Origin of the sequence: Bacillus pfraonensis (genome assembly GCF_050768835.1) — a bacterium.
In the GTDB taxonomy this organism is placed as follows: Bacteria; Bacillota; Bacilli; order Bacillales; family Bacillaceae_G; genus Bacillus_A; species Bacillus_A pfraonensis.
Map to the genome: position 1 here is coordinate 57672 of NZ_JAHCDO010000016.1, position 99424 is coordinate 157095.

The window sequence follows — 99424 nt, forward strand, 5'->3', positions numbered from 1 at the left end:
ATAAATATTTTCAACATTCCAATTTATATTTCTTTACAATAAATCGAAATTCCTGTAAAAATATTATTTCGCTAAAAAATTATCACCTAGTAATAATACCAAGTTTCACTCGAAATTGGCAAGAACACTTCATAAAAAAACATATTTTTACCAAATATTATTTTTTTATTTACAAGCCGTTCATCCTTCCTTCACATACGAATAGTATGTTCAAAGTATAGTAAATTATCTTATAGTGAGGTGCAGAAATATGATATGGCTCATCTTGTTCGTACCAGCTGTATTAATCTGGCTCATCATTGTCTTTACTCATATAAAATATGGAAAAGGCAATCACCATTACCACGAACCTTTAATTTTTCACTCTCAGCGTATTTCACCTTTCCCTATAGAAAACATTACAGCCACTCAAAAAAGCGAAACAGAAAAAAGCTATCGAAAACGATAGCTTTTTTCTGTTTCCTCACTGTTCACGAATAGGAATCCGCCTAACGTATCACCATTCGCAATGTGTATTTAAAACTAGTCAATATATACATTATTTTGCTGGATCAAACTTGACACCTACATCTTTGGATCCTGCCTCAGCGCGAACAAGTTGGATAATTTTATTTGCTTCCTTTTGAGAATGTTTCGAAGCTTTTACTGTTACTTTAATATCCTCTCCATCCGTTCTTACAAGAGCATCGTTGTAGCCACCTTGTGATTTAATTACTGTTTCAAGTAATCCTTCTTTTGTTTCCATCTTATCGATTGCATTTAATTGATCTTTCGCTCTACTTATTTCTTCAGCAGAAGATTTTGTTGATTTCATCACTTCTTGTAATTTTTCTTTCTCTGCACTGCGTTGGTCTTCCATTTTCAAACGAAGTGCTGTAAAGTTCTCATCACTTGATTGAACAGTTACATTACTTTCCTTTTTACCTGTTTCTTTTTTATTATCATCTTTTTTCTCTGTTTCTTTTGAAGTAGCTTCCTTATTTGATGTTTCCTTTGTCGTTTCTTTCGTCACTTCTTTTTCAACACCTTGCTTTTCTTGTCCAACCTTTTCACCTACTGTCGGTGTTGCAGTATTCATTTTCTCAGGTGTTGTAACATAGTATACGGATAGCACAACTACTAAACTTAGCATTGTTAATAACCAAACTGTTTGTTTTTTTAACACTTTAGTTCCTCCCTAACTCTTTTTTGGTAGTACCGCTACGCGGTGAGATGGTACATCAAGCATACGCGTCACCGCTTCTTTCACCATTGCTTTTATTTGTATATTATCCACTCCTTTTGCTACGACAAGAACACCTCGCACTTTCGGTTTCTCTGTTCGCAGTACAATCGGAGTTTCTTTGTCACCCTCACGTATAATCACTGTTTTTTCATCCGTTGATTCATCTTCAACTTCCCTTTTGCCTCCAGTTTTATCTGTTTCCCCTGTTGTTTGGGATCGTTTTACAATATTTTTTTCAAGTATTTTTTGTTCAGATGAATCTAAATTCACTTCAATAGATACATCTTTTACCCCTGTTATATCTTCTAATGAAGATTTCAATTCTTGTTCATATGCTTTTTCATATTTTTCTATAATTGACATATTATCGTTATTCTTTTGTCCAAAGGTTGGCACATCTTTTCCTGCATCTTGACTTGTCTTTTCTTTAAACACAGGTACTTCTTCTTTTTTCGGCTGAAAGAAATTACTAGAAAACATGAGCAACATTCCAAGTATAAGTAGGACAAGCAAAAACTTCGGTGTTACCTTCCTCTCTTTCTCCTTGCCATCTTTTTCGTCCCCCTTCAATAAGTTACGAAAAAATGAGAACTTTGAATTTTTATCTTTATTGTCCATTTACTCTACCTGTCCCCCCTTCCATTTGAACTTGGATTTGTTTATCCTCTAGCTGCCACCTGCTTGAAAAGAACTCTTTCATTTCTATGTTTGTTTCTTCCGAAGTTTTTCGTGGTTCTTTCGTATCAATTTCAATTGGTTTTACTGTTTCAATTGCATCATTTTTCTTTGGTTCAGTTTCTTTTAATGTCACAATAACTGATTGAATATCTTTTGCTGTTTTTACTTCATCCTTCGTTTCTGCGGCGATTACTTGTATTTCAGACACTGTCACGCCATACTTTTTCTCAAATTCTTTTCCAACTTCTTTTTTCATTTTGACAGCCATCTCTTCTAAACTATATGCACGTGTTAGGGCTTGTATTTCTTTTTTCTTTTCATCAATTGAATTTTTTATTGATCCGTCCGCTACGTATTTTTCTTGATCAAAATTCGCAATCACTTCATTTACATCTGTTTGTAACAACTTAAATAGCGGCGTTAAGATTAAAACGACTAACAATAAGCTCACGACAAATTTGACATACTTTTGTAAATTTGAGTTAGGAAGGATAAGATGCAGCATCGTCGCTAAGAGTAAAAATACGATAATATTTCGAATCCACTCTATAATAAATTGCATACCCGTCACCTCCTATCGCATCATGAGGGTAATGTTTCCCGCGGCAATAATAATGGTAATGCTTAAAAAGAACATAAAAGATACGATAGCTAAGCAGGCAAATACATAAATGATACTTCGTCCGATAATATCTAAACATTTAATAATAGCTCCTCCGCCAACCGGCTGCAGTACTGCCGCTGCGAATTTATAAATAAACGCGATACAAAAAATTTGAATCGCTGGAAAAGCAACGATTAAACATAAGATAACAAGTCCGATAATCCCGATCGTATTCTTTAACAATCCAGAGGCGCTAATCACAGTATCCGCCGCTTCTGTAAACATCCGGCCCACCACAGGAATAAAATTCCCCGTTACAAACTTCGCTGTTTTGACAGCTATCCCATCAGCAACTGCTGTTGCTGTCCCTTGCACAGATAATACGCCTAGAAAAATTGTTAGAAAGATACCGATGATCCCAACGCTTACATTTTGCAAGAGCTTGGACAATTTCGTAACTTTATATTGGTCACTCATTGTACTTACAATGCTTAAGATGGTCGCCAGCAATAAAAGTGGAAGTACAATATAATTCATAAGCAGCCCACTTGTATTCATTAAAAAAATGATAATCGGATGGAAGAATGATACAGATACAACCCCGCCCCCTGTCGCTATGAGTGCTAGGAGAATAGGAAGTAGAGCTAATATGAAATCTACCATCGTTTGAATCGTTTCTCGTGCATACGTCATTACGACATAAAAACTATTTAAAGCAAAAATAATGAGCACCATGTATACAACCGCATCTGCAATTTTGCTAACGCTACTCTTTGAAAAAGCTGATTGCAGGGACTGTAATAACGCACTAAAAATTGTCAGCATAATGAGCGTTCCGAGTAACTTTCCATTTGCAACAAGCTCATGAAATAAATATTTTAATAATCCTATCATCCATTCTTTTATAGAAAATTCCTTTTCACCCTTTACAAATTCCATAAAACTTCCCTTTTGACTCTCTGGTAAATAGCCTCCATACTTTGTGACAAGCCCGTCCCAAAACTGCTTCACATCTTCAATTCCTAATTTATCCAATTGCTGATCCACGACGTTTTGTTCTACAGGAGAAGCTTGTACGACAATTGGTAAAGAAAAGAAAAGGAAGCAAGCAAACAGCAGCTTAGCTCCAAACCTTCGCAACATTCACTCCTCCTTATCCGGTAGGTAAAAAGCCGAGAATTGTTTCAATAACAACCGTTAAAATAGGAATAGCCATAACAAGAATTAAAATTTTCCCCGCTAGTTCAATTTTTGAAGCGATTGCGCCTTGACCAGCATCTTTTGTAATTTGCGCTCCAAACTCGGCAATGTAGGCAATTCCAATGATTTTCAGCAGCGTCTCTACATAGACATTGCTTACTTTCGCCTCACTGGCAACTCTCTCAATCATTCTTAAAATAGAATGAATTTGATCGATTAGTAGCAGGAACATTACACTCGCAATGAACACAATAAACAAAGAGGTAATACTAGATTTATGTTGATTTAGCACAGCTGCTAAAAATGTCGCAACGAGGCCCAATCCGACAATTTGTAAGATCTCGATTCGAACCGCCCCCTTTACTGGAAGAGAAAGACACTTTTTATCTTGTCAAACAATGTATTAATCAAAAATGCAACATGAAATAAAATAACGACAAAACCGACAAGAATTACCCAGTTTGCAATATCCTCCCGCTTTAACTCTTTTAGTACTGTATGAATGAAAGCTAAAACAATGCCGATTCCGGCGATTTGAAATATTAAACCAACATCGATGGACATCGCCTTTCTCCCCCCTATAGCAGTAAAATTACGATAAGTAGCCCTGCTAATACACCCAAACTCTTTATCATCTTTTCATATTGAAATTGCAGCGCTTTCGCTTCACCCTCTTCTCTTTCTAAATGCGTAATACATAAGCGAATATGCTTTTGCTGCGATTCACGGTCATGCTGCCCTAATGTTTCACCAAATTGTTGTAAAATCTCATATTCAGTTTGTTTAAATGCAGTGAGTTTCCAATTTTCTTGTAAACTATCGAGCCAAGCTTCTCTAACTGTTTGCTCACCGCTTTCTAACCGCTTTGAAAAACTTTGAAATATCCAGTTTAAAGGCTTCGGCATTTGTTTTACTAAGCGTTCCGCTGCTTCTGATAAAGGTGTATGCCCATACATAATTTCAGCCTCTAGGGATTGCAGCGCTGCTTTTAAAAGCCTAAGTTGACGTGGGCGTTCACTATACCTTTTCGCGTACGAAAACCCAAAAAAAGTAGTCACTGCTACAATTAACACTGCACCAAATATTTTTACCATACGCTTTGAGCCTTCCCTTGCCTTTGAACAGGCTTGCCATCTCCATCTTTCACCTGGACAACGGTTCCAGGTCCCTTTGCTTTTGATAGTTCAATAAAGCGATCAAACACCCCAAGTTCCATCACAGCCTTTAAAGATGGTCTTTTCATTACATCATCAAAAGAAAATCCGTGAGCACTTATAAAAAGCTGAACACCTGCATGGACTGCCTCCATAATCGCTTCACTATCTTCCATACGCCCAATTTCATCCACTATTAATATATCGGGGCTCATAGAACGAATCATCATCATCATTCCTTCTGCTTTTGGACACGCATCTAGCACATCAACACGGGGACCAAACTCATATTGTGGAATCCCTTTTACGCATCCAGCAATTTCTGAGCGTTCATCAACAATCCCCACTTTACAAGAAGGAATTTTATAAGAATGAACTCCTTGACTCATACAACGTGCCACATCTCTAAGAAGTGTTGTTTTCCCTGTTTGCGGTGGCCCAATTACCATCGTGTTTAACCAATGTGAGTCGTACAAATAAGATAGGAGCGGCTCAGCTATCCCAATTTTTTGGCGCGCGATCCGGATATTAAATGACGACACATCCCGGATCATTTTCACTGCACTTTTCTCGGTAATTACTTTTCCAGCTAAGCCAATTCTATGGCCACCGCGTAAAGTAACATACCCACGCTTTAACTCTTCTTCCATCGTATAAATTGAATATTGACTCAGCTTATTTAATAAATAGATCGCATCCTCTGCTGTAACGACATAGTCATAAAAGAACACTTCTCCGTGCGCAATACATTCAAGCGGTCTTCCGATCCGGACCCGAATTTCTTCTAACACACTATATTGTTCACAGCCTTCAATGAACTGTTTCATATGCTTTGGTAAAACTTCTAATACTTCCTTCATAAGCTTCTCCCCACTATAATTGACTTACTATTTCAGCACCGCAATAAAAATACAGCCAATTCCAAGAGTTAGAAAAAAAAGTTTCAGAAAGGAAATTTCATTTGCAACGCTTGCAATACCGATTGTCATCGTTAGAATCAATACAGTCGGTCCGACAAATGCCAGCATACCGTTTATAAACAATGCTTTTTTTGCATCATTTACATAAAGCATAAGCAAAGCGGCGAATATTTCCGCACTACCTGAAAATAACCGAAGCAAACCCATAATAAGCACAGATGTCTCCATTGCCGCTAGCCACTGTTTCATTTTCCCACCTTCTCTCCTTACCAATTACTTTTCAAGTAACTTCTTAGACTTACTGAGTAAGTCGTACTCCAAAAAGCATATATTTGTACAACCATATGCAGAGGTTGTCTATTTCAGAAGTAAAAACATAATTTTTCACATCACCCTTAATGAAAACAATCTGAATATTCACATCTTTTATATGTTACACTTAGTATACAAAAGGAAGATTTTCTATGAAGCACGTCACATTATTGTGCGCCCGTAAGGGACTTATACGATTGCCTGAATAAGGCTAGAGAAGACGACTCTCTATTGTCAACCACCTTATCCTAAGGGGAAACCCAAGGGGGAGTGTAGCATGGTGTGTAAAGGCACAAGTCAGGTAAACCATACATCCTGCGACTGAGTGTCGAGACGAAAAACATTAGTTCTTTGTAAAGATTGCCATGTTAAACTTCACGCTGGCAAAATGGATTAGGGCGAATCTAGGATAAATGGCGAGCCGTATACTCTGAGAGGAGTACGTACGGTTCCGAGAGGAGTTCTTGAAAACCTACTTCTGCGAAGAAGGAAAGGCGTCGGGTTCTTACTCTACACCACTCGATTTACAATATGCGGATGTCATTTTTACATTATCTCGTGAGAATTTTTTAAGTTGGATGGCATTAAATAGCGAGGAGATTTTGTAGTGAACGCAATTAAATTTATTATTACAATCACATTAGAAGTAATTGGCATTTACCTTTTTTCCAAACTGGTGAGTTGGTCATTTATGGAGACATTTTTTCTAGGGAGTTTAGCTATATTTGCGGTTATATGGTTAATTATCATGAACATATCTCGTAACGCCAATATGGATCACGCTGTATACAAAGGCTTAACAGGTGTTGAAACAGGAGAAATAAAACCATTTCAAATCACTTTAAATCCATATATAACTAGTACTCTATCTCTTGTTGGCATCAGTCTTATTGCAACTATTGTTTATTATCTACCGTATTTCACATAAAAAAAGCACTCGTGATGATCACGAGTGCCTTTTAACTATGCACGAGAAACGTATTTACCTTCACCTGTGTTGATGATAAGCATTTCACCTTCGTTAATGAAGATTGGTACTTGTACAACAAGACCTGTTTCTAATGTAGCTGGTTTCGTTACGTTAGAAGCTGTATCACCTTTAATACCTGGTTCTGTTTCAACAACTTTTAACTCTACAGTATTTGGAAGTTCAACTCCAAGTACTTCACCTTGGTATGTCATAATAGCTACTTCCATGTTTTCTTTTAAGAATTTTAGTTCATACTCGATTTGAGCTTCGCTAAGTTCGATTTGCTCATAAGTTCCATTATCCATAAATACGTGAGCCTCACCACTCGCGTATAAGTATTGCATACGACGGTTTTCGATATGTGCTTTCTCTACTTTTTCACCAGCACGGAATGTTTTTTCTTGAATCGCACCTGTGCGAAGGTTACGTAGTTTAGAACGAACGAACGCAGCACCTTTACCTGGCTTTACGTGTTGGAAATCGATAACTTGCCAAAGGCCGTTGTCCACCGCAATTGTTAAACCTGTACGAAAATCGTTTACTGAAATCATGCAAAAAATCCTCCTGTGTATTACAAAATAATAAGTTCTTTTGGAGACTTCGTGATTACTTCGTTACCATCACTTGTTACAATAATATCGTCCTCAATACGTACACCGCCAACACCTGGAATGTAAATACCTGGCTCTACTGTCACAGCCATACCAGGCTCAAGTACCGTTTCAGAGCGGAACGCTAAACCAGGTGCTTCATGAATCTCAAGACCCACTCCATGACCAGTAGAATGTCCGAAGTATTCACCGTATCCTTTTTCAGTTATGTAGTCACGTGTTAATGCATCAGCTTCACGACCAGTTAAACCAGCTTTAATGCCATTTACACCACGAAGCTGTGCTTCTAAAACGACATTGTAAATTTCTTTTAATTGATCAGATGGTTCGCCGACTGCAATCGTACGTGTAATATCAGAGCAATATCCTTTATAATAAGCACCGAAGTCTAGTGTTACGAAATCTCCCTTTTCTATCACTTTTTCAGATGCCACACCATGCGGCAATGCTGAACGAAGTCCTGAAGCAACGATAATATCAAACGAAGAAGATGTTGCTCCTTGTTTTCTCATGAAAAATTCAAGTTCATTTGACACTTCAATTTCAGATACGCCTGGGCGAATGAATGATAGAATATGTTCAAAGGCAGCATCTGCAATCTGTGCAGCTTCCTTTAATATCTTAATCTCTGAATCAGTCTTAATCAAGCGTAACTTTTCTACAAGCCCAGAAGTTGGAACAAATTCTGCTTCCACTACTTCTTTATGTGCTGTATAAGAGCTGTATGTAAGCGTATCTTGCTCAAAGCCAAGCTTTTGAATCCCCAGGTTTTTCACTTGTTTCGCAACTTCATCAAGAATTGGTCCTGTATGTTGTACAATTTCATAACTGACAGCTTGCTTACTAGCTTGCTCTACATAGCGGAAATCTGTAATGAATAGGGCACGGTCATTAGAAATAAGTACAACACCAGCTGTTCCTGTAAAGTTCGTCATATATCTACGGCTATATTCATTCGTTAATAAAATACCATCAATACCAGCTTCACCAAATGCACTTCTTAACTTCATGATCTTTTCCATCAGTTTATGCCTCCCTCAGTTTCTCCAATAATGCAAATAACGCTAACTTATAACCATAAAAACCAAATCCAACAATTTGTCCCGCTGCGACCGCTGCCGTTACAGATTCATGCCGAAACGATTCACGCTGATGAATGTTAGAAATATGTACTTCAATAACTGGAATCGAGATACTCGCAATTGCATCTCGAATCGCATAGCTATAATGCGTAAATGCCCCAGGATTTAGAATGATCCCTTCATATATGTCATCAGCCTCATGAATTATGTCAATAAGAGCACCTTCATGATTCGATTGAAAACATTCTAACTCCACTCCCAATTTCTCTGCTTCTTGCTTCATCTCTGTTTCAAGTGTCGCTAACGTTCCTTTCCCATATACATTCACCTCTCGAACACCAAGGCGATTTAGATTCGGACCGTTAACGAGGAGTAATTTCTTCATCTTGCAAAACTCCTTAATATAAAAATGTCTATACAACATTTTAACACAGGAGTCACTTGTTTGAATAGTTTGTCTACTCTACCCCTTCTCCGCGATTCACATTGTTCGCTTCAAACGAAACAGAGTATGTGATAAATACACCATATAAAATAAAAATACATATCGTTGTGACAATTGTTTCTTTCGGTAAATGAAGTGCGTTTTTAATAACAGGCGCAATAGAACCAAGTCCAAAAAATAAAATACTCCACCAAAAAAGACCATACAATATTCCAGGCAGTATCCCTTCAAATCTTTTGAAAAGAGCCTTATAGAGAAATGCCACTAAAATAGAAAGAAGCCCCATACAAACAATACCTAATACATTCCCCCAAACTCCTGCTTTCCACGCTCCAAGCGCAAATGGTAAAAGTAAATAGTTTGGTCCAGCTTCTGTAAATGAAAAAACATGCAGAAAATACCATATACTCCCCCAAAAAACACCACCAAATAAACCAATTTGTACAAATTTCTTTGTTATTGATTGTTCTTGCTTCACATCAACACCTCCGCTTATTAGTATGTCCGAAACTATTTTGAAGCATGTTTAAATTATGCGAAATTTGTCTATAAAAAGAATAAGAAATGTCTAGCTTCCGTAACAATTTTCCTTGTCAGCAGCTTGTGTTTGTCGATAAAATAAAGGAAACTCGGTGATTGTCAAATCTCACAATGACAGAACCAAGTGTGACAATTGCCTCTTTTCTACATAAGAGAGAAACAAATACAGGTTGGTGTTAACATGGCAGAGGAGACAAAACAAATATACGGTGGGCAAGCGGTCATAGAAGGAGTTATGTTTGGCGGTAGAGAATATACTGTTACAGCGGTTCGTCGTAAGGATAAATCAATCGAATTTTATCGATTACCACGCGTACGCAATAAGGTATTATCTGCGCTGAAGAAGATTCCATTTTTACGTGGCATCGCAGCTATCATTGATGCAAGCGCTAATGGAGCAAAGCATTTAAACTTTGCTTCGGAACGATTTGACGTTCACCCTGCGGACGATGAACAGCTTGCAAACAAAAAAGAAGAACAATCAAAATTGACGATGATATTAGGAGTAGCCGCAGTCGGAGTCTTATCGTTCCTATTCGGCAAAGTTATTTTCACAGCAGTTCCCGCACTTTTAGCGGAATTGACAAGGCCCATTTTCCCATCTCACACTGGGCAAATTGTTGTCGAAAGCATCATCAAGCTCATCCTTTTACTGAGCTATATATATATTGTGTCATTAACTCCGCTCATTAAGCGTGTATTTCAATATCACGGTGCGGAACATAAAGTCATCAACGCTTACGAAAACAACCTTCCGCTGACAGTAGAGAATGTCCAAAAACAAACTCGTCTCCATTATCGCTGCGGTAGTAGTTTTATTATATTTACAGTCATTATTGGAATGTTTGTCTATTTTCTTGTTCCAACTGATCCCCTTTGGGCCAGAGTGGTGAATCGAATTTTATTAATTCCAGTTGTTCTAGGTATTTCTTTTGAAGTCTTGCAATTTACAAATCGATTACGAGATGTTCCGGTCTTGCGCGTATTAGGATATCCAGGATTATGGCTTCAATTATTAACAACGAAAGAACCAGAAGATGATCAAGTTGAAGTTGCCATTGCATCTTTTGAAGAATTATTACGTTTAGAAGGAAAATAACAATAATTTTTTAAAAATGGTACTCAACTCCTTCCCTTGTCGCTAATATACTAATTTTAATATATGTTATTTAGGAGGTGTTCCTTATGAACGGTCGTTCGTTTACGTTCGCTTTAGTCATGCTTATTATTGGGTTAGCAATATTCGGTCTCGTATCATCTGCAATTACAGATCCATACGGAATGATCAAAAACATTGTCATCATGTTACTTGTTGTTGGTGTCTTTTATTTGTTATATAAAATGTTTACAAGCTCCAGCAGTTCCGCCAATTCGCAAAACTCTTATAAGCGTGCTGCGAAACAATCGAACCGAAAATACGGAAAACAAAACGTAGCACCCCTAAGCAATTCTTTATTAAAACGAAATGCTTCTGATGACAAAGTTAAGAAAGGCAATTCATCAGTGTTAAAAAGAAAGCGAAAACAATCTCATTTAACCGTGATTGAAGGTAAAAAAAATAAAAAGAAAGACCGCGCTTCCTTTTAGGAAATTGGTATTATCCCCTTTAAGTAGACAGTGTAAAAAGACCATGTACATACATGGATGTTACACTATTACTTGGAGGGGATTTTTCGTGGTTAAAAAAGGTACAACATTCAATACGTATTCAGATGGATTAAAACTATCAGCTGTTCAAAGTTATTTAAATGGAGAAGGCAGTTATCAAGCTATAGCTAAGCAATATAATATCAGTAGCTCTACACAACTTAAGGATTGGGTGAAAAAATATAAAGAATTGGGTGATATTACAGATACTCGTGGAAAAAATAGTGGAACTCAAGGTATTCCTAATCCACTAAAAGGGAAACGTGTCCATTTTAACAGTGTGGAGGAAGAGAGAGACTACTACAAGGCACAGGTTGCATATTTAAAAAAGCGTTATCCAAATCTGTAAAGGGAGGTGCACTGAGGCACAAGGAGCGATATCGTATCATTGAATCGTTAAAAATGAAATATCCGATCACTTGGCTTACTAAATTTGCAGGTGTACATCGCGCGGGTTATTATAAATGGATCCGTGCGAAAACAGCTAAAAATGTACGATCAGAAGCGGATCAACAATTAAAAAAAGTGATACAATCTATCCACCTGAAGTACAAACAATACGGCTATCCACGTATGAAACTAGCTTTACAGGAGGAAGGTTTCTTTGTAAATCATAAAAAGGTTTATCGATTAATGAGTGAGCTCAACATTCAATCTATTATTCGTAAGAAGCGACGCTTCTTTAGAGGGAATTATTCGAATACTTTTCCAAATGTTTTAAACCGTGAATTTAAAAATCGAAAACAAAATGAAGCGCTCGTTACAGATATTACATATTTACGAATCCAAGATGGATTTCGCTATCTCTCTGTCGTGCAAGACATTTATAATAATGAAATTGTTTCTTGGAAAATCTCTAGACGCAATGACAATGAACTCGTATTAGATACGCTTGAAAATTTGGTACAAAAAAGAGATGTGCGTGGAACCATTCTCCATTCAGATCAAGGGTTCCAGTACACATCTCATGTCTACAACAAACGACTTTCAGATTTGGGTATCATCGGCAGCCACTCTCGCAAAGGAAACTGCCATGATAATGCCTGCATCGAGTCATTTTTCTCCCATTTTAAATCGGAGATGTTGTATTTACACCATTTTAAAACAGAAGAAGAAGTAGTACAAGCAATTGAGGAATATATCTACTTCTATAACTATAAACGATTCCAAAAACGACTCAACCACCGAGCTCCGATAGAATATCGAATCTTGATGGCTGCTTAGTCTTTTTTATAGCTGTCTACTTGACAGGGCTAACACCAAATGCGGTCTTTTTTCATTTATGCTCTCTCACATATTGAAGTACTTCTGTTAAACTCTTTTCCTTCATACTTCCTAAGCGAAGATGATGATTTTCAAACTGCAAAGCTTTTGTAACCTCATTAGGAACCACGACACATTTTAATCCTGCCGCAATCGCTGCTTTTAATCCATTTACTGAATCCTCAAACACAACAGCTTCTGAAGCATCAACTTTCAATTCTTCAATAGCTGCCTGATACAGCGCTGGATCTGGTTTTACTTTCTCAACATCTTCTTTTGTTTTAATCACTTCAAAATACTCCCGAATCCCTAAAGCTTCCAAAAACCCAACAACCCATTTTTTTGAAGAACTAGAAGCTAAACCAATTCTTACTCCAAGACTTTTTGCTTCTTCTAAGTATTCTTTCACACCTTCACGAGCTACTGGTATTTTCATTTTCTCTTGATGTAAAGCCGAAACTTTTTCTTCTAGCAATGTTTTATTAAATTTCTCTTTCAATTGTTGTTCAATATATGTATAAAGCACTTCATCTGTTGTTCCAATACATTTTGCAAACTCTTCTAGAGGTAATTCACCACCATATTCGCGAATCACTTCCTGAAAAGATTGAAACCAAATTGTCTCTGTATCTACAATTAATCCATCAAAGTCAAAAATAATTGCTTTCATTCTTATCCCACCTTTTACAAAACGATTTTTTCACATTTCTATACATTCAATTTAAAGAAAGTAATTTCCTTTTCTAAACAAAAAAGGAAACGCCTCTCGTTCCCTTTACTTTCCCCGCTCTTCATTTGCTTTTTGAACACTGCGAAGTGTTTCAATTCGAAGTTCATCTTGCTCAAAATACTGTACTAAATCACCAACGCGGTCAATAGCTTCCCAACTTAAATGATGTTCAATTCCTTCTACATCATTATAAATCTTACTTTCATCCACACCGATGATACGCAGAAATTGTTCTAGTAACTCATGACGATATACAAGACGCTCCCCGATTTTTTTCCCTTTTGATGTTAATACAAGCCCTCTATATTTTTCATAAATGAGATACTCATCTTTATCTAACTTTTGTACCATTTTCGTTACAGAGGATGGATGTACACTAAGCGCTTCAGCAATATCAGATACGCGGGCATATCCCTTTTCATCAATCAACAAATAAATTTGTTCAATATAATCTTCCATACTAGGGGTAGGCATCGGTTTCCTCCATCCAATTTCATTTTGTGTTTTCCGCACTAAGCAATCAATAAAATGATACACCAGAAAGGATATCGTGACAAGGGTGGAAACAAGCCTAAAAATACGAAATAAAAAAGAATCTGCAAAGTACTACAGATTCTTCTATGTGAAATATTGAATTTCAGCATCCGGAAAATACTCGTGAATATATCCTCGTATTATTTTCTCTAACCTTACTGCATCATCTTTCTGATATACATACTTTCCGATGCCATATCGTCCCCATTTATATTTTCGTTTCTCCTCGTCCATTTCGAGTTTTGTATTGGGATAACGTTGTTGTATTACCTTTTTCGCTGGCTTAGTAAAGCGATGTTGAATTAATTCGAATGATAAATTCGGCAAAGTTAAATCTTTTAACGCATCAAAAAGTCGTTCAAATAATTCACGATACCCGTCTTCCCAACCTTCATGCATATAAATTGGAGCAACAATAAAACCAAGTGGATAATTTGCCCCCGCTACTTTACGAGCCGCTTCAATTCGATCCTCAAATGGTGAGGTACCCGGTTCAAAATTTTTTATGACATATCGAGAATTGATGCTGAAACGAAAACGCGTTTTCCCATTATGCTTTGCATCTAACAAATGATCAACATGAGAATATTTTGTCACGAAACGCAAACGACCATATTCACTCTCCCCAATAAATTCAATCGTTTTCTTTAAAGCATGTGTTAAATAATCGATTCCTACAATATCCGACGTACACGCTGCTTCAAAACGCGTTATATCTGGCGCTCTTTCATCCATATATTGCTGCGCTCTCTCAAAAATTTCATCTAAATTCACATATACACGAACATATGGCTTGCTACCTAATGTTGTTTGCAGATAACAATAATGACAATGTCCCATACAGCCTGTGGCAAGTGGTATTGCATATTCAGCCGATGGTTTAGATGTATCAAACTTCAACGTCCGTCTTACACCAACAACAAGTGTCGTTTTCGCATTGCGATATTTTTGCAAATCATTCTCTCCAGGTAAATCACGAATTTGATTATGTGATGTTGTTTCTCGAATTTCCAGACCCATCTTTGTAAACTTCTCATACAACTCTTTTCCAAGTGGATACTCAAGTGCCCCTGGTTCAAAATAAACAAGCTTTGGCATAAATGGCTTCATACAACTTCCCTCCCTATTCCTAGTATGAGCAGACAATCGATAACAACGCTGTTTAAAGTTTTCCACTTCAGTAACTTGCATGGCAAGTTACTGAAGTGTTATAATTTTGATAACATCTACCTTGCACAACAAGTTACCTGAATTAAAGGTGGTGAAATCATGCATAGTCAAATGTTAAAAGGTGTGCTCGAAGGATGCATCTTATATATCATTTCTCAAGAAGAAGTGTACGGATATGAGCTAAGCACGAAATTGAACCAACATGGTTTTACATTCGTAAGCGAAGGTAGCATCTATCCCCTTTTGCTACGAATGCAAAAAGAAAAACTCATTGCTGGCACATTAAAAGCTTCTCAGCTTGGGCCAAAGCGAAAATATTATCATGTAACCGATAAAGGATTCGATCAGCTAGAAGAGTTTAAGAAGAGCTGGGGAATGGTTTCAACGACGGTAAATAATTTATTGCAGGGAGAGTGAAATCGATGAAAGCGAAAAATTTAATTGAGTTGAATAATAAAAAACGTAAATTATTGACTAAAGAAAATGAAGTTGCTTATGGAGATATGCTCGTATACATCCGCTTAGCAAATATCCCAGAACAGCAAGTAGAAGAACTACTATTAGAGATTTTAGATCACTTGCTTGATGCGCAAGAAGAACAGAAAAATGCTTATGATATTTTTGGAAATGACTTACAAGCTTACTGTGATGAAATTATCGCTGCTCTTCCAAAACAAAATAGGTGGCAGCGTATAGCAACACCAACATTTATGAGTAGTTACTTACTCGCTATATTTTTCGCTATAAATTCTCTCGTTGCTTTTATTTTACCCTTTTTCTCAAACAACGAACGGTTTCAATCTGTACATGTAAACCTTATCTTTATATTTGTAATCATTATTACAATACACCTTCTTATTGATTTTGTATTTGATTTTATCAAAGGTGATTTATTCAATAACCAAATGAGTAGTTGGAATCGTATAAAGAGATTCATTTTTCAACAGAGTCCATGGTTTATACTCATTGGTATTTCTTTATTCTTTATAGATCATCCGTTTTTAAATTATCAGCTTTCTCCTTGGATTGGGGCATTCCTTGCCATCATTTTGTATCTTTTTTATAAGTTTTTTTATAGACGTATAAATTTTTAACAGCCTCCAAAAAGGCTGTTTTTCTTCTGTCTAATTTTACAAATTGAAAAATTTCATAAAGAAAAAAAGAAAAATGCAAAATAATTAACGTAAATTGTTGACGTGATGCTTTTATTCTCGGTATCATATTTCTTCGTGAGCAATTATTTTTCGTTATACGATTTTTTTATTATTACTGAATTTTTGAGAGGGGAAATTTGATGTCACTTAAGAAGAAAACGCAAGTACGCACCGGAAAAATGGTACGTGAACTAATGTTAGCAGACGAAGATGTAAATGCTTCGCTAATTATGGTATATAGTGAAAACGGTGTAAATGCAGAAATTAAAATCGAGGGCTTAACGCCGAAATGTAACGAAGAATTATTTTTGAGCGGAAACGTAGATTGGAACAAAAGTGTGATTTATAAAATTGTCGATTTCACAGGTAACGCTGAAGTTGGTAAAGTTACATTAACAGCAATGAACAAAAACAATGTTTCCCTAGAAATTGAACGCGTTATGTGGAGTAAAGAAAATAAAGAAGCAGCTGAACAAGAAGTAACCCCTGTAGAAACTGCGCCAAAGAAGGAAGTAGTCGTAGAAGCACCAAAAGTAGTTACAGCTGCGCCTAAACCTGTTACACGTGTTGAAGAACCTGTTGTAACACCTAAACCTACTCCAACACCTGCACCGAAGCCAGTGCGTTCAGAAACAGTTGTAGCGGCGCCTACTCCAGCACCTGTAAAAAAAGACGTACCTACTCCAGTTGCAAAGAAAGAAACAACTGCAGCTATGCCTACAAAACCGAAACAAACAGCTGTGGTGGAAACAAATTCAAAATTACAAGAGAATTATGTGAAGCTTGTGAAAAAGACAATTGAAGTGTGTCAAGATTACGAACTTGGCATCGACATAGATGATTCTATTGAAAATTTAAAAGAAGAATTACAAAATCAAGGAATTAGCGTTACTTTTGATAAAGAGATTATGGATGTTGTAAATCGTCTTCGTTCTTTACAAGACAAAGGAATCAAAGTAGAAAAAGTACTGAATTTACTATAAAAAATAAGGAGAGGGCAAATGCCCTCTCCTTATTTTTTATAATTCCAATCATTGCTCTCATATTTTTGTTTTGCTAATGTTTGTACTTCCTGAAGCTGTTCTTCCGTTAGTTCATACGGAACTAGCTCCACATCTAAACCTTTTTCAAATCCAACTTGGAACGCTTCAATCAACTGTTCAATTGTAAACGTACGATCTGTTAATTCATTGATTGCGACGGCTTTTGAAGAAAACATACTCTTCATACGCTCTTTCACTCGCTCATTTTGGAATAGGAATAAATCATATAGCTCATCTAAGTCAATTTCTAATGGAATGGATCCATGTTGCAGAATAACACCTTTTTGACGCGTTTGAGCGCTCCCAGCAATTTTTCTACCTTCTACAACAATTTCATACCAAGATGGTGCATCAAAGCATACACCTGAACGTGGATTTTTTAAATTTTCACGATCGGCTTCTGTTTTTGGAACCGCATAGTACGCTTCTAATCCTAGTGCCTTAAAGCCTTCAAGTAGCCCCTGCGAAATAACGCGATACGCTTCTGTAACTGTTTTTGGCATATTAGGATGATCTTCAGAGACAATGACACTGTAGGTTAATTCCTTATCGTGTAATACGCCCCTACCACCTGTTTGACGGCGAACAAATCCATATTCCTTCTCTTTTACTACATCCATATTGATATCTTTTTCTACACGCTGAAAGTACCCCACTGTTAATGTTGGCACTTCCCATTCATAAAAACGAATTGTTGGTGGCATTTTCCTTTCACTTTGCCAATTTAACAAACATTCATCTAACGCCATATTAAATGCCGGTGAACATTGACCAGAGTTAATATAACACCATTTTTCTTTTCCCATCCTGCACCTCATATAACCAATTATTTTTCACAATCTCTAGTCTAACAAATTCGACAAAATTTGTGAAAGAATACGAAATTTCTTCTTCTCACCGAACGAACCTGTTGCATAAATACATATGGGCATTATAATATTGAAAGTAGGATAAGAAAAAAGGGAGCGATAGAATCGTGTCAACAAACTTAATTATTATACTAGCCGTAGTTCTAGCATTCATCGGCTACTCTGTATGGATGTTTTTCTATCAGAAGAGACTAATTAAAACACTTTCAGAAGAAGAATTTCGCGCTGGCTACCGTAAAGCACAGCTTATCGATATTCGTGAAGCAGATGAATTTAACGCTGGTCATATTTTAGGTGCTCGTAACATTCCGTTATCACAAATTCGTATGCGTTACAAAGAGCTACGTAAAGACCAACCTGTCTATTTGTACTGCCAAAGTGGATTCCGTACAGGACGTGCCGCTCAATATCTAAAAAAACAAGGTTACAAAGATTTCTACCAATTACAAGGTGGATTTAAATCTTGGACAGGCAAAATTAAAAAGAAATAATATTTTAAAGAACTAGCATGACTCATCAGCTAGTTCTTTTCTTCCATGTGGTTCGCAATATACAATAAGTTTTGTTTCACTTCTTCCTCATTTCCTAATTCTACATTGCGGTATAGCAATTGATACTCTAATCCTTTCTCTTTCCAAATGAGTGTCGCAAATTCTTCCCCCTGTTCCCCCTCATCCCTATTTTTAAAATAGGCAGCTGAACCATTATCCAATCTCATTTTTTCATGAAATCGATTTTGTTCCACAATATAAGGAAAACTGTAAGAAAAATTAGCCACTGTTAATTCTATATAATCTTTCCTTCCTTTTTCTTGTTGTTTGTACTTTGCCGTCAAGACCGTATTCTTCTTACCAATTATCCTTACTTCTCCCTTTACATTACTCATGGCATCATACGGCAAATACGTTGGAACTTTAAATCCTGGTGAAAAATATTTTTTTGCATCCTTTAACGAAACAGGGCTAGATACACGGTCTACAGCTCCATCCGCGTTTCCAACGAATTGTTTTTCTTCTTTCACTGTCTGTTGGAATGAACATGAGCTAAGCAACATACTAGAAAACACGAAACAAATGATTCTTTTTTTCAATTTGTTTCCGCCTTTCATACCGCTCCTTTTGCGAACAAAGCGTTAATATGTTATTCATATTCGCCTCACTTGTTTACTCTCCCTTTGAAAACTTTCCTCGTTTATCTCACACATTTTGACATACGATATCTTTTTAGACAAAAAAAGACTTTTCGTTACCCTTACGCCCAAAAAGGTCACGCGAATAACGGAAAGTCTTATTTATAAGATAGATTGTGAAAAGCTTTTCAGGTCAAGCCTTTTTCAGTATTTTTCCATTCTTATCTATTTGCCTTTATAATGAATAAAGAGGTGATACATATGGCGAATATAAAACAAATTGCGAAAACCGCTGGAGTATCTATCACGACGGTTTCACGCGTGCTAAATGACCATCCCTACGTAAGTGATGAAAAGCGAAGACGCGTTTTAGATGCAGTTGAAGAGCTAAATTATGCAAAAAATATAAATGCAGTTCATTTAATAAAAGGAAAAACATTTACGGTTGGGGTGATGCTTCCTTTCATCAATTTACCCTACTTTAGTACCATTATTGAAGGGATTGGAAATGAAGCATTAGCTGCTGGTTATCATATTAATCTGTGCCAAACGAATTACGATAGCAAAGAAGAACTCCGTGTTTTAGAAATGATGAAAATGAAACAATTTGATGGCATGATTATTTGCTCACGAGCAAGCTCGTGGGAGCAAATTGAGCCTTTCGCAACGTTTGCTCCCATCATCTCATGTGAAAAAATGAAACATCCCCTTATTTCATCTGTCTACGTTGATCACTATGAGGGCTTTCGCATCGGTACAGAATATTTATTACAAAAGGGACATGATTACATCGGTGTTTGCCTAGCTCGTGAACACAGTGCCAATACAAAACAACGAAAACAAGCATTTTTTAATACGCTCCATGCATCTGGAAAAACGGTTCATCAAGACTGGATGTTTTATCAATGTTATACGATGAAAGACGGTTCCAAAGTCATGCAAAACATATTAAAAATGAAAAAACGTCCCACTGCTCTCTTTGCTGCAAACGATCAAGTTGCAGCTGGTTTATTAACAGAAGCAAAAAAACAAGGTCTACGCGTTCCAGGTGATATAGCAATTCTAGGGTTCGATAACCATGAAATTTCCGAAGCTTTAGAGATTACAACAATTGAACATCCTGGAAAAATCATGGGGTCTCATGCTTTTTCCATGTTTTATAAACAAATACAAAACGAGCAAATCCAAAATAATTCAAAAGAACTCTCTTTCCGATTAATTGAGCGTCAAACTGTATAAAGAGTATCTAATCAGGTACTCTTTTGAGATGTTCTTCCTATTGACTTTATTTTTTCTTTCTTTTATACTCAAACTAACGAACGGTAGGTAGGGGATGAAAATGACAGCAAACCGCATTAAAGCTGTAGCACTTTCTCATTTCGCACGCTACGGCTATGAAGGGACTTCATTAGCAAATATTGCTCAAGAAGTCGGGATTAAAAAGCCATCGATTTACGCACACTTTAAGGGAAAAGAAGAATTATATTTCATCTGCTTAGAAGCAGCCCTGCAAAAAGATTTACAATGCTTTACTGATGATATAGAAGCACTTTTGGAATCATCTACTGAGGTATTGCTCGTAAATCTGTTAAACGGTTATGCAAAACGATTTGGCGAGAGTGAAGAATCAATGTTCTGGTTACGCACTTCTTATTTTCCACCCGATGCATTTCGCGAGCAAATTATTGAAAAAGCAAATGCTCACATTGAGAATATTAGGGAACTTTTATTTCCTGTATTCAAACGAGCAAATGAACAAGGTGAGCTGCATAACATTGAAATGAAAGACGCTCTAGAGGCTTACTTATGCTTACTTGATGGTCTTATGGTTGAACTATTATACGCAGGTTTAAATCGCTTTGAGACCCGCTTAAACGCCTCTTGGAAAGTGTTTTGGCGCGGCCTTTCAAAATGACGGATTGCTTTCTTTGCAATGCGTCGTTTTTCAACCCTTTACCTAACGACTGGTAGGAAGGAGAAATAATATATGGCATGGGTTTATGTAATTTTAGCTGGTATTATTGAAATTTTTTGGGTGATTGGACTAAAGCACGCGGAGGCACCACTTGAATGGGTTGGTGTCGCTCTATTAATTACAATTAGTTTTGTCCTATTATTTAAAGCCTATAAAGATTTACCTGTAGGAACTGTATATGCTGTGTTTACAGGTATCGGAGCTGGTGGAATCGTTCTTACAGAGATTTTTATTTTTGGAGAACCTTTTTCAATTGTAAAAGTTTTATTAATCGGTTTAATCTTCTTCGGAGTAATTGGTTTAAAACGAGTAACAGGTGAACAAGAAGAGAAGGAGGCCGCATAAAATGGCATGGGTATTTTTAATTATTGCTGGTATTTGTGAAATCGTTGGTGTACTGTTTATGAAAGTAGCCACTGAAAAAAAAGGCTGGGCACCAAAGCTTATTTTAATCGCCAACTTTGGCGTAAGCTTCTTCTTCTTATCACTTGCAATGGACTCATTACCAATGGGGACAGCTTACGCCATTTGGACAGGAATTGGAACGGCTGGAAGTGCACTCTTAGGCATTTTGATCTTCCGCGAATCAGCTGATTGGCGTCGTCTTGCCTTCTTAAGCTGCATTTTATGCGGTGCAGTTGGCTTAAAATTAATGAGCTAACGTGAGGTGAATGTCATGTGGAAAGAAAAAGGAAAACAGTTTCTGACAGGAATTCTGATTGGAATCGTTATTCTACTGCAAATGAGCTTTCATATGATAGAATGGCTATTCCATAAAGTTATTTCTGTTCTTACGTTCCTTCCCAACATGGCACTTGAAGTCGTATCCATCGTTTGGTCGATTATTGCCTCCATTACCATTATTATCGTTTGGAGTATCGCTAAACTTTGGAATAAAATAACCAAAAAAGACAGTTCTTCTGAAAAGAAGTAACTGTCTTTTTTATGTTTAATGATTCTCATTTTTTGATTCTCTAAAGAAATTAGGTGTAATAAGACATATGATTCCAAGGATAAGAACTCCGCCACCTACGCTCTTACTCACATTCTCAAATACAACTATATCTGAAATAACATTAAGCATAATAAGTCCCCAGACAAATAAGACCACTCCAAAACCATGTAGTATTCTTCCTTTTAACGTTTGCTTCCTCACCATGCAACCCTCCTGTAAAATTTTCAAACTCCAACTATATCCTCTTACCTTTTGGACATACTACAAAAAAGGAGCTGATTATATGCAAAATTCCATACATAAACATATCCTATTGTTGTTCTTCCTATTTCTTTTCTTTGTTATATGTTTCAGCCTAATCTTACATGCACCAAAAGATATGCCGAGCACCGTTTCGGTTTATAAATTACTCTTGTGTTATTTTCCTTATTGAAAAAGGTGTCTTGTGATGAGACACTTTTTTTGGCAAGAAAAAAGACCAACAATTTCCTGTTGGTCTTTCGTATATGTATCACTTCTCAAAGCGATCTAACATTTCATCTCTCATCCCAAAACTAACAACCGCAATTCCTACATACATAAAAATAAGAAATGCTGGATGCACTGCGTTGTACCAGCTGCTATCAACAATTAAATATACCGTTAATGCTACTACAAGTACAAACGCTAAAATAAACATATAAAAGTGTCTTGTACTACCCATGATAAACTCCTCTCTTCTCACTTCACCATTCAACAGTATATTTTATCGAATAATTCGATATGACTCAAGGTTAACTTTCTTTTATATAATCGAGTTCTACCTTTACAATGTCATCACAAGCTATTGAAATAATGGTTCCTTGTTTATCAATCGCTGTCACTTCTGCGTTATCCATTACACGATGCGCTACACGCTCTAACATTTTTCCATGATCTCGATAACAAAATTCCTTTATATCTTTAATTGTTTTACCATTTTCTAAATGATACACCATCCTGTAACACTTATAGCCCATTCTCTCACCCCAAATTGTTCGTTTTTTCACATATACATAAAAATGAGTTATATCTCTCTCATTACATCCTCTTAATTTCAATAAAATTCTAACAAAAATACACAATTTTATCAAACCGACTTTTTCAACAAAAAAGCCTAAAAATCAACTTTTTTCCCTACTATTACATAAAACATAAAAATTATTTACATTATTTTCATAATCTCTGCACAAATTCTCCACAAAAAAAGAACCCGCGTATAGCGAGTTCTTTTCATTTTACATGTACTCAAACTTGTACAGGAGCTGGCTTTTGATAACGTAAAACTGGTTTACGAGCAGCCATCGTTTCATCAAGACGCTTAATTACCGTCGTATGTGGTGCTTCTTGTACAACCTCTGGATTTTCTTCTGCTTCTTTTGCGATTTGAATCATCTTATCGATGAATCCATCTAATGTTTCCTTTGATTCTGTTTCTGTTGGCTCAATCATAATACATTCTTCCACGTTTAATGGGAAGTAAATTGTTGGTGGATGGTAGCCAAAATCAAGCAAACGTTTTGCAATATCTAGCGTACGTACGCCAAGTTTCTTTTGGCGACGACCTGATAATACAAATTCATGCTTACAATGTCTATCAAATGGAAGATCATAGAATGGTGCTAACCTTCTCATCATATAGTTCGCATTTAATACAGCATATTCTGTCACTGCGCGTAGTCCATCTGGACCCATAGAACGAATATACGTATAAGCACGAACGTTAATACCAAAGTTTCCATAGAATGGTTTTACGCGTCCAATTGCTTGTGGACGATCGTAGTTAAAGTGGTAACCATTTTCTGTTTTCTCTAAAATTGGTTTTGGTAAAAACGGAATTAAATCTGCTTTTACACCTACTGGACCAGAACCTGGGCCACCGCCACCATGCGGACCTGTAAATGTTTTATGAAGGTTTAAATGCACAACGTCAAATCCCATATCACCAGGACGTGCTTGACTTAATACTGCATTTAAGTTCGCACCATCATAATACAATTTACCACCCGCATTATGAACGATTTCTGCCATTTCTAAAATATTTTCTTCAAATAGACCAAGTGTATTTGGATTTGTTAACATAAGCGCTGCTGTTTCTTCATTCACAACACGTTTTAAGTCTTCTAAATCAACAAGACCATTCTCATTTGATTTTACTGTAATTGTTTCAAATCCCGCTACCGTTGCAGACGCTGGGTTTGTTCCGTGCGCAGAATCAGGCACAATTACTTTCGTACGGTTAAAGTCACCGTTTGCTTCATGGTATGCACGGATTAACATTAATCCTGTCCATTCCCCATGTGCACCAGCTGCTGGTTGCAGCGTAACAGTATCCATACCTGTAATTTCAATTAAATGCTCTTGCAAGTCGTACATTAATTCCATTGCACCTTGCACTGTTTTTTCATCTTGAAGCGGATGAATATTTGCAAAGCCTGGGAAACGTGCCACATTCTCATTGATTTTTGGGTTGTACTTCATCGTACAAGACCCTAATGGATAGAATCCAGAATCAACGCCGTGGTTACGGTTTGAAAGTGCTGTATAATGACGCATAATGTCAAGCTCAGATACTTCTGGAAGCTCTGCATCTTCTATGCGAATATAATCGCTCTCAAACACATCTTCTAATTTTACTTCTTCTACATCTAATTGGGGTAAGCTATATCCTACGCGTCCTTCTTTACTCATTTCAAAAATAAGTGCTTGGTCTTGGTTCTTCATTGGATAGCCCCCATTTCGTTTACAAGTGTGTCAATTTCTTCTTTTGTGCGAAGCTCTGTTACAGCTAAAAGCATATGATTTGCTAGCTCTTTATAATCACGGCCTAGGTCATAACCACCGATAATATTCTTTTGAACTAATGCATCATTTACTTCTTGTACTGGACGTTTGCAATCTACAACAAATTCATTGAAGAATGGACCAGCAAATGTTACTGCGAATCCTTTTGCTTCAAATTGACGTTTTGCATATTGCGCTTTAGAAATGTTTTGACGTGCCATTTCTTTCACACCTTGTTTTCCAAGTGCTGTCATCGCAACAGATGCTGCTAATGCGTTTAATGCTTGGTTTGAACAAATGTTAGATGTCGCTTTATCACGACGAATGTGTTGTTCACGAGCTTGCAATGTTAATACAAAACCACGTTTACCATCTGAATCTACAGTTTGTCCGACAAGACGCCCTGGAATTTTGCGCATAAATGCTTTCGTTGTTGCGAAATAACCGCAGTGTGGTCCACCAAACTGTGTTGGGATACCAAATGGTTGTGCATCACCAATGACAATATCAGCACCAAATTTTCCTGGTGGTGTTAATGCACCTAATGATAATGGATTTGAAGAAACGATAAATAATGATTTTTGCTCATGAACGATTTTTTCAATATCCGCTAACTTTTCCACTTGCCCGAAGAAGTTTGGATATTGGACAATTACGCAAGCGACTGTATCATCTACTTCACTTTGTAATACACTTAAATCTGTTACGCCATCTTTATGATCAATTTCAACAACTTCAAGATGTTGACCTTTTGCATATGTTTCAAGTACTGCTCTTGATTCTGGATGAACCGTTTTAGAAACAAGAATTTTCTTTTTACGAGTATGACCAGCTGCTAGCATTGCCGCTTCTGCTAAAGCTGTACCTCCGTCATACATAGAGGAGTTTGCTACATCCATCCCTGTTAATTCACAAATCATTGTTTGGAATTCAAAAATCGCTTGTAATTCCCCTTGTGAAATTTCCGGTTGGTATGGTGTGTAAGCTGTATAAAATTCTGAACGAGAAATAACATGATCAACAATTACTGGAGCATAATGATCGTATACGCCTGCTCCTAAGAAGGAAGCATAATCTTTTAAATTCGCATTTTTACGAGCCATACCAGACAGTTCTTTTAAAAGTTCTGGTTCTGACTTCGCTTGTTTAATTTTTAAATCCCCTTTAAAACGAACACTCTCTGGAATATCAGAAAATAATTCATCAATCGTTTGAACGCCGATCGTTTGTAACATTTCTTTTTTGTCTTCTTCTGTCATTGGAAGATAACGATGCAACATGAAATCTACCCCTCTCCCCGTTACTTTGAACGTTTGTAAAATGGTGTTGGAACGACTACTGCTTTGACGCGTTTATTACGAATTTCTATTTCTACTTCTGTATCAACTGCTGCATATTTTACATCAATTAATGCTAAGCCAATGCTTTTCTTTAACGTTGGAGATTGTGTACCACTCGTAACTTCCCCGATTTTTTCCTCGCCTACATATACTGGATAATGTGTACGAGGAATACCGCGCTCAATTACTTCGATGCCGACTAATTTAAGAGGTGCACCGTTTTCTTTGTATTCTTTTAATGTTTCTTTCCCAAAGAAATCTGCCTCTTTGTTTGTTTTTACTGCAAAACCAATTCCAGCTTCAATTGGTGTAATATCTTTCGATAATTCTTGACCATAAAGTGGAAGTGTTGCTTCAAAACGAAGTGTATCACGTGCTCCTAAACCACATGGTTTTAAGCCGTCTTCTGCTCCAACCTCAAGAAGTTTCTCCCAAAGTTTTGCAGCATCTTCACTCTTACAGTAAATTTCAAATCCATCTTCGCCTGTGTAACCAGTGCGTGATACAAGTGCTTCTACACCATCTACAAGAACAGGGTTTTTAAATTTAAAAAACTTAATTTCTTTTAAATCTTCTGACACAACTTTTTGTAAAATGCCTTCTGCTTTTGGTCCTTGAATTGCAAGCTGTGCAATTTCACTAGAAACATTGACTACTTTCGTATCGCCAATTACATGACTTGCTAACCATTCGTAATCTTTCTCGATATTCGATGCATTGATTACTAGTAAATAGTCTTCTTCGCCACGTTTGTAGATTAATAAATCATCTACAGTACCACCATTTTCGTAACACATTGCTGTATATTGTGCACCTCCTACCTTTAAGGTAGAAACGTCATTTGTAACAACACGTTGTAAAAATGCTAAACTATCTGTTCCCGTTACTTCTACTTCTCCCATGTGAGACACGTCAAAAAGGCCTGCTGCTGTACGAACAGCTTCGTGCTCTTCTTTAATGCTTGAAAATTGAACTGGTAATTCCCAACCACCAAAGTCGATTGTTTTCCCACCATACTTCGCGTAAACATCAAATAGCGGTGTACGTTGTAATGTAATCATGTTCTTTCCCCCTTATGCTGTCTATGACAAATCAATAAAAGTTGGCTTCCCCTATCTAAACATTTTTCATTCAGAAAAGATGGGATATACGGAATCTCAATGCATTTTTTTATGAAAGCGTAAATAAAAAAGTACTTTCTTGGATAAAATACGAAAGATTCCATTCATTTCACACCATTATCCTAACATTTTTCGATCTATTTCATCAATATTCTAGCATAAAAAATAATTTGGAATTTTTTATTCTTATACTTGCAAAAACGACTTCACCTAAAAATGCTAGAAATTATCGTTTTGGGTGAAGGGTATAATAATAACCGTTTTAGTTTACAGAAGGTGGGAGAGTTTTCATGAATGTCGATATTTCCGTAGATCGGACATGGCAAGAAAATTTTTTAAAACGAATTGATGAGGACGGACCTTGGACAAATTGGGAACTATATGATTTAGCCTACAAAACAGAAAAATCATTACTTGTCCCTACATTCGATGGTTTGCAAGCACCTAAACATTTATCCCATTTCACACCACTTCCTCATCAACTAGAGGTAGCACAAACTGTTATTGAGCAAATGAATGGAAAAGCGATACTAGCAGATGAAGTTGGGCTTGGAAAAACAATTGAAGCAGGTCTTATTTTAAAAGAGTATATGGTGCGCGGTCTTGTTAAAAAAGTACTTATACTCGTTCCAGCCTCCCTTGTTTCCCAGTGGGCATATGAACTTAACACAAAGTTTTTTATCCCTGCAGTTGCCCAGAGAAAAAGCTACTCATGGGAACAAGCTGACGTCATCGTTTCATCAATTGATACAGCAAAACGTTCACCGCATCGTGATATCATTTTAAACCTAGAATATGATCTCATCATTATTGATGAGGCACATAAACTCAAAAATAATAAAACAAAAAACTATGAATTTGCGCAGCGTCTAAAAAAGAAGTTTTGTTTATTACTAACTGCAACACCTGTCCAAAACAAAATCGATGAAATCTTTAATCTTGTTTCCTTATTAAAACCCGGTCATTTAGGGAATCAATCTAACTTCGAAGAATACTATGCTTCTAAAAATCGCTCTACAGAGTCCGATGAAGATTTGAAAGCCCTTATTAACAAAGTCATGGTACGAAATCGACGAAACGGTACAGGGATTGAGTGGCCTAAAAGGCACGTTCGAACCATATTTGTTGATTTTAATGAAGAAGAACGGGCTCTGTATAACGCGATTGAACATTGGAAAGGACAAGACGCCTTTACCTCTGCCTTTTCATCATTAACTTTGAAAAGAGAAGTATGTAGTAGCCGAGAAGCAGTTTATTATTCACTTAAAAAACATGTGGAAAAAAGACAAAAAGAAAATGAGAATTATATGCCAGATCCATATATCGATGTTTTAATGGATAAAATCAATCATATTCCTTTTAATTCAAAAGCAAATCAAACACTAGAGCTTATAAAGGAAATTGATGATAAAGTTGTTATCTTTACAGAATATAGAGCAACGCAAATGTACTTACAATGGTTTTTAAAACAGCATGGTATTTCATCGGTTCCCTTTCGAGGTGGATTCAAACGTGGGAAAAAAGATTGGATGAAAGAACTCTTCCAAAATCATGCGCAAGTGTTAATCGCAACAGAAGCAGGCGGTGAAGGAATTAACTTACAATTTTGTAGTCATATGATTAACTATGATTTGCCTTGGAATCCAATGCGGCTTGAACAACGGATTGGACGTATTCATAGACTTGGACAAAAAAATGATGTCCACATTTATAACCTAGCGACAAAACATACAGTTGAAGAACATATTTTGAAACTTCTATACGAAAAAATCAATTTATTTGAGCGAGTCATCGGTGAACTTGATGAGATTTTAACAAGGATCAATATGAAAAATATCGATGCGCATATTCAAGAGATTTTCGCAGGGTCAAAGAGCGAAGGAGAAATTCGAATTAAAATGGAAAATTTAACATCCATCATCGACTTTGCGAAGAGAAACGAAGCTGAGGTGCAAGGTTATGCAGCAACATGAAATTCATAATTATTTATGGAGTTTTTTTGAAGCAAACGACTGTGAAATTTCCCGGCGTTCCCCACATCTACTAGATGTACAATTAACAATTGAGATGGATAAACTATTGATGAATCGCCCTTTTTACTGGCATTACCTTGAGAAAACAGGCGGCGTTCCAAATCCGATGAAACTTACTCTCATTACAAATCCAGAGAACGAAGAGGAGGAAGGTGAGCTGATTCACTATGGTTCTCCTCGCCTGCATCAAATCTTTCAAACAACAAAAGAACTGGGATCCTACATACGTTTATTCGAAGAAGTGAATTCAAGTGGTACAACTCATACACCACTTCACCCATGGCTTGGCGTTAATGTAAAAGTATGTTATCAATGTGATCGAAAAAAAGACATACTTCATTCCATTGGGATTCATCTTATTTCTGGAACAATGATTACAAACTTTCATGAAACAGTAGCAAAAATTCGGCTCACGCCAAAAATACCAGATTTCAGCTTTACACTTACTCCAATTATTAAGCCGCAAAGTGGGCTCCAGCGAATAGAAGATGCATTAAAAAATCTCATCGCAGCAGATGATCATACATGGGCTGAAGAAGCACGTGTGCGCTGGAACCATGATTTAGCGCTTCTAAATCGCTTTTACGAAGAAAGCGAAGAGCTTCCGGAAAGCTACGAAATAGAAAAGCAAGCATTACAAGAGCAATACGAACCTCGTGTTACGATGCAAATTATAAATGGTGGACTTTTTTATGTAACCGCTAATCATTTCTTTCATAAGAAAAGCCCCTTCTCATGAGAAGGAGCTTTTCTTATATTTTCCCATTATACTTCCGACCATCATTATGTTCTTGTTGTTGCTTTTCTGTCATTCGTTTTTGATATTCCCTGTCTTTTGCACTCACATGGTTTGCATCTGTTGGAAGATTCTTTTTCGAACGTCCTACGCCATTGCTCATCTCTTTCACCCCTTATGCTTTTCAAATTCATTCTTATTGTCAGCTAGGGGAGCAATCCTTATGCAAAAATAAGAGAAGCTTTTTCGCTCCTCTTATTCCTTCACATATTTCTGAAACATATCGTGCAAGCCTTGATTTACGAGATGAGAGATCTGTTCGTCAGATTTATGCGGATAACGATCACGCAACCTGATAGATGCTTTCACCATTAAATTTTCTAATACAGAACGGCCACCTTCACCATAAATAATTTCAGCATATTCTACAAGCCTTCCATCTTCTATAGTTGCTGGATTATGATTGAAGAAAAATTTACTCATTGTCTCCACCTCTCTTTTTTGATAACGTTTACATTTATATAGATTATTTATGTTATTTATTTCACAATATTGTATGCATGTATAGATGATTAGTTTCATTATAAAACAACATGACGATAGGAATAACTTAAGTTTTCGTCAATTTTGTGAACAAACTTTTAGAAATGAAAGCGTTTTAATTATTATATAATAAAAAAGATTACCACGCTAGGGGCAATCTTCTTTATTTCTACTAAAAACTCACGTTTCACTTCGTACACGCTAAAGACTTTTGTCGTATCTATATTCACCATCTTGAAGCTGATTGAGATTGATTTCTAAATTAGAATAATTATATTTCTTTCTATATATTAGTTATCAAATTAATCTTGTTCAATATTCAAAATTATATTGTAGAATATATCTATAACTAAGGAGGCATAACATGAACCAAAATAAGAAAGTTGTATTCGATCTTATCTTTTATCTCGTCTTTCCTTTTGTCATTTGGAAATTCGCAAAAACTCATATTGATCCTTATTACGCGATGCTTATTTCCTCGGTGCCGGGAATTCTTTATACACTGTACTGCTTTAAGAAAGAAAAGCAGTTCAACGTCACAGGGTTCTTTATTTTGATTACCCTCATTGCTAACACGGCAGTAGATTTATTGTCTGGATCTGCTGAGCGCATGCTGTGGAATGACGCATATTATCATATCGTACTCGGGTGCATTGTCATTTGTACAATCTTTATTAAGAAACCACTCATGTTATATTTCGCAGCTGATATTGCAGCACTGCAAGGACATGACCGAGATAAAAGCCGCGTCCTTTACCGCGATAAACGTATATATCCAGCCTTACAATACTTAACATTATTTTTCGGTCTCCAATTCATTTTAAAAAGCTTTTTAAAAATTTATTTCATCTCTGTCTTTGGAGTAGATGGATACGGTGAAATGAGAGCCATCATGACCGCAGTCGGTTGGGGAATTTCCATATGTATTGGCATAGGGTTTGTCTGGGTGAATAATAAAATACACGCAGTAACTGAACAGAGTGAATCTACCAATAGGGTATAAATAATCAAAAAAATAATAAAAATCCCCCTGTACATGTACAGGGGGATTTTTATAGGTTTGTCTGTCGAATCAATGACAAGTATATACTCGTCGCAAAAATTTTACTATACCGCCTCGCACAATTACTAGCGGTAAATCATTCCAATTTTTATTAACTTGATTTTTTTCTTTTCTTCTTTACATTTTGATAAAACAAAGCAGCACTAAGCGGCATCATTCCAAACCATCTGTTTAAAAATGGCGCTTTCTCAGCACGGCGTTGTTCTTTCTTCTGCTTTCGATCCTCTTTTGGAGCATCCATATATGATACAAATTGTTGCGTCACAAAACGCACATAATCATTAGTAGACATATTATCATCACCTCTACTTGATTAGTATGCCCACTTTTTTACGCATTAATCTTTCGCAGTAGCTCCTTCACAATCTCTTCCACATTTTTATTTGTCGTATCTATATAGACATAAGCTTCTTCATAATATGCCCGGCGGTTCTCAAACTTCTCTACAAACGCCTCTATGTTCTCTTTTTGAAATAATGGACGCGTTATATCTTCGCGAAGGCGTTCTGCGATCACATACGGATCACAATATAAATACACAACCGTTCCATTTTCTTTCATCCACTGGCGATTCTCAGTTCGCTCAACAATACCTCCACCAGTTGTAATAATTAAGTTACTCGTCGGTAAAGAGCGTAGCATTTCACTTTCGTATTGACGAAATGTATTTTCCCCTTCTTCTGCAAAAATATCACGAATTAACTTCCCTTGCTTCTCCTCAATTTTTTGATCTGTATCTACAACTGGAATATGCAATCGTTCACTTAGCACTCTCCCAATTGTTGTTTTTCCTGCTCCCATGTAACCTGTTATGTAGATGGATTTCATTTTGTTACCTCTTTTCTATCAAGTTGTTCATTGTTTAATTATTTGTATTATAACGAAAGATTGACTGATGCGGTTTATGTTACATGCTACTTGCACAACTAAAAAACGTTTTGTCCTTCATTTTGTATCAAGAACAAAACGTAATGGTAATAAGCTCTCTACCTCATCGCTCCTCTACCCAATTTATAACCCGTTTATTTATTTTATCGTATTGAAAGTTCACTTTATAAGAATGCTTTTGTTTCGTCATACACTGCAATGTAACAAAAACAAGTTCATTCTCAAATACATAGTTCCCACTCGCCTCACCATTTTTATATCGAAATAAAAATGCATCATTTTGTTCTTTTTCCAGCAAGTCTGTCTTTATCGAGACAACCGCTTGATCGGTAATCTCTTCTAACAAAAACTTTTGCTGCGCCTCTTTATAAAATCTTTGATCAGATTGTAACATATTTATTTCATATATAAAGAATGAAAACAATAAGAAAAGAAGGATTAATGTGCCCGGCATCGCAAAACCATCTTGTTTTCTCATGTTTTCAACTCAATAGGTGTGTAACGTGTTGCTATACCGTGATACATTTTACCACTTATATCTTGCACATGTATGGTTAATACATTAGATGTTAAGTCATAAGAAACCGAACTGACCTTTTGTAATATAATCTCCATCCCTAGCCTATTTACTTTTCTCACGATGTTATTTCCTAACACTTCATATGTTACATTAACTCTGCTATTCAGTTGGAAAAGGAGTAAATCTTCTTGATTTTCTAACTGGACATCTTTTCCCATCTGACTCTCCCTAAACTCTAATTGCACTTGTTCCATGAACACATCCCATTCCCAACTATTTATTTGCTTCGAATACGGTTTCTCAATAAATAAACCATGGAGGCGCGGCACAAGAAGAAAGAAAATAGATAAAAACAATACACATAACAGCATTTCTAATAACGTAAATCCTGCTTCTCCCTTTTTACTTTTGAGCATAGCGACATTGTTCCATTCTTTTTTGTTTAACGTCTTTCCAAATTGCACAAACCTCTTCTCCCTGCCAATGCGTCTGGTATACAACACCATCTATTGTCTTCTCTTTTTGCTGCTTCGGCCGATTTTGATACATATATAGCGCTGCTTCCCTCTTCAACAATACATGTGCTTTATATCGAGATTGAATATTTTTTCTTTCTTGCATAATAAGAAGTGTTTGCGGAAGCAACAGTGATACAGCCATCATTAATAAACTTAACGATACGAGCATCTCGAGCATAACCGATCCTTTTTGACACTTCACGATACGTAAATCTCCCTCTTCCAAGTTGAAATACAATTTCATAAGTGTGTGCGCGATAAGAAAGTAAGATTGTACCACCTTGGTTTATATTTCCATTTTTATTATAGGTCATTGGATTCGGAAAAGTATTTAAATCAATCTTTATATCACGTTCATATTCCCGGATAAACAGGGAACGTTTATCCCCAGATTTCCAAATACTGTACATATGTTTTTCAGGGACCCATCGTAACATATGAAGATTCCGACGGTTTATAGCTAACTGCTGCATATACAATATATCTTGTGAAAATTGTTTTAAAAACTGTTCGACTTTTTGCCTTTCATATAATGGTGTAACGTTAAAATAAGTAACAACGCTCAATATCGAGATGATAGATAGAACGAGGAGCATCTCTAAAAATGTAAATCCCTTTTGTTTCACGATTTACCAACTACGGATACTGCACCATCATCACTTGAAATACTAATTTGTTCTCCTTTTGGACACGTTGTGGAAGTAATGTACTTATCTTTCACTAATTCGTCGATAGTCGGTATCTTATTATGTTGTAATTGATAAGCCTGCACTTGCGATTCGACCGATTTTACGTAAGCATCACAACCTTTTCCTTGTACGGAAGAGCGCTGTTTAATGACATTCGGAATAATTAATAGAAGCAATACCGAAATAACAACCATCACTAATAGCATCTCTAAAAGAGTAAATCCTTTTTCATTTTTCATATAACTTACCTCCTAAATAGAATTCATCATCTGAAACATCGGCATAATCATCGCTAAATACATAAGAACAACAATTATGCCAATGCATGTAAACAGCAGTGGTTGAATAATGACTAAAATACGTTGAATCTTTCCTTCCATTTTTTCAATCGTTAATTCGCTATAATCTCCTAATTCTGTCGCTAAGTTTCCATTTGCTTGTCCATGCGCAATAACGTAAGACAGTTCACGCTCGTAATAACTGCTCTTCATAATAATAGAATCCAACTGTTCTCCCGCAGTTAATAACTCTTCAATCCGAATAGCTTCACATTGAAAAAACGGGTGATGTTTTTGTTCAATCATTAACGTTAAAGCTTCGAGTACCGATAATCCACCTTGTAATAGACCGCTTAATTGAACAGAGAAATAATGAGAATTTGTTAAAATAAGAAATGTTTTGATAAGGGGAATACGCACGATAATATTTACCCTTTGAATGGGAGGAAGCTTTCGTAGATAAAACACATATACGCATACTCCAAATGCAATGATGAGAAAAAATCCACCAATTATATATGGGAGCATTTGGATAAAGGACATAATTTGATCAGCAAAGGAAGCTGAAGTTGCATGTAAAGAACTGTACAATGTCTCAAATTGAGGAAGCAAAATAAGGTTGAATACAGCAAGAATTCCTAGTAAAAAAATAGATAAAAAAATCGGATAACGGAGAACTTTCATCATATCCTTTTGATGCTTATCTTTCCTATAGAGAAGTACACTTCCTTGCTTTAAAGCAAAAGAAACATCACCATGTTGCTGCGCATAAAATAAATAACTTAATATGTCCGGATGAAACATCATTTGCTGAAAAGCATCGTGTAGACTCTGTCCATTTTTCAATTCTTCAATAATATGCTGCAGTTGTAGCCGTTTTGCAGAGGATAATTGAAACTGTAAAAATTCTAGCGCTTGTAAGAGAGGATAGCCTTTTTCTAACAATTCCCCAAGCCTTTTTAATAACAAGACTTGTTCATGTAATCGCCACCCTTTTCGTTCAAACATAAACATCCTCTTCTAAAAATCCTAAAGCATACCCTTTTCTTATACATGATTGCAATGTTTCATAATGATAGGTTACATGCTCTCCATTCGCTTCACGAATCGCTTGTTTCAATTCAAGGCCATATAGCAACTCATAAATGCTTGCTTGCCGCACTTTCCTCATCGCTTTACATAACGGCGAACATTTTCCTTTACAAAATGGACACTTCAATTCAACAAGGCGCTGCGCTGCCACTGCAAGTAATGATTGCTCAATTTCTTGCCTTGTAATTCCATAGTCCATCAAACGCAGCACAGCCCCTTTTGCGTCATTTGTATGCAACGTGGTCATGACTAAATGTCCTGTTAAACTTGCACGCACAGCTACTTTCGCTGTTTCTTCATCACGAATTTCACCAACTAAAATAATATCAGGATCATGACGCAAAATTGCTTTTAAACCAGTTGTATACGTGATACCTGCTTTTTCATTAATTTGAATTTGTAATAAACCGTCCTTTCGCTTTTCGATTGGATCCTCAAGTGTAACAATACGGCGCGTTTGTCCCTTTTTCGCTACCTCTAGCAAAGCATACATTGTCGTTGTTTTTCCAGATCCTGTTGGTCCAGTAAATACGAGTAATCCATGAGAATGATGTAAAAAAGAGAGAAGTGTTTTCGCCGAGTTTGGAAATAAAGAAAGATGGGAAAGTGGCTGAACCGACGCTTGCAAGTGCAAACGAATGACCAGGCTTTCGAGATACACAGTTGGCAGTGTAGAAAGACGCAAGTGAACTTCTTGCCCATCAATTTGTAAATACAATGATCCATTTTGTGGCTTACGCCTTTCCCCTATATCCATAGACGCTAAAAATTTAAAATGCGAAACAAGTCTTTCTCCAAATTCTTTTCTAATATAATGCTTCGTCACCAAATCTTTTCCAATACGTAATTGTATAACTGCATCCTTTTGTCGCGGCACAATATGCAAATCGGATGCCTGTAATGCACATGCTTCCTTCATAATTGTATTAGCAAAGTGCTCAACACCATTCATCGTTATCCCTCCTTACTATGTATATATCATGAAGAGATACATAAGAAAAATCATGATTTTTGCGTTTTTTCATTCTCAAAAAGGAAAAATATGTTTGTGAAAATATGAACAATTTCTGAATTATTGACTAAAATTACATATATGCAACTTTATCTGTATTATAATGTTAATATCTTGGATAAAGTGATAAAGGTGGAGATCCTCATGGAACAAGCTTTAAAAATTACAGGTGTACTATCTGATCCAACTCGCTATTATATTTATAAATATATTTCTCAAAAACATAGTTACGTAACTGTACAAGAAATCGCAGATGAATTTAATATCCATCCAAACGTAGCTCGTCTACATTTATCAAAATTAGAAGACGTTAATATGTTGAAATCTGAAACAAAAAAAACGGGAAAAGGCGGAAGACCAAGCAGATTATATGTATTATCTGAAGACTTAATTCAATTACAATTCCCATTTCGCGACTATCAATTATTAGCGAAAATTGCTTTCAATTCATTACTAAGCCTCGGTGCAGCTGGTGAAAAGGCACTATATGAAACAGGCAAACAATTTGGTAAAGAATTAATGGAACAACATATGCAGCGTTTAAATATTAATGAAAATTCCTTAACATTAGAACACAAAGTTAAAATTGCAAAAGAAGCGTTATCAACTGCTGGCTTATCTCCTTCATTTGAATTAAGTACAGATGGCACACAAATTTTCTATGATGTTTACAATTGTCCATTTAAAGAAGTTGCTGTTCATCACCCTGAAGAAATTTGCAATATGCACAGCGATATGATGAAGGGGATTTTTGAATTCCTATTCCCGAACATGGAATTAACACGACATGATAACTTATTAGACGGATGTAAATCTTGCAATTACAAAGTTCATCTATAATTTCTTCATATGAAAATGTGTCAAAAAGAAGTCAATTACATTTGGCTTCTTTTCTTTTTTCGCAAATATTTACAATAGTAAGAAAAATAAACTATAATGAAGAGAGGTTTACTTTTTTTAGAAAAGGAGGGAGATTGCATGGAGCGCATGTTTCGCGTTCTCGGCTTTTGGACTGGAATTTTCTCAGTTATGTTTTACTTAGGGGATATGCACGCAACTGCACTATTATTTTTAGGCCAAACAGGATTCTTCGTACTTTTAAGTTATTTAAAATTAACAGAGCGTATGTATATATACGTATTTGGGGCATATTTAACTGTTTTCTTCATTGGATTTACATACTATACAACATTCTTACTTGTCCCAGGGGCTGGGCATTAAAAAGGTGGCAAATTGCCACCTTTTTTTATTTTTTTCTAATTACCTAGTTGACTTATAGGTTTTATTGAAATATATTTTATATAACAGATTGGGATTAGGGGGAATCATCATGAATACACTGCTAGTCAGTATTAACATTGCGGTCATGCTCATATTAGTTGGCATATTATATTATATGCAGCGCAAGCATGTATCTTTTAATAAACGCGTATTTACTGCTTTAGGAGTCGGAATTACATTTGGTCTTATCTTACAATTTATCTATGAACCTACTTCTAAAGTTATTATCGATTCAAATAACTGGTTTAGCATAATCGGTAGCGGCTATGTAAAACTGCTACAAATGATTGTTATGCCACTGATTTTAGTTTCCATTATCTCAGCATTTACAAAGTTAAAATTAACAAAAAATCTTGGTAAAATTAGCGGACTTATTATCGGAATTTTAATTCTTACAACTGGAATCGCTGCCGCTGTTGGTATTGCCGCAAGCGCAGGGTTTGACGTTCAAGCAACTGGTTTACAACAAGGTGATGCAGAAACAGCTCGCTTAAAATTAGTGGAAGAAAAATTCACTTCCATTGAACAAACACCCATTCCACAAAAATTATTGGAGTTATTACCTACAAATCCATTTCTTGATTTAACTGGTGCACGTCCAACTTCAACAATTTCTGTTGTAATCTTTGCGGCATTCATTGGAATAGCCTTTATCGGTGTGAAAAGAAAATATCCAGAACAAGCAGAGTTATTTAAGAAAATGCTTGATGCTGTTTATGCAATTGTAATGCGTATGGTAACGTTAATTTTACGCCTGACTCCATACGGCGTATTAGCTCTTATGACAAAAACAGTTGCTGGTAGTGATGTGAACGCCATTTTAAAACTCGGTAACTTTGTTCTAGCATCTTACGTAGCGCTTATCGTGATGTTTATCATTCACTTATTATTAATTGCTCTATCTGGTTTAAATCCAATTCAATATTTGAAAAAGGTATTCCCAGTCTTAACATTTGCCTTCACTTCTCGCTCTAGTGCAGGTGCAATGCCATTAAATATCGAAGCACAAAAAGAAAAACTTGGTGTTTCAGAAGGAATTGCAAACTTTGCTGCTTCCTTCGGGGTATCTATCGGTCAAAATGGTTGCGCAGGTATTTATCCTGCTATGCTGGCAATGATGGTCGCTCCAACTGTAGGTATCGATCCATTACAACCACAATTTATTTTAACTTTAATTGCCGTTGTTGCGATTAGCTCATTTGGTGTTGCCGGCGTTGGTGGCGGAGCAACATTCGCGGCATTGATCGTCCTCTCAACAATGAACTTACCGATTGGTATTGTTGCTCTTGTTATCTCTGTTGAACCATTAATCGATATGGGTCGTACAGCTCTTAACGTAAGCGGATCAATGACAGCAGGCCTTATTTCTAGTAAATGGCTTGGTGAATTAGATCATGATACGTATAATCAAGATGATATAAAAAGTAAGGAAATTGCTTCATAAAAAGAAACTTTCATAAAAAAGGAATGCTAATTAATATAGCATTCCTTTTTTATTCCCTACAATCACTATTTTGCATATCTAATCTGTTTCTTTTGCTCCAAAAGATCCAATTCCGGGATTTGCTTCTCCGCCAAAATCAATACTTCTTCGATTAATGATTCCAAATCCTTTATACTGTTTTCTGGATTTCCTATCAAGATATAGGTCATTCGCTTATAAAGTTTTTCAGGTTTTACTGTCATTCGGTCAATATTATAAGGCATCCATTTAAATGCAGGATGATGTACATACATTTTATTAAGACCGAACAAAACGCCAAATATATTCTTCTGCACGTCACAAATTACATCGTATAGCATAAGCCAATCTTTGCGTGTTAAAAGTGCTTCGCGGTTATTCCATCGATTACTTAGTAAAAGATTCTCTGTAACCATCTGTTTGGAAAGTTCTAACGGATATTCTGCGATTCTATCTTTTAGTTTTCTAATTGTTTCTTGCCCATGCAAGCTCACACCATCCTGAACGGAAGCTACAATACATTGTTTCTCATAATCAATTTCATACTTGTCCACTACATCAGAAATAAAATGTTCAACTGTTACAGTTAAAAAGTTACTTATTTCTAATTTAATCCCGTCTTTCGTTACATAAGATTCCGACCACTCTTCCTCTTCATACGGATGATACGCCAAAATGGTACCACCGACATTTTTAATAGGCCCTTCGCGTTCTTCATCTTCTGGCGGTGCTGACCATAAAATATGCAACTCTATATCTGAATTTTCATCTTGCCAGTTTCTTGATACGGATCCTGCCAAAAGAATTGCTTCTACTTTTGGATTTTGTTTATAGATTTCTGCCATATCTATCGCTTTTTGCACTAAATTCATGTGATTTCCTCCATGTTTGATTGTCCCTTTATATATTTTTCTTTGGCATTACTACAATGTTTCTATTTATAGATTAATAGAAATTCATTACCACATCAACTAATCGTCTTTTATTTCTGAATATTATTAATAAAAATCTCTTCGTTTCCAGGTGTATAAACAGAAAAAAGGATATATACTCCTATATTGAGCATAGTATCCTCCTCTTCATTATCTATTGATATATCCTATTAAACAACTAACAAAAATAAAAATAGAAATTTCGCTTCACAGCCCGTCCCTTTTACAAATAGCCATTTTGCTCGCACCATTCATGAAATTGCCCTACATCTACTCCTACTAAAACGATATCTTTTAATTCTACATCGATTATTTGATCATCAATAACAATAATAAAACTCGTTCCTTCCGTTCCTTCCGTTTTTTCTTTTTGCTTTACAATTCCAATTCGATTTCGGTACGGTCCATCTTTTACATATGCTTTTTGTCCTGTAATATCAAAATTCAAGATTCTCACCTCTTTTACTACGCTCAACTTGAAAATACACTTCCTTTCATTGCACTATTTCTGTATATATATGATGAAAAAGTAAAAGAGTCCTTCCTTTATTACAATTATTTTTTCTTTATTTCATTTTGATAAATTATACGTAAAAATTGTGCAAACAAACACTTGGAAGCGTTTTCTTAACCTTTTTTCATGTTATAATAGAAAAGCAGAACTGCGTAAAGAGGGAGAAAAATGGATATAACAATTATTACAAAAGTAATCGAAGCATTAAAATCATACGGATTTCAAGATGTAACATACTGTGAAGAAACCAAACAATTTTCATTTCATAACCAAACCGATATCATGAGCGGCTATGCAGAAATAACATACAGCAGCCAATTCGAAAAGTTTAACGTGCAAATTCATCCGATTGAAACCCACCATCAAGCAGAGTTACAAGAAGTTGAAAAACACATTCAATCTTGTATCCGAAAAGTCGAGTATTTAAATGCACTTCTTACAGGACAGAAGAAACTAACTGACAAAGTTATTATTATGTAAAAAAAGAACGTGATTATCTCACGTTCTTTTTCATTTTCATTTTCATTATTGTATATTCATCTTCTCTTTCAATTGTAAGCTCGTCACAGCTTCTAATGTATCCATTGCTTCTCCAATTGTCATATCAAAAACTGTCTTATCCTCTATATACGGGAACTGTCTAAAACGTTTTTCAAGCATTTTCACTGCGTCCGCTGAAAATACTGCACTATCTATACCAAATTCTGTTTCAAGAAGAACAATCCAATCTAAAATATGAAATCCTAATCCATTTACAAATGAAATGAGTTTTTCTTCAGGTTGTGAAGATAGAAATACGTAACGTTCCATTTCACTAAAGAGTTCTTCACCTAAAATTTCTGCGAGTTCCTCATCATGTTCACGATTTACGATTTCATCATATCCATAATCATCTACAAGTTCTTCTACTTCTTCCCCGTCCTCACAAAGTAGCTGGCTACGCAGTGCACCTTTTTTGAATTCACTCTTTTGAACAACTTCCAAGAAGCTTGTTTCCCATCCTTGCTCTAAATTCATGTTGATAACTCCTTTATGCTCTCTTTATTTTTAAATATATATTTTGTTTGAAGTTCTCTTTCGCTTTTTGATTACATAGCCTTACATGTTCAGATAAACGAGACGCTTTATATATTTTACCATTCATATAGACATGTGGGTCAATTAAGCGTTCCTTCCCACCTGAGTAACAAATATCATACTCTTGATTATTCTCTTCTAATATTACACTTGGATGTAAAGTAGCCAATACACTCGTTATCTCTTCATCACGACAACATTTCAATTTTTGAAGCAATGCCTCATCATCGCACAAGAAATCTTCAGTATGTATCACATGCTTTTCTAACGCAAGTTGCAAAACTTTTGTTAATACATGATAACTATATGAACCTAATGGATGTAGAAAGAAATCAATTGTTTCTTTGTAATAGACTGTTGTAAACCACTCTGCCGCCTCAATCGTACGAAGGCAGATTTGTTTTTCATGGACAATTAATTGCTTTAAAAATGTAAGGACTTCTTGTTTTGAAATCATTCCATACGTATATAAATCGCGAAGTGTATAATCTATACGATCTGCGCATAGAGCTGGTAGTGGTTGTTCCAATAGCATCCATTGTTCCCAGTTTTGAAGCATTTTAGAATCATATCCATACTTTTTCAAAATGCGTGGGATATCCGATTTTTCAATGACTGTATCAAAAATATGTTCATGATAGTCTTCATCTTTTTTATGTAATACACGATCTACAACGTGTGAAAAAGCAGTATGTGATACATCGTGAAGCAATGCTGCAATTTGTTCCGCTTCTCCTCCGCCCAGCATTTTCACAAGAAGCATAACTCCAATTGAATGCTCATAACGGGTTACATTCCACTCTGGTTTTACAAGAAAGCTCGCTCCAACTTGATGAATTTTTTTCAACCTTTGCATAGCTTCTGATTGTAATAGTTCTTCTAATACACCGTCTATTTCAAAATTACCGTATATAGTATCATAAACCTGCATGATTTATGCGTCTCCTTTATTCATGACGTATGAAATAAACTCCTCCAGTTCTCCTTGAAAAATACTCACTTCTGGTAAATGGTAAAACGTTGTTTGCAGCGGATTGTTTTTATGGTACAAATAGATCTTCTTTTCTAAAGCAATCGCCATACCAAGCTCCGTGTGACTTCCATTTCCACCATCTAATAAAGTGAAACTTTAATTAGTGGGGGTTTTCTTCATCTCCCACTGATTATCAGTCCTCACCAATCGGGCCTTTACGGGCAGTTTATCTCCCACCTAACTTCTTTGCTCCCGCCGAATTTTGAGGTGGGAGTATTACTGCCCTAAAGTAGTGAGATAAAAGTAGAAAAACATCAGCGTTTTGTATCGCTCACTTTTCTGCTTGACCAATCTTCTGTAATTGTGCTCTATTTGTCGCTCTTTCATTTTGAGTCCAATTATATGTATGATGCCACCCCGCCTCTTTCAATTGACTCGCTACAAATTGAACAAGATGTTTATTTTGAAAACCTGATGCAATATAGAAATTCATATGAATTAGCTGCTTATTTATACAAACAGAAGGGAAACTCCTTTTTAGCGCTCACGATAATAATAGAAGAGGAATCTTGTAAAAAAGGCCCCACCTTCAAAACTTATTTTACGTTTAAGTGGTGGGGGGCCTGATGGTCCTCTTTTATTTTTTGTTTTTTATCACTTTCACCGGCTAACATTTCTAACTCAGCCGTTATTTCCGATTTTTGCAAGTTTCGTTCTTGTGAAAATTTCCTTGAAATGTAAACAATAATACTACCAACATACAAAACAAAACATATAATCAGAGCAGTATTTTCAAAGAGACTCAGCTCCAAGACAGTCACTCCTAATCCATTCATATTTTCACGCTCAAAGAACTGGAATTTCCCTATTAAATCTCTGTTATTGTAACATAAATACAGTAATTCTTCGAACCTTTCATTCTACTAAAAAAAGCATGATTTTTTTAGAAATCATGCCTCTGTAATATATTTCATAATGATCTGTACTGCTTCTTTTCCACGATACTTCTTTAATTCTTTTTTATACTTTGCACAATTATAATTTAAATCTTGTATATGTTCCATAAGGGATGTCGCTGTTACATTTTCTTCATATAACACCGATGCATACCCTTGTCTTTCAAACGATTGTGCATTTAAAATTTGATCTCCGCGGCTTGAAGCTTTCGGTAATGGAATTAAAATCATCGGTTTTTGCAATGTTAAAAATTCAAAAATCGCATTTGATCCAGCACGTGAAATGACAAAATCCGTTGCCCCTAATACATCTGGTAATTCTCCGTGTATATATTCAAATTGTCTATACCCTGTCATGCCTTGTAACGTCTCATCTAAATTTCCTTTTCCGCATAAGTGAACAACTTGATAATTTTCAAGAAGCTCTGGCAATGCTTCTCGTACTGTTTCATTGATTTTCTTTGCACCTAGGCTTCCGCCCATAACCGTGATTACCGGTTTTCTAGCATGAAACCCAAGAAATTGTAATCCTGTTTCACGATTTCCACCAACAACCTCTTCCCTCACAGGTGAGCCCGTATAAACCACCTTTTCTTTCGGCAAATGCTGCGCAGCTTCTTCAAACGTAACAAATATTTTCGAAGCAAAGCGAAGTGCAATTTTATTCGCTAGTCCTGGTGTCATATCAGACTCATGTAATAAAACTGGAACACGATTTAACCATCCACCAATTACTACTGGTACAGATACAAAACCACCCTTTGAGAAAATAACATCCGGTTTTAATTTTCGTATTCGCACATAAGCATCCATGACACCCTTCAGAACAAGAAAAGGATCTTTTATATTTTTCAAATCAAAATAACGGCGCAACTTTCCGCTCGCTATACCATAGTACGGAATTCCCTCGTTCTCAATAATCGTTTTTTCAATCCCTTGATAAGAACCAATATAAGAAATATCCCAATCCTTTTCTTTCAGATGTGGAATAATTGCTAAATTAGGTGTCACATGTCCAGCCGAACCACCGCCTGTAAAGACTATTCTTTTCATTTGTCTCCCCCTTCTACACTATAGTACACTAAAATATCGTGCTTCGGGGTGAGCAAATACCATTGCCGTTACAGATGCTTCTGGCTCCATCATAAATCCTTCTGTTAGTGAGATTCCAATTTCTTCTGGTTGAATTAAGCGAAATAGTTTTTCTTGATCAGCAAGCTCTGGACAAGCTGGATAACCAAAAGAAACACGAATCCCTTGATATTTCGTACGGAATCGTTCTTCCATCGTCATCTCCGGTGAATCTGGAATTCCAAAACGATCACGAATTAACATATGTGTCTTTTCAGCAAGACCTTCTGCCAATTCTAATGCCAATGATTGGATAGCATGACTACGTAAATAATCCCCTTTCTCCTTCCATTCTTCCGCAATATCACGAACACCTTGCCCAACTGTAACAGATAAAAAGGCGACATAATCCATTTTATCTCCGACCGGTCTTAAATAATCTCCTAATGTACGGTACGGTGCTTTCCCTTGTCTTGGGAATGAGAAACGCTCTAGTACACGTGTGTGATCTTCTGGGTCATAAATAATAATTGTTTGTCCATCACTTTGAGCAGGAAAAAATTGATAAACAGCTTTTGGACGCAGCCAAGATTGACCTTCCCCCAGTAGTTCATCAATTAAATTATTTAATTCATGCGCCCGTTTATCTCCTTCCCTAAGCAATTTTTTCACATTTCCTTTTAAACCAAGATGATGCCCAATTAACATTTGTCTATTTAAAAATGGCGCAAGATGTGAAACTGGGATATCACGAAGTACGACCCGCTTTGTTGAATCTGGTATCATAACCTCCGCTGGTGCCAATGGTTCGATTACAACTGGCAGTTCCGCTTTTTTCTCCTCTTGTTTCACAACAACATGAAGATGATGATTCTTTTTTTCCTGCTTCAATTTTTCCCGTTCTTCTTCTTTTTGTAATCGATTGATAAGGTCCAGTCCGGTCATCGCATCGCTTGCATATAACACAAGTCCATTATAAGAAGGTGAAATACGGTTATCGGTAAACTTTCTTGTCAATGCTGCACCACCTACAACAATTGGAATATTAATATTTGCCGCTTGTAAATCTTCAGCAGTTGCTACCATTTGTTGTGCCGATTTTACTAATAATCCGGAGAGCCCAATAATATCTGGTTTCTTTTCTTTTACCTCTTGAACAATGCGATCAGAGCGGACATTGATTCCTAAATTGACAATATCATAGCCATTATTAGATAAAATAATTTCTACCAAGTTTTTGCCAATATCATGTACATCACCCTTTACAGTTGCTAGTAATACTTTTCCTTTTTTCGCACTATCACTAGATTCCATATAAGGCTCTAAATATGCTACAGCTGCTTTCATACTTTCTGCACTTTGCAGGACTTCAGCAACAATAAGCTCATTGTTATTAAATAAACGACCTACTTCGTCCATCCCTGTCATAAGCGGACCGTTAATAATATCAAGTGGCTTTCTTCCTTCTGTAAGCGCGAGACTTAAATCTTCTTGTAATCCTTGCTTTGTTCCTTCTATAATGTAATTTGCTAACCTTTCATCAAGTGTTAATATTTCTTGTATGACCGCTTCTTTTTTCTTCGCAACCCGATAAAAGTTTGTAAATTCTTCTAGTGTTTCTTTCGTTGTTTCGAATAATAGTGCATCTGCGAGTCCCTTTTCCTCTTCTGGAATGGATGCATAGCGTTCTAGTTTTTCAGTATTCACAATCGCATAATCAAGTCCAGCCTTTGTTGCATGATATAAAAAAACTGAGTTTAGCACTTCTCGACCAGCTGGTGGTAAGCCAAACGATATATTACTTACACCTAAAATCGTTAAACATTCTGGCAGTGCTTCTTTAATAAGACGAATTCCTTCAATCGTTGCTGCTGCAGATCCAATATATTCTTCATCACCAGTTCCTACTGGGAAAACGAGCGCATCGAAAATAATATCCGATGGACGTATACCGTATTTCTTCGTTAATAACTCGTAACTTCTTTTTGCGATTTCTAACTTTCTTTCTGCATTAACTGCCATGCCCTCTTCATCAATTGTCCCAACTACAATTGCCGCACCATATTTCCGGAGAAGCGGCGTCACTTTCTCAAATCGCTCTTCTCCGTTTTCTAAATTAATAGAGTTAATGACACCCTTCCCTTGTATGTACGTGAGAGCTTTCGCCATTACATTCTCATCCGTTGAATCTATCATAATGGGAACTTTTAATACTTTCGTTACTTCTGCCAAAAATCCCCCCATATCTTCCACTTCGTCACGATCTGGATCCGCCATACAAATATCAATAATGTGAGCATTTTTCTTCACTTGCGCCCTTGCAATCTCAGCAGCCTCTTCAAAATTCCCTTCAGCAATTAATCGTTTAAACTTTCTTGACCCAATAACATTTGTTCTCTCACCAACGAATAACGGCCTCATAGAATCATCATATTGCAATGCTTCTAAACCACTAATCCCATGACCTTCTCGCTCATGATTTTCACGTGGCTTGAGAGACTCAAGTGAAGCTTTTATCGCTCGTATATGATCAGGTGTCGTCCCGCAGCAACCACCGATAATATTAATCCAGCCTTCTTCAGCAAACTGCTTCACCTTTTCTGCAAGTGAAGTTGGTGACTCATGATAATGTCCATCCTCGTCTGGAAGACCGGCATTTGGATAACAAGAAGTATAACACTCTGAGAGATCCGACAAAGAACGAATATGTTCTCGCATAAATTCTGGCCCTGTCGCACAGTTTAATCCGACAGATAATGGTTTCATATGCTCAACTGATAAATAAAACGCCTCGATTGTTTGCCCCGCTAACGTTGTCCCCATCGGCTCAATCGTTCCTGAAATCATAAGCGGAACCGTACGATTCGCTTCCATAAATGCTTGCTGAATTCCTAAATACGCCGCTTTCACGTTACGCATATCTTGGCTCGTCTCTACAAGCAATACATCAACGCCACCCCGTAATAATCCACGCGCTTGTCTAGTATAAGCTTCAATTAATTCTTCAAATGTTACACCACCTGTTACACTAATCGCTTTTGTCGTTGGCCCCATCGCACCTGCTACATATACTTCTTTACAGCTCTCACTTACAGCTTGTTTTGCTAAAAACGCCGCCCGTTCATTTAACTCTTCATCTAAATGAGCTAGCTCATAATCATGTAATACGATATTCGTAGCACCAAACGTATTTGTTTCAATAATATCCGCACCAGCTTCAATATAAGCTTTATGGATACCTAAAATAACATCTGGTCTTGTTTTTACTAAGTATTCATTACAACCTTCATATTCTTCTCCACCAAAATCTTCTGCGGTTAAATCCTCCTGCTGAATCATCGTCCCCATCGCACCATCTAATATTAAAATATCATGTTTTAATCTCTCTTCTATCGGTCTCATCAGTTGATTCCCTCTTTCGCTTCTTGCTTTTCTTTCACATACTTAACGAGATTCTCTGTAATTTCATATTTTAAAAATGGTGTAATGAGATAAATACCGTTAAAGTATTTCATCGCAGCATCAATTAACTCTTGTGAAATGCGAATCCCTTCTTCAATTGCCAATTCTTGCGTATCATGTCCATCCATTCGTTGTCTTACTTCTTCAGGTAGTGTAATGCCTGGCACCTCAAAATGGAGAAAGTCAGCATTTCGCTTACTTACTAAAGGCATAATCCCAATAAAAATCGGCTGTTCTAAGTGATTTGTCGCCTCGTATACTTCTTCAATTAAATCTACATCGTAAATAGGCTGTGTTAAGAAATACTCTGCACCAGCTGCAACTTTTCTCTCCATCCTCTTCACCGCTGCTTTTAAATGCCTCACATGCGGGTTAAAAGCTCCTCCAACAGAGAATCTTGTCGCAGAACCAATCGATTTCCCTAAAATAGAACGTCCAACATTCATTTCCTTAATCATTTTAATTAATTCAATAGAAGATAAATCATATACAGACGTCGCTCCTGGAAAATCACCAACACGAGCTGGATCACCTGTTAAAGCTAACACTTCTTCCATTCCTAAAGCTGATAAACCAAGTAAATGGGATTGTAAGCCAATCACATTATGGTCACGGCACGTTAAATGCGTCAGCACTGGAATATCGTGCTTCGTTAATAATGCCCCCATTGCCATATTTGAAATGCGCGGAGATGCTAACGAGTTATCTGCTAATGTAATCGCATCTGCTCCCGCTCTTTTCAATGCCCTTGCCCCTTCAAAAAAACGTTGCGTATCCAATGTTTTTGGGGGATCTAGTTCAACAACAACTGTTGTTTGCTTCTTCGCTTTTTCCGCAAGAGTAACATGGGTGCTAGCACGTTTTGTTTGCATAGGAACCACTTGTTGTCTTGGAGCGATTTGTTTTTCTGTAACAGGCGTTACATTCGCAATCGCACGCTTCATCGCTTCAATATGTGCTGGCGTTGTACCACAACATCCCCCTAACAAACGAATACCTTGTTCAATAAATTTCGGTGTCATCTCTTCAAAATAAGCAGGACTTCCTTCATATACGTAACGTCCTTCTACATAGTTTGGAAGGCCTGCATTTGGATAAGCTGACAAATAACCATTTTTCGGAATCGATATCATTTTAAAAGCTTCCGTCATATGAAGCGGTCCTAACTGACAGTTTAAACCGACTACATTTGCACCGTAATCTAAAAGCTGTTTTAATATTTCATTTACATCATTCCCATTTTGAGTTGTGCCTGCTTCATGAAGAGCTAACTGTGCAATAATTGGAATATCTGTTTGTTTTCGCAGTACTTTCACCGCATGTAGCAATTCGAATTCATCATAAAATGTTTCTAATAATAATCCATCAATCTTTTCTTCTAATAATGCCTCGGCCTGCTCAAGTAACATAAATTCCCGTTCCATATCAGTCGTTGTAACGGCTCCAATATGCTTCATACCACCAATCGTCCCTAAAATAGCATTCTTGTCTGTCACGGCTGCTTTTGCAAGCTTTACTGCTGCTTTATTAATTTTGGTAACCTGATTTTCTAAACCATACATGCGCAATTTTGCTTCATTTGCACCATATGTATTTGTTTGAATAATATCTGCACCGGCAGCTACATATTGTTTATGAATAGATATAATTAAATCTGGATCTGATAGATTTAATTCTTCAAAACTACTTTGCAAACCATGAGAATGTAATAATGTACCAACTGCTCCATCACCGATAATAATTCCTTTTGATAATAAATCTAGAATTTTCACTTGTCTCCCTCTTTTCTATCAATATAAAAACCCCCTCTTCACCTTGAAGAGGGGGACATCATCAATCCTCCTCTTATCATGCAAAACAAATTGTTCTGCAGGTATTAGCACCGTTTCAAACATTTCGTTTGAAGGTTGCCGGGTTTCATAGGGCCTTTCCCTCCACCGCTCTCAATAAGAGTTTATCTTAATTATTAATTTATTTTTTAAAAGGAAATACGTGTACCTTTTAACAATCTTTATTAATTTTCTAATAAACTTATCATGGGACAAACTAAAAGTCAATGAAATTAGCAGGAAGATAAAAAATATTTAAAATAAAGTTGCAATTCAATTATCTTTTGTTGTAAAGTTAAAATCATAATAAAATTTCATACAAATTATTCTTATCTAGAGAGGTAGAGGGACTGGCCCTATGACACCTCAGCAACCATTAACATGTTCGTTAATAAGGTGCTAATTCCAGCAAATTGTGAAAAGATTTGACAGATAAGGAGAAGACTATATTCGCATGAAAGCCTTCTTCTTAGAAGGCTTTTTTTATTTTTTATTTTTTATCAAGGAGGAATTTAACATGTCAACAATCGAAACAAAACTAGCTCAAATCGGGAATCGAAGCGAAACGACTACAGGAACGGTTAATCCCCCTGTTTACTTTTCAACAGCTTATCGTCATGAAGGAATCGGAAAATCAACAGGTTTCGACTATTCACGAACTGGAAACCCAACACGCGGCCTTTTAGAACGCGCAATTGCTGATTTAGAAGAAGCGGAACAAGGATATGCCTGTAGTTCGGGAATGGCAGCGATTCTTCTTGTTCTGTCTTTATTCCGGTCTGGAGATGAACTTATCGTATCAGAAGACTTATATGGGGGAACCTATCGTTTATTTTCAGAACATGAAGAAAAATGGAATATTCGATGTAGATACGTAAATACACAATCTATAAAACAAATAGAACAAGCCATTACTTCTCAAACGAAAGCTATTTTTATAGAAACTCCAACCAATCCATTAATGCAAGTTACTGATATCGCAGCTGTCGCAACTGTTGCCAAACGGCACGGAGTCCTTCTTATTGTAGATAATACATTCTACACTCCCTATATACAACAACCATTAACAGAAGGAGCAGACATTGTTCTTCATAGCGCCACAAAATATTTAGGTGGTCATAATGATGTATTAAGCGGACTTGTCGTTGCAAAAGGCCAAGCGCTTTGTGAAGAACTTGCCCACTATCACAACGCTTCTGGTGCTGTATTAAGTCCATTTGATTCATGGTTATTAATTCGCGGGATGAAAACATTAGCTCTTCGTATGAAACAGCATGAAGAAAATGCAAAGAACATCGTTTCTTATTTAAACGCGGAAGATGGTGTAACCGATGTTTTTTATCCGGGAAGAGGTGGCATGATTTCATTTCGTCTTCGCGATGAAAAATGGATAAATCCTTTCTTACAATCTTTATCTTTAATTACCTTTGCAGAAAGCCTTGGCGGAGTTGAAAGTTTAATGACATATCCAGCAACACAAACACATGCAGATATTCCAGAAGAAGTTCGTACAGCACGCGGCGTATGTAATCGTCTCCTCCGCTTCTCTGTTGGTATTGAAAATGGTGATGATTTAATTCAAGACTTAAAGCAGGCTATTAAACATGTAAAAGAAGGTGTGAGAATATGAGTTATTCTTTAGATACACTCTTACTTCATAACCACTATAAACATGATTCACAAACAGGCGCGGTTAACGTCCCCATCTATAATACATCAACATTTCATCAATTTGATGTAGATACATTTGGTAAATACGACTATAGTCGCTCTGGAAATCCAACACGTGAAGCACTTGAGGACATAATTGCTTTATTAGAAGGAGGAACAAAAGGGTTTGCCTTTGCATCTGGAATTGCAGCGATTTCTACTGCCTTCCTCCTTCTCTCACAAGGCGATCATGTTCTCATTTCAGAAGATGTATATGGAGGAACGTATCGTATTGTAACAGAAGTCCTCTCTCGTTACGGGGTTTCACATACATTTGTTGACATGACAAATTTAGAAGAAGTAAAACAAAATATTAGACAAAATACAAAAGTCTTTTACGTTGAAACGCCATCCAATCCATTATTAAAAGTAACCAACATTCGTGCCATTTGCGAATTAGCAAAATCTGCCGGAGCACTTACATTTGTTGATAACACATTTTTAACACCATTATTCCAAAAGCCACTTGAACTCGGAGCTGATGTTGTGCTTCATAGCGCAACAAAATTCATTGCTGGTCACAGTGATGTTACAGCCGGATTAGCGGTTGTAACAGATGAGGAACTCGCTCAAAAACTTGGTTTCTTGCAAAATGCATTTGGTGCTATATTAGGACCGCAAGATTGTTCTCTCGTTCTTCGCGGTCTGAAAACATTGCACGTACGCCTCGAACACTCAGCAAGAAATACGAATAAAATTGCTCATTATTTACAAAAACACTCAAAGATTCAAAATGTGTATTACCCTGGATTACAATCACACTCTGGCTATGACATACAACAAGAACAAGCCCAATCTGCCGGTGCTGTTTTATCTTTCACGCTTCAATCCGAAGATGCTTTGCGACAATTTTTATCTCAAGTTAAACTTCCTGTCTTTGCAGTAAGTTTAGGAGCTGTAGAATCCATCCTTTCTTACCCTGCAAAAATGTCACATGCAGCACTATCACAAGAAGCACGTAATGAAAGAGGTATTTCTAATTCATTGCTCCGTTTATCAGTTGGCCTTGAAAATGTAGATGATTTAATTGCTGATTTTGAAAATGCACTTTCTTATGTCGAAGAACCTGTGAATGCATAATGATCATCTTAAATGAAATAAAATATAAACAGAACCTAATTTTTAGGTTCTGTTTATATTTCTATTTGCATCGTGTCATATGCAAACATAATATTGAGTCCATTTTTCTGAAGGTCCATTGCAATTTCACTTTAACTGTTATGATTTGTGAAATACGTTTCACCCCCTTGTTTTTTGATTTTCAACATGTTATCCCTTCTTTCCATCCAAAATCTCTATTCTATATAAGAGTACAAAACCCTTTTTCTTATTATTTTAAAAATTTTGTATATTTATTTGAAAGAACAAAAAAATCATGATAAAATCGTGTTATAAATGTATCTGTATCTTCAAACATATAGTAATTTTTATCAAAAAATCCCTTGTTACAAAACGTACAAATTTTGCGAAGTTATTTACATCATGTTCTCTTTTCTTACAATTTCTTTACTTTAGAACATTTTTTCTGCAACAACTATTTTCTTTTCTTTAGATTTTTGGTATTTATAGTATGGGTATAACAGCTCGCATGGAGGTGGAAAAAACATGTTAGAAACCTTTCAAAAGGAATTAGAACTGTACGAAAATAATGCAGAATTATTGAAAGTCCTTGCTCATCCTGTTCGTTTATGTATTGTAAAGGGATTAATCGAACGCGGTCCAAGCAATGTTTCGACAATGTACACAGGCTTAAATATGCCACAATCCACAATTTCACAGCATTTAGCAAAATTAAAAAGCGCTAAAATTGTTTCTAGTGAAAGAAAAGGATTAGAAATTTACTACAAAGTAGAAAATGAAACAATCATTCAACTTGTTCGTGTATTACTAGGTTAGGGGTAACTAAGCAGAAAAGGGCGTATTCTATATTTTCTATCTCATATCTTTAATATAAATATATATCATGAGAGAAAATATACAATACTACATATCCTAAAGTCGTATCAAACAAACAAGACGCAGAACTATTCTGTGTCTTGTTTGTTTCTACATATGTAAATACTTCTTTACATCAAAATGTGATATTCCTTTTTTTTGCATAACAACATCAAAAGCATCGCTCATCCCTCCATGTAAAATCATAGAACGAATCGCTCTGTTTTGTTTCTGTTTCTCAGAAAAAGGATCGGAATCTTGATGACTAGCAAGTTGTTCTAATATACCTGCTGCAAGTAAGAACTCCCTCTGTTTTGTATGCCACACCGTATGTAAAGCATTCTCTTCTCCTATTTCCTTCAATTCATCCCAATGAATATGTGTTGTTATATCCATTTCACCTGGATACTCGAGCGGGTTTCGAATAAGCCTATGGTTATAATACCCTCTTAGACTCCCTTCATGGTGCGCAGGGTGCATCCACTCCGCCATTGTATATCCATAATCTACCGTGATGAATAAGCCTTTCTTAAGCCATCTAGCAATTTCTTGCACATAGTTTTCCATTGCTATTGGTACTTCAAATCGCTGCCTTTCAAAAAGCTGAATATGACGTCTCCGGAGGTAACTACTTATTCTTCCTTCTATCGGTCTTAATACTTCAGCAAGCCTTCCTTCATCTGTATACGTAATCCGTACTTCATACAAATGACCATCTCGCCTCTCAACCACTTTAACAGGAAATGCATCAAACAATTCATTTGAAAAAACAACTCCTGTAAAAGACTCACCTAACTTCTCATAAGATTTATACAGCGAAACATTTTGAAATGAACCCAGTTGACGTTTTTGTAACTTTCTATGGAAAGGACTCACTTCAATAATAGAATACTGTAAATCTGCAAAAGTCTCCGGAGAGAACTGCTTCCATTCTTGTAAAACGGCATAGGCAAATCTTCCTGTTCCCCCACCAATTTCACAGATATTTGGAGGGATTTCTCCATTTTGGGCAAGACGAATAAAAAAACGTGCGAATGTCTTTGCAAATACAGAAGAAATATTACTACTTGTAAAAAAGTCACCATTCCTTCCAATCTTCTCACGTTCTTTCATATAGTATCCATACTCCTCATTATATAGCGCAAGGTTCATGTATGTACTATATGAAATCGAATAATCCTTTTCTTTCTCCATCCATTTTCTTAAAACGAACTCCATCCCCATAAGGCTCCTTATTGTAAAAATGGATTATTTTCTTTTTCGAAACCAATATTTGTTTCCGGTCCATGTCCGCATAATACTGCTGTTTCATCTGGCAGTATAAATAATTTTCCTTCAATACTTCCAATTAATTCTGCAAAACTTCCTCCCGGTAAATCTGTTCGACCAATACTCATTTGGAATAATACATCTCCTGAAAATACAGCATTTGCCGCTTTACAGTAATATGAGATACTGCCTGGAGAATGTCCTGGTGTCTCAAACATTTCAAATGTAAAGGACCCAATTGTTAACATTCCTTCTCCTTCAATTATTTGATCAGCTGGTTTCGCTGTAATACTTCGATTCATCATAAAGATTTGCGAACCATTGATATTCCCATCACCTAGCCAATCCGCTTCCTCTTTATGTACATACACCGGAATATGAAAAGCATCTCTCACAGTATCAACTGCACCAATATGATCGAAATGAGCATGTGTTAATAAAACCGCTAATGGTTTTAATTGTTCTTCTTGCAAATACGTTACAAGCTTCTCTCCTTCACTACCTGGATCAAAAATAATACATTCTTTTTGATCATTGCTTAAAATATATGCATTTGTTTGTAATGGCCCTAACGGCATTTGTATCCATTTCATGTTTAAATCTCCTCCAGTTGTTGAACTTACTTTTATGATACAACATTTCTTTCCCTTAGGAAAAGAAACGATGCTATCTCGACAATCATTTCTAAAACATGTACAATAAAAAAGAAGAAATATTGCAAAAACTCAAACGAAAGAATGAGAGAGCAGAGGGGGATCATATATGGGTCTTGTTATCATTTTTGCGTTAGTCACTCTGTTAGCTGTATTCGCAACCCTTAGAACATTACGTGAAAAAAATCTACTTGCGGGCGGCTTTGCTATTGCAACCGTACTTGTTTTCGGATGGTTTACAATTATGACTGTCCTTAATAGCGGGTACCCACCTGCTGCTTAATTCACTTACAGTTCTATTCTTCATCAAGATTTTGCATAAAGTGAAACTTTAATCAGTGGGGGTTTTCTTCATCCCCCACTGATTATTAGTTGAACCAATCGAGCCGTTACGGGCAGTTTATCTCCCACCTAACTTCTTTGCTCCCGCCGAATTTTAAGGTGAGAGTATTACTGCCCGTTAGTGCGGGATAAAAAGAGGAAGGGATCTCCCTTCCTCTTCTCATTATCACGCAAGTATCAGTAGTCCCGCCTTAATGTCGATTCGTCCTCACTGATTACCCTCTTACTTCATAACTTCATATTTATGCTTCTTCACAAGCCAAGCTCCGCCGATTACACCAGCATCATTACCAAGCGTTGCAATCGCGAGCTTTGTGCTCTTAACAGCGCGTGAAAATGCATACTGTTCAAAATAGCGCTGAATTGGTTGTAATAATGCATCACCAGCTTTAGACACACCACCGCCAATTACAATCTTTTCTGGATTTAACGTACTAGAAAGGTTTGCTACAGCTAGCCCTAAATAAGAAGCTACCTTTTCTACAATTTGTGCCGCTAAAGCGTCACCTTGACCAAGCGCTTCAAACACATCTTTAGATGTAATGCGTCCCTCTTCTTCTAACATGGAACGCAGCACACTTGGTTCATCTGTATTTTGTAATTTTTGCATAGCAACACGTACAATACCTGTTGCTGAAGCTACCGTTTCTAAACATCCAGATTTTCCGCAGTTACAAGGAAATGCATTTTCTGTTACAACTGTAATATGACCAATTTCACCAGCAGCACCACTTACACCGTGTACAATCTCACCGTTCGCAATCACACCGCCGCCAACACCAGTTCCAAGCGTCATACAAACTAAATCTTTCGCTCCTTCACCAGCACCTTTCCACATTTCACCAAGTGCTGCTAAGTTTGCATCATTATCAACCACAACAGGTAATCCTGTTTCTACTTCTAATAAATCTTTTAATGGATAGTTTTTCCACCCTAAATTAACCGCTTCATAAATCATACCAGAAGCAACATGCACAGGCCCAGGAGCTCCCATACCGATACCAATTAACTTACTCTTTAATTCTCCTAGTTCCTCTAACTTTTTATCAATTGCTTTCGCTACATCTAATGTAATATGTTTTCCTTGTTCACTTGTATTCGTCGGAATTTCCCACTTATGTAAAATTTCACCGTACACATTAATAAATGCTAATTTAATCGTTGTCCCGCCAAGGTCAACACCAACTAACCACTTTTCTTCCATTTTTGCTAACCTACCTTTATCTAATTCTTGCTTATCTCTTTTTGAATCTCTTGCTTCAATAAAAATAAAGCTGTTTGATAGTCTTTTGACTCAATCAACTGTGATTGATTTAATTCACGCAATTCATCTTGCATCAATTGTAAATCAGCAATTCGATCACCTGTGTAAATGATTGTTCCAAATTTTTTTAGCAATTGCTGAATATCATAAATCGATATCATTTTATCACCCTCTATGTCCACTTATTATGGAAATATAATAAGAAAACGTTCACATATTTTATTATAATCAACAAGAAAAAGCCTCGTCAATTTTTATTTGTCTATACAAGTCCATTTTGACCAATTGTTTCTTTTTCTGTAATAATTTTTTGTACATTTTGATCAAATGGCTCTGTTGGGATATAATTAACAATTTGAAAACCAAACGCTAATGATAGCGTTTTCCCTTTATACTGCAGCAAATAACGATCATAATAGCCACCACCGTACCCAATACGTTCTCCTCGTCTTGTATACGCAACTCCAGGCACAAACAGAAGATCAATTTCATTTGCCTCTATTTCTACTGTTAACGCTGGTATCGGTTCACGTAAGCTCATATATACTGTTTCTAATTGATCGAAATTTGTAATTTGCCGAAAAGTCATTGTTCTTGTCTCTCTATTACACTTTGGTACAACAACTTTTTTACCTTCTCGCCATGCTTGTTCAATAATAACGTATGTATTAACTTCATGTTCCATCGAAAGAGTAATCCCTATTGTTTGCGCGTCTCTCCACTCTTTTTGTTCATATAAAGAAAATACAATTTGTTCTGATAAAGTTTTGTGCTGCTCTTTCGATAAAGCATTCATTTGTTCTACTATTTTCTTCCGTAAACGTACCTTCTCCTCTTTCACAAGCTTTTCCCCCTATAAGATGATTATAATCATAAAATGAATTACGTTCTGATGAACAGTTTATCATTCTTTTCATGTAGCATCACTTTTCAATAAGGAATGTCACCATAGTAAAAAAAGAAACAGTAGGAAATATTCCTACTGCTTACTTTGTTTCACGGTGTAACGTAGACTTCTTGTCACGCTTGCAATACTTTTTAAGCTCAAGGCGCTCCGTGTTGTTACGTTTATTTTTCTTTGAGATATAGTTACGATCTCCGCATTCTGTACATGCTAGAGTAATATTCACACGCATTCTTATTTCCCTCCAGTCACTAATAACTTAAATCAGACTATACTATAATACCACTTTTAAAATAAAAATTCTACACCTTTTGATATTGTCTAATTTTTTCTATAAGAGTTTGCATATTTTCCTTTGCTATTACTGGGTTTCTCGCATGTGAGTACACAAGAAATTTTGGATGTTTTGCATCAGAAACAATATAAGACCACTCTTTTTCTGTATATTTAAACTGAATTCCCTCTAATACTTCGAACTCCCTTTTTTCCATATCTTGCAATAACATTCCCATTACTTTCCCTTTCTCTTTCCATGAACAAACAACTTCATCACACAATAAGTAAAGGGGTGGTGATTGCTCTAACATCATTGACAAAGTGTTTCCTTGCCTAGCAATTAGTTCAAATAATTTTCCAATACGATATAAAGTATCTTGTTGCCATCTCATCTGAAACTCACTTTGTTTACTATACATATAAAATAGAAGGTAGCACTCTCCTAATTTTAACGATAATGGATAAACATTTTCTGTTGTCTCAAATAATAAATTGGGCACATCGATTTCTTCATATTTTGCACTTTGGTAAATCCCACCATGACTATCATATAATTCAAATTTATTTCCGTGTTCATAAAACATAAGGCCCATATGAGCCCGACTAGATTTCATTAACGATTTAATATGCTCTTTTTGCTCATTAGCATAAATCCACGTAATCGTACAACCAAGTTTTTTCAAGAAGGATATAAGTAGAGGCTGAATCATTTCATCTCTTTTATTAATAAGAAGGTGAAATGTTTGCTTTCTTATCGTTTCGATATCTAAATGCGCTAAGACAGATTCAACATATTTCTCTAAACAAACATGTATCGTTTCATTTCGTCCTATATCTTTATTATACACATAACGAAATGCTTCTGACGCATACAAGTGTTCCAGTTCTTTTTGTTGTTTATATGATAACTGTATACCACCTTTCCCATATAGTTGCATAACAATTCCTTCTTCTTGTTCAAAGCGAATAAAAACGCCCCCTGCACATCCTAGTTCATGAATTGCATATTGAAAAGCCGAATCATTCATTTCTTGACATTCCATCGTGTACAAACCAACACCATGGATCGCATGTAGAAATAACTTTTTAAAAATATCAACTTCTACATCCGCATATCCGCCAACCAATATATGCTCCCCTTTTGAAAAAAGAGAACCATATGCCATTGCAACTTTTACAGCAACTTGAGGTGTCATTTCTATATTCCCTCTACCTACTACTCTGCTTTTTTGTAACCAACCTGATGTTTTTTCATTTTCAGTAATTCCTGACGAACCAATGATAGAATGACTATCAATCACTTTACCCGGCCATAGTTTTCCGTTTTGTTGTATCACTGTGTTTTTCCCAATTTGGCAATGGTCTGCTACCACACTTTTCTCAAATAAAGTAACATCATCTTTGATCGTTGTATTTTCTCCAACGGTCGCTTCTAATAACTCACAACGTTTTCCTACATACGTATGAGCAAGAACAATACTTTTTTGAAAATGCGTATAATCTGATATAGTACTGCGCTTACCAATAATTGCATACGGCTCAATTATCGCCCCTGTTCCAATCGTTACCCCTGCCCCGATGAAAGACGGCCCATGTATTTTAGTTCCCTTTTCAATCGTTACTCCTTCTCCCATCCAAACCATCGGTAGTACTTCCGTATAAGAAATCGGGACCTGTACTTTCTTTGTTAGTAAATCAAACTGCGCCTGTCGATATTGTTCTAACGTACCAATATCTAACCAGTAACCGTCCGCTTCGTAGCCAAAGAGCACTTTTTTATTTTCTAACTGAGGAAATACATGCTGACTAAAGTCAAAAAACTGAGTTGTTGGAATATAAGAAAAAATTTGAGGGTCCATAATATAAATTCCTGTATTTACAGTATTGGAAATCACTTCACTCCAACTCGGTTTTTCCATATAACGTATAATTTCCTGCTTTCTATTCATAATGACTGAACCAAATGACAGTGGGTTTTCCACTTCTTTCACGAACATCGTGACCAACCTATTCTTACACTTATGAAATTCAATTCCTTTCGACAAATTAAAATCCGTCAATGCATCCCCACTAATTACAACAAATGGCTCATCTAAAAACGCTTCTGCTTGTTTAATGCTCCCTGCCGTACCAAGTGGTGGTGAATCTTCGAAATAATGCAACTTTACTCCCCATTTACTTCCATCACCAAAATATCGCTTGATAGCCACGCTCATATATTGAACTGTAATTGCAATCTCATGAATGCCATGACGCTTTAGTAACTCAATATTGTATTCCATCACTGGTTTTTCAAGTAATGGTAGCATTGGCTTTGGAAAATTACATGTTAATGGCCTAAGACGCCTTCCTTTTCCTCCAGCTAAAATAACCCCCTTCATATACATTCATCCTCCACTTTTATAATGTTGAACGACCTTGTATATCATATGTATGTCACTTATGTAGAAATTAACCTTTTCACTTACTTCACTACGCCCTAAGGTAAGCGCTTACTTTAGGGTTTAATAAAAGAAAAACATACTACTAAAATTCAACTAGTAACAGTTGTCCGCCCCTTCACCAATTTTTTTATATTGTTTTATTTTTCCATATTATGATACATCTTATCATCATAGATAAAACAAAACAACGAGCTTTTTTTGTCATGTTTTGACAAAAAAAGCAAGTGATATTTTATCACTTGCTCGCATTTTCTTCTTATTCATTTAACAAATAATGTTTCCCTTTCACTAAATAAAAAACATTCTCGGCAATATTCGTAATGTGATCTGCTACACGTTCAATGTAACGTGCAATAAAAGATAATTGTGTAATTTGCGTAATCGCTTCAGGATGTTCAGGTATAGATGAAATAAACTCACGAATCGCTCTCCCGTATATTTCATCAACAGAATCATCCATCTCTGCAATTTGTTTTGCAGAGGTTAAATTTTCTTCTTGATATGCTTCTAACGATAACTTTAACATATTTGCGGCAATCGTAAACATTTGCTCTAAACTCTGTAAGTTGACAGATACATCTTTTTCTCCAAGCCGAATTGTTGATTTCGCAATATTTACAGCATGATCTGCAATACGCTCTAAATCTGTTGCCGTTTTAATCGAAACAAAAATTCGTCGTAAATCACTCGCAACAGGTTGCTGCTTTGTAATTAACATAAGTGCAAGGTCATTAATTTCTTCTTCTAAATTATCCATACGGTAATCACCATCAATGACCTCTAACGCTGTCTCTACATCTCTCTTTCGAAGTCCTTCCATAGAACGAAAAAGAGCTTCTCTTGCCAATTCTCCAAGTTCAATCACCTTTTGTTGTAATGTTTGTAAGTCATAATGAAATTGCTCCCTTACCACGTTGTTTCCCCCTTTAGCTGTTGCGTATATATAAAGTAATAAAAGCCCCTTGTAAGAGGGGCTTTACTCCCAAAAATATTAACCAAATCGTCCTGTAATATAATCTTCTGTTCGCTTATCTGTAGGGGTCGTAAATAATTTATTTGTATCTGTATATTCAACAACCTCACCGCTTAGGAAGAAAGCTGTCTTATCGGAGATACGTGCAGCTTGTTGCATATTATGCGTTACAATGACAATACTAAAATCTTTCTTTAACTCTTGAATTAATTCTTCAACTTTTAATGTAGAAATCGGATCCAATGCTGATGTTGGTTCATCCATTAAGATTACATCCGGCTCAATCGCTAAACAACGAGCAATACATAAACGCTGTTGTTGGCCACCCGACAAACCATATGCATTATCGTGCAATCTATCTTTTAATTCATCCCAAATCGCCGCACCACGTAAACTTTTTTCAACAATTGCATCAAGTGTTTTCTTATCACGAATACCATGGATTTTTGGACCATAAGCCACATTTTCATAGATAGATTTCGGAAATGGATTCGGCTTTTGGAATACCATTCCAACATGTGTGCGTAATTCTTCAACAGGATATGACTTATCAAAAATATTTCGATCACGATATTCAATTACTCCCGTCGTACGAACGATCGGTACTAGCTCTACCATACGGTTTAACGTTTTTAAATATGTTGATTTCCCGCAACCACTCGGTCCAATAATTGCCGTTACTTCATTCTCATGAATACTTAAATTCACATCTTTTAATGCATGATCTTCTCCATACCATAAGTTTAAATTTTTTGTATCAAATACAACTTTCTTCGTTGCTGACTCAATTTTCGTTTCATTTTTTACCTGTACATTTACTACTGTTGCTACCATCTTGAATTCCCCTTTCATCCACTACTTACGATTTCGTAACCATAAGACAACCGCATTCATAATGAGCAACAATCCTAATAAAACAATCATACCGGCTGCTGCTACATGCTGAAACTCCTCTTGCGGTCTACTCATCCAATTAAAAATTTGAATCGGTAAAACTGTAAATCTATCAAACATGTTAAATGGGATATAATTAGCAAAAGCGAGCGCTCCAATGACTAATAGTGGTGCCGCCTCTCCAATTGCCCTCGATAACGCCAAAACACATCCCGTTAAAATTCCTGGCAAGGCAGTTGGCAATACAATCTGATACATCGTTTGCCATTTGGTAGCACCAACGCCATACGAAGCTTCTAGCAGAGAACTCGGTACCATACGAATTGCTTCTTGACTCGACACAACAACAGTTGGTAATACAAGAAGACTCATTGTAAATGCTGCTGTTACGATACTCTCCCCTAACTGAAGACCATATACAAAGATGGTTAAACCAAGCAATCCAAACACAACAGATGGCACACCCGCTAATGTTTGAATATTTAATTCTATGACCCTTGTGAATACAGAGTGCTTTGCATAATGTTCTAAATAAAGAGCTGTCCCTACCCCAAATACAAAGGAAACTGGCACTACTATACTCATAAATAAAATTGTTCCTGACAATGCAGCGGCAATACCAGCTTGCTTTGGATTACGCGAAGCAAAGTTCATAAAAAAATCTATTGAAAGATAACTTACACCTTTTTCAAATATTTGATAAAGCAATACAATTAGTATGCAAATAGAAAATAGCATTGTCATATAAGAAATCGACTTATATATTTGATCCTTCCAAAAACGAGATGCCATATTTTTTTTTATTTTCTTATGATTCAGCATTCTCATCTTATATCGCCTTTCTAAAACGGCGCATAATCTGCTGTGAAATCATATTCATCATGAATGTGAACATAAGTAATGTCGCACCTACAGCATACATGCTATAGTACGTAATCGTTCCATGGGGAGCATCACCTAAACTTACTTGCACAATATAAGCCGTTAACGTTTGAATAGAGTGCGTCGGATCTATCGATACATTGGGCGTTGAACCTCCAGCAATAACCACAATCATTGTTTCACCAATTGCACGTGAAGCCGCTAATAGAATCGCAGCCATAATACCGGTAAACGCAGCTGGAAATACAACCTTTCGCACAGTTTCAAAACGTGTGGCACCTAGCCCAAGTGAGGCTTCTTTTATTCCTTTAGACACAGCTCCCATTGCATCTTCAGAAAGAGAAGCAATTGTTGGGACCATCATAATCCCTATAACAACCCCTGGACTAATCGCATTAAAAAACTGTAAATCTGGAATGATACGCTGTAGGGCTGGTGTGACAATTGTTAAAGCAAAAAAACCATATACAATTGTAGGAATTCCTGCTAGTAGTTCTAAAATGGGCTTTAACACTTTTCTAACAAAGTGTGAAGCATATTCATTTAAAAATATGGCACATCCTATTCCAATTGGAATAGCTATTATCATAGCAATTGTTGTTACAAGTACGGTCCCACATATGAGAGGAAGTATCCCAAACTTCGGCTCTGCAAAAAATGGTAACCATTCTTTTTCGGTGAAAAAAGAATATATTGATATTTCATGAAAAAACATAATCGTTTCATTCGCTAACGTAACAATAATTCCGATTGTTGTTATAATAGATACGCTAGCAATTGCCATTAATAGTAACGGAACCATTCGATTGATTCGCTGCGTTTTTTTTCTTTTGATTGTATTTCTTTCAATCAAATGTTGCACAGAAAATGTAATTTGACTTTTGTCATTTCGAGCCAAAGATGAAAACCCCTTTCCACCCTGACATTATCTTTTTATTTCTGTTAACATTCGCAGCTGTTCATTATATTTTTGTGAGGGCAACTTAACATATCCGACTTCTTCAGCAAGTCTGCCCGCATGTTGCATCATAAATGTCACATACTCTGCCACACTGCTTTTATTTCGAATAGAAGCATGATTTACATAAGCAAATAGCGATCTTGACAATGGCTTATAGGCACCTGATTGAATGGTTTCTTTCGTTGGTCGTACACCATTTACTTTTATGGCCTTTACCTGATCCTGATTTGCCATATAATACGCATACCCCACAAATGCAATTGCATTTTTATCATTCATTACTCCTTGCATAATGACTTGATCGTCTTCAGATAAAGAAACTGTTTTTGCAAGACGATTGTTTTGCAAGATAGAACTTTGAAAATAATCATACGTACCAGAATCCACACCCGGCGCATAAAATTGCACTTTTTCATGTGGCCACTCTGGATGAATATGTGACCATCGTTTCGTTTTTCCATTTTCGCTCCATAATAGACGTAATTCTTCTGTTGTCATATTATCTACCCATGTATTTTGACGATTCACAATGATTGTAAGGCCATCATAAGCAATTTCAAATGGTGTAAACTGGACGGAGTTTTTTCTCATAAAGTCTTCTTCTACTTGTTTCACCTTTCGTGAAGCATTATTAATATCTACTTCACCTTTTCCAAAACGATGAAATCCTCCCCCTGTCCCAGATATACTAATAGAAATTTTTACACGCGGATCTTTTTTTGTGTACTCTTCCGCTATCGCTTCCATAATGGGAAATACAGTTGAGGATCCATCAACTCTCACTTCCCTCACATCATTAGCAGCAGATGTAGTAGACACATACGAAAACGTAAGGCATGTCGATATTACGAAAATCGTGATACATTTCCTTGTCCACTTCACGTGTAGTTCCTCCTAGAAGTATCCCGAAGTAACAGGATTACAGATATAAGAATACTGCCGAACTATTAATTCGGTTTTAATAATTTGTAAAAGTTTTGTAAAGTTCAACTTAATGTGAAGGAATACGATGCTCTTTTCTCATTTTCACTTCTCTTCTCAAAAGTAAATATATGACCGGTCATACTATGAGAGAGTTCATTTTTTCAGCACCTCATTTTTCATATATGATATGCTTGTCCACAATTACTATACTCTATGCATAAAATACAAAAAAAGCACACTATCTTTTGAGATAGTGTGCCAAATTTACATATTTTTTATTCTTCTTTTTTACTTTTTTCGTCCTTAGGTGCTTCCCCTGTAATTTCTTGTTTCTTCAATTCAAAGTAAGCATCCGTAATGGCACGGCCGATATCTCCGTTAACTCCAGACTTATCGTTGTGTACCCATGGAACAACAACGGAGAATGCAACTTCAGGGTTATCAAGCGGTGCATAACCTACTAATGTTAAGTTATAAGTTGGTACAGGCTCGCCTTTTGCATTTCTTCCGATGTCTTTATTACCGCCATAAAATGTTTGCGCTGTTCCTGTTTTCCCGGCAGCTTTATATGGTGCATTACTAAAGTATTTTGCACCAGTACCACCTGAATCATTAAATACTTGTCTAAATCCTTCTTGAACACGTTTGATTTGATCTTCAGGCATATCAACACGATTTAACACTTTCGGTTCCATCGATTGAATCACTTTTCCAACTTCATCTGGTTTAGATGTTGGTTGACGAATTTCTTTAACGATTTGTGGTTGCATACGATAGCCACCATTTGCAATTGTTGAAACATATTGCGCAAGTTGAAGCGGTGTATACGTATCATACTGTCCAATCGATAAGTCTAATAAGAAACCTGGTTGGGATCCTGATCCCCTCTGGCCAGATATTTCGTTTGGTAAATCAATTCCTGTTTTCACTCCAAGCCCAAATTGTCCAAAATAATAACGCATATCATCGAATGCTTTTTTCTTAATATCTAATGTACCACCTCGAACATATGGTACCCCAGCAATATTCATAGCTGTTTTAAACATGTATACGTTAGAAGACATTTTTAAGGCAGTTAGGTCATTAATATAACCCATCGTTTTCCAAGAAGCTTTTACTGGTGTACCTTTCAATTTAATCGGTTCATCCAATAACGTTGCCCCAGGCTGAATTGCTCCTGTTTGATACCCCGTTAGTACTGTAGCACCTTTCACGGTTGAACCCATCGGATACGCACTTGTCATCGTTCCTAGTGCGTAGTCTTTTATCTCTTTCGTACCATTTTCTTCTACGATTTGTTTTCCAGCCATAGATAAAACTTCACCATTTTTTGGATTCATCATCACAACAAATGCTCTATCTAAAAGTGGCTCTGATCCTGCATATTGTTTTAAACTCTTTGTAAGAATTTCTTCTACACGCTTTTGCAGTTCCATATCAATTGTTAAATTTAGGTCATTGCCTCGTTGCCCTTTAGATACATTTATCGTTTCTAAAATATTACCATCTTTGTCTGTAATATTTCTCACTTCTGCTTTTGTACCGTGAAGTGTATCCTCATATTGTTGTTCAATATAACTTTTACCAACGCGGTCGTTACGATTATAATCTCGTACAAGGAAATAATCTAATCGTTCTCTTGGTAACCCTTCATCTGAGCTTGTCACACCACCAAGTACACTGCGGAACATATCATCATAAGTGTATTTACGATCCCAATCAACTGTCGTATCTATACCTGGTAACAACGCTAAGTTTTCACTAATGATTGCATATTCTTCTGGTGTTACATCTTTTTTTATGATTTGCGGCGTCATTGCATACCCGCCGTCCATTTTACTCTTAATTGCAAGTATTTCTAAATCTTCCGCTGTTAATTGATTGATTTCCGCCTCTGTCACACGATTACGCTGACGCTCTGCAATTTCTTTATCATCAATTTTCTTTGCTTTAAATTCTGCTTGGTCTTTCTTTGTAATCTTTTCTTTCGCTTCATCTTCATGTAACGAAAGCCAATAATCTTTTTTATCCCGTTCTGTTAATTTATCTGGCGATACTTCAATTAGCTTTGCTAATTTTTTCGCCGTCTCTAAACGTTCTTCTGAAGTTGACCCCTTCATTCTTGTAAACGTAATGGTACGAACTGGATTATTATCCACAACAGCTCGACCATATCTGTCAAAGATTTTCCCGCGTGGAACCGGATTACTTACTGTTGAGTTTTCTTTTTTTTCAACCTCATTTTTATAATCTTCACCATGTACAATTTGTACCATTCCAAGCTTCACAATGATCGCTGAAAACATTAAAAACACACAAAAAAACAACACGTTAAGCCGGAACGGAACGTGGGTCTTCTTTTTTTTCTTCTTTTTACTCATACGAACCCCCTCTACCAACAGCTATGTAATAGGAAAGGGACACCTAGTTACAGGTGTCCTCACTGCTGTTTCACATGTCCTTTTATTCTAGCATAAAACCCAGAAGAAGTTAACCTTCTCGTTCGGTATGATTTTGTGTTGTTTCAGGTGCTGGAATCCTTGTTTTATTTGGATTTCCTTCCCCATATTTGACATTTCTAACAGCAAAATAAATAAGTAAATGTCCAGCTCCAAGAATACATAATAAAACAGGTAAGCTTTTTTCTGGTGGAAAAAATGATACTGCGCATAAGAAACTTAAAACAGAACATATTCTCCCACTATTCAGCCATAGCTCTCGTACAACAATATACTCAACTCGCCACTCTCTGGCTTGCTTTGCTCTTCCAATTACATCATATGTCATAGAACCATATGGAACAAGTAGAATTGGGTAAGCAATAGCGATACATGCTGCATAAATGAGTAGTTTTACATATGTAACGTGAAAAACAACTAAAAATACGACGATATACAAAATAATTCCACCAAGTAAAATCGCTTTTTTTCTCCATTCCTTTCTTAATATACGCGCAACCAAATAGTAGCATATAAAAGAAACAGCTGAATTGACTAAACTATATTTCCCTAGCCCAAATTCACTTCCTGATGCTAAATAGACGTATACGGAAATAACAAAAACGAACGTTCCTTCTCTCAATCCTTGAAAAAAGTGTGCACGTGTAACCCTTCCCCAGTTTTTATTGATTTTACGTTCTTTCAAAACTTGAACAATTTCATAGCGTCCCTCACATTCTCTTTTCGATAAAAAGAAACTTATGACAACAGCAATTGCAAATAAAGTTAATGAAAGAAAAAAGATAACCGTATACCCAGTCCACTTCTCCATACGCGAAATCGTATACCCAGCTGCTATTGGCCCAATCATTCCAGAGAAGGATGTTAACAAACCGAGAAAACCATTAAAAAAATCACGTGTTTCAGGCTCTGTAATTTCAAACGTCAACAAATTAAATGCCAGCCAATAAAAACCATAACCAATCCCTAGAAGACCACCAAGTAATAAAATATAATGTGAAGCACGTGTTCCTGCGAGTAAGACAACAACAAAAAAAGCCGCTAATGTTCCTACACCAATTCGCAGTAAAATGGCACGATCTATCCGCTTTGCCAATTTCCCTGCAAAAAGAAATGTTAATGGTTGCAATACAACGCTTGCTAAATTATACAATCCAAGGTTCACATAATTTTGTGTTTGTTTCCATAAATAAATGTTAACAAACGTGTTGGATAAAGAAATCGCGAGCGTGTATAATCCCCCCATAACAAGTAACAATACTAAATCACGATTCACCTCGACATCGCCAATTACATGTTTCCACTTCATACATAACTCTCCTTTACTTCATGTTCTAGTCTTCCAAAGACCGACGCAATTATGTAAAAGAAAGCATACAAAAAAGCTAGGAGAATATTCCCCTAGCTTCTTCAATATCAACTTACGTAAAACGGAATAAGCGATATTATTTAGCTTCTTGGTAACGTTTTTCAGCTGCGTTCCAGTCTACAACGTTCCAGAATGCACCGATGTAGTCAGGACGACGGTTTTGGTAATGTAAGTAGTAAGCATGCTCCCAAACGTCTAAACCGATAACTGGAGTTTTACCTTCTGCTAAAGGAGAATCTTGGTTTGGAGTGCTTGTTACTTCTAGCTCACCATTGTTTACTACTAACCAAGCCCAACCAGAACCGAAGCGAGTTGCACCAGCTTTTGCGAATTCTGTTTTGAATGCATCAAAGCTACCGAATTTCGCTTCAATTGCAGCTGCAAGTTCACCTACTGGTTGTCCACCACCGTTTGGAGATAGAATTGTCCAGAAGAAAGTATGGTTCACATGTCCGCCACCGTTGTTTCGTACTGCAGTACGAATTGCTTCTGGTACTTCATTTAAGTTTGCAACTAATTCTTCAACACTTTTGTCAGCTAATTCTGCATGACCTTCTAACGCAGCATTTAAGTTTGTTACGTAAGTGTTGTGGTGTTTTGTATGATGGATGTTCATTGTTTCTTTATCAAAGTGAGGTTCTAAAGCATCATACGCATAAGGTAAATTTGGTAATTCATGTTTTGCCATTGTTACATTCCTCCCAGTTTATGTATTGCCAAAATAATTTAGCATACAACTTCATTTTACCCTAATTGCCATAGGGTGAAAACAAATTAAATTACATTGTCTTGCTATCATTAACGTAGCAAAATTCCCATTTCTTTTCAAACAAAATGCTCATATATTTCGTAAAAAAAAGCCTCCTTCTACAAGGAAGCTTCTCGTCTACATGATAAACATGTGAAATGGATATGGACCCTGTAGGACTCGAACCTACGACCGGACGGTTATGAGCCGTCTGCTCTAACCAGCTGAGCTAAGGGTCCAAAATTATGTATATAGCGGTGATTGAAATTCAGATTCACCACCAAATCCCTAAAGAACATTCATAAAAGCTGAAAACTGCGAGATATATTCTTTAAGAAATGTAAGATAAATTTACCATATACAAAAGAAAAGTGTCAATTATATTTTTACCTTTCTGCTACGCAGAACAAAAAGTAACCTACACTCATTTTCTCTCTTTGTTTTCATTGCGCACAGGACAGGAAAAAGATTTGATCGCTTCAGACGGATGCACTCACCACCTAGAAAGAAAGGCTTTTATAAGTAATAAATCCTCTATACAATCCAATTACCGGAACATTAATCTTATTTCATACGATATAGCTTGTGATTCTCTAGATATGTACGTTACAATGACTTTATGCATCAATCTATCATACATATAGCAAAGGAAGTGAATATATGTCCATATTTACACAACTAGTAAAAAGTTTATATTCGCCAAAGGACATGGCACTTTTTCGTTTTCAAAAAATGGGAAAAACAATTCTGTACGTTATGTTATTGTGTTTAATCGCAACGATTCCTAAAACTTTTATATTCGGAAACTTCGTACAAGATGTCGTTTCTTCTGTACATCAATCCATTGAAAAAGATCTCCCCGATTTTAAAATTAAGAATGGTGAGCTTCATGCTGACATTAAAGAACCTATTATAAAAGAAGATGGAGATTTTGTTTTCGTATTTGATCCTAATGCAACAGATACGAATGCATATGCAAATAAACAAGGTGTATTCGTTTTAAAAGATAAAGTTGTATCTATTAATAACAATCAAACTCAAAGTCAATCTTACAGCGATTTCGGCAATGGTACATTTGAGAAAAAAGATATCCAAGGTATTGTATCAGCCATCGATAATGTTTACCCTTTCCTTATGTTCGGTGTTGGAATACTCATTTACTTGTTCCAATTATTTATTTCGTTCTTAGGTACAACTATTTTAGCCTTTATCGGTTCAGCAATGGTTGGCCAGCGAAAAGTATCTTACAAACAAGTTTGGACATTAACAGCTTACAGCTATACAATTCCAACAATTTTCTTCATGATTATGGATTTATTGAACATAAATGTGCCAGGAACATTCTATCTGTACACTGCCATCATTTTAATTGTTCTATACTTAACAATTAAAGAAATACCAAAACCGAAAGAAAAACAAGAACTATAAAAAAATGCCATTTTGGCATTTTTTTTTTGGACAAGCATATATTTCCTAACAAAGGAGTGAGGAATATGAAGAGACTTGGTGCACTCTTACTTGTGCTTGTTCTCGGTTACGTGTTTTATTACGATATAAAAATTGGTACTTTACCAATGTTAAGTTCATACAAAAAAACAACAGCTGCTCAAACTGTAAAAAAAGAAAGTGTTGATACAAAAGCAAAGAAAGAATCAGATACACAGTATAAAGCAATTGAAGTAAAAACAGGAGATACCGTTTTATCGATTACAGAAGCGATTAATAAGAAAAAAATTCCTTCTATTGAAAAGGTCATCGGTGATTTTAAACAGTTAAATAAAAATACGTCTGCAACAAAAATACAGGTCGGAAAATCTTACAAATTTCCGTTATATCAATGAGCAATCACTTAATCCTTGTCAATTACATAAAGGCGCTGATACAATAGTAAAAGTGAAACCGAGCATATAGGTTTCTATTGCTTCATATCACATATACTATATTTGATACGAAGTACAAAATAAGAAACTTCTTTTATAAGGAGAGCGATCTATTCGTGAATGAAATGACTCATCGTACAAAAACACGTCCTGTTAAAGTCGGTAATTTAACAATTGGCGGTAATAATGAATTAATTATACAAAGTATGACAACAACAAAAACGCATGATGTGGAAGCAACAGTTGCTGAAATCAAGCGTTTAGAAGAAGCGGGTTGTCAAATCGTCCGCGTTGCTGTTCCAGACGAACGTGCAGCAAACGCAATTGCTGATATAAAAAAACAAATTAACATCCCACTTGTTGCTGATATTCACTTTGATTATCGCCTTGCATTAAAAGCAATTGAAGGTGGCATTGATAAAGTACGTATCAACCCAGGTAACATTGGACGTCGCCATAAAGTAGAAGCTGTTGTAAATGCTGCGAAAGAACGTGGTATTCCAATTCGTATTGGTGTAAATGCTGGTTCATTAGAACGTCATATTTTAGAAAAATATGGATACCCTACTGCAGATGGTATGGTTGAAAGTGCTCTTCATCATATTAAAATTTTAGAGGACTTAGATTTCCATGATATTATCGTATCGATGAAAGCCTCTGATGTTAATTTAGCAATTGAAGCATATGAAAAAGCAGCTCGTGCTTTTAATTATCCACTGCACTTAGGTATCACAGAATCCGGAACACTATTTGCCGGAACAGTAAAAAGTGCTGCCGGTCTTGGTGCTATTTTAAGTAAAGGTATCGGAAATACACTTCGTATTTCATTAAGTGCTGATCCAGTTGAGGAAGTAAAAGTTGCTCGTGAATTGTTAAAATCATTCGGTCTTGCATCGAACGCTGCAACACTTATTTCTTGTCCAACATGCGGTCGTATTGAAATTGACCTTATCAGCATTGCAAATGAAGTAGAAGAATATATCTCTACGCTGAAAGTACCAATTAAAGTTGCCGTACTTGGCTGTGCTGTAAACGGTCCTGGTGAAGCTCGTGAAGCCGATATCGGTATCGCTGGTGCACGCGGAGAAGGTTTATTATTCCGTAAAGGAAAAGTCGTTCGTAAAGTACCAGAAGAAACAATGGTAGAAGAACTAAAAAAAGAAATTGATGTAATCGCTGCTGAAATGGCTGCAAATCAAGAAAAAGAAAAACAAGAGCAAAAATAATAAAAAAGCTCGTCAGTTTCATAACTGACGAGCTTTTACTTTGCACATTTCGGGCAACGCCCATATATTTCAAACTTATGTCCTGTTACTTCATATCCCTTAAAATCTTTATTCATAAAATCCATTGGACAAGAAGTAATTTCTTTTGTACCACCACAATCCAAACAAATAAAGTGATGATGATGTTCCATAATAGAGCATGTAAAACGAAAATGCTTTTCTCCATTTAATTCAGTTTGCTCCAAAACACCAATTTCAGCAAATACGGTTAAATTACGATAGATTGTATCAAAACTTAATCCTGGATAATCATCCTTCATATGCTCTAAAACATCTTTTGCAGTTAAATATCGATTATGAGCTGCAAATAAACGTAACATTTCTTCCCTTTTTCCGGTATGTTTATAGCCTTTTTCTTTCATAAGGCGTAAAGCTTCTGTCAGATTCATAACTATCCCTACTTTATGCAGTTTTTTTCTTCTTCCATAAGATTGCACCGATTAAAATAAGAACCGCTAGCATAACAATTGTACCACCTGGAGCTAAATCAAGCTGATAAGAAGCGAACAGCCCACCTATCACGGAAATTTCACCAAATAAAATGGAAAAGAAAATTGTTTGTTTAAATCCTTTTGCAATGCGGATACTTGCTGCAACTGGTAATGTCATTAAAGATGACACGAGAAGAACCCCAACAACACGCATAGATACCGCAATGACGAGCGCTACTAAAATAATGAAAATAAAGTGAATCCATTTTGTGCGAAGCCCTGTTGATACAGCATATTCTTCGTCAAACGATAATAAAAATAACTCTTTATATAATAAAATGATCGTTGCAATAACGACGATTGCTACAATACCAATAAGAATTAAATCCGTACTCGTTACAGCGCTCACGCTACCAAATAAATAACTAAATAAATCCGTATTAAATCCATTAGCAAGCGAAATGAAGATAACTCCTATTCCCATCCCTGCTGAAAGAATAATCGGAATCGCTAATTCTTGGTAATGTTTATATACAGTACGTAATTTTTCAATCAATAGCGCCCCGCCCATTGAAAAAATCATCCCCATATATAACGGATTTAAAAATCCACCTGTAAAAATTGTTTTTTCCAGCAACAAGCTTGCAGCAATCCCTGATAATGTCACATGACTTAAAGCATCTGCAATCAGTGACAAACGGCGAATGACAACAAACACACCGATTAACGGAGCAACAAGCCCTATTAAAATACCAGCGTATAAAGAGTTACGCAAAAAGTCATATTGTAAAAAATCCTGTATCATTATATCCTCCCGTGATGCTCATGATCATGCTCTAAACGATGAACATGATGTCCATATAAAATCGACATTTCTGCATCTTCTAACTCTCGGAATTTCTCAACATTCCCATGAAAATGTAAGTGCTGATTTAAACATGCAACATGCGTTACCTTCTCTGTTACAGCCCCCATATCGTGTGTAACCAGAATCAGTGTGATACCTAGTTTTTTGTTTAAATCTTCTAGTATCTCATAAAAGCTCTCTACACTCTTCACATCAATTCCCACTGTAGGCTCGTCCAAAATTAATAATTCTGGATTGCTTACAAGCGCACGCGCGATAAATACACGTTGCTGTTGTCCACCGGAAAGCTCTCCGATATTACGATTTTGAAATTCACTCATTCCTACATCTGCGATTGCCTTTATGACCTTGTCTTTATCTTCTTTCTTCAAGAAACGAAATAGCCCTTTTTTTGAAACAAGTCCCATGGAAACAACTTCAAAGACAGTCGCTGGAAAACCAGAATTAAAGCTGTTCGCCTTTTGTGAAACATAACCAATTTTATTCCACTCTTTAAATTTCTTACTATCAATATCAAATAACCGAATATTCCCTTTCTTCGGCTTCAAAACACCTAATATACACTTTAATAAGGTCGATTTACCAGACCCATTAGGCCCAACCAAACCTAAAAAAGCCCCCTTGGGAACTTGCAAATTGATATCTTCTAACACATTTCGATCTTCATATCGAAATGTTAATCCTTCTATTTCCAACATATTCTTCATAGCATCTCACCTATTTTAATTCAGAATGATTCCGATTTAATTCTATTTGAATTATAATATAGCTTATTATAGTTGTAAACTAATCTGTCCAAAATATATTCTTTATTTAAAGCAACCTTATTATTATAACAAAAAAACAGAGAAAATCTCTCTGCTTTTTAAGGATATTCAAAAATCACGACTAAGATAGCTGTCACAACTCTTCGTGCATCAGAATTGATTACCTCTCTTTATCTTCTTTTTAAATATATACTTTTAATGAATAGCTGATTTGAATTTGCCACCATTTGTTTCTTGCGTACTCATAATTGTAACAAAGGCGTTTTCATCAATTTCATGAACAATTGATTTTAATTTCGTTACTTCAAGACGTGTAACAACCGCATAAATTACCTCTTTTTCTTTATCTGTATAACCACCTTTAGCAACAAGTTTCGTTGTCCCACGACCAAGGCGGTGTAAAATTGCATTTGATACTTCTTCATACTGATCTGATACAATTAGAACTGCTTTTGTTTCATCCAACCCTTGAATAACCGTATCAATCGTTTTAAAAGCAATATAGTATGTCATAACAGAATACATCGCTTGCTCGACACCAAATACAAATGCTGCCCAAGCAAAAATAAATAGATTTACAAACATCACGAATTCACCAACAGAAAACGGTAATTTCTTTGTTAATAAAATCCCCATAATTTCTGTACCATCCAATGAACCACCATGACGAATAACAAGCCCTACACCAAGACCTAAAATAAGACCACCAAAAACTGTTGCTAAAATAGGCTCTGTCGTAAACGGTTGAAAGGTATGTAACGTTGACTCAATAAACGCTAAAGCCACAATTCCAAAAGCAGAAGATAACATGAATGTTTTCCCGATTTGCTTATAACCGGAATACATAAACGGGATATTGAGGATAACAACCAAAGTAGAAAAACTCAACCACCAAATGTTAGGAGTAAGATAATCTAATATGAGGGAGACACCAATAATTCCACCATCAATAATTTTGTTTGGCATTAAAAATAGTTCAATTGCTACCGCCGCACATGCCGCCCCAAAGACAATCATCACCAAACGATACAATAGATGAATAACACTTTCTTTTCGATGTTGTTTCTTCTCCATAAGCCCTCCTTATATTCTCTATATAATTTCGTTCTTTTATTATAACATACTCCTCTTTTCACCATGGAAAAAAACAACTGGCATACGAATATATACAAGCACCGCACACATATATTTCGATATAAGAACGCCTGAAGGAGGATTATATCATGAACCTCATCAAACATATTGTAAATAAAAAATTAAATCATATGACCACAAAAGAATTATTGAAATATAGTAAAGAATATGAAGTTCCTATCACAACTGAACAAGCTGAGCAAATTGTCCCTTTACTAAAAGGAAAAAATGTCAATATTTACGATACAGGAGAAAGACTAGAACTTTTAAAAAAAATTGCAAAAGTAACTTCCCCCTCTACTGCGCAACAAATAAATACATTATTTCAGAAACTACTAAAATAAGGAGGGGAATTCCCCTCCTTATTGTTCTTTAATCTTCTCAAGAAGACCTTCATCAAATGAACCACTCTTTAACATTTCAATTTCAAACTTATATGGTGGTTTTTTATCTTTCTTATCCTCACCCACATAAGGTGTCTCAAGAATTTTTGGTACATGCTTCAGTTGCGGATGGTGCACAATGTGATGCAACGCTTTGTACCCAATATGGCCAAAACCAATATTTTCATGACGGTCTTTTCCAGCTCCACGTACATTTTTACTATCGTTAATATGCAACACTTGCAAACGATCAATTCCAACGATTTTATCAAATTCATTTAATACGCCGTCAAAATCATTTACAATATCATAACCTGCATCATGTGTATGACATGTGTCAAAGCATACAGATAATTTCTCATTATATGTTACACCGTCGATAATTTTTGCAATTTCTTCAAAACTACGCCCGCACTCTGTTCCTTTTCCAGCCATTGTTTCTAATGCAATATTTACTGTTTGTTCTGGTGTTAACACTTCATTTAATCCTTTAATAATTTGAGCAATGCCAGCATCAGCCCCTGCCCCAACGTGAGCACCTGGATGAAGTACAATTTGTTTCGCTACTCCTAATGCTGTCGTTCTTTCAATTTCCATACGAAGGAAATCCACACCCAATTGGAATGTTTCAGGTTTTGTCGTATTACCAACATTAATAATATAAGGCGCATGGACAATAATTTCTTCAATGCCATTAAGCTCCATATGTTTTCGTCCTGCTTCTATATTCAATTCTTCAATTGGTTTTCTTCTCGTATTTTGTGGTGCACCTGTATAAATCATAAACGTTGTCGCACCATATGAAACAGCCTCTTCACTCGCTGCTAATAACATCTTCTTACCACTCATAGAAACATGAGATCCAATCTTTAACATATAATAATCACCTCTTCAATATACAATAGCTATAATGATAGCATAATTTGTAGAAATATGTAGTGAATTCTTTGTTCACAAAAGAACCCACTATAAAATGAAACTTCAATCAGCGGGGGGGTGTCTCCATCCCCCACTGATTGTTAGCCCTCACCAATCGGGCTTTTATGAGCTGTTTATCTCCCACCTAAACTTCTTCGCATTCTCTTAAATTTTGACGTGGAAGTATTACAGCCTGTTAAAGCGGGATAAATGGCAAAAAAAAGATAAGGGACCCCTTATCTTTTCTTATTGCTATATTTTCTCTTCACTTTTTCACGTTCAGTTGCAAGCTTTTTCTTATAGCCTGGCTTAACTTTTTTCGGTTTTTTAACAACTTTTGTTGCCATAATATCCAATTCATTATTTGGTTTCTTACGGTTTTTTCGGCGATGGCGCTCACCTAAATCCGTCCATTCATCTCCACGTAAATCTACATGTTTAAATGTAATATTACGTTGTTGTTCTAAACTATTTAATGCTTCTTCATTTGCTGGATCATAGATTGTCACCGCAATACCTGAATAACCAGCGCGAGCTGTTCTTCCAACACGATGGACAAAGAAATCTAAATCAGAAGGAAGTTCATAGTTAATTACATGACTGATTCCTTCAATATCAATCCCACGTGCAGCTAAGTCTGTCGCTACAATATATTGGAATTCTAAATCACGAATTTGCTTCATCATTTTTTTACGATCCCGCGGTGATAAATCACCATGGATTCGTCCAACTTTTAATCCACGCTCTGTTAATCCATTCGCAACTTCATCTGCCATTTTTTTCGTATTTGTAAAGATAATTGCTAAATATGGCTTAAATTGAAGTAGCATATTTTTCACTAATTCAATCTTATTGCGATGTCTAGAAGGGACTAAATAATGCTCAATATTCCCTGCCGCAACTTGTTTCGGATTAATATGAATGTGCTCTGGATTCTCCATGTACTTCTTCATAAACGGCTTTAACTTTTGAGGAATCGTTGCAGAGAAAACAAGCATTTGTAAGTTTTTAGGCATGCGTGCTGCAATTTTATCTACGTCTTGAATGAATCCCATATCAAGCATTAAATCTGCCTCATCGACAATAATAGTAGATGCTGTATGGACAAATAGCGCTTGTTCTTCTACTAAATCTTTAATACGCCCTGGTGTTCCAACAACAACATGAGGTTGCTTTTTCAGCTTTTCAATGGAGCGTTGTTTATCCGTTCCGCCAATTAAACAACGAGCTGTAATCATTTGATCTTCCGCACAAAACTTTGTTAACTTCACAATCTCTTGATAAATTTGTTGTGCTAACTCACGAGTAGGCGCTGTAATGACAAGTTGTACTTCTTCGCGTTTTGCATCAATTCTGTTTAAAGTTGGAAGTAAGTATGCATGTGTTTTCCCAGAACCCGTTTGGGACTGTCCAATTACACTCACACCTTTTTTCACAACAGGAAAAATTTTCTGTTGAATTTCTGTCGGCTCCGAAAAGCGTAGTTCACGAACTGCATCTATTAAAAATGGTTGGAAATTATACTGTGTAAATGTTTGTAGTGTCATAAGTTACACCTTCTTTCTAAAATTTCTACTGCGCGCACAAATCAGTCAAGTCTACATTATATCGAAATCTAATGGTAAAATCCATCTTTAGTTTTGGTTTTTACTCCAAAAACTAACCTTCTTTCTTTCTATTGCATATCATATGTGTGTATACCTAATCGAAGAAAGGAGGCTTTTTCCTATGTACCCAAGGCCCCCTATGAGGCAAATGCATGCAGGGCAGCAACCATACACCCCGTATCCAATACCTAATTTACCGCCTATGATGCAAAGAAAGAAAGGATTTCTCGCTAAACTATTCAAAAAGCATGATCCTACCGATCCTTTTATGCAAATGATTCCTCCCTATCAACAAATGGAAGGACAGCCGATGATGCATCAACATCAGCAGCCCTATATGCAGCAACCACAACAAATAATGTCACCCCAAATGATGCCACCTCAAATGATGTCACCTCAAATGAATGACGCGAATGAAATGCGTGGCTCAGCACCGGTGACACCTAGTGCTAGTGGTGGTATTGGCAGCTTCTTTTCCAACTTAATTTCCAATCCTACTGGCATGTTAAATAACATTGAAAAGGTCGCTCAAGTTGCCCAATCTGTCGGACCTGTCGTCCAGCAGTACGGACCCATTGTTCGCAGCATACCCAGCATCGTAAAAATTCTCACTTCCGGAAAAGATGCTGCTGAAGAATCAACAGAAGAGGTAGAAATAATCACTACACCTCCACCACCTTCAAAAAAGAAAAAAAAGAAGAAAATAATTTTAGAACCAATTATTGAACAAGACCTTCCGAAAGAGGATATCCCGCGTATGGCAACAAAACCGAAACTATATGTCTAACAATCCTTTGTTTTCTTTCCGCTCCTCCTTTATAATGGAAAAGACTATGTACAAAAAAGGATCCCTTGTTTAGAAGGAGAGGATTACTCACATGAAAATTGTTAAAATTTCCCCTCGTGGTTATTGCTACGGTGTTGTTGATGCGATGGTCATTGCACGCAATGCTGCACTAGATAAAACGTTACCGAGACCCATTTATATTTTAGGTATGATTGTTCACAACAAACATGTAACAGATGCTTTCGAGGAAGACGGCATTATTACATTAGATGGTCCAAGTCGATTAGAGATTTTAGACAAAATTGATTCTGGTACTGTTATTTTCACCGCACATGGCGTTTCTCCAGAAGTTAAAAAACGTGCGAAAGAAAAAGGATTAATGACAATCGATGCAACATGTCCAGACGTTACGAAAACACATGACCTCATTGAAGCAAAAAAAGCGGAAGGATACCATGTGATTTACATTGGTAAAAAGGGACATCCAGAACCAGAAGGTGCCGTTGGTATTGCACCTGATATCGTCCATCTTATTGAAAAGGCAAATGATTTGGAAACACTAGAAATCCCAACAGAGAAAATTTTAGTTACAAATCAAACAACAATGAGCCAATGGGACGTTCAGCACCTGATGGAAGACATTCAGAAAAAATTCCCAACAGCTGAATTTCACAAAGAAATTTGCTTAGCAACACAAGTTCGTCAAGAAGCCGTTGCTAAACAGGCTGATGTGGCTGATTTAACGATTGTTGTTGGTGATCCTAAAAGTAATAACTCAAACCGTTTAGCTCAAGTATCACAAGAAATTGCTGGTACAAAGGCATACCGCGTTGCAGATGTAAGCGAAATTCAATTAGAGTGGCTGCAAGGTATCGAAAACGTCGCTGTTACTGCAGGAGCATCTACACCAACACCGATTACAAAAGAAGTAATCGCCTTTTTAGAACAGTACGATCCGATGAACCCAGCAACCTGGGAACGTAAACGAAACGTACCACTCCAAAAAATCCTGCCGCGTGTAAAGGTAAAAAAACAACAATAAAAAAATCCGTTGCTAATTCGCTAGCAACGGATTTTTTATTACAATGTTTATACAAAAGTAAATGGATCTGTATGTAACTCTGAAGCATGAATTTGCACAGTAAATTTTTTCTCATCCACTTTTTGTTGTAATTGCTTTTGCACACCATGTTTCATTACTTTTTCCACATTATGTCCTGGGTCTACAATATTTAATCCGAGCATCATTGCATCGTGTGCAACATGATAATACATATCGCCTGTTACATATACATCTGCTCCTTTAAATTTCGCTTGCGTAATATATTTATTCCCATCACCGCCAAGCACCGCTACTTTCCGCACTTTGTCGTCTAAATCCCCAACAACTCGTGCCCCTTTTACATCTAATGCCGATTTCACATATTCAGCAAACTGGCCTAATGTCATTTCTTCTTGTAAATATCCAATCTTACCAAGCCCTAATGTTTCTCCCTTATTATCAAGTGGATACACATCATAAGCAACTTCCTCATATGGATGAGCTGTCAACATTGCTTTTATGACTTTTCGTTCTAGGGAGGCTGGTATAATCGTTTCAATCTTCACCTCTTCTACACGCTCTAACTGCCCAGTTTTGCCTATATGAGGATTTGTCCCCTTCCCAGGCATAAACGTACCTATCCCTTCGCTATTAAACGTACAATGGCTATAGTTACCGATATAACCTGCTCCAACATCTCCAAGTGCTTTTCGAACTTCTTCAGCATGCGTTACAGGCACAAATACAACAATCTTTTTCATCTCTTCCGAGTATGTCGGAACAAGTACTTCTGTATTTTGTAATCCTAACGCGTCGGCAAGCAAATCATTTACTCCACCTTTTGCTACATCGACATTTGTATGCGCTGCATAAACAGCGATATCATTTTTAATACAGGTTTCAATAATTCGCCCATAGGCCTTATCTGTATGAATCGCTTTTAATGGATTAAAAATAAGAGGATGATGAGCAATAATTACATTCGCTCCTATTTGAATCGCCTCTTCTACAACTGCTTCTGTAACATCTAATGCGATTAATACATGCTGAACCGGCTTATTTAATGCCCCAATCTGCAAGCCAATCTTGTCACCTTCCATTGCTAGGTGCTTGGGATACATACTTTCAAATAAAGAAATGATCTCATGCCCATTTGGAATTTTACTCATGATAAAACCTCTCCTATCATTTTCATTTTCTCTGCTACTTCATTCCGTTTCGCTTTTGTATCTTCGGAATTTGCTGCACGTTCTAGTTGCTTTAAGATATTTTGAAAGTTTTTTGATTCACCTTCCCATTTCTCAATAAAAGCATCATTTTTTTCCTTCATCAAAAACGGTCCAATAAATAGCTCAGCTTGTTTGTTTTCAGAGTAAGGCGCTAAAGGGTTTCCTTTTTCTCCAACTAAAATTTCATAAATCTTGCCGTCTTCTTTTATAATTTTTTCATGAATAAGCTCCCATCCATTTTCAATGAACCATTCACGAATATGATGTGCAGCAATATTCGGTTGTAAAATCAAACGCGTTACACCTTCTAGTTTTTCTTTTCCAGCCTCTAAAATATCACGAATTAACGCGCCACCCATACCAGCAATCGTAATTACATCAACCTCTCCCGGTGTAATGACAGCTAATCCATTCCCTTTTCGAACATCTATCTTTTCTTGCAAGCCACTTTCTGCTACTGTAGCCTGCGCGGAACGAAATGGCCCATCTACCACTTCTCCCGCTACCGCCTTTGTAGCAATATGATTTATAATTGTATAGCACGGTAAGTACGCATGGTCAGAACCAATGTCTGCAACTTTAGATCCTATCGGAATTTCCCGCACTACTTCTTCTAATCTTTTTGAAAGCTTCACTTCATTCATTTATTTCCATTGCTCCTTCTCTTGTCAGTCTGTCTCCATGATAATGAATTTACAGTAGTTGTTGCAAGTAAAGAAACAAAACAATTCATTTATTTCATCTGATTTTAGGATAAAAAAACAAGCTCCCCGCCAATAAGCAAAGAACTTGTTTTTTGTCGTATTCCATTACATGCGAATCATACAATTCTCACAAATTAAAGGTTCACCTTATTTCTTCTTAGATAACCAATCAGCTACTTTAGAAGCTTGATCAGCTGGAATTAAATTTGGCGGCATATTCCCTTTCCCTTTTACAATAACTTCTTTAATTTCATCTTTGGAAAGTTTTCCACCAACTTTTTGTAAGCTAGGCCCTACCGCACCTTGCAACTGATCACCATGACAGCTCGCACAACTCTGTTTCACAATGTCTTCTGGTTTCGATGCCGTTTGCGCTGGTTTCCCCCCATTTTTTGCATCGGCTAGCTCTTTAGATTTATATAACCCCTCAAACGAAAATACAAACATAATAACAATCCCTATTACAGCAATGAGTGCAAACGGAATCAATGGATTACGTTTCATACTTCTTTCCCCCCTCTACGCCCCTAATAGTTAGATGATTCAGTTATTTCCATTGTACTTGAAAACGCTCTATCAGAAAAGACAAAACTATCAGTTGTTAAAAATATTCCATAAATTCAGTTTATTGATTATCTCTCTTTTATCACATATTATTTTGATAAATATCAACGCTTCTCATCATATTTTTTGTTTTTCTACATATATTTTTGTATAGAATAAACGAAATTAATCGAAAAATCGAAAAATGAGCATTTGCAAATCAAAAGACAATTCTGTAAAATAAATTACAAGAATTGTAATCGCTACTCACAGCTAAATTTTAACAAAAATTAACAAAATAAAAAAGTTTACTTCACAAATGTGAAGTAAACTTAAAAAGAACCCTATTCTAAGAAATCTTTTAAACGTTTGCTACGGCTTGGATGTCTTAATTTACGAAGCGCTTTTGCTTCAATTTGACGAATACGCTCTCTCGTTACGCCGAATACTTTCCCAACTTCTTCAAGCGTACGAGTTCGTCCATCATCTAAACCAAAACGAAGACGTAGAACATTTTCTTCACGATCTGTTAGTGTATCTAACACATCTTCTAATTGTTCTTTTAGCAACTCATACGCTGCATGGTCCGCAGGTGATGTTGCTTCTTGGTCTTCAATAAAATCGCCTAAATGCGAGTCATCCTCTTCACCAATTGGTGTTTCAAGAGAAACTGGCTCTTGTGCAATTTTTAAGATTTCGCGTACTTTTTCTGGAGCAAGATCCATTTCTTCTCCAATCTCTTCTGGAGATGGTTCACGGCCTAAATCTTGTAACAATTGACGCTGTACACGGATTAATTTATTAATTGTTTCAACCATATGAACTGGAATACGAATTGTTCTCGCTTGGTCTGCAATGGCACGTGTAATCGCTTGGCGAATCCACCAAGTTGCATACGTACTGAATTTAAAACCTTTACGATAATCAAACTTTTCAACAGCTTTAATTAGACCCATGTTTCCTTCTTGAATTAAGTCTAAGAAGAGCATACCACGGCCTACATATCGTTTTGCAATACTTACAACAAGACGTAAATTTGCTTCCGCAAGACGGCGCTTCGCTTCTTCATCACCTTCTTCAATGCGCGTTGCTAAGCGAATTTCTTCTTCAGCAGATAGTAGATCGACACGACCGATTTCTTTTAAATACATGCGAACAGGGTCATTGATTTTTACACCTGGTGGCACACTTAAATCATTTAAATCGAATTCCTCTTCGGTTTTTGTGATTTGGTGATTATTCGGACCTTCATCGTTGTCACCAACTAAATCAATTCCTTGTTCACCTAAATATTCATAATATTCATCCATTTGATCGGATTCAATTTCAAATCCATTCATGCGTTCTGCAATCTCTTCATATGTAAGAACGCCACGTTTTTTTCCGAGCTCAGTGAGTTGTTCTTTCACTTGCTCAAGAGTCATATCAGTTTCAATTTGTTTAGAACGAGCTGGTTTATCAGCCATTTGTTCCCCTCCTTACGCGAGATACAAACATTCATTATAATAAAATTTTATACAAAAAGCTATCTTCTTGCTTTCTGATTTTGTAAATATGCTGCATAAAATTTTGCAGCTTCTACTGGATCTGTTTTTTCCATTTGCTTTAATGCAAAAATGGTTTCCATTTTTTTAAGCTTTTGCTTATGGCGGCTTAGCGCCTCTAAGTGACCTTGCAATACCTCATCTGTGTATTCTGGATTAATGAATTCATCCGTTGAAATATTGGTGATAATATTTTTCAATTTCTCATCAGAGAGCCAACTCAAGAAATTTCCGACTGAAGGTTCATTTCCCTTTTCATAATATGCGTATAGTTCATATAAAATCCCTTTATGTTCTTCCGTATGAAAATCTTCTATATGAGGTTCGATACGAAAAGCAACTTCTGCACTTTGTAGCATATGGTAAATGAGCTCTCTTTCTGCTCTTTCAAAACCTGAAAATTTCGGTTTTGCCTGAACGATTTGAGGCGGCTTAGAAATTTGCTTCGTTTGTTTTTGCTGTATCTTTTGTTCTTTGCGATATTGGTGTAATTGGCCTAAAAGTGTTTCCATTGAGTAAGCAAATTCTTGCGATAATGATTTTAAATATGACTCTGCTTGCATTGCATCTTGCAATAATGCTAGCTCCTTTAAAACACTTTTCACATATTCTTCTTTACCAGACTCATCTTGCAAATTTTTCCCTAAACGCAAGTAATTTATTTTGAATCCAACAAAACTTATACTAGCCTTTACAAGATTTTCAAACGCCGCTGTTCCATATTGTTGCACGTATTCATCAGGATCAAGCTTATCTGGCAATGAAGTAACCTTGACGTGACAACCAACCTGCAATAACAATTGCCCTGCTTTCATTGTCGCTTCTCGTCCTGCTTTATCACCATCATAGCAAAGAACAACAGTTTCAACATTACGCCGCAGAAGTTTCGCCTGTTCTTCTGTTAGAGCTGTTCCCATCGTCGCAACTGATTCCTCAATCCCACTTTTTACAGCAGCTAATACGTCAGCATATCCTTCAAATAGAACAACTTGCCCTCGTTTTCTGATAAACGCCCTTGCTTGATGAAAGTTATACAGCAACTTACTTTTGTGAAAAATAGGTGTTTCTGGGCTGTTTAAGTATTTCGGAGTATCATCTCCTAATGCCCTTCCACTAAACGCAGATACTTTCCCTTGTAGTGTGTGAATTGGAAACATAACCCTTCCTCGAAAACGGTCATGATGACTTCCATCTCTTTCACTCCGCACAAGTAAGCCAGCTTGCTCCATGGTTGATAGCGAAAAACCTCTTTTTTGTAATATTTTTGCTGCTGCATCCCAAGCTGGGGATGCATAACCAATTTCAAACTTTGCAATCATCTCTTTTGTAATACCGCGATTTAGCAAATAAGACAGAGCTTCATTGCCCTCTTCTGTATTCACTAAAAGATGGTGATAGTATTTTTTCAAAAGTTCGTGAGCCTGTAACATAATGACACTGTCATCAGATATGTTCTCTTGTTGTTCTTGTCCCAATGTATAATCTACAACCGAAATATTATTTCTTTCTCCAAGCTTTTGCACAGCTTCTATGAAAGAGAGTCCTTCCATCTTCATGAGAAACGAAAAAACATTTCCTCCCTCTCCACATCCGAAGCAATGAAAAATTTGCTTGTCTGAGGAAACAGAAAATGAAGGCGAGTTCTCACCATGGAACGGACAAAGCCCAAAATAATTGCGCCCTTGCTTTCTGAGTTGAACATACTCACCAATCACTTCTACAATATCAGATGATGTCCGAATCTGTTCAACAACTTCTTCGGGAATTCTGTTCCCCATAACTCCATCTCCGTGTCGTATTTTGTATTCGATACAAATTAAAGGATTCCTTTATAATTCGACAATATTTTTTCTAAATTTGTTAAAAAGCATTGTCGATCATGCAGTGAAAATGATTTTGGACCTTTTGTATAGGTCCCTTGTCTGCGTAACTTCGCAGATACATATCTACTATATAAAATTGTATCCATTTGCTCATCAGTCACAAATGTACCTCGTGGAGATAATACATATACTCCTTTTTTTACAAGAAGACCAGCAAGTCCCATATCCTGTGTGATCACGAGATCTGAAGCTTTGGCGTGTTTATAAATATAAAAATCCACCTCATCTTGTTCAGAATCTACATATATCCAATTTCCTTGCTGTTTTCTCGAACGATGGGCGTAGGATGCGACAAACAAAATTTCGACATGAAATTTTGTTCCAACTCGCACAATTTCATCCTTCACAGGACATGCATCTGCATCAACTAGAATCTTCCTGATGTTTTGCATATTTCTGTATTCTACATCCCTTCTGTGAATCCTTCCATAATGTGCGTTTTCTTGTTCAGATTTTTGTCGATTTTACGTAAATGTATACCTTTTTCGTAAATCCTATCCCTAGTTTATTCTGAAAAATTAAAGTCTAAACGTAAAATGTACCTTTTTATCACAATTTTTTATTATAATATATTTTCTCTAACTTCGCTACATATCCTTTAAAATTTCACCCAGCTATTTATAGGTGTAGTACTCCACTTCAAAATCCAAGTAGAATAAAAAAATTAGACGAGAAATAAACTGTCTGTAAAAGCCCGATTGGCAAGAACTAATAAGTAGTGAGGATGAAAAAACACTGATTAAAGTTTCACTTTATCTCGAGCGAAAAAAGCACATTCACCTTTGGTAAATGTGCTAAAACATTTTTTGGTTTTGCACTGCATTCACAATAATATTTGCTGTTTCCTCAATCGCCTTATTTGATACATCAATAACTTGACAGTTTATTTTGTTTACCACTTTCTCAAAATGATCAATTTCTTCTTTAATACGATTGATGTTCGCATATGTTGCTCCATCACTTAACCCAAGTGATTTTAATCGTTCTTTTCGAATGTGATTTAACTTATCCGGTGTAATTTTCAAGCCGAAACATTTTTCTTTTGCAACTTGATATAATTCTTCAGGCGGATCCACTTCTGGTACAAGTGGCACATTCGCAACTTTCAATCGCTTGTTATGAGCTAAATATTGGGAAAGCGGTGTTTTTGAAGTACGTGATACTCCTATCAAAACGATATCCGCTTTTAAAATCCCACGTGCATCTCTACCGTCATCATATTTCACAGCAAACTCGATTGCTTCAATCTTTTTAAAATATTCTTCGTCTAATCTACGTACAACGCCAGGTTCATACCTTGGAACTTGTCCTGTAATCTCCTCAATTTGATCAATAAGAGGACCAATGATATCATAGGCCTCTACTCCCTCTTTTGCCGCTTCCGTTAGCATATATTGACGCATTTCTGGTTTCACTAATGTAAAACAAATAAGTGCTTGATTACTCTTTGCAATTGAAATTACTTCTTTTAATGTCCCCGCATCTTCCACATAGGGTACACGTCTAATATCAGGAGCGAATGGAAACTGTCCCATTGCAGCTCGAACAACTAAATCAGCCGTCTCTCCAACAGAGTCAGATACGACATATACGATTTTATTATCCATTACATTACCTCACTTTAAACAAATTACACTTATTCATTGTTTACTAAATTTACAAATGCACGCGTAATATTTGTTTTTGTAATTCGACCAACAACTTCTAGTCCTTGTTTGGTATCTTTCACAACTGGTACAGCATCAATCTGTCTTTCTATTAATTCCATCGCAACATCATATAGAGAATCCTCCCTACGGCACATTGCGATATTTGGCATCCTTGTCATGATAATATTAACCGGAAGCGATGTTAAATCCTGCTTTCCTAAGCTTGCGCGTAATAAATCTTTACGAGAAACCACCCCGACTAAAAGCGTCGCTTGCTCTACAACAAACAAAGTACCAACATCTTCTAAAAACATAGTACAAATCGCATCGTATACGGAAATATTTTTATCAACTACGACCGGTCTAGATTGATAATCTTGTACTTTAACTTTCTTAACAGCTTCTGATAATAACTGTCCCCCAGTTTTTCCTGTATAAAAATAACCGACACGTGGACGTGCTTCTAAATAACCTGCCATCGTTAAAATCGCTAAGTCAGGTCGTAACGTTGCACGCGTTAAATTTAATTGTGCCGCAATTGATTCCCCTGTAATAGGACCGTGATCTTTTACAATCTGAATGATATGTTCTTGCCGTTTATTCAGTTCTATGATAATCACCACCTTCAATGCACAACGAAAAAAGTTATACTATCTCTTAAATATTATATACTAAATATGCTTTTCGAAAAAGAAAGTATGTAAAAAGGACCTGTATATGGTCCTCGTTATATTTGAAATTTATCAAGTTGCTCAAGAAAACGCCTTGATTTCAAATAGATTCCACAATATTCATCATAATATGCATTTAATACTGTACGCATTTGCCGCTTCGTTCCATCCTTGACAGATACATTACCAAGGCGAGCTAAATCAAAATGATAAAAGAGACGTAACAATTTATGAATCGCCTCTCCTACCGGAATACGGTATGGATCTTGCTCTGCATGGCGCGAGCACAGAAAACCGCCTTCTCGGACAGAGAAGGCGACAAAATCTGCTTCATGGTGACAAATTGCACATGTATCAAAGTATGGATGCATCCCGAGTACTGGGAGCATCTTCGTTTGATAAATTAATGACAATACTTCAGGATCAACACCCTCGCACATATAGTGCAGTGTTTGATATAACATTTCAAATAAGTACGGATTATGTTTCTTATCTTCAGTTGCTTTATCAGTCAATTCAACGATAAATGATGCATAAGCAGTTAAAAATATATCTTCACGAATTTCTTTCATAGATGAAATGATTTCACCTTGTTGCAAAGTTCCAAGTCCAGACCCCATTTGGATCAGAAAGTGACCATGTGTCATAAGTTGCGAAATAGATGCTAACCTACTTTTCGGTTTTTTCGCCCCTCTTGCCATTGCACTTACTTTTCCAAGTTCACGGGAGAATATCGTAACAATTTTATTCGTTTCTCCGTAATCAGTTGTCCGGATAACAATTCCCTCAACTTTTTGAAACATGTTCGTCACCATCCAAGGTTTGAACAAAACGGGTCAAGAAATTGGAGAATCTAGATGCGCTAGCTCCTCTTCATGTTGATCCATCTCATCGTTTACGTCTTTTTCCATTTCTTTCAAAAGCAAATACGTCTCAATGCTTCCTGTCTTGGAGAAAAACTTCCAGGTAAAATCTAGCATAAGAATCCACCTTTCTCAGTAAGCGTAGCATATAAACCAATTTCTTTTGTTGTTATTAAAATGACCCATTTTGTCCATTTTCATGTGAGAAAAATTTTTCCTAATTTCTATTAATACTCATCTTCACGGAAACCAAGATCGCGAAGCTGTGACATTTTATTACGCCAATCTTTTTGTACTTTTACCCATACTTCTAAGAATACTTTTGAACCGAGAAGTGCTTCAATATCAAAACGAGCTCGCTTCCCAACTTCTTTTAGCATCTTCCCTTGTTTTCCGATGATAATTCCTTTTTGTGACGGGCGTTCTACAATAATTGTTGCATTTACATAGACGGCTCCGCCTTCACGTTTTTGAATCGCATCGATCACAACCGCCACCGAATGTGGTACTTCCTCACGTGTTAAGTGAAGCACCTTCTCACGAATCAGTTCTGCAATAATAAATCTCTCAGGATGATCTGTTACTTGATTGTCCGGATAGTATTGTGGCCCTTCTGGTAAATACTTTTTAATCGCTCCAATTAACGATTCAACATTATTACCTTCTAATGCAGAAATCGGAACAATCTCTGCAAACTCATGCAGCTTACGATATTGATCAATTAATTCCAGCAATTTTTCTGGATGAACTTGGTCAATTTTATTAATCACTAAAAATACCGGTTGCTTTGTTTCTTGTAGTTTTTCAATAATAAATTCTTCACCACGACCAAAACCTTCAGCTGCATTAACCATAAACAAAACAATGTCAACTTCTTTTAATGTCGTTTGTGCCATTTTCACCATAAAATCGCCTAGTTTATGCTTTGGCTTATGTATTCCTGGCGTATCAATAAAGATAACTTGTGAATCATTCTCCGTATATACACCTTGAATTTTATTACGTGTTGTTTGTGGTTTGTCGCTCATAATGGCAATTTTTTGACCGATAATACGATTTAAAAATGTAGACTTTCCAACATTCGGTCTGCCAATTATAGAGACAAAACCTGATTTATAACCTTTTCTATTCATGTAAATCCTCCGCTAAAAATGCTCCTGGTAACAATTCTCTGACCGTCGTCTCCTGAATGTCACCATGTAAATTTGATAAGTATACTTTCGTATCCTGTTTACATAATTCTATCATAACTTGACGGCACGCTCCACAAGGAGGTACTGGCCGGTTTGTATCCGCCACAACCGCTATCGCTACAAATGCTTTATCTCCTTCAGAAATCGCTTTAAATAAAGCCGTTCTTTCTGCACAATTACATAATCCATATGATGCATTTTCAACATTACATCCACGGTATACTTTTCCATCTTCCGTTAATAATGCTGCACCTACTTGAAACTTAGAATATGGTACATACGCCTGTTTACGCGCTTCGATTGCTTCTTGAATTAATTCTTTGCTGTTCATACCCTCGCATCCTTTCCGCTTTCAATTGTGAAAAGATAAAATGAAACTTTCATTAACGGCGTTCTTACCATTACCAAAGCATAACAAAAGCTTTGGAATGCAACTATACCATATAAGGTAAAAAGATAATAGCACCAATTATAACAGCTATAATAGTAAATAATAGCACTGCACCGGCAGCAACATCCTTTGCAATTTTAGCAAATGTTTTAAAATCCGCTGTGGCTAAATCAACCGTTTTTTCAACTGCCGTATTAACCATTTCCAAACTCATTACAATTCCAATTGTAATGAGTAATATGAGCCATTCCGTTATCGTTACATGGAAATAAAAGCCGCAGCATATAACAATAACTGCGGCCCAAAAATGAATTTTCATATTGCGTTCGTGACGAAGACAAAAGTATATACCAGCTATAGCATATCCAAAACTATTTATAAGTTTTCCTTTTTTCATCTACCTAATCCAAATGCCTCTAAAATTTCTTTTTGTTTTCCAAACATTTCTTTTTCATCTTCATCTGTCATATGATCATAACCAAGTAAATGTAAGAATCCATGTAACGCTAAAAACCCTAGCTCACGATCAAAAGAATGTCCATATTCTTCAGCCTGTTCTTTCGCCCTTGGAATAGAAATAATAAGATCCCCTAGCATACGCGGCATTTCCACGCCAACGATCTCCATCTCACCTTCTCCCATATCCTCCATTGCAAAAGAAATAACGTCTGTCGGTTGATCCTTATCGCGATAATCACGATTAATTTCTTGAATACGTTCATTATCAACAAACGTAACAGAAAGCTCTGTTCCGTCTTCTACGTTCTCCATTCGTGCAGCTTGCTCTAAAAGATTGCGAATCATACTCACATATTCTTCTTTCACTTCTTCTGTTTCATCAAAAAAATCTATTAATAAACTCATTCTGTCACCTTTTCTTCCGGTGGTTCCGGATATTTAATACGAGAATGGAAAATACCATTTAACGTTTCACATAAAGTTTTCCCAACAATTTGTAATTCTTTAAATGTCAAATTACATTCACTAAACTGTCCATCCTGCAGGCGATCTTTTATAATACTTTGTACTAAATTATTAATTTGTTCTGGTGTTGGATGGTTCATAGAACGCACTGCCGCTTCGACGCTATCCGCAATCCCAACAATTGCAGACTCTTTTGAAGTCGCTTTTGATCCTGGATAACGGAACATTTCTTCTGTATATTTCTCTTTATCTTCTTTAATTGCTTTATAGTAAAAATATTTGAGTAATGTCGTTCCATGATGCTGTCCTGCAATATCAATAATTTCTTGCGGAATATGATGTTCTTCTAACATCCTTACTCCATTTGTCACATGAGCAATAATAATATCTCTACTCGTTTCAGGATCTAATTTATCATGCGGGTTTTCAATCCCCATTTGATTTTCTATAAAGAAATGAGGTTGCAACGTTTTTCCAATATCATGGTAATACGCACCAACACGCGCTAAAACTCCATTCGCTCCAACAGCCTCACAAGCCGCTTCAGAAAGGTTAGCAACCATAACACTATGGTGATATGTTCCCGGTGCTTCTAACAAAATTTTTCGAAGGAGCGGATGATTTGGGCTTGAAAGCTCCATAAGTTTCATACTTGATACAATTCCAAGACCGCTTTCTAAATATGGTAAAATTCCCATGGCTAAAATGGAAGAAATAATCCCAGAAGCTGCCGCCATTAGTAGCTGCGAGCCAATTTCAAGTGGTGAAAAATTACCATTTCGTAAGAGTAACAACGCAGCTAATACAACTACATTTAAAACAGAAACAAGGATACCCGCCTGTAAAATCATCGTACGTCGATTTTTTTCTCTCAAAAAGATGCTAACAGATAAAGAACTTAGTAAAACATAAATACCTACATTATAGTTCAGTGTGCTCGTTACACCTTCGTTAAACAGAATACTACTGCATACAGAAAAAATCACACTTGTAATAAAAACGAAACGATCGCCAATCATTAACTTTACAAGTATTGTTCCCATCGCAACCGGAACAATATATGCAATACCAGCGTATTCTAGTTTTTGGAATAAACTAATGATTTTCATCAAAACAACTGTAATCGCTACAATCGTTGTATAAGCTAAAATATATGGTTTCTCTTCTCTTTTCAATTTTAAAAACAATTCAAATTGTTTATGCATGAAGAATAAGAGCACACCAATAAAAATTGCTAATCCTACAAATGGTTGGAATGTATTTCCATGTTCAAGAAGTCCAACTAATTTCAACTGATCATATACTTCTCTTGTAATTGTGTCGCCTTCTTTAACAAGAATTTGCCCTTGCAAAATATGCACTGACGCTACCCCATCCATCGCCTTTTGTTTTTGTTCTTTTGTAGCAACTGAATCATAGAAATAGTTCGCTTCAATTGCATATTTCCCAAGCGTGTTAAGCGCTTCTTTTAAATCACTATTCACATTAACATTACGTATTTCATTAACAAAGCGCTCTTTCGCTTCATTTTCCTCATTCATTTTAATATGCGTACTCATAATATTATTGATTGCTGTCACAACAGCATCCCTTGCCAACGTCAATTGATCCTGTTCAGCGTTCACCAACTGTAACAGTACAGAATCAGATAAACTTTTTGTTAAATCCGTAGGCAATTTCTTTTTTAGCTTTTCTAATCGTTCCGCAGCAGAAATCTTTTTCTGTTCATCAGGACCGGCAGCCTTCGTCTCAGCTTCCACTTCTTCTATCGCACCAAAGACAGAGTTTACAATATCTACTTTATTTTGCTTGTATTCACTTCGATATGTATATTGGTCTTCAACCTTTTGAGCAGCTTCTCTCTTCTTTTTATCCGTCGTTACTTTATCTTCGATTTTGATAGGAGAGTGGATTGTTTGTTTAGAAATAGATAGCATTTTAACATCTAGTTGCTCTGGTTTCACATTGTTCATAAGTGCAAAAAACAGTACCGCTCCTAATAAAATATAAGAAATCCAGCTTAATTTTTTCGAATGTTGTATGTTACGAAACCACCTAGAAATTTCTTGAGATCTTGACATGATTTCAATACCTTCTCCTCTCCAGACATAAAGTGAAACTTGAATCAATCGAGAGTTTTCTTCAGCTCTACTAATGATTCACAATCACAAATACATAAATCTACTTGTCCATCCTCTAATGATAGTAAAAAATAAGCTATTCGCCAACCCTTTCATCTATCATACAAAAAGAAATGATCCTTACAAATAGGATCATTCCATTTTATCATATGCCTCGATAATCCGCTGCACAAGTGGATGTCTTACAACGTCAGATTGATCTAATTTAACAAATGAAATCCCCGATACACCTGATAGAACATGTGCAGCAATTGAAAGTCCTGACTTTACCCCCTTCGGTAAGTCAACCTGCGATGGATCACCAGTAACCACCATTTTTGAACTAAAACCTAGGCGAGTTAAAAACATTTTAATTTGAGCACCTGTTGTATTTTGAGCTTCATCTAAAATAACGAAAGAATCATCCAGCGTTCGCCCTCTCATATATGCAAGAGGCGCAATTTCAATCGTCCCTCTCTCCATCATACGTTGCGTATACTCTTGCCCAAGAATATCATGAAGCGCATCATATAAAGGACGTAAATAAGGATCTACTTTCTCTTTTAAGTCCCCTGGTAAAAAACCTAAGCTTTCACCTGCTTCTACAGCTGGTCTTGTTAAAATAATCTTTTTTACATACCCTTGCTTTAAAGCTCGCACAGCCATTACCACAGCTAAATAGGTCTTCCCTGTACCAGCAGGACCTATTCCAAATACAATATCATTCTTCTTCAACGCATGAATATACTGCCTTTGTCCCATCGTCTTTACACGGATGGATTTACCCTTTGCTGTTTTAAAAATTTCCTCTTCATATAGCTCTTCAAAATGAGCTATTTTTCCTTGACGGCCAAGCTGAATTGCATATGCAACATCCCGCTCAGAGATTGATACACCTTTACGAATAACAGCAAGTAATTGCTGTAAGATTTTTTCAACAAGCGCCACTGCTTCATCTGTTCCAGATACACGGACAGATTCACCTCGCGTTACAATAGATACGGCAAGTTCTCGTTCAATTACTTTTAAATGCGCATCATTCACTCCAAATAGAGCAATTGCTTCATTATGATTTTCCACTTGTTGATTCATTTCTACTAATTGTTCTGCCATTACTCAGTCTCCTTGAATGTCGGATTCGGATATCGGTTGTGGCTCTGCAATATTTTCAATCACTGTATAATGTAATGTTACTCTTAACTGATTCGCCTCAACCTCTTTATGCAAAATCTTATCACTTACAATCATAGCATGTTCATCCAATTTTTTCTTCAGTTCTTTTTCAGCCATTTCTCTCGCTACTCGCATTGCTTGTTTGTCTGTATATTCACGGTTCGCTTCTTCCTCTTCGCGAACAATTTCCTTTTCATAAGAAATAGGTAATGTAAAACCGAGTAGCTTCACATCGTGTTTAACATTTTCAGTACGAGAGCGCTTATACTTATCATGCTGAAATCCCCATATTTTTATTTTAACACTTCCAAGACGAAGATAATGCTCATTATATGAATTTCCTGTATATACTTGAAACGTTGTTTTTAAAGGAACTGTCACCTCTGATTCATACCACGTTTCTCCATATACAATTCCTTTAGCAGAAACAATTGTTGGATTATCCTCCTTTCCAAACATCCCCGACACAAGAAGTTGTCCCTTTTGCACATAATCATTTTTCATTACAACTGGTTTTCCGGTTTCCACAAATGTCTTAGTGATAATTGCCTCTTTCTTTGCAACTAAATTTTGTGGTTTTCGCTCTTTTTCCTTCTCCGGCTCATTTTTTTCAACGATTTTAAAATGATATGTTGTCCCCTTTATTTCTAGACCCGCCCACGTAATGGCATTAATATTATCTGTTAAATGACGCTGAACATCCTCTACACTAGGCATTTGAAATTGCAGTCTTCCTTTTTTAATACCCATTTTGTCCAATTCTTTCATAAGAATATATTCCGTTTCCGGTTTTGCCCCTGTAACTTCAATTTTCCAAACCATATTTGATAAAGCGATTATACCGAAAAAAAAGATAAGAAATCCGATTAAAAAACCACTATTCTTGAGCAAACGCTTATTCCAAAACGGAAAGCCGAAACGCCCAATAAAGTATAGTTTACATTCATTTTTCCGATAGATAGGTCTCAGTCGCTTTACATCACGAAGTAACATACAAAATACTAATGTATCCTCTGTAATCTTCTTTACATCCCATACAAGCAAATTTCTGCGTACACACTCATTAATAAATCGTTCCACTCCTCTACCTTCAATTCGAACTTTTACATACCCAATCCACCGGGTAAACCATTGATTTTTCATCGTTCGCCCCACTACCTTTCTCAAAAAGCACAGGTGTTACGTCACTACTCTACTCAGTGCTTTCCTCACCGTTTATCATTCAAATAGCTCGTACGAAACGAAATAAGAAGAAAAACTTCACGAATGGAAGTTTCATTATGAGTTATCTTTCTTCTCATCTTCTAAAAACGTTACTTGTTCAATAACCCCTTCCAACAAAAGCTCCTCTGGAAGAATTGTTTTAATAACAAATGATTGCCCCTTTATTAATAATTGACCATGCTTCAATAACAACCGCACTTCTTTATCTGTAAATACTAATAACCCTCGATGATTTTCTATATAAATATGTACTTGCCCGACAAGGGTAATACGAGGTAGATCCATTAGTACATCCACTGGTAGGTCTATTTGCTTCGTGAGCCAATTTTTCATTTGCACCAATTTCTTCATCTCCAAGACCCCCTCTCATCCCATATGTATGAAAAAAGAGCTTGTAATATCACGTCCAAACAGAAAAAAGCATAAAAAAGCGTCTCATTTCTCATGAGACGCTTTTTTATGCTAATAGCTGTGCAACCAGCTTATTCACTTGCGATCCGTCTGCTTTACCTTTTACTTTCGGCATAACAGCACTCATCACTTTACCCATATCTGCTTTAGAAGCAGCACCAACATCAGCAATAACTTGCTTAATTACGCCCGCAAGTTCTTCCTCTGTTAATTGCTCCGGCAAATACGTGTCTAAAATCTGAATTTCACTTTGCAGTTTATCAACAAGGTCATCACGACCCGCTTTTTTAAATTCAAGGAGGGAGTCCTTACGCTGTTTTACTTCACGAGTTAAAACTGTTAATTCCTCTTCTTCAGTAAGAGTTTGTTGCAGTTTAATTCCTTCATTTTGCAAAGCAGCCTTAACCATACGAATGACGGTTAATTTTTCTTTTTGTTTATTCTTCATCGCTTGTTTCATATCATCGTTTAAACGACCGAGAAGACTCATAACTTACACCCTCTCTTAGAATTTACGCTTTCTTGCCGCTTCAGATTTCTTCTTACGTTTTACACTTGGTTTTTCATAAAACTCGCGCTTTCTTGCTTCAGCAAGTGTACCAGTTTTAGAAACCGATCTTTTAAAACGGCGAAGTGCATCCTCCAAAGACTCGTTTTTACGAACGACTGTTTTTGACATTCTCTTTCCCTCCCTCCGAAACATCACACTTACATACTAACTTCAGCATGCAAAAAGAAACACTTCTTCAGCATGTCTTTTACGATTATAATACATTTTGTCACTTCAGGTCAACTATTTGACAGAATAAAAGAAGAGTAGGTGCTCTTCCTTTTTCCAAAATCTATTTAAATTACGTGTTACAACTATTATTTTTTACTTTTTAAACGGATAAATTTATAAAAGAATACCGAACATTTTGCCCCTCAGTCGAGACAAAAACGAGTCGCTTCCGCTTTTATTTTATCCAGCTCCAGCGACTAGAACAATCGGTCGTTCCACTCTTTCTTACGGGGCAAAAAGCGCCTCGTAGGAAAGAGTTCCAACGTCCTCATGTTCTAAACGAATCGCTTCCGCTTTTATATTAATAATCAGTTGTTGCTGTTTTTCCACTTACCAGTGCTACGCCTGCACTTGTACCAATACGCGTTGCTCCCGCTTCTATCATCGCATCCATATCTTGTCCGTTACGAACACCACCTGAAGCTTTCACGCCGATTTCCGGTCCGACTGTTTTTCTCATTAACGCTACATCTTCTACTGTTGCTCCGCCCGTTGAGAATCCAGTTGATGTTTTTACGAAATCTACGCCTGCTTTTACAGACAATTCACAAGCTCGAACTTTTTCTTCTTCTGTTAATAGACATGTTTCAATAATAATTTTCACAAGCG

The 99424-nt window shown here is 36.4% G+C and carries 116 protein-coding genes, 1 tRNA gene, 2 pseudogenes and 2 riboswitches; of the genes and pseudogenes, 32 read left to right on the forward strand and 87 right to left on the reverse strand.

Annotation, left to right across the window (positions count from 1 at the left end; genetic code table 11):
* The first annotated feature begins 250 nt into the window (after nucleotides 1–250).
* On the forward strand, nucleotides 251–448 hold the full coding sequence (locus tag KFD70_RS16850; RefSeq protein ID WP_336450045.1) for a DNA recombination protein RecO: 198 nt from the start codon (nucleotides 251–253) through the stop codon (nucleotides 446–448).
* Between the two features lie 90 nt (nucleotides 449–538).
* Here the strand turns inward: KFD70_RS16850 and KFD70_RS16855 are convergent, their stop codons facing one another.
* Genes KFD70_RS16855 through KFD70_RS16895 form a run of 9 tightly spaced genes read right to left on the reverse strand, consistent with a single transcriptional unit; the run spans nucleotide 539 to nucleotide 6030 of the window.
* The gene (locus tag KFD70_RS16855) at nucleotides 539–1165 is read right to left on the reverse strand and encodes a SpoIIIAH-like family protein (protein WP_336450046.1); all 627 of its coding nucleotides are present in this window, start codon (nucleotides 1163–1165) and stop codon (nucleotides 539–541) included.
* 12 nt (nucleotides 1166–1177) lie between these two features.
* Complete coding sequence (gene spoIIIAG, locus KFD70_RS16860; RefSeq protein ID WP_336450047.1) at nucleotides 1178–1843, reverse strand: stage III sporulation protein AG; 666 nt, start codon at nucleotides 1841–1843, stop codon at nucleotides 1178–1180.
* Nucleotides 1833–2465 (reverse strand): stage III sporulation protein AF, encoded by a 633-nt coding sequence (gene spoIIIAF / locus KFD70_RS16865; protein ID WP_336450048.1) that lies wholly within the window; start codon nucleotides 2463–2465, stop codon nucleotides 1833–1835. Before spoIIIAF ends, spoIIIAG begins: the two co-directional genes overlap by 11 nt.
* Before the next feature lie 12 nt (nucleotides 2466–2477).
* The gene (spoIIIAE, locus tag KFD70_RS16870; RefSeq protein ID WP_336450049.1) at nucleotides 2478–3650 is read right to left on the reverse strand and encodes a stage III sporulation protein AE; all 1173 of its coding nucleotides are present in this window, start codon (nucleotides 3648–3650) and stop codon (nucleotides 2478–2480) included.
* Nucleotides 3651–3660: 10 nt separating this feature from the next.
* Nucleotides 3661–4047, reverse strand: a complete 387-nt coding sequence (gene spoIIIAD / locus KFD70_RS16875; protein ID WP_077293892.1) for a stage III sporulation protein AD — start codon at nucleotides 4045–4047, stop codon at nucleotides 3661–3663.
* Nucleotides 4048–4067: 20 nt separating this feature from the next.
* Entirely contained in the window at nucleotides 4068–4271 is a 204-nt protein-coding gene (spoIIIAC, locus tag KFD70_RS16880; protein WP_000020914.1) for a stage III sporulation protein AC, read from the reverse strand.
* A 14-nt stretch (nucleotides 4272–4285) separates the two neighbouring features.
* Nucleotides 4286–4801, reverse strand: coding sequence for a stage III sporulation protein SpoIIIAB (spoIIIAB, locus tag KFD70_RS16885; protein ID WP_336450050.1), 516 nt, complete (start codon nucleotides 4799–4801; stop codon nucleotides 4286–4288).
* Nucleotides 4795–5721 (reverse strand): stage III sporulation protein AA, encoded by a 927-nt coding sequence (gene spoIIIAA / locus KFD70_RS16890; protein ID WP_336450051.1) that lies wholly within the window; start codon nucleotides 5719–5721, stop codon nucleotides 4795–4797. The genes spoIIIAB and spoIIIAA overlap by 7 nt, the downstream gene beginning before the upstream one ends.
* 27 nt (nucleotides 5722–5748) lie before the next feature.
* The gene (locus tag KFD70_RS16895; protein WP_336450052.1) at nucleotides 5749–6030 is read right to left on the reverse strand and encodes a YqhV family protein; all 282 of its coding nucleotides are present in this window, start codon (nucleotides 6028–6030) and stop codon (nucleotides 5749–5751) included.
* A 670-nt stretch (nucleotides 6031–6700) separates the two neighbouring features.
* On the opposite strand from KFD70_RS16895, the gene KFD70_RS16900 reads away from it, so the two are divergent.
* Nucleotides 6701–7021, forward strand: a complete 321-nt coding sequence (locus KFD70_RS16900) for a hypothetical protein (RefSeq protein WP_336450053.1) — start codon at nucleotides 6701–6703, stop codon at nucleotides 7019–7021.
* A 35-nt stretch (nucleotides 7022–7056) separates the two neighbouring features.
* On the opposite strand, the gene efp is transcribed toward KFD70_RS16900, so the two are convergent.
* From efp to KFD70_RS16920, 4 genes are all read right to left on the reverse strand, one after another.
* Nucleotides 7057–7614 (reverse strand): elongation factor P, encoded by a 558-nt coding sequence (efp, locus tag KFD70_RS16905; protein WP_336450054.1) that lies wholly within the window; start codon nucleotides 7612–7614, stop codon nucleotides 7057–7059.
* A gap of 20 nt (nucleotides 7615–7634) precedes the next feature.
* Nucleotides 7635–8696: a Xaa-Pro dipeptidase gene (gene pepQ, locus KFD70_RS16910; RefSeq protein WP_336450055.1), complete on the reverse strand. Its 1062-nt coding sequence runs from the start codon at nucleotides 8694–8696 to the stop codon at nucleotides 7635–7637.
* Nucleotides 8697–8700: 4 nt separating this feature from the next.
* Nucleotides 8701–9141 carry a type II 3-dehydroquinate dehydratase gene (aroQ, locus tag KFD70_RS16915; protein WP_336450056.1) on the reverse strand — a complete coding sequence of 147 codons (441 nt, stop codon included), beginning with the start codon at nucleotides 9139–9141 and terminating at the stop codon, nucleotides 8701–8703.
* A 73-nt stretch (nucleotides 9142–9214) separates the two neighbouring features.
* Nucleotides 9215–9679 (reverse strand): YqhR family membrane protein, encoded by a 465-nt coding sequence (locus tag KFD70_RS16920; RefSeq protein WP_336450057.1) that lies wholly within the window; start codon nucleotides 9677–9679, stop codon nucleotides 9215–9217.
* Between the two features lie 243 nt (nucleotides 9680–9922).
* Between KFD70_RS16920 and KFD70_RS16925 the strand changes: the two genes are divergently transcribed.
* From KFD70_RS16925 to KFD70_RS16935, 3 genes are all read left to right on the forward strand, one after another.
* Nucleotides 9923–10840 carry a DUF1385 domain-containing protein gene (locus KFD70_RS16925; protein WP_336450058.1) on the forward strand — a complete coding sequence of 306 codons (918 nt, stop codon included), beginning with the start codon at nucleotides 9923–9925 and terminating at the stop codon, nucleotides 10838–10840.
* An 86-nt stretch (nucleotides 10841–10926) separates the two neighbouring features.
* Complete coding sequence (locus KFD70_RS16930) at nucleotides 10927–11328, forward strand: SA1362 family protein (RefSeq protein ID WP_336450059.1); 402 nt, start codon at nucleotides 10927–10929, stop codon at nucleotides 11326–11328.
* Between the two features lie 88 nt (nucleotides 11329–11416).
* Nucleotides 11417–12612, forward strand: a protein-coding gene (locus KFD70_RS16935; protein WP_336450060.1) for an IS3 family transposase whose coding sequence is annotated in 2 segments (ribosomal slippage) — nucleotides 11417–11723 and nucleotides 11723–12612 — 1197 coding nt in all. Because the reading frame shifts where the segments join, the coding sequence is not laid out codon by codon here.
* Nucleotides 12613–12664: 52 nt separating this feature from the next.
* Here the strand turns inward: KFD70_RS16935 and KFD70_RS16940 are convergent.
* From KFD70_RS16940 to splB, 3 genes are all read right to left on the reverse strand, one after another.
* The gene (locus KFD70_RS16940) at nucleotides 12665–13321 is read right to left on the reverse strand and encodes an HAD family hydrolase (RefSeq protein WP_336450061.1); all 657 of its coding nucleotides are present in this window, start codon (nucleotides 13319–13321) and stop codon (nucleotides 12665–12667) included.
* A 105-nt stretch (nucleotides 13322–13426) separates the two neighbouring features.
* On the reverse strand, nucleotides 13427–13855 hold the full coding sequence (mntR, locus tag KFD70_RS16945; RefSeq protein ID WP_336450062.1) for a transcriptional regulator MntR: 429 nt from the start codon (nucleotides 13853–13855) through the stop codon (nucleotides 13427–13429).
* Between the two features lie 144 nt (nucleotides 13856–13999).
* The gene (gene splB, locus KFD70_RS16950) at nucleotides 14000–15025 is read right to left on the reverse strand and encodes a spore photoproduct lyase (RefSeq protein ID WP_336450063.1); all 1026 of its coding nucleotides are present in this window, start codon (nucleotides 15023–15025) and stop codon (nucleotides 14000–14002) included.
* Between the two features lie 159 nt (nucleotides 15026–15184).
* Between splB and KFD70_RS16955 the strand changes: the two genes are divergently transcribed.
* The 3 genes from KFD70_RS16955 (at nucleotide 15185) to KFD70_RS16965 (ending at nucleotide 17222) form a co-directional block, all read left to right on the forward strand.
* On the forward strand, nucleotides 15185–15502 hold the full coding sequence (locus KFD70_RS16955) for a PadR family transcriptional regulator (protein WP_336450064.1): 318 nt from the start codon (nucleotides 15185–15187) through the stop codon (nucleotides 15500–15502).
* Between the two features lie 5 nt (nucleotides 15503–15507).
* Entirely contained in the window at nucleotides 15508–16179 is a 672-nt protein-coding gene (locus KFD70_RS16960; RefSeq protein WP_336450065.1) for a DUF1129 family protein, read from the forward strand.
* Between the two features lie 200 nt (nucleotides 16180–16379).
* Nucleotides 16380–17222, forward strand: a complete 843-nt coding sequence (locus KFD70_RS16965) for a hypothetical protein (RefSeq protein WP_336450066.1) — start codon at nucleotides 16380–16382, stop codon at nucleotides 17220–17222.
* A gap of 29 nt (nucleotides 17223–17251) precedes the next feature.
* Here KFD70_RS16965 and KFD70_RS16970 read toward each other — a convergent pair whose 3' ends face one another.
* Entirely contained in the window at nucleotides 17252–18088 is an 837-nt protein-coding gene (locus KFD70_RS16970; protein WP_336450067.1) for a lipoate--protein ligase family protein, read from the reverse strand.
* Nucleotides 18089–18258: 170 nt separating this feature from the next.
* Here KFD70_RS16970 and KFD70_RS16975 point away from each other — a divergent pair, with 170 nt between their 5' ends.
* A complete protein-coding gene (locus KFD70_RS16975) occupies nucleotides 18259–18642 on the forward strand; it encodes a rhodanese-like domain-containing protein (RefSeq protein ID WP_017150860.1) in 384 nt (127 codons plus the stop codon).
* A gap of 29 nt (nucleotides 18643–18671) precedes the next feature.
* Here KFD70_RS16975 and KFD70_RS16980 read toward each other — a convergent pair whose 3' ends face one another.
* On the reverse strand, nucleotides 18672–19259 hold the full coding sequence (locus tag KFD70_RS16980; protein ID WP_336450068.1) for a DNA polymerase III subunit delta: 588 nt from the start codon (nucleotides 19257–19259) through the stop codon (nucleotides 18672–18674).
* Between the two features lie 282 nt (nucleotides 19260–19541).
* On the opposite strand from KFD70_RS16980, the gene KFD70_RS16985 reads away from it, so the two are divergent.
* From KFD70_RS16985 to KFD70_RS17005, 5 genes are all read left to right on the forward strand, one after another.
* A complete protein-coding gene (locus tag KFD70_RS16985; protein ID WP_336450069.1) occupies nucleotides 19542–20519 on the forward strand; it encodes a LacI family DNA-binding transcriptional regulator in 978 nt (325 codons plus the stop codon).
* Between the two features lie 94 nt (nucleotides 20520–20613).
* Nucleotides 20614–21195 (forward strand): TetR/AcrR family transcriptional regulator, encoded by a 582-nt coding sequence (locus tag KFD70_RS16990; RefSeq protein WP_336450070.1) that lies wholly within the window; start codon nucleotides 20614–20616, stop codon nucleotides 21193–21195.
* A 72-nt stretch (nucleotides 21196–21267) separates the two neighbouring features.
* Entirely contained in the window at nucleotides 21268–21600 is a 333-nt protein-coding gene (locus KFD70_RS16995) for a DMT family transporter (RefSeq protein ID WP_336450071.1), read from the forward strand.
* Between the two features lies 1 nt (nucleotide 21601).
* Nucleotides 21602–21916: a DMT family transporter gene (locus tag KFD70_RS17000; protein WP_098336277.1), complete on the forward strand. Its 315-nt coding sequence runs from the start codon at nucleotides 21602–21604 to the stop codon at nucleotides 21914–21916.
* A gap of 15 nt (nucleotides 21917–21931) precedes the next feature.
* Entirely contained in the window at nucleotides 21932–22189 is a 258-nt protein-coding gene (locus KFD70_RS17005) for a DUF3975 family protein (protein WP_336450072.1), read from the forward strand.
* A gap of 15 nt (nucleotides 22190–22204) precedes the next feature.
* Here KFD70_RS17005 and KFD70_RS17010 read toward each other — a convergent pair whose 3' ends face one another.
* From KFD70_RS17010 to gcvT, 6 genes are all read right to left on the reverse strand, one after another.
* The gene (locus KFD70_RS17010; protein ID WP_420792318.1) at nucleotides 22205–22411 is read right to left on the reverse strand and encodes a hypothetical protein; all 207 of its coding nucleotides are present in this window, start codon (nucleotides 22409–22411) and stop codon (nucleotides 22205–22207) included.
* 310 nt (nucleotides 22412–22721) lie between these two features.
* The gene (locus KFD70_RS17015; protein ID WP_016116299.1) at nucleotides 22722–22913 is read right to left on the reverse strand and encodes a hypothetical protein; all 192 of its coding nucleotides are present in this window, start codon (nucleotides 22911–22913) and stop codon (nucleotides 22722–22724) included.
* Nucleotides 22914–22983: 70 nt separating this feature from the next.
* On the reverse strand, nucleotides 22984–23208 hold the full coding sequence (locus tag KFD70_RS17020) for a DUF3929 family protein (RefSeq protein ID WP_026049147.1): 225 nt from the start codon (nucleotides 23206–23208) through the stop codon (nucleotides 22984–22986).
* 268 nt (nucleotides 23209–23476) lie between these two features.
* Nucleotides 23477–24952, reverse strand: coding sequence for an aminomethyl-transferring glycine dehydrogenase subunit 2 (gene gcvPB / locus KFD70_RS17025; RefSeq protein WP_336450074.1), 1476 nt, complete (start codon nucleotides 24950–24952; stop codon nucleotides 23477–23479).
* On the reverse strand, nucleotides 24949–26292 hold the full coding sequence (gene gcvPA / locus KFD70_RS17030) for an aminomethyl-transferring glycine dehydrogenase subunit 1 (protein ID WP_336450075.1): 1344 nt from the start codon (nucleotides 26290–26292) through the stop codon (nucleotides 24949–24951). The genes gcvPB and gcvPA overlap by 4 nt, the downstream gene beginning before the upstream one ends.
* Nucleotides 26293–26312: 20 nt before the next feature.
* A complete protein-coding gene (gene gcvT, locus KFD70_RS17035) occupies nucleotides 26313–27413 on the reverse strand; it encodes a glycine cleavage system aminomethyltransferase GcvT (protein ID WP_336450076.1) in 1101 nt (366 codons plus the stop codon).
* Nucleotides 27414–27763: 350 nt separating this feature from the next.
* Between gcvT and KFD70_RS17040 the strand changes: the two genes are divergently transcribed.
* Nucleotides 27764–29446 carry a DEAD/DEAH box helicase gene (locus tag KFD70_RS17040; protein ID WP_336450077.1) on the forward strand — a complete coding sequence of 561 codons (1683 nt, stop codon included), beginning with the start codon at nucleotides 27764–27766 and terminating at the stop codon, nucleotides 29444–29446.
* Entirely contained in the window at nucleotides 29433–30245 is an 813-nt protein-coding gene (locus KFD70_RS17045) for a YqhG family protein (RefSeq protein WP_336450078.1), read from the forward strand. The genes KFD70_RS17040 and KFD70_RS17045 overlap by 14 nt, the downstream gene beginning before the upstream one ends.
* A gap of 13 nt (nucleotides 30246–30258) precedes the next feature.
* Here KFD70_RS17045 and KFD70_RS17050 read toward each other — a convergent pair whose 3' ends face one another.
* A complete protein-coding gene (locus KFD70_RS17050; RefSeq protein WP_000064866.1) occupies nucleotides 30259–30405 on the reverse strand; it encodes a hypothetical protein in 147 nt (48 codons plus the stop codon).
* Nucleotides 30406–30497: 92 nt separating this feature from the next.
* A complete protein-coding gene (locus KFD70_RS17055) occupies nucleotides 30498–30725 on the reverse strand; it encodes a hypothetical protein (protein ID WP_017150839.1) in 228 nt (75 codons plus the stop codon).
* Between the two features lie 85 nt (nucleotides 30726–30810).
* Here KFD70_RS17055 and KFD70_RS17060 point away from each other — a divergent pair, with 85 nt between their 5' ends.
* Both KFD70_RS17060 and KFD70_RS17065 read left to right on the forward strand, forming a co-directional pair.
* Entirely contained in the window at nucleotides 30811–30915 is a 105-nt protein-coding gene (locus KFD70_RS17060) for a GTP pyrophosphokinase (RefSeq protein ID WP_336450079.1), read from the forward strand.
* 234 nt (nucleotides 30916–31149) lie between these two features.
* Nucleotides 31150–31788, forward strand: a complete 639-nt coding sequence (locus KFD70_RS17065) for a VC0807 family protein (protein WP_336450080.1) — start codon at nucleotides 31150–31152, stop codon at nucleotides 31786–31788.
* Between the two features lie 151 nt (nucleotides 31789–31939).
* On the opposite strand, the gene KFD70_RS17070 is transcribed toward KFD70_RS17065, so the two are convergent.
* The 9 genes and pseudogenes from KFD70_RS17070 to comGA all read right to left on the reverse strand — a co-directional run bounded on the left by KFD70_RS17070 (nucleotide 31940) and on the right by comGA (nucleotide 36785).
* Nucleotides 31940–32140: a YqzE family protein gene (locus KFD70_RS17070; RefSeq protein ID WP_336450081.1), complete on the reverse strand. Its 201-nt coding sequence runs from the start codon at nucleotides 32138–32140 to the stop codon at nucleotides 31940–31942.
* Nucleotides 32141–32178: 38 nt separating this feature from the next.
* Nucleotides 32179–32676: a shikimate kinase gene (locus KFD70_RS17075; protein WP_336450082.1), complete on the reverse strand. Its 498-nt coding sequence runs from the start codon at nucleotides 32674–32676 to the stop codon at nucleotides 32179–32181.
* 163 nt (nucleotides 32677–32839) lie between these two features.
* Nucleotides 32840–33214 carry a competence type IV pilus minor pilin ComGG gene (gene comGG / locus KFD70_RS17080; protein ID WP_336450083.1) on the reverse strand — a complete coding sequence of 125 codons (375 nt, stop codon included), beginning with the start codon at nucleotides 33212–33214 and terminating at the stop codon, nucleotides 32840–32842.
* Nucleotides 33211–33762, reverse strand: coding sequence for a competence type IV pilus minor pilin ComGF (gene comGF / locus KFD70_RS17085; RefSeq protein ID WP_420792319.1), 552 nt, complete (start codon nucleotides 33760–33762; stop codon nucleotides 33211–33213). The genes comGG and comGF overlap by 4 nt, the downstream gene beginning before the upstream one ends.
* Complete coding sequence (comGE, locus tag KFD70_RS17090) at nucleotides 33659–33976, reverse strand: competence type IV pilus minor pilin ComGE (RefSeq protein ID WP_336450084.1); 318 nt, start codon at nucleotides 33974–33976, stop codon at nucleotides 33659–33661. The genes comGF and comGE overlap by 104 nt, the downstream gene beginning before the upstream one ends.
* A pseudogene (comGD, locus tag KFD70_RS17095) lies at nucleotides 33957–34400 on the reverse strand (competence type IV pilus minor pilin ComGD); the annotation flags it as partial. The pseudogene comGD and the gene comGE, both read right to left, overlap by 20 nt.
* Entirely contained in the window at nucleotides 34397–34702 is a 306-nt protein-coding gene (gene comGC / locus KFD70_RS17100) for a competence type IV pilus major pilin ComGC (protein WP_174099019.1), read from the reverse strand. The pseudogene comGD and the gene comGC, both read right to left, overlap by 4 nt.
* Nucleotides 34703–34714: 12 nt before the next feature.
* The gene (gene comGB / locus KFD70_RS17105) at nucleotides 34715–35755 is read right to left on the reverse strand and encodes a competence type IV pilus assembly protein ComGB (protein WP_336450085.1); all 1041 of its coding nucleotides are present in this window, start codon (nucleotides 35753–35755) and stop codon (nucleotides 34715–34717) included.
* Entirely contained in the window at nucleotides 35742–36785 is a 1044-nt protein-coding gene (comGA, locus tag KFD70_RS17110; RefSeq protein WP_336450086.1) for a competence type IV pilus ATPase ComGA, read from the reverse strand. Before comGA ends, comGB begins: the two co-directional genes overlap by 14 nt.
* 204 nt (nucleotides 36786–36989) lie before the next feature.
* Between comGA and KFD70_RS17115 the strand changes: the two genes are divergently transcribed.
* The 3 genes from KFD70_RS17115 to KFD70_RS17125 all read left to right on the forward strand — a co-directional run bounded on the left by KFD70_RS17115 (nucleotide 36990) and on the right by KFD70_RS17125 (nucleotide 39570).
* Entirely contained in the window at nucleotides 36990–37685 is a 696-nt protein-coding gene (locus KFD70_RS17115) for a helix-turn-helix transcriptional regulator (RefSeq protein ID WP_336450087.1), read from the forward strand.
* A 138-nt stretch (nucleotides 37686–37823) separates the two neighbouring features.
* Nucleotides 37824–38066, forward strand: a complete 243-nt coding sequence (locus tag KFD70_RS17120) for a DUF2626 domain-containing protein (RefSeq protein WP_006096019.1) — start codon at nucleotides 37824–37826, stop codon at nucleotides 38064–38066.
* A gap of 88 nt (nucleotides 38067–38154) precedes the next feature.
* Nucleotides 38155–39570, forward strand: coding sequence for an L-cystine transporter (locus tag KFD70_RS17125; protein ID WP_336450618.1), 1416 nt, complete (start codon nucleotides 38155–38157; stop codon nucleotides 39568–39570).
* Between the two features lie 65 nt (nucleotides 39571–39635).
* Here KFD70_RS17125 and KFD70_RS17130 read toward each other — a convergent pair whose 3' ends face one another.
* Both KFD70_RS17130 and KFD70_RS17135 read right to left on the reverse strand, forming a co-directional pair.
* The gene (locus KFD70_RS17130; protein ID WP_336450088.1) at nucleotides 39636–40460 is read right to left on the reverse strand and encodes a DUF4037 domain-containing protein; all 825 of its coding nucleotides are present in this window, start codon (nucleotides 40458–40460) and stop codon (nucleotides 39636–39638) included.
* Nucleotides 40461–40743: 283 nt separating this feature from the next.
* Nucleotides 40744–40968 (reverse strand): DUF3912 family protein, encoded by a 225-nt coding sequence (locus KFD70_RS17135; RefSeq protein WP_336450089.1) that lies wholly within the window; start codon nucleotides 40966–40968, stop codon nucleotides 40744–40746.
* 234 nt (nucleotides 40969–41202) lie between these two features.
* Between KFD70_RS17135 and KFD70_RS17140 the strand changes: the two genes are divergently transcribed.
* Nucleotides 41203–41514 (forward strand): hypothetical protein, encoded by a 312-nt coding sequence (locus KFD70_RS17140; protein WP_174099012.1) that lies wholly within the window; start codon nucleotides 41203–41205, stop codon nucleotides 41512–41514.
* A 45-nt stretch (nucleotides 41515–41559) separates the two neighbouring features.
* On the opposite strand, the gene KFD70_RS17145 is transcribed toward KFD70_RS17140, so the two are convergent.
* The 7 genes and pseudogenes from KFD70_RS17145 to KFD70_RS17175 form a co-directional block, all read right to left on the reverse strand.
* Nucleotides 41560–42051 carry a hypothetical protein gene (locus KFD70_RS17145; protein WP_336450090.1) on the reverse strand — a complete coding sequence of 164 codons (492 nt, stop codon included), beginning with the start codon at nucleotides 42049–42051 and terminating at the stop codon, nucleotides 41560–41562.
* A gap of 13 nt (nucleotides 42052–42064) precedes the next feature.
* Nucleotides 42065–43042 (reverse strand): HD domain-containing protein, encoded by a 978-nt coding sequence (locus KFD70_RS17150; RefSeq protein ID WP_336450091.1) that lies wholly within the window; start codon nucleotides 43040–43042, stop codon nucleotides 42065–42067.
* 3 nt (nucleotides 43043–43045) lie between these two features.
* Nucleotides 43046–43577: pseudogene (locus KFD70_RS17155) on the reverse strand (group-specific protein).
* Nucleotides 43578–43680: 103 nt separating this feature from the next.
* Complete coding sequence (locus KFD70_RS17160; protein ID WP_336450092.1) at nucleotides 43681–43920, reverse strand: DUF3966 domain-containing protein; 240 nt, start codon at nucleotides 43918–43920, stop codon at nucleotides 43681–43683.
* 114 nt (nucleotides 43921–44034) lie between these two features.
* Nucleotides 44035–45093 carry an undecaprenyldiphospho-muramoylpentapeptide beta-N-acetylglucosaminyltransferase gene (gene murG, locus KFD70_RS17165; protein WP_336450093.1) on the reverse strand — a complete coding sequence of 353 codons (1059 nt, stop codon included), beginning with the start codon at nucleotides 45091–45093 and terminating at the stop codon, nucleotides 44035–44037.
* An 18-nt stretch (nucleotides 45094–45111) separates the two neighbouring features.
* A complete protein-coding gene (gene metH / locus KFD70_RS17170) occupies nucleotides 45112–48513 on the reverse strand; it encodes a methionine synthase (RefSeq protein WP_336450094.1) in 3402 nt (1133 codons plus the stop codon).
* Nucleotides 48513–50345, reverse strand: coding sequence for a bifunctional homocysteine S-methyltransferase/methylenetetrahydrofolate reductase (locus tag KFD70_RS17175; protein ID WP_336450095.1), 1833 nt, complete (start codon nucleotides 50343–50345; stop codon nucleotides 48513–48515). Before KFD70_RS17175 ends, metH begins: the two co-directional genes overlap by 1 nt.
* Nucleotides 50346–50415: 70 nt before the next feature.
* Nucleotides 50416–50526: riboswitch (SAM riboswitch) on the reverse strand.
* A 202-nt stretch (nucleotides 50527–50728) separates the two neighbouring features.
* Nucleotides 50729–50841: riboswitch (SAM riboswitch) on the forward strand.
* A 78-nt stretch (nucleotides 50842–50919) separates the two neighbouring features.
* On the opposite strand from KFD70_RS17175, the gene KFD70_RS17180 reads away from it, so the two are divergent.
* The 3 genes from KFD70_RS17180 (at nucleotide 50920) to KFD70_RS17190 (ending at nucleotide 54008) form a co-directional block, all read left to right on the forward strand.
* On the forward strand, nucleotides 50920–52032 hold the full coding sequence (locus KFD70_RS17180) for a methionine biosynthesis PLP-dependent protein (RefSeq protein WP_336450096.1): 1113 nt from the start codon (nucleotides 50920–50922) through the stop codon (nucleotides 52030–52032).
* Nucleotides 52029–53192, forward strand: coding sequence for a cystathionine beta-lyase (gene metC / locus KFD70_RS17185; RefSeq protein WP_336450097.1), 1164 nt, complete (start codon nucleotides 52029–52031; stop codon nucleotides 53190–53192). The genes KFD70_RS17180 and metC overlap by 4 nt, the downstream gene beginning before the upstream one ends.
* 525 nt (nucleotides 53193–53717) lie before the next feature.
* Nucleotides 53718–54008 carry an ArsR/SmtB family transcription factor gene (locus KFD70_RS17190; RefSeq protein WP_000894376.1) on the forward strand — a complete coding sequence of 97 codons (291 nt, stop codon included), beginning with the start codon at nucleotides 53718–53720 and terminating at the stop codon, nucleotides 54006–54008.
* Nucleotides 54009–54158: 150 nt separating this feature from the next.
* On the opposite strand, the gene KFD70_RS17195 is transcribed toward KFD70_RS17190, so the two are convergent.
* The gene (locus KFD70_RS17195; protein WP_336450098.1) at nucleotides 54159–55271 is read right to left on the reverse strand and encodes a class I SAM-dependent methyltransferase; all 1113 of its coding nucleotides are present in this window, start codon (nucleotides 55269–55271) and stop codon (nucleotides 54159–54161) included.
* Nucleotides 55272–55279: 8 nt separating this feature from the next.
* Nucleotides 55280–55909, reverse strand: coding sequence for an MBL fold metallo-hydrolase (locus KFD70_RS17200; protein ID WP_336450099.1), 630 nt, complete (start codon nucleotides 55907–55909; stop codon nucleotides 55280–55282).
* Between the two features lie 169 nt (nucleotides 55910–56078).
* Here KFD70_RS17200 and KFD70_RS17205 point away from each other — a divergent pair, with 169 nt between their 5' ends.
* Nucleotides 56079–56252, forward strand: a complete 174-nt coding sequence (locus tag KFD70_RS17205) for a DUF2759 domain-containing protein (protein ID WP_336450100.1) — start codon at nucleotides 56079–56081, stop codon at nucleotides 56250–56252.
* Between the two features lie 282 nt (nucleotides 56253–56534).
* Here the strand turns inward: KFD70_RS17205 and glcK are convergent, their stop codons facing one another.
* The 14 genes from glcK to KFD70_RS17275 form a co-directional block, all read right to left on the reverse strand.
* Entirely contained in the window at nucleotides 56535–57515 is a 981-nt protein-coding gene (gene glcK / locus KFD70_RS17210) for a glucokinase (protein ID WP_336450101.1), read from the reverse strand.
* A gap of 20 nt (nucleotides 57516–57535) precedes the next feature.
* Nucleotides 57536–57736: a YqgQ family protein gene (locus tag KFD70_RS17215; protein WP_336450102.1), complete on the reverse strand. Its 201-nt coding sequence runs from the start codon at nucleotides 57734–57736 to the stop codon at nucleotides 57536–57538.
* A 101-nt stretch (nucleotides 57737–57837) separates the two neighbouring features.
* Entirely contained in the window at nucleotides 57838–58416 is a 579-nt protein-coding gene (locus tag KFD70_RS17220; RefSeq protein ID WP_336450103.1) for a 5-formyltetrahydrofolate cyclo-ligase, read from the reverse strand.
* Between the two features lie 145 nt (nucleotides 58417–58561).
* Nucleotides 58562–58711, reverse strand: a complete 150-nt coding sequence (gene rpmG / locus KFD70_RS17225) for a 50S ribosomal protein L33 (RefSeq protein ID WP_001265618.1) — start codon at nucleotides 58709–58711, stop codon at nucleotides 58562–58564.
* Between the two features lie 70 nt (nucleotides 58712–58781).
* On the reverse strand, nucleotides 58782–61136 hold the full coding sequence (locus tag KFD70_RS17230; RefSeq protein ID WP_336450104.1) for a sugar phosphate nucleotidyltransferase: 2355 nt from the start codon (nucleotides 61134–61136) through the stop codon (nucleotides 58782–58784).
* A 319-nt stretch (nucleotides 61137–61455) separates the two neighbouring features.
* Nucleotides 61456–62112 (reverse strand): phosphate signaling complex protein PhoU, encoded by a 657-nt coding sequence (gene phoU / locus KFD70_RS17235; protein ID WP_336450105.1) that lies wholly within the window; start codon nucleotides 62110–62112, stop codon nucleotides 61456–61458.
* A 78-nt stretch (nucleotides 62113–62190) separates the two neighbouring features.
* On the reverse strand, nucleotides 62191–63006 hold the full coding sequence (pstB, locus tag KFD70_RS17240; RefSeq protein ID WP_174098996.1) for a phosphate ABC transporter ATP-binding protein: 816 nt from the start codon (nucleotides 63004–63006) through the stop codon (nucleotides 62191–62193).
* Between the two features lie 21 nt (nucleotides 63007–63027).
* Nucleotides 63028–63894 carry a phosphate ABC transporter permease PstA gene (pstA, locus tag KFD70_RS17245; protein ID WP_336450106.1) on the reverse strand — a complete coding sequence of 289 codons (867 nt, stop codon included), beginning with the start codon at nucleotides 63892–63894 and terminating at the stop codon, nucleotides 63028–63030.
* Nucleotide 63895: 1 nt separating this feature from the next.
* Nucleotides 63896–64846: a phosphate ABC transporter permease subunit PstC gene (gene pstC / locus KFD70_RS17250; RefSeq protein ID WP_336450107.1), complete on the reverse strand. Its 951-nt coding sequence runs from the start codon at nucleotides 64844–64846 to the stop codon at nucleotides 63896–63898.
* A gap of 27 nt (nucleotides 64847–64873) precedes the next feature.
* Nucleotides 64874–65791: a PstS family phosphate ABC transporter substrate-binding protein gene (locus KFD70_RS17255; RefSeq protein ID WP_336450108.1), complete on the reverse strand. Its 918-nt coding sequence runs from the start codon at nucleotides 65789–65791 to the stop codon at nucleotides 64874–64876.
* A 317-nt stretch (nucleotides 65792–66108) separates the two neighbouring features.
* Nucleotides 66109–68214, reverse strand: a complete 2106-nt coding sequence (locus tag KFD70_RS17260) for a peptidoglycan D,D-transpeptidase FtsI family protein (protein ID WP_336450109.1) — start codon at nucleotides 68212–68214, stop codon at nucleotides 66109–66111.
* 109 nt (nucleotides 68215–68323) lie between these two features.
* Nucleotides 68324–69601, reverse strand: coding sequence for an MFS transporter (locus KFD70_RS17265; RefSeq protein ID WP_336450110.1), 1278 nt, complete (start codon nucleotides 69599–69601; stop codon nucleotides 68324–68326).
* A gap of 136 nt (nucleotides 69602–69737) precedes the next feature.
* Nucleotides 69738–70349 (reverse strand): superoxide dismutase [Mn], encoded by a 612-nt coding sequence (gene sodA, locus KFD70_RS17270; RefSeq protein ID WP_336450111.1) that lies wholly within the window; start codon nucleotides 70347–70349, stop codon nucleotides 69738–69740.
* Nucleotides 70350–70574: 225 nt separating this feature from the next.
* Nucleotides 70575–70648, reverse strand: a tRNA-Ile gene (locus KFD70_RS17275).
* A gap of 421 nt (nucleotides 70649–71069) precedes the next feature.
* Between KFD70_RS17275 and KFD70_RS17280 the strand changes: the two genes are divergently transcribed.
* The 3 genes from KFD70_RS17280 to ispG all read left to right on the forward strand — a co-directional run bounded on the left by KFD70_RS17280 (nucleotide 71070) and on the right by ispG (nucleotide 73515).
* A complete protein-coding gene (locus KFD70_RS17280; protein ID WP_336450112.1) occupies nucleotides 71070–71837 on the forward strand; it encodes a DUF1189 domain-containing protein in 768 nt (255 codons plus the stop codon).
* A 65-nt stretch (nucleotides 71838–71902) separates the two neighbouring features.
* Nucleotides 71903–72250: a hypothetical protein gene (locus KFD70_RS17285; RefSeq protein WP_336450113.1), complete on the forward strand. Its 348-nt coding sequence runs from the start codon at nucleotides 71903–71905 to the stop codon at nucleotides 72248–72250.
* A gap of 164 nt (nucleotides 72251–72414) precedes the next feature.
* Complete coding sequence (gene ispG / locus KFD70_RS17290) at nucleotides 72415–73515, forward strand: flavodoxin-dependent (E)-4-hydroxy-3-methylbut-2-enyl-diphosphate synthase (protein ID WP_174099303.1); 1101 nt, start codon at nucleotides 72415–72417, stop codon at nucleotides 73513–73515.
* Between the two features lie 35 nt (nucleotides 73516–73550).
* On the opposite strand, the gene KFD70_RS17295 is transcribed toward ispG, so the two are convergent.
* The 4 genes from KFD70_RS17295 to KFD70_RS17310 all read right to left on the reverse strand — a co-directional run bounded on the left by KFD70_RS17295 (nucleotide 73551) and on the right by KFD70_RS17310 (nucleotide 76715).
* Nucleotides 73551–73964 (reverse strand): Fur family transcriptional regulator, encoded by a 414-nt coding sequence (locus KFD70_RS17295; protein ID WP_071747162.1) that lies wholly within the window; start codon nucleotides 73962–73964, stop codon nucleotides 73551–73553.
* A 13-nt stretch (nucleotides 73965–73977) separates the two neighbouring features.
* A complete protein-coding gene (locus KFD70_RS17300) occupies nucleotides 73978–74811 on the reverse strand; it encodes a metal ABC transporter permease (protein WP_336450114.1) in 834 nt (277 codons plus the stop codon).
* On the reverse strand, nucleotides 74811–75581 hold the full coding sequence (locus KFD70_RS17305) for a metal ABC transporter ATP-binding protein (RefSeq protein WP_336450115.1): 771 nt from the start codon (nucleotides 75579–75581) through the stop codon (nucleotides 74811–74813). Before KFD70_RS17305 ends, KFD70_RS17300 begins: the two co-directional genes overlap by 1 nt.
* Nucleotides 75582–75836: 255 nt before the next feature.
* A complete protein-coding gene (locus KFD70_RS17310) occupies nucleotides 75837–76715 on the reverse strand; it encodes a YitT family protein (RefSeq protein ID WP_336450116.1) in 879 nt (292 codons plus the stop codon).
* A 149-nt stretch (nucleotides 76716–76864) separates the two neighbouring features.
* Between KFD70_RS17310 and KFD70_RS17315 the strand changes: the two genes are divergently transcribed.
* A complete protein-coding gene (locus tag KFD70_RS17315; protein ID WP_174098983.1) occupies nucleotides 76865–77119 on the forward strand; it encodes a DUF2624 domain-containing protein in 255 nt (84 codons plus the stop codon).
* An 18-nt stretch (nucleotides 77120–77137) separates the two neighbouring features.
* Here the strand turns inward: KFD70_RS17315 and KFD70_RS17320 are convergent, their stop codons facing one another.
* Nucleotides 77138–78034 carry a deoxyribonuclease IV gene (locus tag KFD70_RS17320; RefSeq protein ID WP_336450117.1) on the reverse strand — a complete coding sequence of 299 codons (897 nt, stop codon included), beginning with the start codon at nucleotides 78032–78034 and terminating at the stop codon, nucleotides 77138–77140.
* A gap of 278 nt (nucleotides 78035–78312) precedes the next feature.
* On the reverse strand, nucleotides 78313–79623 hold the full coding sequence (locus tag KFD70_RS17325) for a DEAD/DEAH box helicase (protein ID WP_336450118.1): 1311 nt from the start codon (nucleotides 79621–79623) through the stop codon (nucleotides 78313–78315).
* Between the two features lie 181 nt (nucleotides 79624–79804).
* Here KFD70_RS17325 and vrrA point away from each other — a divergent pair, with 181 nt between their 5' ends.
* Nucleotides 79805–80470, forward strand: coding sequence for a VrrA/YqfQ family protein (gene vrrA, locus KFD70_RS17330; RefSeq protein ID WP_336450119.1), 666 nt, complete (start codon nucleotides 79805–79807; stop codon nucleotides 80468–80470).
* Between the two features lie 91 nt (nucleotides 80471–80561).
* On the forward strand, nucleotides 80562–81512 hold the full coding sequence (locus KFD70_RS17335; protein WP_336450120.1) for a 4-hydroxy-3-methylbut-2-enyl diphosphate reductase: 951 nt from the start codon (nucleotides 80562–80564) through the stop codon (nucleotides 81510–81512).
* A gap of 47 nt (nucleotides 81513–81559) precedes the next feature.
* Here KFD70_RS17335 and KFD70_RS17340 read toward each other — a convergent pair whose 3' ends face one another.
* The 21 genes from KFD70_RS17340 to deoC form a co-directional block, all read right to left on the reverse strand.
* A complete protein-coding gene (locus tag KFD70_RS17340) occupies nucleotides 81560–82681 on the reverse strand; it encodes a Nif3-like dinuclear metal center hexameric protein (RefSeq protein WP_336450121.1) in 1122 nt (373 codons plus the stop codon).
* On the reverse strand, nucleotides 82678–83385 hold the full coding sequence (locus KFD70_RS17345) for a tRNA (adenine(22)-N(1))-methyltransferase (RefSeq protein WP_336450122.1): 708 nt from the start codon (nucleotides 83383–83385) through the stop codon (nucleotides 82678–82680). Before KFD70_RS17345 ends, KFD70_RS17340 begins: the two co-directional genes overlap by 4 nt.
* A 207-nt stretch (nucleotides 83386–83592) precedes the next feature.
* Nucleotides 83593–83949: a cytochrome c550 gene (gene cccA, locus KFD70_RS17350; RefSeq protein WP_336450123.1), complete on the reverse strand. Its 357-nt coding sequence runs from the start codon at nucleotides 83947–83949 to the stop codon at nucleotides 83593–83595.
* A 383-nt stretch (nucleotides 83950–84332) separates the two neighbouring features.
* Nucleotides 84333–85454, reverse strand: coding sequence for an RNA polymerase sigma factor RpoD (gene rpoD, locus KFD70_RS17355; RefSeq protein WP_003200669.1), 1122 nt, complete (start codon nucleotides 85452–85454; stop codon nucleotides 84333–84335).
* A gap of 59 nt (nucleotides 85455–85513) precedes the next feature.
* On the reverse strand, nucleotides 85514–87310 hold the full coding sequence (gene dnaG, locus KFD70_RS17360; RefSeq protein WP_336450124.1) for a DNA primase: 1797 nt from the start codon (nucleotides 87308–87310) through the stop codon (nucleotides 85514–85516).
* A gap of 38 nt (nucleotides 87311–87348) precedes the next feature.
* Entirely contained in the window at nucleotides 87349–87807 is a 459-nt protein-coding gene (locus tag KFD70_RS17365; RefSeq protein WP_336450125.1) for a YaiI/YqxD family protein, read from the reverse strand.
* Between the two features lie 402 nt (nucleotides 87808–88209).
* Nucleotides 88210–89022: a pyruvate, water dikinase regulatory protein gene (locus KFD70_RS17370; protein WP_336450126.1), complete on the reverse strand. Its 813-nt coding sequence runs from the start codon at nucleotides 89020–89022 to the stop codon at nucleotides 88210–88212.
* Between the two features lie 29 nt (nucleotides 89023–89051).
* Nucleotides 89052–89684 (reverse strand): transcriptional regulator CcpN, encoded by a 633-nt coding sequence (ccpN, locus tag KFD70_RS17375; protein ID WP_336450619.1) that lies wholly within the window; start codon nucleotides 89682–89684, stop codon nucleotides 89052–89054.
* A gap of 107 nt (nucleotides 89685–89791) precedes the next feature.
* Nucleotides 89792–90538: a DNA repair protein RecO gene (gene recO / locus KFD70_RS17380; protein ID WP_431613248.1), complete on the reverse strand. Its 747-nt coding sequence runs from the start codon at nucleotides 90536–90538 to the stop codon at nucleotides 89792–89794.
* Between the two features lie 33 nt (nucleotides 90539–90571).
* The gene (locus KFD70_RS17385) at nucleotides 90572–90715 is read right to left on the reverse strand and encodes a YqzL family protein (protein ID WP_000883924.1); all 144 of its coding nucleotides are present in this window, start codon (nucleotides 90713–90715) and stop codon (nucleotides 90572–90574) included.
* Between the two features lie 110 nt (nucleotides 90716–90825).
* Entirely contained in the window at nucleotides 90826–91731 is a 906-nt protein-coding gene (gene era / locus KFD70_RS17390; RefSeq protein WP_336450128.1) for a GTPase Era, read from the reverse strand.
* Nucleotides 91724–92122 carry a cytidine deaminase gene (locus tag KFD70_RS17395; protein ID WP_336450129.1) on the reverse strand — a complete coding sequence of 133 codons (399 nt, stop codon included), beginning with the start codon at nucleotides 92120–92122 and terminating at the stop codon, nucleotides 91724–91726. Before KFD70_RS17395 ends, era begins: the two co-directional genes overlap by 8 nt.
* Before the next feature lie 103 nt (nucleotides 92123–92225).
* Nucleotides 92226–92579 (reverse strand): diacylglycerol kinase family protein, encoded by a 354-nt coding sequence (locus KFD70_RS17400; RefSeq protein WP_336450130.1) that lies wholly within the window; start codon nucleotides 92577–92579, stop codon nucleotides 92226–92228.
* The gene (gene ybeY, locus KFD70_RS17405) at nucleotides 92576–93046 is read right to left on the reverse strand and encodes an rRNA maturation RNase YbeY (RefSeq protein WP_336450131.1); all 471 of its coding nucleotides are present in this window, start codon (nucleotides 93044–93046) and stop codon (nucleotides 92576–92578) included. Before ybeY ends, KFD70_RS17400 begins: the two co-directional genes overlap by 4 nt.
* Nucleotides 93043–95187: an HD family phosphohydrolase gene (locus KFD70_RS17410; RefSeq protein WP_431613249.1), complete on the reverse strand. Its 2145-nt coding sequence runs from the start codon at nucleotides 95185–95187 to the stop codon at nucleotides 93043–93045. The genes ybeY and KFD70_RS17410 overlap by 4 nt, the downstream gene beginning before the upstream one ends.
* Before the next feature lie 192 nt (nucleotides 95188–95379).
* On the reverse strand, nucleotides 95380–96339 hold the full coding sequence (locus tag KFD70_RS17415) for a PhoH family protein (RefSeq protein ID WP_336450133.1): 960 nt from the start codon (nucleotides 96337–96339) through the stop codon (nucleotides 95380–95382).
* 3 nt (nucleotides 96340–96342) lie between these two features.
* A complete protein-coding gene (yqfD, locus tag KFD70_RS17420; protein ID WP_336450134.1) occupies nucleotides 96343–97542 on the reverse strand; it encodes a sporulation protein YqfD in 1200 nt (399 codons plus the stop codon).
* Between the two features lie 135 nt (nucleotides 97543–97677).
* Nucleotides 97678–97974, reverse strand: coding sequence for a sporulation protein YqfC (gene yqfC / locus KFD70_RS17425; protein WP_336450135.1), 297 nt, complete (start codon nucleotides 97972–97974; stop codon nucleotides 97678–97680).
* Nucleotides 97975–98080: 106 nt separating this feature from the next.
* Complete coding sequence (locus KFD70_RS17430) at nucleotides 98081–98524, reverse strand: GatB/YqeY domain-containing protein (RefSeq protein WP_336450136.1); 444 nt, start codon at nucleotides 98522–98524, stop codon at nucleotides 98081–98083.
* Nucleotides 98525–98539: 15 nt separating this feature from the next.
* Nucleotides 98540–98713, reverse strand: a complete 174-nt coding sequence (rpsU, locus tag KFD70_RS17435) for a 30S ribosomal protein S21 (protein ID WP_000048061.1) — start codon at nucleotides 98711–98713, stop codon at nucleotides 98540–98542.
* Nucleotides 98714–99116: 403 nt separating this feature from the next.
* The coding region (deoC, locus tag KFD70_RS17440) for a deoxyribose-phosphate aldolase (protein WP_431613250.1) at nucleotides 99117–99424 on the reverse strand (308 nt) is incomplete at its 5' end.

What these genes read in the sequence shown, in the direction of transcription:
- KFD70_RS16850 (WP_336450045.1), top strand. Translation starts at nt 251, where the DNA reads ATGATATGGCTCATCTTGTTCGTACCAGCTGTATTAATCTGGCTCATC.
- spoIIIAG (WP_336450047.1), bottom strand. Translation starts at nt 1,843, where the DNA reads ATGGACAATAAAGATAAAAATTCAAAGTTCTCATTTTTTCGTAACTTA.
- spoIIIAF (WP_336450048.1), bottom strand. Translation starts at nt 2,465, where the DNA reads ATGCAATTTATTATAGAGTGGATTCGAAATATTATCGTATTTTTACTC.
- spoIIIAE (WP_336450049.1), bottom strand. Translation starts at nt 3,650, where the DNA reads ATGTTGCGAAGGTTTGGAGCTAAGCTGCTGTTTGCTTGCTTCCTTTTC.
- spoIIIAC (WP_000020914.1), bottom strand. Translation starts at nt 4,271, where the DNA reads ATGTCCATCGATGTTGGTTTAATATTTCAAATCGCCGGAATCGGCATT.
- spoIIIAB (WP_336450050.1), bottom strand. Translation starts at nt 4,801, where the DNA reads ATGGTAAAAATATTTGGTGCAGTGTTAATTGTAGCAGTGACTACTTTT.
- spoIIIAA (WP_336450051.1), bottom strand. Translation starts at nt 5,721, where the DNA reads ATGAAGGAAGTATTAGAAGTTTTACCAAAGCATATGAAACAGTTCATT.
- KFD70_RS16895 (WP_336450052.1), bottom strand. Translation starts at nt 6,030, where the DNA reads ATGAAACAGTGGCTAGCGGCAATGGAGACATCTGTGCTTATTATGGGT.
- efp (WP_336450054.1), bottom strand. Translation starts at nt 7,614, where the DNA reads ATGATTTCAGTAAACGATTTTCGTACAGGTTTAACAATTGCGGTGGAC.
- pepQ (WP_336450055.1), bottom strand. Translation starts at nt 8,696, where the DNA reads ATGGAAAAGATCATGAAGTTAAGAAGTGCATTTGGTGAAGCTGGTATT.
- aroQ (WP_336450056.1), bottom strand. Translation starts at nt 9,141, where the DNA reads ATGAAGAAATTACTCCTCGTTAACGGTCCGAATCTAAATCGCCTTGGT.
- KFD70_RS16925 (WP_336450058.1), top strand. Translation starts at nt 9,923, where the DNA reads ATGGCAGAGGAGACAAAACAAATATACGGTGGGCAAGCGGTCATAGAA.
- KFD70_RS16930 (WP_336450059.1), top strand. Translation starts at nt 10,927, where the DNA reads ATGAACGGTCGTTCGTTTACGTTCGCTTTAGTCATGCTTATTATTGGG.
- KFD70_RS16940 (WP_336450061.1), bottom strand. Translation starts at nt 13,321, where the DNA reads ATGAAAGCAATTATTTTTGACTTTGATGGATTAATTGTAGATACAGAG.
- mntR (WP_336450062.1), bottom strand. Translation starts at nt 13,855, where the DNA reads ATGCCTACCCCTAGTATGGAAGATTATATTGAACAAATTTATTTGTTG.
- splB (WP_336450063.1), bottom strand. Translation starts at nt 15,025, where the DNA reads ATGAAGCCATTTATGCCAAAGCTTGTTTATTTTGAACCAGGGGCACTT.
- KFD70_RS16955 (WP_336450064.1), top strand. Translation starts at nt 15,185, where the DNA reads ATGCATAGTCAAATGTTAAAAGGTGTGCTCGAAGGATGCATCTTATAT.
- KFD70_RS16960 (WP_336450065.1), top strand. Translation starts at nt 15,508, where the DNA reads ATGAAAGCGAAAAATTTAATTGAGTTGAATAATAAAAAACGTAAATTA.
- KFD70_RS16965 (WP_336450066.1), top strand. Translation starts at nt 16,380, where the DNA reads ATGTCACTTAAGAAGAAAACGCAAGTACGCACCGGAAAAATGGTACGT.
- KFD70_RS16970 (WP_336450067.1), bottom strand. Translation starts at nt 18,088, where the DNA reads ATGGGAAAAGAAAAATGGTGTTATATTAACTCTGGTCAATGTTCACCG.
- KFD70_RS16980 (WP_336450068.1), bottom strand. Translation starts at nt 19,259, where the DNA reads ATGAAAGGCGGAAACAAATTGAAAAAAAGAATCATTTGTTTCGTGTTT.
- KFD70_RS16985 (WP_336450069.1), top strand. Translation starts at nt 19,542, where the DNA reads ATGGCGAATATAAAACAAATTGCGAAAACCGCTGGAGTATCTATCACG.
- KFD70_RS16990 (WP_336450070.1), top strand. Translation starts at nt 20,614, where the DNA reads ATGAAAATGACAGCAAACCGCATTAAAGCTGTAGCACTTTCTCATTTC.
- KFD70_RS16995 (WP_336450071.1), top strand. Translation starts at nt 21,268, where the DNA reads ATGGCATGGGTTTATGTAATTTTAGCTGGTATTATTGAAATTTTTTGG.
- KFD70_RS17000 (WP_098336277.1), top strand. Translation starts at nt 21,602, where the DNA reads ATGGCATGGGTATTTTTAATTATTGCTGGTATTTGTGAAATCGTTGGT.
- KFD70_RS17005 (WP_336450072.1), top strand. Translation starts at nt 21,932, where the DNA reads ATGTGGAAAGAAAAAGGAAAACAGTTTCTGACAGGAATTCTGATTGGA.
- KFD70_RS17015 (WP_016116299.1), bottom strand. Translation starts at nt 22,913, where the DNA reads ATGGGTAGTACAAGACACTTTTATATGTTTATTTTAGCGTTTGTACTT.
- KFD70_RS17020 (WP_026049147.1), bottom strand. Translation starts at nt 23,208, where the DNA reads ATGGGCTATAAGTGTTACAGGATGGTGTATCATTTAGAAAATGGTAAA.
- gcvPB (WP_336450074.1), bottom strand. Translation starts at nt 24,952, where the DNA reads ATGAAGAACCAAGACCAAGCACTTATTTTTGAAATGAGTAAAGAAGGA.
- gcvPA (WP_336450075.1), bottom strand. Translation starts at nt 26,292, where the DNA reads ATGTTGCATCGTTATCTTCCAATGACAGAAGAAGACAAAAAAGAAATG.
- gcvT (WP_336450076.1), bottom strand. Translation starts at nt 27,413, where the DNA reads ATGATTACATTACAACGTACACCGCTATTTGATGTTTACGCGAAGTAT.
- KFD70_RS17040 (WP_336450077.1), top strand. Translation starts at nt 27,764, where the DNA reads ATGAATGTCGATATTTCCGTAGATCGGACATGGCAAGAAAATTTTTTA.
- KFD70_RS17045 (WP_336450078.1), top strand. Translation starts at nt 29,433, where the DNA reads ATGCAGCAACATGAAATTCATAATTATTTATGGAGTTTTTTTGAAGCA.
- KFD70_RS17050 (WP_000064866.1), bottom strand. Translation starts at nt 30,405, where the DNA reads ATGAGCAATGGCGTAGGACGTTCGAAAAAGAATCTTCCAACAGATGCA.
- KFD70_RS17055 (WP_017150839.1), bottom strand. Translation starts at nt 30,725, where the DNA reads ATGAGTAAATTTTTCTTCAATCATAATCCAGCAACTATAGAAGATGGA.
- KFD70_RS17060 (WP_336450079.1), top strand. Translation starts at nt 30,811, where the DNA reads ATGATTAGTTTCATTATAAAACAACATGACGATAGGAATAACTTAAGT.
- KFD70_RS17065 (WP_336450080.1), top strand. Translation starts at nt 31,150, where the DNA reads ATGAACCAAAATAAGAAAGTTGTATTCGATCTTATCTTTTATCTCGTC.
- KFD70_RS17070 (WP_336450081.1), bottom strand. Translation starts at nt 32,140, where the DNA reads ATGTCTACTAATGATTATGTGCGTTTTGTGACGCAACAATTTGTATCA.
- KFD70_RS17075 (WP_336450082.1), bottom strand. Translation starts at nt 32,676, where the DNA reads ATGAAATCCATCTACATAACAGGTTACATGGGAGCAGGAAAAACAACA.
- comGG (WP_336450083.1), bottom strand. Translation starts at nt 33,214, where the DNA reads ATGAGAAAACAAGATGGTTTTGCGATGCCGGGCACATTAATCCTTCTT.
- comGF (WP_420792319.1), bottom strand. Translation starts at nt 33,762, where the DNA reads ATGGTGTTGTATACCAGACGCATTGGCAGGGAGAAGAGGTTTGTGCAA.
- comGC (WP_174099019.1), bottom strand. Translation starts at nt 34,702, where the DNA reads ATGAAAAATGAAAAAGGATTTACTCTTTTAGAGATGCTATTAGTGATG.
- comGB (WP_336450085.1), bottom strand. Translation starts at nt 35,755, where the DNA reads ATGTTTATGTTTGAACGAAAAGGGTGGCGATTACATGAACAAGTCTTG.
- comGA (WP_336450086.1), bottom strand. Translation starts at nt 36,785, where the DNA reads ATGAATGGTGTTGAGCACTTTGCTAATACAATTATGAAGGAAGCATGT.
- KFD70_RS17115 (WP_336450087.1), top strand. Translation starts at nt 36,990, where the DNA reads ATGGAACAAGCTTTAAAAATTACAGGTGTACTATCTGATCCAACTCGC.
- KFD70_RS17120 (WP_006096019.1), top strand. Translation starts at nt 37,824, where the DNA reads ATGGAGCGCATGTTTCGCGTTCTCGGCTTTTGGACTGGAATTTTCTCA.
- KFD70_RS17130 (WP_336450088.1), bottom strand. Translation starts at nt 40,460, where the DNA reads ATGAATTTAGTGCAAAAAGCGATAGATATGGCAGAAATCTATAAACAA.
- KFD70_RS17140 (WP_174099012.1), top strand. Translation starts at nt 41,203, where the DNA reads ATGGATATAACAATTATTACAAAAGTAATCGAAGCATTAAAATCATAC.
- KFD70_RS17145 (WP_336450090.1), bottom strand. Translation starts at nt 42,051, where the DNA reads ATGAATTTAGAGCAAGGATGGGAAACAAGCTTCTTGGAAGTTGTTCAA.
- KFD70_RS17150 (WP_336450091.1), bottom strand. Translation starts at nt 43,042, where the DNA reads ATGCAGGTTTATGATACTATATACGGTAATTTTGAAATAGACGGTGTA.
- KFD70_RS17160 (WP_336450092.1), bottom strand. Translation starts at nt 43,920, where the DNA reads ATGAATGGATTAGGAGTGACTGTCTTGGAGCTGAGTCTCTTTGAAAAT.
- murG (WP_336450093.1), bottom strand. Translation starts at nt 45,093, where the DNA reads ATGAAAAGAATAGTCTTTACAGGCGGTGGTTCGGCTGGACATGTGACA.
- metH (WP_336450094.1), bottom strand. Translation starts at nt 48,513, where the DNA reads ATGAGACCGATAGAAGAGAGATTAAAACATGATATTTTAATATTAGAT.
- KFD70_RS17180 (WP_336450096.1), top strand. Translation starts at nt 50,920, where the DNA reads ATGTCAACAATCGAAACAAAACTAGCTCAAATCGGGAATCGAAGCGAA.
- metC (WP_336450097.1), top strand. Translation starts at nt 52,029, where the DNA reads ATGAGTTATTCTTTAGATACACTCTTACTTCATAACCACTATAAACAT.
- KFD70_RS17190 (WP_000894376.1), top strand. Translation starts at nt 53,718, where the DNA reads ATGTTAGAAACCTTTCAAAAGGAATTAGAACTGTACGAAAATAATGCA.
- KFD70_RS17195 (WP_336450098.1), bottom strand. Translation starts at nt 55,271, where the DNA reads ATGGGGATGGAGTTCGTTTTAAGAAAATGGATGGAGAAAGAAAAGGAT.
- KFD70_RS17200 (WP_336450099.1), bottom strand. Translation starts at nt 55,909, where the DNA reads ATGAAATGGATACAAATGCCGTTAGGGCCATTACAAACAAATGCATAT.
- KFD70_RS17205 (WP_336450100.1), top strand. Translation starts at nt 56,079, where the DNA reads ATGGGTCTTGTTATCATTTTTGCGTTAGTCACTCTGTTAGCTGTATTC.
- glcK (WP_336450101.1), bottom strand. Translation starts at nt 57,515, where the DNA reads ATGGAAGAAAAGTGGTTAGTTGGTGTTGACCTTGGCGGGACAACGATT.
- KFD70_RS17215 (WP_336450102.1), bottom strand. Translation starts at nt 57,736, where the DNA reads ATGATATCGATTTATGATATTCAGCAATTGCTAAAAAAATTTGGAACA.
- rpmG (WP_001265618.1), bottom strand. Translation starts at nt 58,711, where the DNA reads ATGCGTGTGAATATTACTCTAGCATGTACAGAATGCGGAGATCGTAAC.
- KFD70_RS17230 (WP_336450104.1), bottom strand. Translation starts at nt 61,136, where the DNA reads ATGAAGGGGGTTATTTTAGCTGGAGGAAAAGGAAGGCGTCTTAGGCCA.
- pstB (WP_174098996.1), bottom strand. Translation starts at nt 63,006, where the DNA reads ATGGTAGCAACAGTAGTAAATGTACAGGTAAAAAATGAAACGAAAATT.
- pstA (WP_336450106.1), bottom strand. Translation starts at nt 63,894, where the DNA reads ATGAGAATGCTGAATCATAAGAAAATAAAAAAAAATATGGCATCTCGT.
- KFD70_RS17260 (WP_336450109.1), bottom strand. Translation starts at nt 68,214, where the DNA reads ATGAGTAAAAAGAAGAAAAAAAAGAAGACCCACGTTCCGTTCCGGCTT.
- KFD70_RS17265 (WP_336450110.1), bottom strand. Translation starts at nt 69,601, where the DNA reads ATGAAGTGGAAACATGTAATTGGCGATGTCGAGGTGAATCGTGATTTA.
- sodA (WP_336450111.1), bottom strand. Translation starts at nt 70,349, where the DNA reads ATGGCAAAACATGAATTACCAAATTTACCTTATGCGTATGATGCTTTA.
- KFD70_RS17280 (WP_336450112.1), top strand. Translation starts at nt 71,070, where the DNA reads ATGTCCATATTTACACAACTAGTAAAAAGTTTATATTCGCCAAAGGAC.
- KFD70_RS17285 (WP_336450113.1), top strand. Translation starts at nt 71,903, where the DNA reads ATGAAGAGACTTGGTGCACTCTTACTTGTGCTTGTTCTCGGTTACGTG.
- ispG (WP_174099303.1), top strand. Translation starts at nt 72,415, where the DNA reads ATGACTCATCGTACAAAAACACGTCCTGTTAAAGTCGGTAATTTAACA.
- KFD70_RS17295 (WP_071747162.1), bottom strand. Translation starts at nt 73,964, where the DNA reads ATGAATCTGACAGAAGCTTTACGCCTTATGAAAGAAAAAGGCTATAAA.
- KFD70_RS17300 (WP_336450114.1), bottom strand. Translation starts at nt 74,811, where the DNA reads ATGATACAGGATTTTTTACAATATGACTTTTTGCGTAACTCTTTATAC.
- KFD70_RS17305 (WP_336450115.1), bottom strand. Translation starts at nt 75,581, where the DNA reads ATGAAGAATATGTTGGAAATAGAAGGATTAACATTTCGATATGAAGAT.
- KFD70_RS17310 (WP_336450116.1), bottom strand. Translation starts at nt 76,715, where the DNA reads ATGGAGAAGAAACAACATCGAAAAGAAAGTGTTATTCATCTATTGTAT.
- KFD70_RS17315 (WP_174098983.1), top strand. Translation starts at nt 76,865, where the DNA reads ATGAACCTCATCAAACATATTGTAAATAAAAAATTAAATCATATGACC.
- KFD70_RS17320 (WP_336450117.1), bottom strand. Translation starts at nt 78,034, where the DNA reads ATGTTAAAGATTGGATCTCATGTTTCTATGAGTGGTAAGAAGATGTTA.
- KFD70_RS17325 (WP_336450118.1), bottom strand. Translation starts at nt 79,623, where the DNA reads ATGACACTACAAACATTTACACAGTATAATTTCCAACCATTTTTAATA.
- vrrA (WP_336450119.1), top strand. Translation starts at nt 79,805, where the DNA reads ATGTACCCAAGGCCCCCTATGAGGCAAATGCATGCAGGGCAGCAACCA.
- KFD70_RS17335 (WP_336450120.1), top strand. Translation starts at nt 80,562, where the DNA reads ATGAAAATTGTTAAAATTTCCCCTCGTGGTTATTGCTACGGTGTTGTT.
- KFD70_RS17340 (WP_336450121.1), bottom strand. Translation starts at nt 82,681, where the DNA reads ATGAGTAAAATTCCAAATGGGCATGAGATCATTTCTTTATTTGAAAGT.
- KFD70_RS17345 (WP_336450122.1), bottom strand. Translation starts at nt 83,385, where the DNA reads ATGAATGAAGTGAAGCTTTCAAAAAGATTAGAAGAAGTAGTGCGGGAA.
- cccA (WP_336450123.1), bottom strand. Translation starts at nt 83,949, where the DNA reads ATGAAACGTAATCCATTGATTCCGTTTGCACTCATTGCTGTAATAGGG.
- rpoD (WP_003200669.1), bottom strand. Translation starts at nt 85,454, where the DNA reads ATGGCTGATAAACCAGCTCGTTCTAAACAAATTGAAACTGATATGACT.
- dnaG (WP_336450124.1), bottom strand. Translation starts at nt 87,310, where the DNA reads ATGGGGAACAGAATTCCCGAAGAAGTTGTTGAACAGATTCGGACATCA.
- KFD70_RS17365 (WP_336450125.1), bottom strand. Translation starts at nt 87,807, where the DNA reads ATGCAAAACATCAGGAAGATTCTAGTTGATGCAGATGCATGTCCTGTG.
- KFD70_RS17370 (WP_336450126.1), bottom strand. Translation starts at nt 89,022, where the DNA reads ATGGATAATAAAATCGTATATGTCGTATCTGACTCTGTTGGAGAGACG.
- recO (WP_431613248.1), bottom strand. Translation starts at nt 90,538, where the DNA reads ATGTTTCAAAAAGTTGAGGGAATTGTTATCCGGACAACTGATTACGGA.
- KFD70_RS17385 (WP_000883924.1), bottom strand. Translation starts at nt 90,715, where the DNA reads ATGCTAGATTTTACCTGGAAGTTTTTCTCCAAGACAGGAAGCATTGAG.
- era (WP_336450128.1), bottom strand. Translation starts at nt 91,731, where the DNA reads ATGAATAGAAAAGGTTATAAATCAGGTTTTGTCTCTATAATTGGCAGA.
- KFD70_RS17395 (WP_336450129.1), bottom strand. Translation starts at nt 92,122, where the DNA reads ATGAACAGCAAAGAATTAATTCAAGAAGCAATCGAAGCGCGTAAACAG.
- KFD70_RS17400 (WP_336450130.1), bottom strand. Translation starts at nt 92,579, where the DNA reads ATGAAAAAAGGAAAACTTATAAATAGTTTTGGATATGCTATAGCTGGT.
- ybeY (WP_336450131.1), bottom strand. Translation starts at nt 93,046, where the DNA reads ATGAGTTTATTAATAGATTTTTTTGATGAAACAGAAGAAGTGAAAGAA.
- KFD70_RS17410 (WP_431613249.1), bottom strand. Translation starts at nt 95,187, where the DNA reads ATGTCAAGATCTCAAGAAATTTCTAGGTGGTTTCGTAACATACAACAT.
- KFD70_RS17415 (WP_336450133.1), bottom strand. Translation starts at nt 96,339, where the DNA reads ATGGCAGAACAATTAGTAGAAATGAATCAACAAGTGGAAAATCATAAT.
- yqfD (WP_336450134.1), bottom strand. Translation starts at nt 97,542, where the DNA reads ATGAAAAATCAATGGTTTACCCGGTGGATTGGGTATGTAAAAGTTCGA.
- yqfC (WP_336450135.1), bottom strand. Translation starts at nt 97,974, where the DNA reads ATGAAGAAATTGGTGCAAATGAAAAATTGGCTCACGAAGCAAATAGAC.
- KFD70_RS17430 (WP_336450136.1), bottom strand. Translation starts at nt 98,524, where the DNA reads ATGAGTCTTCTCGGTCGTTTAAACGATGATATGAAACAAGCGATGAAG.
- rpsU (WP_000048061.1), bottom strand. Translation starts at nt 98,713, where the DNA reads ATGTCAAAAACAGTCGTTCGTAAAAACGAGTCTTTGGAGGATGCACTT.